We start from the raw sequence: 113,770 nt of genomic DNA, 5'->3' as shown, positions 1-113,770 counted from the left end.
GCCGTACACCTCGGGGGTGGCGGCTTCACCATGCCGCGCTACCTGACCGCGACCCGGCCCGGCACCCGCAGCGAGGTCTACGAGATCGACGGTGAGCTGGTCGAGCTGGGCCGCCGCGAGCTGGAGGTGCGGACCGGCCCGGAGCTGGTGGCCCGGGTCGGCGACGCCCGGATGCTGATCGGCGAGCGGGCCACGCACAGCGCCGACCTGGTGGTCGGGGACGCGTTCGGGCACCTGGTGGTGCCCTGGCACCTGGCCACCCGGGAGATGGCCGCCGAGGTCCGCCGGGTGGTCCGCCCCGGCGGCATCTACGCGATGAACGTGATCGACCACCCGCCACTGCGCTTCATCCGGGCCGAGGTGGCCACCGTGGCGGCCGAGTTCCCGCACGTCGCCCTGATCGCGCCGCCGGCCGCGCTCGCGGGTTCGCAGGGCGCGAACTTCGTCGTCCTCGCCTCCGACCGTCCGCTGCCGGTGCAGGAGGTACGCGAACGCCTGATCACCTCGGCCGAGGAACCCGTCACCGTGCTCTCCGGCGCCGCGCTCGACGAGTTCGTCGACGACGCGATGGTGCTGACCGACGAGTACGCCCCGGTCGACCAACTCCTGGCCACCGCCTGAGCCACCGCTCGGCCTCGGTGCCGACGGCGCTGCGCCCAAATGTCCGTCGAGGGCATGAATCCCCTCCGGCAGGTGTAGCCGGGCGTCGTACGGGCAAGAGAGATCTTCATGACCGGGTGGGGCAGGTGGGGCGAGTCGCAGCAGTACGGCACGGAGCTGGTAGGTGACCGCTACCGGCTGATCGAGGAACTCGGCGAGGGCGGCATGTCCGTGGTCTGGCGGGGCCACGACGAGGTGCTGAGTCGACCGGTGGCGGTGAAGATGCTCGCACCGAGACTCGCCACCGACCGGACCTTCCGGCACCGGCTCCGCGCCGAGGCCCGAGCGGCGGCCCGGCTCTGCCACCCGCACATCACAGGTGTCTACGACTACGGCGAGTCGGTGCGGTACGGCCGGACCGTGCCGTACGTGGTGATGGAACTGGTCGACGGCGAGACGCTGGCGACCTGGCTCGACCGCGAGGGCACCCTGCCGTGGTGGGACGCGACGGTGCTCGGCGCACAGGTTGCGGCGGCGCTGGCCACCGCGCACGCCCGTGGAGTGGTGCACCGCGACATCACCCCGGGCAACGTCATGCTAACCGCGATGGGCGCCAAGGTCGTCGACTTCGGGATCTCGGCGCTTGTCGGCGAGCGGGACGGTGACGGCGACGGCGGGCTCTACGGCACTCCCGCGTACGTGGCGCCGGAGCGGCTCAACCTCGGCGAGGTCTGTCCCGCCACCGACGTGTACGCGCTCGGCCTGCTGCTCTACCGGGCGATGACCGGCCGGATGCCGTGGCGGGCGTCGACCCGTACCCAGACGTTGCGGGCGCACCTCTACGACGAGCCGGCGCCGATGCCCCCGGTACCGGGACTGCCGCCCGAGGTGGCGGAGATCGTGGCGCGCTGCCTGGTGAAGGCGCCGCAGGAGCGGCCGGAGAGCGCCGAGCTGGCCCGTACCCTGGCCCGGGCGGCCGGGGTGGTGTTGCCGGTGACGGCCGGTTCGACCCTCGCCATGTCGCCCCGGCAGGCCGAACCGGAGGACGACGCGGCGCCGGTCGAGCGCCAGCCGGTCGCGCTCGTGCACTCCGACACCGCGATTCTGCCCCGGTCGACGACCGACCCGCTGCCACTGTCGGCCCGGTTGCGCAGGCCGGCGGCGCGGCTCGGCAACCGGGTCCGGGTCGCCGCGGTCGGCGTCGGCCTGCTCGCGGTGGGTGGGGCGGTCTGGGCGGGTGCCGCCAACGGCTCGACCTCGACCGACGGGGTGACGCCGATGGCGATGGGCGGCGGTGCCCCGTGCCGGGTCGACTATGTGTTGCGCGCGGACACCGGCCGGTCGTTCGAGGCGGAGGTCACGGTCACCAACCTCGGCGCCACGGCGGTGCGGGACTGGACGCTGCGCTTCGCCTTCCCCGCCGATCAGGTGCTCACCCGCAACCCGTCGCCGGAGTCCCAGCAGCAGGGCCGCGAGGTGCTGCTCCGCCCTGCGGCCGGCGCCGAGATGGCCCTGCCGGCCGGTGGTGCGACGCGGTTCGGGCTGGTCGGCAGCCACGCCGGCAGCAACCCGCTGCCCGTCGAGTTCAAGCTCGACGAGACCGCCTGCGCGGCCCGGGTCTCCAGCGTGCCGGGCGACACCGGTGGTGCGGCGGCCGGCGGCGCGGTCGGCGCGGTGGCACCGGCGACCTCGCCCTCGCCGAAGCGCCCCGCCGGTAAGCCCGCACCTGCCGCCGGTGCGAAGGACAGCGGCGCGAAGGGTGCCGGGCCGAAGGGCCCTGGCCCGAAGGGCAAGGGCCCGGCCAAGCCGCCGAAGGGCAAGGGTCCGAAGTAGGACCGTCGCTGGGATCGTCGCCTGGCTGCGCCGGCCACCCCCTGCCGGTTACTTGTGGGTTGCCGCCACATAGCACGTGCGGGACGTCACTTCTACCGTGGGCCGACGATGCTTCTCCCACCTTCACCTCACGTGGAGCGATGATGACGGTCCGGACAACACGGCGGGTACTTGTCACCGCCGCCACGCTGCTGGTAGGTGCGCTCGCCGCGACAGCCTGCGGCAGCCCGCAGGAGACCGCGAACGGCGGCGGCGACAGCGCCGCACCGGTCAAGGTCGGGCTGGTCTACTCCCAGTCGGGGGCGTTGGCCAGCTACGGCAAGCAGTACATCGAAGGGTTCCGGGCCGGGCTGGCGTACGCCACCGACGGTACCAACAAGATCGGTGACCGTACCGTCGAGGTGACCGAGGTCGACGACGCGGGCGACCCCGCCAAGGCGGTCTCGGCGGCGAAGGACCTGATCGGCAAGGGCTACAAGATCCTCGCCGGGTCGACCGCCTCCGGCGTCGCGCTCCAGGTCGCACCGATCGCCGCACAGAACAAGGTGCTCTTCATCTCCGGGCCGGCCGCCACCGACGGGGCGACAGGGGTCAACAAGTACACCTTCCGGTCGGGGCGGCAGTCGTACCAGGACGTGCAGACCGCGAAGTCCTTCATCGGCGACGCGACCGGCAAGAAGGTAGTGGTCTTCGCCCAGGACAGCGCGTTCGGCAAGAGCAACGAGGCGGCGGTCAAGGCGGTCATCGGCGGTGCCGGTGCCACCGTGAGCAGCGTGCTCGCCCCGGCCAGCGCCACCGACTTCACCCCGTTCGCCAGCCAGTTGACGGCGGCGAAGCCGGACCTGCTCTTCGTCGCCTGGGCCGGCACCACCGCCCCGGCGATGTGGCAGACCCTCGACCAGCAGGGCGTACTCGGCTCCACCACGGTGGTCACCGGGCTGGACATCCGGGCCTCCTGGCCGACCTTCGGGGCGGCCGGCACCAAGATCTCCTTCCTGTCGCACTTCTTCGACGGCGCCGCCGACAACCCTGCCGCGCAGGCGGCGAAGCAGGCCGTACCCGGCGGGGTGCTGGACCTGTTCCACCCGGACGGCTTCACCGCGGCGCAGATGATCGTGCGGTCGGTGCAGGAGGGCGGTGACGACGTCGACAAGATGGTCACCGCGCTGGAGGGCTGGAGCTTCGACGGGGTCAAGGGCAAGATGACGGTCCGGGCCGAGGACCACGCGCTGCTCCAGCCGATGTTCCAGGCCAAGCTCAGCGGCACCGGCGACGCGATGAAGGCGGAGTCGCAGAAGGTGCTCACCCCGGACGAGACGGCGCCGCCGGCCGTGCCGATGAAGGGCTGAGGTGTGCTCGCCACCCGCGACCTGACCTGGCGGATCGGCGAGGTCGCCATCGTCGACGGCGTCGACCTGGAGCTGGCCCCCGGGGAGTTCCTCGGGGTGATCGGCCCCAACGGCGCCGGCAAGACCTCCCTGTTCAACCTGGTCTCCGGCCTGCGCCGGCCCACCGCCGGCCAGGTGTTGCTGGACGGTACGGAGATCAGCGCGCTGCCGCCGCACAAGCGGGCCCGGCTCGGGCTGGGCCGGACGTTCCAGGCGTCCTCGGTCTTCGGCTCGCTGAGCGTGCGGGAGAACGTCCGGCTGGCCGTACAGGCACACCGGGGCGGCTCGATGAAGCTGTGGCGGCGCGCGGCGGCCGACCGGGAGGTGGTCGTCGCCGCCGACGCGGCACTGGACCGGGTCGGCCTGGCACATCGGGCCGACGCGCTGGCCGGCACCCTCGCGCACGGCGAGAAGCGGAAACTGGAGATCGCGCTGCTGCTGGCCGGCGAGCCGAGGGTGATGCTGCTCGACGAGCCGATGGCCGGGGTGAGCGCCGAGGACGTACCCGAGCTGGTGACAGTGATCCGGTCGTTGACCGGTGACAGTGGCCGGGCCGTACTCATGGTGGAACACCACATGGACGTGATCCTCGGGCTCGCCGACCGGATCGCGGTGATGCACCACGGCGCGCTGCTCGCCTGTGACGTACCGGCGACCGTGATGGCCAACCCGGTGGTGCAGGAGGCGTACCTGGGGGAGGCACTGTGAGCGCGAATCCTGTCCTCACCGTCGCCGACCTGTCGGTACGGATCGCCGGCCTGCACATCCTGCAGGGCGTCTCGTTCACCGTGGCGCCGAGCGGGGTGACCGTGCTGCTCGGCCGCAACGGGGTCGGCAAGACCACCACGTTGCGGGCGATCCTCGGGCTGACCCCGCGCGGCGGCGAGGTACGCGGCACGGTGCGCATCGGGGACCGGCCGGTGACCGGCGAGCCGACCCACCGGCTGGTCCGGGACGGCCTCGGCTACGTACCCGAGGACCGGTGTGTCTTCGCCGGCCTGACGGTGACGGAGAACCTGCGGCTCGCCGAGCGGCGTGGCGGCACCCCGGCGTACGACCGGGTCTTCGAACTCTTCCCCGAGCTGAAGCGGCGCGGCCGGCAGCGGGCCGGCTCGCTCTCCGGTGGCCAGCAGCAGATGCTGTCGATCGGCCGGGTGCTGCTCAACGACAACCGGCTGCTGCTCGTCGACGAGCCGACCAAGGGGCTGGCGCCGAAGGTGGTCACCGAGGTGGCCGAGGTGCTGGAGCGGGTCGCGGTCGCCGTGCCGGTGCTGCTTGTCGAACAGAATCTCGCGGTGGTACGCCGGCTGGCCAGCGACGCGGTGGTGCTCGCCGCCGGCCGGGTCGCCTGGTCCGGTGCCGCCGCCGAACTGCTGCGGGAGGCGGAGTTGACCAGATCCCTGCTCGGGGTCGGGGTGGCCGGCGAGCATCCGGCCGAGCCTGCCCGGGAGGTGTCGGCCGGATGAGCACCATCGTGCTGTTGACGCTCACCGGGCTGGGCCTGGCCGCACTCTATTTCCTGGTCGCCTCCGGGCTCTCCCTGGTGTTCGGCCTGGCCGACGTGCTCAACTTCGCGCACGGGCTCTTCCTCTCCGTCGGGGCGTACGCCACCTGGTGGGCGGCGGGGAACCTGCCCGGCGCCGGCCCGTCCGGCCTCGGCTTCGTGCTCGCGGTCGCCTTCGGCGTCGTCGCCGGTGCGGTGGTCGGGGTGGCGGTCGAGCTGGTGATGATCCGTCCGCTCTACTCCCGCACCATCGAACAGGTGCTGGTCACCGTCGGGCTCTCGCTGGCCGGGGTGGCACTGCTCCAGGCGACCTGGGGTGCGGACCCGCGCCCCTTCCCACGCCCGGATTGGACCCAGCAGGTCACCTCGGTGCTCGGCGCCAAGGTGCCGAACTCCGGCCTGCTGCTGATCCTCGCCGCCGCACTGGTGCTCGCCGTGCTGCTCGGTTTCCTCCGCTACACCCGGTACGGCCTGGTGATCCGGGCCGGGGTGGAGAACCGGGAGATGGTCACCGCGCTCGGCATCGACGTCCGGAAGGCGTTCACCCTGGTCTTCGCGATCGGTGGGGCGGCTGCCGCGCTGGCCGGTGCGCTCGGCGGGGTCTACTTCGGATCGGTATCGCCGAGCCAGGGTGGCTCGCTGCTGATCTTCGCCTTCATCGTTGTGGTGATCGGCGGGATGGGCTCGGTCGTCGGGTCCGCGTACGCAGCCGTCGCGGTGGGGCTGCTCCAGCAGTTCGTCAACTACTACGGCACCTCCGGGGCCGGAGACATCTGCGTGGTCGCCCTGCTGGCGGTCGTGTTGCTGCTCCGCCCGCAGGGCATCGCCGGAAGGGCGGCGACGACGTGACCGCGCCGAGCGAGGGGACGGGCATGACCGGGTTGAAGACGGCGGCGGCGGACAACCCGCCGACCGGCAGCACCGCGCCGGCACCCCGCCGGGACCGGCGGTCGGCCCTACGGGCCTGGTCACCGCTGCTGGTACTGCTGGTCTTCGCGGTACTGCCGTACTCGACGGTCTCCGTACCGGGGGTCTTCGACGGGCCACTGAACGGGCCGGGGACGCTGCAACTGCTCGCCATCTGTCTCGTCTTCGGTGGCCTGGCCGCCGGTTACGACCTGCTCTTCGGCCGGACCGGCATGCTCTCCTTCGGGCACGCGCTCTATTTCGCGGCCGGCGTCTACGGCACCGACATCCTGGTCACCCGGGCCGGGTTGCCGCTGTGGCAGGCGGCGCTGCTGACCCTGGTCGGCGGGACCGTACTGGCCGGGCTGCTCGGCGCGATCGCGCTGCGTACCGCCGGGATCGCGTTCGCCATGGTGACGTTGGCGTTCGCCCAGGTGGGCGCGATCCTGGTGGCCCGGGACTTCGGCGGGCTCACCGGTGGCGAGGAGGGACTGTCGCTTGACGTGTCGGGGCTGCCGGCGATGCTGGTCGGGGTCGGCAACACCGTCAACCTGTACTGGCTGGCGTTGGCGTACCTGGCCCTGGTCGTCTTCGTGGTGCACCGGGTGGCCGGCTCGCCCACCGGCCGGGTACTCGCCGGGCTGCGCGACGACGAGCGGCGGATCGGGGTGCTCGGGCTCGACCCGTACCGGTTCAAGCTGCTCGCCTTCACCCTGGCCGGCGGGCTCGCCACCGCAGGCGGAGCGATCTACTGCCTGCTGGTCGGCGGCGCCTCACCGCACGTGACCTCCTCCGAGCTGACCCTCTCGCTGCTGGTCATGGTGGTGCTCGGCGGGCCGGGTACCAGGTGGGGGCCGGTGATCGGCGGCATGCTCTACATGTATCTCGACCACCGGCTGACCGCCTTCGGCACCTCGTCGGCGGTGGACTCGCTGCCCGGGGTGCTGAGCGCGCCGCTGTCGCAGCCGCTCTTCGTGCTCGGCACGGTCTTCATCCTGGCGGTCTACTTCTTCCCCGGCGGCCTGGCCAGCCTCTCCACCCGGCTGGGTCCGCTGCGCTCCCTCCTACCCACCCGCACCCGCCCACCCCGCTGACCGTTCCGCCTTTTGTTGATCCCGTAGCGTCCGGCTCGCTATGAGCGGCCGGACGTTACGGGATCACGGGGCGAGTAGCCTGGCGCCGGTCGACGGGATGGGACGGCAGCGGGGGGAGAGACAGGTGCGGGAAAGACTGGCGGTGGTCAGTGGCGGCGCGACCGGAATCGGCGCGGCGATCGCCGAGGGCCTGGCCGAGGACGGGTACGACGTCATCGTGGTCGGCCGCCGAGCCGAACCGTTGGAGGAGACCGCTACACGGATCGGGGAGCGGCTCGGGCGGCCGGGCTCGGTCGAGGCGGTACCGGCGGACCTGACCGACCCGGCGCAGGTCGGCCGGGTCACCGGGGCGGTCGGCGGACGCACCGTCGACGTGGTGGTGAACAACGCGGGTGGTTACCTCGGCGGCGATTCGTCCACCCTGGACGGTGTGGCCGCGCAGTGGCGGGCCAACTTCGACAGCAACGTGCTCACCGCCGTACTGCTGACCGGGGCGCTTCGGTCGGCACTGCGTCGCCCCGGTGGCCGGGTGGTGCTGCTCAGCTCGATCGCCGCACAGCGGGGCGGCGCCGGGCCGTACTCGGCGGCGAAGGCGGCGCTGCACGGCTGGGCGTACGACCTCGCCCGGGAGTTGGGGCCGGAGCAGATCACTGTCAACGTGGTGAGTCCGGGCTACGTCGCCGGCACCGAGTTCTTCGGTGACCGGATGACGCCGGAGGGGCACCAGCGGCGGGTCGCCGAGACCCTGGTGGGGCGGGCCGGTGAGCCGGCCGACATCGCGGCGGCGGTCAGATACCTGGCCAGCCCTGCCGCCGGGTACGTGACCGGCCAGGTGCTCGGAGTGAACGGTGGATCCGTCTTCGGCCGCTGATCCAGGCGGTGAACGCGTACGGGCCGGGTGGTGTCCCCCGTGGGCACCACCCGGCCCGCAGGCCCACTACGGTCAGCCGTTGAGCAGCTCGTACGCCAGCTCGGGCGCGTTCTGCGCCTCCCCGCCCGTCGGGGCGGCGAGCTTCGGCGCGCTGCCGAAGTCCTGGTAGTTCACGACGTACTGGAACGCCTTGGCGCTGCCGGCCGCCGGCACGTCGAGGGTGAGCGAGGTCAGCCGCTGCTCACCGTCGACAGTCGCGGTGAACGGCACCTGCTTCGCCGCCTCCCCGAGCGGCGTCATCTGCTCGGCCGTCAGCACCTTCGCCGCCTCGCCGGAGGTGAGGTCAATGGTGCCCGAGTACTTGCCGCTGCCGGCGTCGGTGACGGCGGTGGCCGCCTCCAGCAGCGGGCCGGCGTTGCCCGGGTCGGCCCCCTCGTACTTCGGCACACCCTCCGCGTCGGTGAGCTTCGCAGGATCCAGCTTCAACCACTTCTTCGGAAGCTTGGGCAGCCCGGTCAGCCCTTCGGTACCGGTGAAGGAGATCTTCGTCCAGGTGTCCCCGCCGACCACCCGGAACGCGATGGTGGTGGTGAAGCCGTGCTCCGGGTCCTTGATGGCGGTGGAGAGTTCCAGTCCCTTCGCGGCCGGGTCCACCGTGCCGGAGACGTCGTCCGTACCGTCCTTGCCGCTGAACCGGAACGCTCCCTCGTCGCCGTCCGGCACCGTCTCCAGCAGCGTCTGCTTGGCCGTGACGGTCGCCACTTCCTCCTTCAGCGTGCCGCAGCCGCCCAGCAGGACTGCCACGCCGAGCAGTGCGGCAGTCGGGCCGGCGGTGAGCCGGGCCCAGCGTGCTGCGCGGATATCCATGTTCATTGCTTTCCCTTCAACGCAGAGCGTGGTTCGACCCGGGAGATGCTGCCCTCCGGTACTGCCGCCGTACTGACCGCGCACTGCATACCTGCCCCGAGCACTGCCGTTATGCTGCCGTCGGACTGCCGTGCACTGGTCCGCGAGCTCGGCCGGGGGGTGATGGGCGCATGGTGGAGGCGGTGCGCTTCGAGATCCTCGGGCCGTTGCGGGCCTGGCACGCCGACCGCGAACTCGAACTCGGGCCGGGCAAGCAACGCGCCGTGTTGACCGTGTTGCTGTTGCACGCGGGGCGGCCGGTCCCGACCGGTCGGATCGTCGATGCCGTGTGGGCCGAGGAGCCCCCGGCGAACGGTCCCAACGTGGTGCAGAAGTACGTCGCCGGGCTCCGCCGGGTGCTGGAGCCGGACCGGTCGCCGCGTACCCCGGGCCAGGTGTTGAGCCTGACCGACGCCGGTTACCTGTTGCGGGCCGGCCGGGACGACGTCGACGCCCTGCGGTTCGAGCGGGCGACCCGGCAGGCGACGGCGGCCCGGGACGCCGGCCGGCGGGCGGAGGCGGCCGCCGGGCTGCGCGCCGCACTCGACCTCTGGCGTGGCGAGCCGTTTCCCGGCCTGACCGGACCGTTCTTCGACTCCGCGCGGCACCGGCTGGTGGAGATGCGTACCGGTGCGCTGGAGGCCTGGGCCGAACTCGAACTGCGGCTCGGTCACCATCACGAGGTGGTCGGCGAGTTGACCCGGCTGGTCGCCGAGTTTCCGGTACGGGAGCGGCTTCGTGGCCTGCTGATGCTGGCGCTCTATCGGGAGGGACGGCAGGCGGAGGCACTCAACACGTTCCGTGAGGTGCGTACCCTGCTCCGCGAGGAGCACGGGCTGGAGCCCGGTGAGCAGCTCCAGGAGTTGCACCGCCGGATCCTGCGCTCCGACCCGACACTGGCCGCTCCCGGCCAGGCGGCGACGTCGCCCCGGCCATCCGACCCGACACCGGCCGCCCCCGACCAGGCCGATACATCACCCCGGCCGCCCGCCCCGACGACATCCACCTCCACCCCGGCCACCCCGGCCACCCCGGCCGCCCCGACCATTCCGGCCGGAGCCGGAGCCGGAGCCGGAGCCGGAGCCGGAGCCGGAGCCGGAGACGCCACGCCGGCCGGTTGGCTCGCACCTGTCGAGCCCGTGCCGCCGCCAGCCGTGCCCCTGCCGGCCGCGTCGGTGCCGCCACTGGTGCAGCTGCCACCGCCGCTGATGCCGATCGGGTACCCCGGAGCCGGTCAGCAGGGCGGACGGCACTGGACCAGCACCGTCGGCACCGTACTCGGCGCGCTCGGCATCTTGATCACATTCGGGTTCCTCACCCCGCTGGTCGTCTTCGTCTACGCCTGGCGGCGGCGCAGCAGGTGGCTGGTGGTGGCCGGCGTCGGGTACCTCGCGATGGTGGCCGGCTTCGTCCTCGGGATGGAGAGTGGCGATCCGGACCCGGCGGCTCCGGTGACCACCGGCGAGGTGTTCGCGATGCTCGGCCTCTTCCTGGTGAACTGGCTCGGCGGCATCCTGCACGTGATCCTGCTCAACCGCAGGGTGCAGGGCGTGCTCGGCGGCGGGCGGCGGCAATCCGCCCCGGCGGTCCCGCGCATCGCCACCGATCAACGGGTACGCCGGGAGCATGCCCGGTACCTGCTCTACCACTACCCGACGGCCCGTACCGAGCTGTGGATCGGCCGGCCGGACCTGCCGCGCCACTTCGACGACGGCGGGCTGATCGACATCAACTCCGTTGCCGAGCACGTCGTACTCGGGCTGCCCGGACCCTCCCCGGAGCAGAGCCGGCACATCCTGGTGGACCGCCTGGTACGCGGGCCGTACGCCTCGATGGAGGAGTTGGTCGCCCGCTGCCTGCTGCCGATGGAGGTGGCCGACTCCCTCCGCGAGGTGCTCGTCTTCCTGCCTCCGCTCGGCCGGCCCGCCACCGCCGAACGGGACGCCTGAGCCTCGTTCCGTCAGTCCGCTCCGTCAGGCGAGCGTCAAGGATGCTCCTATGGATGTCAAGGGGTGTTGAGGGCGGTGTAGTCGGCGAGGAGGGCGGTGTGGATCTCGCGGACGATGTAGCGCTTGAGGCAGCGGATGATCTCTTTCTTGCTGAGGCCTTGTTTGGTGCGTTTCTCTTGGTAGGCGCGGGTGCGGGGGTCGTAGCGCAGGCGGCAGAGGGCGATGGTGTGTAGGGCTTTGTTCGCGGCTCTGTCGCCGCCGCGGTTGAGGCGGTGTCGGTCGGTGCGTCCGGAGCTGGCGGGGATGGGTGCGGTGCCGCAGAGGTGTGCCAGGGCGGCTTCGCTGCGAAGTCGGTCGGGGTTGTCGCCGGCGGTGGTCAGGAGTTGACCGGCGACGTCGGGTCCAACGCCGAACAGCCCGCTGAGGGTGGGGGCGGTCTGAGTGACGGCGGGGCGTAGTCGCCGGTCGGCGAGAGTGATCTCGGCGGTGAGGGCCTGGATGCGGGTGGCGATCGCGGTGAGGGCGGCTTTGGTCGCCTCGACGGGGTCGCTGAGCCGGGTGTCGTCGCTGGTGAGGCCGGCGCAGCGGTTGACCAGGCTCATGCCGGTGTGGCCGACCAGGTCGGCGCGCAGGTCCTCGGGGGCGGCGGTGAGCAGACCGTGGAGCTGGTTGATGGCGGCGGTGCGGGCCTTGACCGCACCGTTGCGGGCCACCCGCAGGGCACGGATCGCCTCGACCGGTCCGGTGCGGGTCTTCGGCATGCCGCTGGCCTGCCCGGACAGGGCGGCGCGGGCGGCGGCGAGCGCGTCGATCGGGTCAGACTTGCCCTTCACCCGCCGGGTCCTGCGGTCCGGCCGGTCGACTTCAACAACGGTGACCTTTTGGCTGCTCAGGTAGCGGGCCAGGCCCGCGCCATAAGCGCCGGTGCCCTCGACACCAATCTTCATAATCGTGCCGAAGGATCGTAGCCAGCCCAGCAACTGCCGGTAACCGGCGGGTGTGGCGGGGAACTGCTGATCACCGAGTTCCCGTCCGGTCTGATCGATCACCGCCGCGTGATGGGTCCTGCCGTGAGTATCGACGCCACCGGTGACCTTGCGCTTCTTGGCTGTCATGCTGGAACCGTCGTCCCTCTCGCTTGCACCGAACAGGGTCGGCACGCACTCGCCGGGACGGGCGGACAGGACAGTGACGGGACCTCTTGCACAGGCTCCTATCAGGTCACGACGCCCCTGCCAGTGACGTGCAGGAACGGGGTCACCCGGACCAGGCCGACGAATCCACTACAGGACAGCAACGTCGGTCAGTCGGTGAGTCAGACCAAGCCGGGTGACCCCACCCCTACATCCTCACTGTCAGTCGGGCATGGCTGCCGCGGGTGGCTGAGGGAGATCCGGCTGTCCGGGAAGGTGCTCGCGGATCTTGGCCAGGAGTTGAAGGGCATCCTGGCGTTTCGCGTCTGGCGCGGACTCCGCGAAAAAGCGTTCGATCACAGCACGGTATCGATCGCCGACCTCGTCGTCGAGCCGGTCAAGCACGGCTGTCAGAGATCGCTGTGGGAAGTAGATGCTCTTGGCGATCCGCAGGAAGTGTCGCGCGAGATCGGGAGTGACCACCCCGGCTGATACGGCCGCCGTGATACCGAATCTCAGATTGACCAGGGGCTCCGACAGCGGACGCAGACTTTCCTGGTCGTACGTCATGGCGACCTCGTCGTCGGCGTCGATCTCTCCCGACGCGTACGCGCGATAGATCTGGCCGACACCGATCATGCCGAAGGGTGCGCATTCCGCCGCCCGCAGCGCCCCCATACTGGAGGAACCCAGGACGAGGATGCCGTGGTCGACGGCGCGGAGGACCTCCTTGGGGGATACCGCCATGCTGTGGAAGAACGCGCCGTCGATCAGGCCGATGACGGCCGGCGGGTGTTCGCGGTTGATCAACTCGTCGAGGTCGCCTCGTCGCACGGGCGGATGGACGTCGATGTCCGCCGCCGGGGGTATCGGCGTGCCGTGCAGAGTGGGGCCGACGAAGACGACGGCGGGTGCCCTGGTCATCCGGCGCCTCCAGCGGGAGCGGGCTGGCGACCCGCGGTGAGCTTCCTAACCGTTTCGTTCCACACCCGAGCGGCTCGCATACCGATCTTCGAGCGGTCGCTGCCCCACGATTCGAGACCTGGGACGAGCACCCGTACGACGTGGACCGGAATGTCTGGTGGTGACCGGTCAACCACGATCACCCGGTGCAAGCCAGCGGCACGCAATCGGTCCAGCATGAGCCGGACATCGACCATCACATCATCGCTCGGATGGGACGGGAGGTCGTGGACGTTCCGTCGGGTGGCCTTTTCGTTCCAGACCCAGCCAGCGTCGTCGACAACGGAGGACCGCCGGTGTCGTGCACGGTGTGCGGGTACCTCCGTCCCAGGCAGTTCGAGGTCTTCCCGGGTGGCCGAGATGTCGACGGCACGCGACTGAGCACACTCCGTTATCGCCCGGATGGCGGCGATCCCGATGTCCGGGTCGGTGCCGAAGCCGCCGTGCGTCTGGGAGGCGGCCGGACCGTTGTCCTCTCTGGACGCCGCCAGGACCGTGGGGATGCCCAGTTCGGAGGTGAGCAGAACCAGATTCAGCGGCACACCGGCGTCGACGAAGCGTTGGAAGAGTCGACGCGGCATCGGTGGGAGAGACTCCGGATCGATGTGCGGATGGCGCTGCCGTAACTGATCGACGATCGGCTGAACGGCAGCAGTGTCCCCGTACCGTGTGGTCGCGGTGCCGGACTGCTTGGCCGAGGAGCCGGGAGGTTGACGGAGGAGATAGCCGAGCTGCCCACTGATGATCTCGGCGAGCGTCAGCGAGTCCCGTTCGATTACCTCGGCCAGCGCGTGGCAGATCGCCTCCTCCAGGCTGTTGCCGGAGGCGAGGCCGTTGGAGGAAAGCAGCAGGTGGCAGGGGGGCCCGTTCGAGGCGCCATAGGCCACCGCCGAGTAGGGGACGAGAACTTCGTCCTGGCTGAGTAGATCCCAACCGGTCACCCAGTAGACCGGCTGATCATCTCGGTATCCGGGCGACACGGCGATGCTGTGCTCGCGGGGTGCCATCGCCGGTCGTCCGGCGGCGCGCAGGTCGTCGTACGAGGTGACGATGGTGGGTCGCATGGGCCGGGCGGCAGCGTGCCGCTCGATCGCCTCCATCACGGCGGAGGTCTTGGCATCGGCCGGCCGCAGACCCTTGCCACTGTAGATGGAGATGACGTCTGTCGAGCGGGGTACCACGGCGTTGTAGACGGGGATGCCCAGGCGGTCCAGGCCGGTGATGTCCGCTACCCGGGTCAGACCGATCCGTCGGAAGAACGGACGTACTCGATCATAGGTCTCCTCGGGCGTGCATTCGCGGTGCAGTCCTTCGCCGTACACCTTCGGCACCTGCGCGCGCAGTTGGACCTCATTGGTCACCGGCTGTCCTTTTCTTTCCGTCCTCGGGTCCCGGTCGTCTGCATGGCTCGTTCTGGCGCGGCTGATATCCGCGCTGTGCCTGTCGACGCGACGCATCGCCTTGTCCCGGCGTCCGGCCCCTCCGCCGGTCGCGGGAGGGGCCGGACGGTGGCCGTCAGTGCCGGCCAGGCAGATCCGACGCGAATCCGGTCACGATCTCCACCACGGCTCCGACACCGAGCCGTCCGGGCTCCAGCCCGAAGTCCTCCAGCGTGCGCTGAAGCTCGTCCGGGCTCAGCTCCGAGAACTCGTCGAACGTTTCATTCATGTCCATGAGTACCACCTCCTTTCCGACGTGATGCGAACCCTTCGATCAGAAGGGGGTCCTGCGGACGATCTGTCGACGCGCGGCAACATGGCCGCCGCCCGATGTCGTCCGGCCTGTGCTACCAGGTTTGATTGCGTGGCAGGGCCAGGCTCAGGTACTTACCGTCCTCGTGCACCATCAGCCGTCTGTCGACGCAGGCGTCCAGGAACTCGCTGACCTGTTCGTCGGTGACGTCGGAAGCGGCCTCCCCGAGGCTCTCCCGAAGGCGACGGGCGGTGCGGGGTTTGTCGTCGCAACCCAGATACACGGCGGTACGCCACCCGCTCAGCGAGAACTTTCGGGCTGATTCTCCGCGCGTGTCGAGGATCGTCATCCAGTTATTACCACGCTGGTACGTGAGTAATGGCGGGTCGCCGTCGGACCAGCGGTCTTTCCAGGTGGTGACAACCTTCTGTAGTCGCCCGCGGATTTCCGGAGAAGAGACCTGATCCGCTCGATAGTCGAAGTAGTATGCGATGCGGTCCAGATTGACGGTCTCGGGGTAGATGTGTCGGTAGGCCTCTGTCGGGCGTATGTCGTGGATGGGATAGTCTTTTTCGGTGAAGTACGGCGCGAAACGCTCCAGCCACAACTCGCCGCAGCTGGATGGGGGGCGAAGGTGTAGCAGCGAGGGTATGAGGTCGATCTGCTGTTCGTAGTCGCTGTCCCGCTCACCCGGGAACCCGTACAGAATGTTCCACGACACTTTGATGTCGTGATACTGGGACCACTTCAGTAGCCGCACGTTGGTGAGCATCGTGGCGCCTTTGCGCATGAGCGAAAGGACATGAGTGCTCAGGCTCTCCACGCCGGGCTGGATCCGGTTGACGCCGGCCCGTTTCAAAGCTCCCAACTGGTCGCGGGAGAGGTTGGCCTTCACCTCGTAGAAGAACTGGAGATCCCACCGTCGCTCCGCGAGTTGTTCGCACACAGTGGAGAGGTAACGCATATCCAGGATGTTGTCCACGGCGAACAACTGGGTCCGGCGGTAGCGGTCGGACAACACGGCCAGTTCGTCCAGTACCCGGTCCGCCGACTTCGACCGGAAAGCCATGCCGAGTGCGTTGAGGCCGCAGAATGTGCAGTGGTGTTTCTCCCCCCACCAGCAACCTCGGGACGTTTCGAACACGAGGACCGGATGTGTGCCGCCAAGCGTTGCCACCTCACCGAACTTGTTCAGTGTCGTGAAGTAGTCGGAGTAGTCGGGCAGCGGAAGGTCGTCCATGCTCTCCACGCGAGGGGCGGCATCGGGTGCCGCCACCGAGCCATCCGGGGCCCGGCTGATCACGCCCGGCAGGTCGGTCACCGACGCGCCGGCGCTGAGTCGAGCCGCCACCACCGGCAGGATGACGTCGGCTTCGCCGCTGATGGCGAAATCGATGACAGGAAAGCGCCGAACGAACTCCGGCCCCATCTCGCCATCGAAGTTGGCGCCGCCGAAGATGGTTACCGCCTGGGGGTGACGCTGCTTGATCAGTTGGGCGAGTGCGATGGCGGGTACGTTCTGGCTGAACGTGGAGGTGAAACCGATCAGGTCGTAGTCGCCCCACTTCACGAGGTCGACCTGCCCGGCGAGCCAGCCGGGTAGCACCTCGTTACGCAGGTGGGCGAGTTCGTCGACTGAGGTTCCGCGTTCGGCGAGTTCGGCGGCGTAGTCGCGGTAGCGTTCGAGGTACTCGCGTCCATCGTCCGGCTGTCCGTGCTTGGGAAAGGCCGCGGTGGTGAACAGCCATTCGCCCAACAAATCCTGCCGGGAGTCCGACAGGCTCAGCAACTGCTCGTACTTCTGCGGCCCGAGATCGCGGGACAGGTTGAGGTTCAGGTTGAGCACGTCCACTTGGTGGCCGAAATTCACCAGCCCGGCCTTTAGTAGGCCACATTGGATCGATGGGAAGTCCGCCCGGGCCCATGGCATGTTTACCAGGGCGATCCGGAGGGGGTGCTGTGGCTGGCTCGCTTCGTGCCAGCTTGTCGCACGGATGGGATGCAGTAGTTGCCGAGCCACGGCGAATCCCCCGTTCCGCCGACATGTCGCAGCAGGGTAGCCTAGTCCGAAATTGGACCGTCAGCGTGGAAACTGGACCGTCGGCGAGGCATCTGCGTATCAGTGCTGGTCTGGACAATGGACGATCGATAACCGGCTTCCGATTAAGATCATCATCACACAGGCGGGATGACTAGGCAACCCTGGTTCTGGTTTACCGCTTGCCGCCGGACTGCCCCGGGGCACCGGACGACGACGTCATTGAACCTCTCGGGTAAGGGCTCCGGTCACGGTTCGTGATGTTCGAGGTGCCCGAGATACGGGAAACGCCCTGACAGGCCGGAATGCGCCAGTGCGCCATTTCCAGCGGGCCGGCGGTCCTCGCCCGCCTCCATCGTCTCCGGTACGGGCCGGTGCGGCAGCCAGTCGGCCAGCGGGTAGTGCCGGAAACGCAGTCGCTCGCCACCGAACGCCTCCAGGGAGAGCTGCCGGTGCACCTCCCGCAGCTCGCCGGCAATGTCGGTGGAGGTCAGCTCGGTCAGGTCGAGGACGGCGTGCGGGGTCCGCCGGCGCTGGCCCCGGCCGGGTACCCGGCGCAGCAGGCCGATCAGATCCGGGGAGGCCGACGAGCGGACCAGCCAGCTCAGCGGCAGCCGCCGGTCTCCCCGGCGCGGCCGGCGCAGCGGCCGGGCCAGCAGGGCGAGGAACTCCGAACCGCCGGACGGCAACCGCTCCCGTCCCGAGGTCGGCTGCCCGTGGGTCGTCGCCGCTCCTCGCATGCCCACCGCCGGCCGTTGCTGGGCGTGTTCCAGAGATCACCACAGTGTCATGGGTGCGAACAAGGCCGGGCGGGCCTCACCCGGGTAACGGTGCGCCGGGTCCGTCGTCGCGCCCTGGTAGAAAGGCCGGATGGACGAGAACCGGACGCCCGACGAGCCCGAGCGGACCGGCGGGCAGCCCGACGACCGGGTACCGGCCAGCGCGGAGTCGGGGTCGGTACGCGAGCGGGCCGAGGCCGTGCTCCGCCGGTTGGCCGGGGAGCACGCCCGGCTCCGGGAGGACCAGTGGCGGGCCATCGAGGCCCTGGTGGTACGGCGGCGCCGGGTGCTCTGCGTGCAGCGGACCGGTTGGGGCAAGTCGGCCGTCTACTTCGTCGCGACCGCGTTGCTCCGGCAGTCCGCCGAGGGCACGGCGACGTCGACGGGCGCCGGAGCCGGGCCGGCCGGGCCGACGGTGATCGTCTCGCCGCTGCTGGCGCTGATGCGCAACCAGGTGGAGGCGGCGGCCCGGGCCGGGATCCGGGCCCGCACCATCAACTCGGCAAACCTCGACGAGTGGGACGAGATCGTCGCCGAGATCGGGGCCGGGACGGTCGACGTACTGCTGATCAGCCCGGAGCGGCTGAACAACCCCGACTTCCGGGACGGCGTACTGCCCCAATTGGCCGCTACCACCGGACTGCTGGTGGTGGACGAGGCGCACTGCGTCTCCGACTGGGGGCACGACTTCCGTCCCGACTACCGGCGGCTGCGTACCTTCCTGGCCGGGCTGCCCGCCGGTACGCCGGTGCTGGCCACCACGGCCACCGCCAACAGCCGGGTCACCGACGACGTGGCCGAGCAACTCGGCGACGCACTGGTACTGCGTGGGCCGCTGGACCGCGAGTCGCTGCGGCTGGGCGTACTCGATCTGCCGAGCCCGGCGCACCGGCTCGGCTGGCTGGCCGACCAGCTCGACCGGCTGCCCGGCTCGGGGATCATCTACACCCTGACCGTGGCGGCGGCCGGCGAGACCGCCGAGTTCCTGCGGAGCCGGGGTTACCCGGTGGCGTCGTACACCGGTCAGGCCGACGACGCCGACCGCCGCGCCGCCGAACAGGACCTGCTGGACAACAAGATCAAGGCTCTGGTCGCCACCTCGGCGCTCGGCATGGGGTTCGACAAGCCTGATCTGGGTTTCGTGGTGCACCTGGGGGCGCCGCCGTCGCCGATCGCCTACTACCAGCAGGTCGGCCGCGCCGGTCGGGCGGTCGGGGCGGCCGAGGTGCTGCTGCTGCCCGGCACCGAGGACCAGGCGATCTGGCGCTACTTCGCCTCGCTGGCCTTTCCGCCCGAGGAGCAGGTCCGGGCGGTCCTCGCCGCGCTGCATCCGGACCGTCCACTCTCCACACCCGCGCTGGAGCCGATCGTCGACCTGCGCCGGACCCGGCTGGAACTGATGCTCAAGGTGCTCGACGTGGATGGCGCGGTACGCCGGGTCCGGGGCGGCTGGCTGGCCACCGGCGAACCGTGGCACTACGACGCGGCCCGGCTGCGCCGGGTGGCGCAGGCCCGTACCGCCGAGCAGCAGGCGATGCGGGAGTACGCTTCGACCCCCGGCTGCCGGATGGAGTTCCTCCGCCGCTGTCTGGACGATCCGGCGGCGACCGCCTGCGGGCGCTGCGACCGCTGCACCGGCCCCCGGTTCGACGCCGAGGTGTCGGCACCGGCACTCGCCGCCGCGCAGGCGTTCCTCGGCCGCCCCGGGGTGGAGATCCCGGCGAAGAAGCAGTGGCCGACCGGGCTGGAAGCGGTCGGGGTACCGCTGCGGGGCCGGATCGGGGCGGCCGAGCAGGCGTACCCGGGGCGGGCCGTCGGGCGGCTCTCCGACCTCGGCTGGGGTGGCCGGCTGCGCGCGCTGACCGGGCCGGAGGCGCCGGACGGCGAGTTGCCGGAGGACGTGGCGACCGCCGTGGTCGAGGTGTTGAAGGCGTGGGCGCACGGCGACGACCCGTGGCCGGCCCGACCGGTCGCGGTGGTCGCCGTCGGTTCGCGGCGGCGGCCCCGGCTGGTGCACGGGCTGGCCGACCGGATCGCCCGGGTCGGCCGGCTGCCGCTGCTCGGCCAGGTGCCGCCCCGGGACGGCGCGACGGCCGGTGCGGGCACGCGCGGCAACAGCGCCCAGCGGGTACGCGCGCTGCACGACGCCTTCGAACTGCCGGAACCGCTGCTCGGGGAGTTGACCGGGTTGGCCGGTCCGGTCCTGCTCGTCGACGATCTCGTCGACTCGGGCTGGACCATGACCGTCGTCGCCCGGCTGCTGCGCCAGGCCGGTGCCCCGGGGGTGCTCCCGTTCGCCCTCGCCGTGGCCGGCTGACCGCCCGTTCGGCGCTGACCCTGGGCGGGGCTGCCGATGCAGTGCTGATCCGAGGCGGGGATCAGCCGGGGCGGCCGTACCCGACGATCGGCTGGTAGTCGACCCGGTCGATCCGGATCCGGGTGCCGGTACGCGGCGCGTGGATGATCTTCCCGTCGCCGATGTAGATCGCGACGTGGTGCAGGTCGCGGTAGTAGAAGACCAGGTCACCGGGTTGCCGGGCGGCACGGCTGACCAGGGTCACCGCCCGGTACTGCCGAGCCGCGTTGTGCGGCAGCCGTACTCCGGCAGCGGCCCAGGCGGCCGAGGTGAGCCCGGAGCAGTCGTACCCGTCCGGGCCGTCCCCGGCCCACCGGTACGGCTTGCCGAGCTGGGCGTACGCGAACCGTACCGCCTTGCCTGCTGCCCCGGTGCCCGGCTCCGGCAGCCGGGGTGCCGCCTCGGCGGCCGGTTCGTCCGGGCCGGGCAGCCGGAAGAGCCGGGCCAGTTCGGTCTCGATCGCCAGCTTCCGGGCGGCGAGCTGCCGTTCCTGGCTGCGTTGCCGCGCGGCGAGCGACTCGACCCTGCGCCGCGCCTCGGCGAGCCGGTCGTGCGCATCGGTCAGCGCGGCGATCACCCGGTGCTGTTCCCGGCTCAGCCGGTCGAGCAGGAGCAGCGGGTCCACCAGGTTCTCCCGGGTGGCGGCGCCGAGCAGGGTGCCGAGCACCCCCAGGGCGTGGGTGTCGCCGGTGCGGTACGCCCGGGCGGCGATCATGCTCGCCTCGGTCCGGTGCGTCTCGATCGCCCGCTCCAGCGGCCCCATCTCGGCGTGGATCGCCGCGCTCCTCGCCCGGGTCTCCCGCAGCGCCTCGCGCAGGTCGTTGTACTGCTCGACGACGATCTCCAGTTGCTCCTCCGCGCTGACGATCCGCTCGGCGGGATCGCTGACCGGTGCGGCCCGCCCCGGTGCGGCGACGAGCGACAACGCCACGGCCATCCCGGCGGCGAGGGCCGCGGCGCGACATGGCAATGCGATGGTCGGCACGATCTATCTAACGATCGATGCCACCCCTGGGCCACGCATCGAAGTCACTTGGTTCCGTACCGTGACGGGCGTCGCTCTCCGGCCGTGACGGGTGTCGCTCTCCGGAGCTTCTCGGTGACCGGCCCTGCCGGGCCGCTGGGCGGGACGGGTAACCTGCCGGTCGTGACGGGTGAGCAGTCGGCGGTGCCGGAAACCGATCGGCCAGGGGAGCCGTCCGGTCTGGCCGGGGCAGCGTTGGATCGGGACGTCGACCCGGTCGAGTCGGCCGTGCCGGACCGTGGCACCGTGCGGCTCGCGCTCACCGTGGGCGGGCTGGTGCTGGCCCTGCTCGCCGGGTTCGGACTCGGCCGGGTGAACAGCGGTGGCACTCCGGCGGCCGGCGGCGGCACGCCGCCCGCGACCAGCGCCGGGGCCCACACGCATCCGCCGGGGACGGGGGTGCACGAGCATCCGGCCGGGGCGGCCGCCGGACCTGGTGGCGGTGCCGAGCCCGCGGGGCTGAGCGTCAGCGTCGCCGGCTACACCCTCGCCCCGACCAGCACCACCCTGACCGCCGGCCGGGCCCAGGACTTCCGGTTCCAGGTGCGCGGCCCGGACCGCCAGCCGGTGACCGGGTACGCGGTGGTGCACGAGAAGCCGCTGCACATGATCATTGCCCGTCGTGACCTCAGCGGTTACCAGCACCTGCATCCGACGATGGCGCCCGACGGCACCTGGAGCGTGCCGCTGACCCTGCCGTCGCCCGGCATCTGGCGGGCGTACGCCGACTTCACCGCGCTCGACGCCGGTGGCGGGCAGCTGCCGCTGACCCTCGGGGTGGACCTGGTGGTGGCCGGCGACTACGCCCCCCGACCGCTGCCGTCGCCGGCCCGGGAGGCGACGGTCGACGAGTTCACCGTTACCTACGAGGGGACACCGCAGCTCGGGGCCAGCCAGCCGCTGCTGTTCCGGGTCTTCTCCGGTGGCAACCCGGTGACCACCCTGGAGCCCTACCTCGGCGCGTACGGGCACCTGGTGGCGCTGCGCGAGGGTGACCTGGGCTACGTACACGTCCACCCGGAGACCGAGCTGGCGGGCGGGGCGGTGAAGTTCTGGCTGGCCGCGCCGAGTTCCGGGCGGTACCGGATGTACCTCGACTTCCAGGTGGCCGGCGCGGTGCACACGGCCGAGTTCACCCTGACGGTGCCCTGACGCAGGCAGGCGCCTGAACCTGCGCCCGGCCCGGTCAGCCGGCCCGGCGGACCTGTCGGTGGGCGAGGTAGCGCAGCATGTCCCGGATCAGCTTCTTCTCCTCCGGCGGTACGCCGGGATCGGCGAGCCGGGTCATGATCACCCGAAGGTCGGCCTCCACCGGGGACTCGATCCGGTCCCGCCGGGGCGGGCCCTGCTGCTCGCCGTCGGGCAGGCCGAGCGCCCGGAAGGCCACCCCGACGGGTACGTCCAGCGCGGTGCAGAAGCCGCGTACCTTCGCCAGCTCGGGATAGTCCTGCCAGTCCCCGGCGAGCCAGCGGAACAGGGTGGAGCGGCCCACGCCGGTGTGCGCGGCAACGTCGCTTACTGTCCAGCCGCGCTCGCTCTTGGCGTCGTCGATGGCCCGCCGGACGAAGCGGGCGAAGGCCCCCTGCGGCGAGTCCTGTGCGGCACCGATGTTCAGCGGAAAACCCTTTCGCGCAGACCTCGGGTGGTCTTCTGAGAGTAATCCGGAAGCCGGTCCGGCAACCCGACTGATCGCACCCACCCCGCCCGTACCATCGGTCGGCCGGCATCGCCCTCGGCTACCCGATCGTCGGAGAGTTCCGCCGGTACGGCCGAAAAGCCCCCGGTCGGCGCACCAGCGCCGGGGACCCATCGACGACGCCCGACGGCCCACAGCCCGAAACCGTCCACGGCCGGAACCCGTCCACGGTCTGGAAACCATCGACGGCCCGGAAACCGTCGAGGGTCAGGGGGAGTCGAGCAGGGTCTGCAACCGTGGCGTGAGCTGCCAGTCGCCGACCAGCCCCCGGTATTCGTCGCGCTGCTGGTCGGTTGGCTCGGCGCCGGTGTGCCGGGCCCGGAGCAGCAGGTTGCGCGGGGTGTGCTGCGAGTCGACGAACTCCACCACCTCGACCCGGTAGCCGTGCAGCCGGAGCAGCGCCGCCCGCAGCGTGTCGGTGAGTACGTCGGCGAAGCGCTCCCGCAGGATGCCGTGCCGGACCAGCGCGTCGTACGGCCCCGGGGCCGGGTGTGCCCGCAGTTGCGCGGCGAGGTCGTGGTGGCAGCACGGGGCGGCGAGTATCCAGCGGGCGCCCCAGCGCACCGCCCGGGCCAGCGCCTCGTCGGTCGCGGTGTCGCAGGCATGCAGTGCGAGTACCAGGTCGGGGGCGGGTTCCACGGTCGCCTCCGCGATGGTGCCAGCGACGAAACGTACCCGGTCGGCGTAGCCGAGTCGCTCGGCGAGCGCGCTGTTGCGGCGCCGCTGGTCCTCGCGTACGTCCACGCCGACGAGTTCCACCTCGATACCCCGCCCGGCCAGGTAGCGGTACGCCGCGAAGCTCAGGTACGCGTTGCCGCAGCCGAGATCGACCACCCGGAGCGGGCCGGTCAGTTCCGCCGGCAGGGTGGCCGCGAGGGCGCGCAGGAACGCGTCGACCTGCCGCCGCTTCGCCGCGCTGCCGCCGATCGCGTCGAAGAGCGGGTCACCGGGGTCGATCAGGTGTTCCCGGACCCGGTCGTGCGAGCCGACCGCGGAGCCGGGCCGCTGCGCGGCGACCCGGTGCAGTTGCGCATCACCCCGCTTGGTCACCCGCAGTTGCAGGGTGGTGGTCTCGGTCTCGACGTGCCAGTTGCCGAAGGGTTCGGCCAGCAGCGCGTCGACCGCCGCGTCCGCCTCCGGGCCGGGGGAGACGTTCCGGGTGAACGGCCGTTCGCCGTTGTCGGTGACGATCTGGAGCCGGGCGCCGGACTTGAGGGCGACCGGGCGCAGTTCGGCGCGTACCACGGTGGGGAGCTGCCCGCGCCGCCGCCCGGCGGCGACGGCACGGGTCAACCCGGGGTCGAGTAGCAGCGCCCGCACCTGCGCGAGCGCCGCGTCGAGCTGTTGTGGCATCTACTCGCCGGCGATGGCGTCGCCACCGGCGCCGGAACCCCGGCGGCTGCGGCGGCGCCGACGGCGCGGCTTGGCGGAGTCGTCGGCGTCGACCGCGGTCGACGCGCCGCTGCCGGCTTCGGCCGGTACCGCCCCGACCTCGACCGTCTCCGCCGTGCCCTGCGGACCGGCGACGACCTCGCCCGCCCGGCGCCGGCGCCGCTCCCGGCGGCGCGGCTCGGCCTCGCCGCCGACCTCGGCCTCCGGCACGATCGGGTCGGCGGTGCCGGCGCTGCGGCTGCTGCCGCCGCGCCGGTTGCGGGTCCGGCCGGCGCTGTCGCCGCGGCCCGGCCCGCGCCGGCCACCGGCGCCCCGGGACCGGCCGCCGAGATCCTCCTCGACCTCGGCCGAGAGCCCCGCCCGGGTCCGCTCGGCGGACGGCAGGGTACCGGCGACGTCGGTCGGGATGTCCAGGTCGGTGTAGAGGTGCGGGGAGGTGTGGTACGTCTCCGGCGGCTCCGGCATCTCCAGCCCGAGGGTCTTGTCGATGATCCGCCAGCGGGGCATGTCGTCCCAGTCGACGAAGGTCACCGCGACACCCGTGGCGCCGGCCCGACCGGTACGCCCGATCCGGTGCGTGTAGGTGTCCTGGTCCTCCGGGCAGTCGTAGTTGACCACGTGGGTGACGCCGGTGACGTCGAGTCCCCGGGCGGCCACGTCGGTGGCGACCAGGATGTCGATCTTGCCGGCCCGGAACGCCCGCAGCGCCCGCTCCCGGGCACCCTGGCCCAGGTCACCGTGTACGGCCGCGACCGCGAACCCCCGGAAGTCGAGATCCTCGGCGACCCGGTCGGCCGCCCGCTTGGTACGCGTGAAGATCATCGTCAGTCCGCGTCCCCGCGCCTGCATGATCCGGGCGACGATCTCGACCTTGTTCATCGAGTGGGTGCGGTAGACAAGTTGCTCGGTCTGCGGCGACGGCCCGGTCTCGGCGGTGTGCCCGGCGTGGATGTTCACCGGGTGCCGGAGGAACCGGCGGGACAGCGCGACGATCGGATCCGGCATGGTGGCCGAGAAGAGCATGGTCTGACGGTCTTCCGGCAGCATCGCCAGGATCTTCTCGACGTCGTCCAGGAAGCCCAGGTCGAGCATCCGGTCCGCCTCGTCCAGCACCAGCGCGTGCACCCGGTCCAGCCGGAGCTGCTTCTGCTTGGCTAGGTCGAGCAGCCGGCCCGGGGTGCCGACCAGGATCTCGACGCCCTTGCGCAGCGCCTCGACCTGCGGCTCGTACGCCACGCCGCCGTAGATCGGCAGCACCCGTACGCCTCGGGTCTTGCCCGCTGCGGCGAGGTCCTTCGCCACCTGGAGTCCCAGCTCCCGGGTGGGTACGACGACAAGCGCCTGCGGCAGCCCGTCGCTGCCCTCGGCGGGCGCGAAGACCCGCTCCAGCAGCGGTACGCCGAAGCCGAGCGTCTTGCCGGTACCGGTCGGTGCCTGGCCGATCAGGTCGGTGCCGCGCAGCGCGATCGGCACGGCGTACTCCTGGATGGCGAAGGCCCGGGTGATGCCGACCGCTTCCAGTGCCTCGACGGTCTCCCGCCGGGCGCCGAGCTCGGCGAAGGTGGGTGCCTCGGGTCGGACCGGTGCGTCGGCGGTCAATGCCTCGCCGGCCATGATGTTTTCGATGTGATCGCTCATGTGGTTGTGGGGGTGCCCTCTCGTGGTGCGCCCCGTTCGTCCGTAGGGCGCGATTCTGGTATGGCGCGGGCCACACGGTCGACGGCTGAACGCCGAGTAGAAGACCGGGCCGCACGCGCGCGCCGCAGGGCAGAATTTCCGGTAACGGCGGAGCCTCTCCGGACCTCTGCCTCCTTCGGCAACTGATCCATGCTACCTGAGCCCGGCAAACGGCGTCTCCGGTCCGGGAAGACGACCGGCTACCGGGGTCCGGAGCTGTGACATCCGTTACACGTTCGCTTCGTGCAGTCACCGGCGAGTGGGCAACCGAACTGGTCGGTAACAGCGATCCCTGATGCGCCCCGACGGGGCGGTCCGGCGGTACTCTGCGGGCGTGTCCGCCCCCGCAGAGCCCGCTCCGATCCCGTCCCCCGCCCAGCCGACCGGTGTGGCCGTACCGGGCGCCGTCGTCGACCTGCTCGGCCTGGTCGCGTACGGCGAACTGATGGCTTTCGACCGGATGGCCGCCGATGCGAGGTTGGCACCTGATCTGGCCAGACGTGCCGTGTTGAGTGAAATGGCGGCAGTGGAGATCACCAACTACCGGCGGCTCGCCGATCGGCTCACCGAACTCGGCGTACCGGCCGGCGAGGCGATGGCCCCGTTCGCTCCGGCGCTCCAGTCGTACCACGACTCGACCGAGCCGAAGGACTGGCTGGAGGCGCTGACCAAGGCGTACGTCGGGGACGCCATCGCGGACGACTTCCTCCGGGAGATGGCGGCACTGCTCGCCGAGCCGGACCGGCAACTCGTGCTGGACGTGCTGCACGGCTCCCGGTACGACGAGTTCGCCGGGCAGGAGATCCGGCTCGCCATCCAGGCCGACCCGAAGGTCGCGAACCGGCTCTCGATGTGGGCGCGGCGGCTCGTCGGCGAGGGGCTGTCCCAGGCGGGACGGACCGCTGGCGAGCGGGCCGCGCTTACCGCCCTGATCGCGACAGGTTTCGACAACCAGGTGGGGGTGCAGGCGCTGTTCAAGCGGCTGATAGCAGCGCACACCGCCCGGATGGCGGCGGTCGGGCTCAACAACTGACCCGGCGCCGCCGGCCCGGACGACCGACCCGGCTCCGGTTCACCGCCCCCGAGCCAGCAGCTCGGGGGCGGACGCCTGATCCAGCCGGGCCGGTGGCCGGGTGGTCAGCGGGCGACGAAGCCGACCGCGCGGGGCGAGGCCTCGGCGATCTCGACGTAGGCCACCTTGCCGACCGGCACGATGACCCGACGGCCCTTCTCGTCCGTCAGTGACAGCGTCCCGTCGTTGGTGCTGAGGGCGTCGGTCACGATCTGCTCGATCTCAGCCGGCGTCTGCGCGCTCTCCAGGACCAGCTCGCGCGGCGCGTACTGCACGCCGATCTTGACCTCCACGTGGCCTCCTCGTTCGGGGCGAAAGATCCGCCGTCGGAAAGGCTATCCGATCCGCGCCGGTTACGTTCAGGCTGACTCACCCTGCAACGGAAAGCTCGCGATTCCCCGCCAGGACAGCCCGGTGAGCAACGCCTCGGCCTCGGCCTTCGGCACCTGCCGCCCGCTGGCGAGCCAGAACTGGGCCGCGGTCTCGGCCGCGCCGACCAGCCCGGAGGCGAGCAGTTCGGCCCTGGACCGGCTCACCCCGGTGTCCGAGATGATGGTGTCGGTGATGGCGGCGATGCAGCCCTGCTCCACCCGCTCGACCCGCTCGCGTACGGCCGGCTCGTTGCGCAGGTCCGACTCGAACACCAGCCGGAACGCGCCGCTCTCGTGGTCGACGAAGTCGAAGTACGCCCGGACGGCGCCGCTGACCCGCTCCTTGTTGTCGGTGGTCGCCGCCATCGCATCCCGGACCTTGGCCACGATCGCGTCGCAGTGCGTGTCCAGCAGCGCCAGATAGAGCTCCAGCTTGCCCGGGAAGTGCTGGTAGAGAACGGGCTTGGAGACACCCGCCCGCTCGGCGATGTCGTCCATCGCGGCCGAGTGGTACCCCTGGGCGACGAACACCTCCTGGGCCGCCGCCAGCAGCTGCTTACGCCGTGCCGAGCGCGGCAGACGCGTCGGGCGGCCGGCTGTCTGCGCGCCGTTTCCCACCTGGGTCATGGTCACCTCCGCTTCACCTCGCACGCCCCGGACCGCATTCCGACCGGAGCAGGGATCGATCACTCGACCGCCGAATTAGGCCGCCGCTGTAACTTATCGGCACTGCCACCACACGGTAGCCTCAGCGGGGGCGACCAAGGAGCGCACGGTGGACGAAACAGGGCAACCCGGAGCCCCAACACCGGGAGAGCACGGCAACGGGGCAGGTCCGCACGGTGATCCGGCCCGCCCGGCCCGTCCGGCCAACGGCTGGGCGGCCGACCCGGGCTGGTCCGGCGCCGAGACCGGCGTCGATCCGAGCGGGCGGCCGTGGCACCAGGCGGTCGAGCCGGTGGCGAGTCGCGGCTGGGCTGACCACGCGGCCTACAGCCCTCGACCGTTGCCGGCGTCACCCGCCATCCCGATCCGCGAGCTGCGGCAACCGGTCAACGGAGTGCATCTCGGCGAGGCGCCGGAGCCGGAGCGCGGCTGGAGCGGCGGCCCCGGTTACCCGTACGAGCCGGAGGGGGGCGAGGTGACCGGTCGGCAGGGTGCTGCCGGACCCGACCCGTCGAGCGGCGCCCGCCCGGACCACCTGGTACAGCCGGGGACGCTGCCGGCGGGCGAACCGGATCCGTCCGGTACCGCCCGGCACGCCTTCGGCGATCCTGGCTGGGCGGAGCCGGAACGCACCGGCATCGGGTCGGCCAACCAACCACCGCGTTGGGCGGAACCGGCGCAGCCGGCACACCCCGGTCCCATCTCGGCACCACCGGTCGCGGTCTCCGGCCCGCCCAGCGCCACGCCGGTACCGCCGGTGGTGGCGTCCGGCCCACCGGCAGCCGTCTCCGGTCCGCCTGCCGTCGCCGGATCGTCGATCGGGGCCCCTGGTCAGCTCGGCGGCCAGGCACTGCCCGAGCACCTCGTCGCGGCCGACTTCGAGCGCGGTCGCGGCTTCCGGTCGCCGTCCGAGCCCGAACAGCCGCCGGTGACCGAGATGACCGCGCTGATGCCCGCCGTACCCCGGCAGCAGGACCGTTCCCCGGCCCCGCCGCCCGGTCCGGAGCAGACTGGACCGGGCTGGCGCCCGGCCGAGGCGGACGAGCGCGGGCCGGCACCGGTGCATCCGGCCGACCTGCGAGCCCAGGAGCCGGCGAACTGGTCGTCTGGCTGGGCGCCGCCGTGGGCCCCGACGCCCGAGCCGGAGAGCGGCCGGCGCCCGGAGAGCCAGTACACCGCCGAGGCGGTCGCACCGGCCGAGTCGCCCCGGGAACCGGACCCTGCCGGACGGGAGCAGCGCTGGTCGCCGAGCTGGGCCGACCAGTCGGCGCAGCGGGTCGCCGAACCGCCAACCGGGCCGGTCGCCCGGGAGCAGGCCGCCCTGCCGCTGGCCGGGCCGGGCTTCGCGGCGGGGCCGGCGACGACCGCCCGGAACGCCGCCACGGCGCCCGAGACCGCGACCCGGCGGGCGACCGCCAGCGAACACACCGGCTACCCCGGCGAGCACATCAGCTACCCCGGCGAACACACCGGCTACCCCAGCGAGCACAGCAACCACCCCGGCGAACACACCGGCTACCCCAGCGAGCACAGCAACCACCCCGGCGAGCAGCCGGGCTATCCCGGCGAGCGCGCCGGCTATCCCGGTCCGGCGGCGCCGGGGCCGGAGGCTCCGAGCTACCTGTCCGGTCCCGGTGGACTCTCCGGTCCACCCGGGCCGGAGCCGTCGCGCCACCTTGCCGGCCCGGCCTTCTCGGGGCCCGGTGCCGAGCCGGCGGCCCCACCGCCCGGGCCGGACCCGGCCGCGGAGCAGCCCGGCCACCCGACGGCGGCCGCAGCCACCCCCGCTGCCGACGCCGCCGGCCGCCCAGCCGGTCCGTCCGGCCCCTCGTCGGCCGCCGAGCATGTCAGCTATCCGTCGGCGGCCGAGCAGGTCAGCTATCCGTCGGCGGCCGAGCAGGTCAGCTATCCGTCGGCGGCCGAACATGCCGGCTATCCGCCGGTCGGGCAGGCGACCGGCTACCCGTACCGGCGGGAGGCCCTGGCGTTGCCGACCGGGCCGAGCCACCCCGGTGCCCCGTACCGCTATCCGGAGCCGGTGCCGGCGGAGCCCGCGCCCGCCGCCCGGCCGGCGGACCCCGGTGACGTGTTGCCGCAACGCGTCCCCGCCGAGCCAGACGTGCCCACCGTGCCGGAGCCACCCACCGTGGAGCCGCCCGCCGAGACGCCCGAACTGGCCCGGATCGCCACCCATCTGCGTCGGGAGGACGGAGCGGCACAGCTGCGCGAGCGACCGGACGGCTTCGACGTCAACGCGATCCTGGATGCGGTCCGGGGAGTCGCCGGGGTACGCGACGCCTCGCTGCGTACCACCCCGGCCGGGGCGCACAGCCTGCGCCTGGATCTCGCCGACGGTGCCGATCCCGCCGAGGTGAGCCGGCACGTGGCACGACTGCTCCAGGAACGGATGGGGCTCGCCGCAGCCCCGCAGAACCTGCCCACCGGACCGGCATCCGCCCCGCCGAGCTTCGCCGGGACCGCCGCGCCGCCCCGACCCCGGCCGGCGCCGCCCCGGCACGCGCCGCCAGCCGAGCCGGAGCCGCGCCCCGAGCCGGCGAGAGAGGAGCCACGCCGCCGGCACCAGGCACCGGGTCACCAGGCGCAGGGTCACCGGGGCCGGGCCACCGTCGGCGAGCCGGCGACGGTGGCGCCCGGCGATGGCGGCCGGAGCGGGACAGCGCTCGGCGCCAACTCCAGCACCGTCGGCAGCTCCTACTCCGGCAGTCCGGTGACCACCACCGAGACCGCGCCGTCCCGGCCACTGAACCCGGGGTCGCCACCCGGTCCGCGAGTGATCATCGATCACGTGCAGGTGAGCACCTTCGGGCTGGACGCCACCGTCGAGGTGCGGCTCGCCGCCGGGAAGCAGCCGGCGGCCGGGCTGGCCACCGGTCCCGCCGTCGACGGGTACGTGCTGCGGCTCTGTGCCGTGGCGGCGGCCGCCGCCATCGACGAGCTGCTCAGCGCCTCCACCCGGGTCACCGAGCGGGGTCGCTGCTTCGTCGAGCACGCGGCTGTGGTGCAGTTCGGCAGTTGCGAGGTAGCCACCGTGGTGGTGCTGCTGGTCTGCGACGGCTGGGTCGAGCAGCTCGCCGGCTCGGCCCTGGTCTCCGGTGACCCCCGGCAGGCGGTGGTCCGGGCCACTCTGGCGGCGGTCAACCGCCGGCTGGAGGCGCTGCTCACCTGACCCGGCGCCGCTGCTCACCCGGACTGGTTCCATTGGTCACCTGATGTGGCGCCGTTGCTCACCTGAGCCGGGGCTACCGCTCAGCTGACGCGTCGCTGCTCAACTGAGCCGGCGCCGCTGCTCAGTTGACGGGCTGTTGAGGCGTTGCTCACGCGACCCGGCCGTGGGCCGGTCGCAGCGGCGGTGAAAACGGAGCAAACCGGGGCGGAGGCACCCTGTCAGTGCCTGCGTCGAGGACCCTCCCGCCGCCGTTCGGTTCGTCGATCGGCGTACCGGCGGCACACTTGACCGATGAAGCGTGCGCTGCTGATGGCGGACGAGTCGATCCCCCCGTACGGGACGCCGCCACCCTGGCCCGGCCGGGGCGTACGGATCGACGGCTCGGTCACGTACGTCCGGGAGACCCCGGCCACCCGGGAGGGCGCCGAACCGGCCCTCTACGTGCACGGGCTGGGCGGCTCGGCCCAGAACTGGACGGACCTCGCCGGGCTGCTCGCCGACCGGCTCGACGGGCACGCGATCGACCTGCCCGGCTTCGGGCGGAGCGACCCGGCCCGGAAGTACACCATCCCGGCCTTCGCCGACCGGGTGATCCGGTACATCGAGCACTCCGGCCGGGGGCCGGTGCACCTGTTCGGCAACTCGCTCGGCGGAGCCGTGTCGGTACGCGTCGCCGGGCTCCGCCCCGACCTGATCCGTACCCTCACCCTGGTCTCGCCGGCGATGCCGTTCCTTGATCCGCGCCGGTCGCTACAGGGCCGGCTGGTGCCACTGCTGGCGGTGCCCGGGGCGGAGCGGTTGGCGTCGCGCTGGCTGACCCAGTTGCCGCCGGAGGAGATGGCCCGGCAGGTGATGGAGGCGTGTGTCGCCGACACCAGCCGGATCTGCGACCAGCGCCGCCTGGAGGCGATCGAGGAGATCCGGATCCGGTACACCGCCGAGCACTACGCAACTGCCTATCTGGGTACGCTGCGCGGGCTCGTCGGCAGTTTCGTCCGGGCGTACCTGCCGGGCTCCGGCTCGCTGTGGCGGATCGCCGGTCTGGTCACCGCGCCGACGCTGGTGATCGGCGGCGGGCAGGACCGGCTGGTGGACGTCAGGGTACCGGCCCAGGTGGCCCGGGTGATCCCGGACAGTCGACTGCTGACGCTGGCCGGTGTCGGGCACGTCCCGCAGATGGAGGTGCCCCGGGTGGTCGCCCGGGCGGCACTGGCGCTGCTGGACGAGACCAGCCCGCTGCCGACCGTACCCCGGTGATCGTCTTCCATTGATCCTCGTCCGGTGACCGCCGCCCAGCAGGGCTCGGGGTGGCTGCGATCGGCCGACTCCGTCGGGTGATCCGGACCCCTGGGTGCAACCGAGCGGGTGGGTCTGGCGTACTAAGTAGGCGTGTGGAGCAGAGATCGTCGCCAACCCCCGGCACCAGGTGCCGCGCCCTCGACCTCCGGCATGCCGCGCCGACGACACGCCCGGCGGCACCGGCGTGGCCGGATGCTGGCGGTGGTGCTGCTGGGGGTGGCCGGCGCGGTCGGGGTGATCGGGATCCTGGTCCCGCCGGCCGAGCGGCTGACCGGGGACGACCGGAGCGCCGCCGCCCAGCCGGTCCCGTCGGCGACGCCGTCCGCCGAGGCAACGCCGACGCCGACACCGAACCCGACACCGAGCCGGCCACCGGCACCGGTGCTGCGGCTCACCGACCCGGTGCCGTCGACCGGGCCGGGCAGTTTCAGTTACGCGACCGGTCGGGGCGAGGTGCTGGGCCAGGCCGGTACGGTGCGGCGCTACCGGGTGGCGGTGGAGCGCAACGTCGACGAGCAGATCGCGGAGTTCGCCGCCGCTGTCGACGCCTCGCTGGCCGATCCGCGCAGTTGGATCGGCAGTGGGCGGCTGCGGTTGCAGCGGGTACCGGACAAGGCCGGCCACGACTTCACGGTCTATCTGGTGACCGCCGGTACGGCCCGGGAGATGTGCGCGGCCTCCGGGGTGGACATCCGGGTCGGCGGCAAGCCGTACACCTCCTGCCGGGGAAGTGGACGGGTGATCATCAACCTGGAGCGCTGGATGCGGTCCGTCCCGCACTACGTCGAGGCGAAGGTGCCGCTGGAGCGCTACCGGACGTACGTGATCAACCATGAGGTCGGGCACGAGTTGGGGCACGGGCACGAGCGCTGTCCCCGGTCGGGGCGGGCGGCACCGGTGATGATGCAGCAGACGCTCTTCCTCAACGGCTGCGTGGCGAACCCCTGGCCGTACCTGCGCGGGGAGCGGTACGCCGGCCCTCCGCTCTAGATCTGGACAGGGCGGGAGCGGGCCTGGACTTCGACCCGCAGGCGGTGGAGTGGGCCTGAACGGCGCCCGCGGGACCGGGTCTGGACTCGCCCGCCGGGAGGGCTGGACGCTCGCCCGTCGGCGTGGAAGGCTGTGGCCCGCCATGACGAATCCGGCAAACCCTGGCACCAACGCCCGTTTCCCCGCGCGCTCCGGCGGCCGGCTCGAACGGCACCGGATCGCCGCCGCCCAGGCCCGTCGACGACGGCGACGTACCGTCGCTCTGGCGCTGCTGGGGATCGCCGCCGGCCTGCTCACGGTCGGGTTGGTGCAGACCCGGCCGGACGCACCGGGCTCGACGGTGGCGGCGGCCGGCCGGGGTGGTGTGGTCGCCGGGGCGACGAGTGCCGGGGCCGGGCGCGGCGGGCCGGCGACCGACCCGGACGCCCGCTATCCGACCACCGGACCGGGATCCTTCGGGTACGCGGCCGCGGGCCGGGTGCTGGGCAAGGCGGGTACCCTGCGCCGCTACCACGTCGCCGTCGAGCAGGGCATGGGGCAGGAGGTGGCGACCTTCGCCGCCGCCGTTGACGCGGTGCTCGGCGATCCGCGCGGCTGGACGGCGTCCGGGAAGCTCCGCCTCCAGCGGGTGGCCAGGGCGACGAAGGCGGAGTTCACGGTCTTCCTCGCCACACCGGGGACCTCGGAGAAGATGTGCGCCACCGCCGGACTGCACACCGAGCGGTACGGCTCGTGCCGGCTGCCGGGGCAGGTGGTGCTCAACGTCGCGCGCTGGTTGACCGCGGTGCCGGACTACGGCGCGGCGCTGGAGGTCTATCAGGCGTTCGCCCTCAACCACGAGGTCGGGCACGAGTTCGGGGAGGAGCACCAGGGCTGCCCCCGGCCGGGTGCACCGGCGCCGGTGATGCTCCAGCAGACGTACGGGCTGCGCGGCTGCGCGCCGAACGGTTGGCCGTACGTGGACGGGCAGCCGTACGTCGGCCCGCCGATCCCCTGACCCGCGTCCTGTATCCCCGCGTCCTGTATCCCCGCGTCCCGTATTCCCCGCTCCCGGATTTCGGGCAGGTGTTTCAGCTCATGGTCGGTAAGCGCCCCGGCGAGGAACAATGGCCGGACTGCCACTGTCGATGCGCTCAGCCGAGGGCTGAGCGAGGATCCGAACCGGGGAGTCCACCGTGTCGCTGCCCCCGCTCGTCGAACCCGCCGCCGAGCTGACCGTTGACGAGATCCGCCGCTACTCGCGCCACCTGATCATCCCGGATGTCGGGGTCGAGGGGCAGAAGCGGCTGAAGAATGCCCGGGTGCTCTGCGTCGGCGCCGGCGGCCTCGGCTCGCCCGCCCTGTTGTACCTGGCCGCGGCCGGGGTCGGGACGCTGGGCATCATCGACTTCGACACCGTCGACGAGTCGAACCTCCAGCGCCAGGTCATCCACGGCGTGTCGGACGTCGGCCGGTCCAAGGCCGAGTCCGCCGCGTCGAGCATCCGTGAGATCAACCCACTGGTGCAGGTCGAGATCCACAACACCGCGCTGGACCGGGACAACGTGCTGGAGATCTTCGGCCAGTACGACCTGATCGTCGACGGCACCGACAACTTCGCCACCCGTTACATGGTCAACGACGCGGCGGTGCTGCTCGGCAAGCCGTACGTCTGGGGGTCGATCTACCGGTTCGACGGGCAGGCGTCGGTCTTCTGGGCCGAGCACGGCCCCTGCTACCGCTGCCTCTACCCGGAGCCGCCGCCGCCCGGCATGGTGCCGTCCTGCGCCGAGGGCGGCGTGCTCGGCGTGCTCTGCGCGTCGATCGGCTCGATCCAGGTCACCGAGGCGATCAAGCTGCTGACCGGGATCGGCGAGCCGCTGGTGGGTCGGCTGATGGTCTACGACGCGCTGGAGATGTCGTACCGGAAGATCAAGGTACGCAAGGACCCGAACTGCGCGCTCTGCGGCGAGAACCCGACCGTGACCGAGTTGCTGGAGGACTACGAGGACTTCTGCGGTGCGGTCTCGCCGGAGGCCGAGGAGGCGGTGGTCGAGTCCACCATCACGGCCCGTGAGCTGAAGGACTGGCAGGACGCGGGCAAGGACATCTTCCTGGTCGACGTCCGGGAGCCGGCGGAGTACGAGATCGTCCGGATCCCCGGCGCGACGCTGATCCCGAAGGGCGAGATCCTTTCCGGTGCGGCGCTTGCCTCGCTGCCGCAGGACAAGCAGATCGTGCTGCACTGCAAGTCCGGCGTGCGGTCGGCCGAGGCGCTGGCCGCGCTGAAGGCCGCCGGCTTCCGGGACGCGGTGCACGTCCAGGGCGGGGTGCTCTCCTGGGTCAAGCAGATCGACCCGTCGTTGCCGGCCTACTGATCCACACCGGACCCGGTCCGGTACCCCGACGCGGGGCAGCTCTTGGAGCTGCCCCGCGTCGCGTTGTTGGCAGTACTGTCACTGTCGAATGTAGTAGGTGTGCTATCTTCTCGCGTAGATGTTAGACGAGGGGGTGTAGATCTATGACCATCGCCGAGACTCCGGGCCGGACCTCCGAGCCTGCCGGGTCACCGGTCGAGCAGCCCGTGCTGGACGTCCGCGACCTGCGGATGCGCTACGGCAGCACCGACGTGCTGACCGGCGTCACGTTCACGGCCCGGCCCGGTGAGGTGTTGGCGCTGCTCGGTCCCAACGGTGCCGGCAAGACGACCACCATCGAGATCCTGGAAGGCTTCCGGATGCGCTCGGCCGGTGAGGTGACCGTGCTGGGGATGGATCCGGCGCACGGCGACGAGCGGTGGCGGGCCCGGCTGGGCGTGGTGCTCCAGTCCTGGCGCGACCACGCCAAGTGGCGGGTACGCGAACTCCTCACCCATCTCGGCTCGTACTACCGGCCCTACTCCAGCGACCAGGTCCAGCGCCCGTGGGACGTCGACGAACTGGTGGACGCGGTCGGGTTGACTCCGCACGCCCACAAGCGGACTGGTCAGCTCTCCGGCGGGCAGCGGCGCCGGCTGGACGTCGCGATCGGCATCGTCGGCCGACCCGAGCTGCTCTTCCTCGACGAGCCCACCGCCGGGTTCGACCCGGAGGCCCGGCGCGAGTTCCACGACCTGGTGCACCGGCTGGCCGACCTGGAGCAGACCACGATCCTGCTGACCACGCACGATCTGGACGAGGCGGAGAAGCTGGCCGACCGGATCCTGATCCTGGCCGGCGGCTCGATCATCGCCGACGGCTCGGCCGACCAGCTCGCCCGGCGGATGTCGCCGGAGGCCGAGGTGAGGTGGACTCGGGACGGCCAGCGGTTCGTACACGCCACGACCGACGCCACCCGATACGTCCGGGAGCTGTTCCAGCAGTACGGCGACAGCATCGCCGACCTGGAGGTCCGGCGGGCCACCCTGGAGGACACCTACATGGCGCTGGTACGCGAGTTCGAGTCCGGTCGGGGCGCCGCCGCGCTCCGTGAGTTCGAGGCGGTGACCCGGTGAACCCCGGTCTGTTGGCCCTGCGGGCCGGAGTGGTCCGTGGCGGGATCGAGCTGCGGCAGACCGTCACCAACGCCCAGGACCTGTGGAACTACATCTTCCCGACCATCATCTTCCTGATCGTCATGTACTTCACCCGCGACTCGACGGTGCCCGGTACGGACTTCTCACTTGGTGCCCGGACCCTGCCCAGCGTGTTGGGCATGAGCATCGCGTTCAACGCGATGCTGACGATGGCGATGCTGCTCACCCTGGAACGCGAGGACGGCACCCTGCTGCGGGCCAAGGCGATTCCGCACGGCATGCTCGGTTACCTGGTCGGCAAGATCGTGCAGGTGTCCGGGATGATCGTGCTCGGTGGCGTCTTCCTCGTGGTGCCGGGGATGTTCCTGGTCGACGGCCTGGTGGCCGGTGGCGGGAGTTCCTGGCTGATCCTGGCCGCGGTGGTGCTGCTGGGCCTGTTCGCCTGCCTGCCGCTCGGTGCCATTCTCGGCTCGCTCTTCGCCAATCCCCGCAACGTGGGCATGATCATCTTGCCGATCGGCGGCCTGGTCGCGACCTCCGGTATCTTCTACCCGATCACGAACTTCCCAGAGTGGTTGCAGTGGCTTGTCCAGGGGTTCCCGATCTACTGGCTCGGACTGGGGATGCGGTCGGCTCTGCTGCCGGACGAGTTGGCGGCCGTGGAACTCGGCGGGTCGTGGCGGCATCTGGAGACGTTCGGAGTGCTCGGTGCCTGGGCAGTACTGGGTCTGCTGATCGCACCGATCGTGCTGCGCCGGATGGCCCGCCGGGAGTCCGGGTCGAGCGTCGCCGCCCGTAAGGAGAAGGCCCTGCAGAGGATCACCGCCTGATGAGTGAGGCGATCTACAACCGGATCGCGGTGCTGCGCGCGGAACGCGGGATCTCCCGCCGGGATCTCGCCGACGCGCTCGGGGTGCACTACCAGACGATCGGCTACCTGGAACGCGGCGAATACAACCCGAGCCTGCACCTGGCGCTGCGGATCGCGCGGTATTTCGAGGTCTCGGTGGAGGTCATCTTCTCCACCGAGCCCTTCCCCCGGATCGGCGCCACCGAGCGGGCCACGGCCTGAGCCGGCGGCACTTGCCCGGCGGCGTCGCACCCGCCGAGCGCAGGTTCAGCCGAGGATCACCAGGTCGTCGCGGTGCACGACCTCGCGTTCGTAGCCGGGGCCGAGGGCGGCGGCGAGTTCGGAGGTGGAGCGGCCGAGCAGGCCGGGCAGCTCCACCGCGTCGTAGTTGACCAGCCCTCGGGCGACCGCCGCCCCCGCGTCGTCGACCAGGTCGACCGGGTCGCCGGCCGTGAAGGCGCCGTCCACCGCCGTGATCCCGGCCGGCAGCAGGGACTTGCGCCGGGTCACCACCGCCTGCACCGCCCCGGGGTCGAGGTGCAGCCGCCCCCGGGGCGAGGTCGCGTGGGCCAACCAGAAGAGCCGGGCCGCCGGACGTTGGCGTACCCGGTGGAAGAAGGTGCCGACCGGCTCGCCGGCCAGCGCCGCCGGGGCCAGCGGCGCGGCGGTCAGCACCACCGGAATGCCGAACCCGGTGGCGATCCGGGCCGCCTCCACCTTGGTGACCATGCCGCCGGTACCCACCCCGGCCCGGCCGGCCCGGCCGATCGCCACCTCGGCGAGATCCTGCTCGTCGCGTACCTCCTCGATCCGCACCGTGCCGGGGCGGGCCGGGTCGCCGGTGTAGAGGGCGTCCACGTCGGAGAGCAGCACCAGCAGGTCGGCGTGGACAAGCGCGGCCACCAGGGCGGCCAGCCGGTCGTTGTCGCCGAACCGGATCTCGTCGGTGGCCACCGTGTCGTTCTCGTTGACGATCGGCACCGCGCCGAGGTCGAGGAGTTTGCGCAGCGTGCGATAGGCGTTGCGGTAGTGCGCCCGCCGGGTCACGTCGTCGACGGTGAGCAGCACCTGGCCGACCGTCCGGCCGTGCCGGGCGAAACCCGCCGAGTAGCGACCGATCAGCAGCCCCTGCCCGACACTTGCCGCCGCCTGCTGGGTGGCCAGGTCACGTGGGCGGGTGGCCAGTCCGAGCGGGGCCAGGCCGGCGGCGATCGCCCCGGACGACACAAGCACCAGCTCCCGCCGGTCCGGGTCGACCCGCCTGCGGCCCGCCCCGGACGGTCGGGCACCCGGCTCCGTCGCAGGGGCGCCGGCCGGACCACCCGCCAGCCAGCCAGCGAGTACGTCGGCCAGCGCGTCGACCCGCGCCTCGTCCAGGCCACCGGCGGCGGTGGTCAGCGAGGACGAGCCGACCTTGACCACGATCCGGCGAGCTGTGGTTACTGCTTCCCGCACCTGCCCATTCTGCGGTGCCCGGATCGGCCCGCCCCGCCGGCCCGCCCCGTACTCCCATATCGTGGCAGCTCATGACCCCCGAGGAGTACGTCGAAGAGGTGCTCGCGCTGGTCGAGCGGATCCCGCCCGGCCGGGTGATGTCGTACGGCGCCATCGCCGATCACCTGGCCGAACGGTCCGGCCGGGCGTCGGCCCGGCTGGTCGGCTCGATCATGGCTCGGCATGGTGGCGGGGTGCCCTGGCACCGGGTGGTCAACTCGGCCGGCCGGCTGCCGCCGGGGCACGAGGTCGAGGCCCGGGCCCGGCTGCGCGCCGAGGGAGCCCCGCTGCGGGGCGAAGGGGTCGACATGGCGGCGGCCGACTGGCAGCCCTGAACCGGTCGGCCCGCCGTCGACCCGGGGTACGGGTCCGCCCCAGCCCGGCCAGCAGGACCGATCAGGTCCATCCCCACGCTGTCGGGACTCTCGTCGTCCGCGAGCGCCTGGAAGGTGGCGTACGCCGCCTTCTCGCGTTGCCCTCCCAGCCCTGGTCGAGCGCGGCGAGGCCCCGGCCGACGTTCTCGCCGATCCGCTCCAGCCCCGCACCCATGACCCGGCACGCTCCGGCGACCCTGCGGTACGCCTCCTGGATGGTCTTCACCCTCACCGTCATCGGTACCACTCCTCTTCGGACAGTCCGGCCCACCGGTTCGTGGGCTCTTCGGCCCTCAATCGGAGGCTAGGTCGCAGGCCGGTACCGCCGTGACGGTCATTCACCCCACACGTCCGGATGGACCCGGTGGCCGAGGGGGTGGCGCTGCTACAGCTCGTCGAGCCGGACCAGACCGTCCTGGAGGGCGCGGGCGACCAGGGCCGCCTTTGTCGAGGCGGGTCGCCCGGCGTTGGCGTACCTGATCCGGACCCGGTCGAGGTAGCTGTTGACGGTGCGTACCGAGAGGTTGAGCTTGCGGGCCACCATCTCCTTGGACTCGCAGGCGAACCAGTTGACGAGTACGTCGGTTTCGCGCGGGGTGAGCCGAGGCCGGTCCGGCCGGTTGTCCGTACTGATCGCGCGGGCCATCGACGGTGTGGTGAAGGGCAGGTTCCGGCTGGCGGCGTGGATCGCCTGGACCAGGTGCTTCGGCCCCTCGGTCTTGGCCAGGCAGGCGAAGGCACCGAGGTCCAGGCAGCGCAGGATGGTGTCCCGGTCCTCGCGCATCGTGTAGACGATCACCGGACGGCCGGCGTCGACGAGTCGCCCCAGGTCGGCATAGGCGGGCACCTCGCGGTGCAGCAGCAGGTCGAGGACGACGACGTCGGCGGAGAGGCCGGGCTCGGTCCAGGCCACCGCCGGAGTCGTACCCGAGTCGAGCACCTCGATCGGCGGGTCGGCCTCGGCGCACCAGGCACGAATTCCGGTGACTATCGCCGGGTGGTCGTCAATGACCACCGCCGTGGTCAACTCTGCGCCGGCCATCTGGCCTCCACCCACACTTTCGACCCCTCGACGAGCCGGGTGACGCTCACCCCGTCAGGGCCTGCGATCGCAACCTCCGGAGCACCGCCAACCGGCTCGGCGGTTCCGGGGTCGGTTCCGGGTTCGGCGGTTCCGCGGTCGGCGGTTCCGCGGTCGGCGGTTCCGCGGTCGGGGGTTCCGGGTTCGGCGACGATGCTCACGGTCACCCCGCCCGGGGAGCCGAGCAGCGTCACCCGGACCTCGGCGGTGGCGGTGCCGACGATCCGCAACGCCGGCTCGGTCAACGCCCGGCGGACCGCCAGGGGCGGGGTCGGCCACTGACCGCAGGTCCCGAGGTAGACCGCGACCCCGGTACGGTCGGCCAGGTCGAGACAGGCGCCCAGTTCGTGCAGGAGTGGATCGTCCACATCGTCGTGCTCGGCGAAGAGCCGGCGCAGCCGGGCCGCCGCCACGGCGTACCGGCGCCGTACCCGGTCGTCGCGCAGGTCGGCCGAACCGGTGCTCAGGTCGGTCAGCAGGGGTACGCAACCGGTGGCGAGGTCGGCGTAGCGGGCCCGGCGGTCGGCGCGCAGGTGTTCCGCGATCGCCTCGGCGGTGCGTACCCGCGCGGCGTCGGCCGCGGCGGTGGAGGCGGTCGCCACCAGCCCGCGCAGTGTCGCCGCGCCGGCCAGTACCGGCAGTTGACAGCCGAGCACGATCGCGGCGACGACTACCAGGTCGGCGATCTCGTGGGCCTGGCCGACCAGGGCGAGCTGGGCGAAACTGCCGAGGGTGTGCCCGCCGAGGAAGGTGGCCGGGGCAGCGACACCGTGGTCGACCAGCAGGAGCAGCCCGAACCAGCCGATCACGCCGAAGGACCACTCCTGCTCCGACATCAGCGCGTCGGCCGAGATCCCCGTGGTCGCCAGCGCCGATGACCCGAGTACCGCCGCCACCAGCACCCAGCGGGTCCGCCCCAGCGGCCGGTGCCGGACGATCCGCACTCCGGCCAGTACGGCGACGGCGGTCAGCAGCGCGAACGCCAGCACCTGCTGCGTCAGGCTGCGGTACGTCTGGGCGTGGGTCAGCAGCAGCGGGAGGGCGAAGCCGAGGAGCGCGGTGACGGCGATGGCGAGGGTGGCCAGGCGGAGCCCGTGCAGGAGCCTGCCCAGCGGGACGTGCCCGGCCGGCTCAGCCATCCGGCACCTCCAGCCGGATCCGGGTACCCGCGCCCGGTCGCGCGGTCACGACCGCCCGGCCGCCGACCCGGGCCATCCGCTCCTGGATGGAGTGCGACAGCCCGCGCCGATGTCGGGGTACCCGCTCCGGCGCGAAGCCCCGCCCCTGGTCGACGACCTCCACGACGGTACGGCCGGCGTGCCGGTGCACCAGCAGTTCCGCCGTCTTGACACCGGCGTGCCGGCCGACGTTCGTCAACGCCTCCCGGACGGCGGCACCGATCGCGTTGGCCCGGACCACCGGCAGCAGGAGCACCGGTGGCGACCGCAGTTGCACCGTGACGGCCGCGTCCCGCGCCACCTCGCGCAGCGTCCGCACCAGATCGGCGTCGCCGCCGGAGAGGCTCGCGCCGCCGGAGAGGCCGGCGTTTCCGGAGAGGTCCGGGCGGGCGGAGATGGTCGCGAGGTCGCGGGCGGCCTGGGCGGCGAGCCAGGGTTCGGTGCCGTCGACCATCCGGGCGCCGACCGCGAGCAGGGTACTGGCGGCGGTGTCGTGCAGCACCGCGAGGTGCTCCCGTTCGTCCGCCCACCGGGCGGCGGCCACCGCAGCCTCGGACCGGGCCCGTTCGCGTTCCCGGACGGCCAGGTCGGTCTGCCGGGCACCGGCCCGGACCAGCACGAAGAGCAGCCGGGACAGGCTGGCCTCCACGAGGGACCAGAGCCCGACCGGCGCCGCCTCGGACCAGCTCCCGGGCGAGGCGAGGGCGTTGCCGGCGAGATGCGCCAGCACGATCACCGTGGCCAGCAGTGCGCCCTCGGCGGCGGTACCGAGCCACTGGTGCGCCACGGCGGTGATCGCGGCGACCGCGAGGACCCAGTTGGTGCTGTCGGTCAACGCCTCCGGCGGTACCGTCCAGCGCTGGGTCAGGCACAGCAGCACGACCAGCAGGGTGTCCACCGGCACCAGCCAGCCACGGGAGTTGAACCGCAGGTAGAGCACGCTCCAGGCACAGAGTGCCGCGACCACGCCGCCGACCAGCGCCCGCCGATCCGGAGCCGACTGGAAGAGCGCAGCACCACCGGCACAGCACAGCGTCGCGCTGCGGATCACGACCGCGTAGCGGCGGCCGAGCCGGCGCAGCCCGCGTTCCGTGCCGCCGCCGATCCGGGCGGCGCTGTCGCTAGCCGTCCCACCGCCGAACTTGCCGCCGGTGGGCTCGCCGCCGCCGGAGGGCTTGCCGTCGCCGCCGAACTCGCCGCCGCTGGAGGGGGCGCTGCCGCAGATCTCGTCCTCGCCGGAGGAAGCACCGCCGGTTGCTGCCTCCGGTGGTGGTGGCCGTCGCCAGCGATCCCGCACGGCCCTCACGCCCACCGATGTTAGTGCGGCGGCCGGAAGGGTCACCAGGGCTGGTGCGGCTACCCGGGCACCTACCAGGATCGATGCGGCGGTCAGCTCGCCAGGGAGACCGGCTGGGCGCTGCGGCGCAGGATCCGATCCCTGTCCGGGCCGCCCGGCACGGTCACCAGCAGGCAACCCGAGCGGGGCGCGACCGAGGCCGGCGAGCCGAGCAGTTGGGCGCTGCGTACCAGCACCGCGGCGAGTTCGGTGTCGCGGATGCGTACCCCGAGAATGGTGGTCCGGACGTGCCGGCCGGCGGCCAGCAGCGCGGCGCGCCAGGCGGCGGCGGCCAACGCCTGCCGGCGCGCGTTGCGCGGCGCGGAGGCGCCGACGGCGGCCGGGTCGAGCAGCGCCGTCCGCCCCTGCCGCCAGCCCATCGACAGTACGGCGGGCTGCCCCGGCTCGGTGAGGTGCAGCCGGTGAAGTTCGTAGCGGCGGCGGACACCGGCGGTGATCCGTTCCGCCCGGGCCGGGGTGCCGAGCCGGGCGAGCAGTTCGGTCAGACGAGTGGCGGCAGCCTCCGAGCTGAACTCGGCCACCATGGTGGTCGGCTGCCGCACTCCTTCCACCTGGATGCACCTGATCAGGCATGCCGCCTCGAAAGCGTCCGCCAAGGACACCCGGTCCAGCAGGCTGGTACTGCCGGCCGGTCGTAGGGGCGGCCTCGTGGAGACGTACGCCCCGGTGCTCCAGACCATCTCTGCCGCCCCCCGTACTCGCGACGACCAACTACTTTCAACGGTGGCTGTTACCGCGCCGAGGCGGTAGACATCGGTTGAGAGCTTGAGCAAAACTTGCGCTGAGTGTCGATCATCGCCGGGGTGGTGGGGTGGGCGGGACACGGTGGCACCGACGCGCCGACCGGGGACTGCCCGGTCGGCGGCTCGGCACGCTCGCCGTGGTGCTGGTCGTGGTCACGGTCGCGTTGCCCGGCACCGCGAGCTGCACCTCGCCGCCGGCCGAGCCGACCAGGCTGCGCATCGCGACCGGCAGCGCCACGGCGGTCTACTACGCGGTCGGTCAGTCCCTGGCCGGCATCCTCAACCGCGAGCTGCCGGACGTGACCGCGAGCGTGGTGGTGACCGCCGCCTCGGCGGAGAACGTCTCGCTGGTCTCCACCGGACGGGCCGAACTCGGCTTCACCCAGGCCGACATCCTGGCCGCCGAGCCGGGCCAGGGCGCCGGGCTGAGCGCCGTCGCCCGGGTCTACGACGACCTGCTGCACCTGGTCACCCTGGCCGACAAGCCGATCCGGCAGCTGTCGGACCTGCGCGGCAAGCGGGTGGCGATCGGCGCGCCGGGCTCCGGCACCGCGGTCACCGCCGAACGCCTGCTCGACGTGGCCAAGGTCGGTGACGAGCTGGCCGAGCGGCTCCGGCTCGGCATCGACGACTCGGTCGCCGCGCTCCGGGCCGGCCGGATCGACGCCTTCTTCTTCTCCGGCGGCCTGCCGGTCAAGGCGGTGGCGGACTTCGCCGCGCAGACCCGGCCCCGCTTCGTCGACCTCGGGCAGTGGGTCGAGCCGCTGCGCCGGGCCTACCGCGAGGTGTACGTCCAGCGGGACATCCCCGCCTCGGCGTACGGGTCGGCGCCGGTGACCACGGTGGCGGTGCCGAACTATCTGGTGGTGGCGACCAGCATGCCCGAGCAACTCGTCTACGACGTGACACGGCTGCTGATGCAGCGCCGCGACGAGTTGAGCAGCGCGCATCCGGCCGCCGCCCGGCTGAACGTGCAGTCGGCGATCACCACCACCCCGCTGGCACTGCACCCCGGCGCCGCCCGGTACTACCAGACGCACAAGCCCTGACCGGGCCGGGTCGCGGTCCGCTGGGCTGGCTCACGCCTCGCCGCTGCGGAACCAGACCTCGGCGATGAGCCCGTTCGGTACGGCGGGACGCATGGTGAGACGGCCGCCGGAGGCGTCGACGAGTACCGCCACGATTGTCAGGCCGAGCCCGGCGCCGTCGATGTTCTGGGTGTCCGGAGCCCGCCAGAAGCGTTCGGTGGACGATTCGAGTTGTGCACCGGTCATCCCCGGCCCGTCGTCGGTGACCCGGACGATCACACCGTCCTCGGCAGGATGCACCGAGACCTCGACCCGGCCGCCCGGGTCGCCGAACTTGACCGCGTTGTCGATCAGCGCGTCGAGCACCTGGTCGACGGCGGTACGCACAGCCCGGGCGGGCAGCGGGCCGGTGACCGGGGCGAGGGTGAGCATGATGCCCCGGTGGTTGGCCAGCGGCTGCCAGGCGGCGACCCGGGACGCGGCCACCGCCGCCGCGTCCACCACCACCATGGTGTGCTGGGCCCGCTCGGTGCGGGCGAGGGTGAGCAGCCCGTCGAGTACCTGGGCGAGCCGGTCGGTCTCCTCCAGCGCCAGCCGGTGCTCGTCGCGGCCGTACTCGTCGGTCAGGCTCGGCCCGAGTTCCTCCACCCGCAGCCGGAGCGCGGTCAGCGGGTTGCGGAGCTGGTGGCTGGCGTGTGCGACGAAGGCCCGCTGCCGTTCCAGGGCGTCGGCGACCGCGTCGGCCATCTCGTTGAAGCTGGTGGCGAGCCGGCGCAGCTCGGGTGGGCCCTGCTGGGTCGGCACCCGGGCCTTGCCGTCGCCGGCCGCGATGTCGTGGGTCACCACGTCGAGTACGGTCACCGGGCGCAGCACCCAGCCGGCCAGCCGGAACGCCGTCATCACCCCGGCGGAGACGGCGAGCAGCCCGATGGTGGCGAGTGCCGCCCACCAGACGGTGACGGTCCGGCGGACCCGTTCGGTTCCGGAGACGGTGATGACGGCACCGATCACCTCCCCGCCGTCGTTCACCGGCACGGCCACCACCAGCGGACCGACCTGCCAGGGCCAGAGCACGTCCGGTACGGTCATCTGCCGCCCGGCCAGCGCGCCGAAGATCGCCTGCTCGGTCAGCTCGGAGTCGAGCCGTGGACTGGCCGGGGCGACCACCTTCCGTCGTTCCCGGTCGACGACCGCTGCGGTGATCCCGTACAGCTCCTGGTAGCGCTGCAACTCGTCGTCGATCGCGCTGACCGCACCGGTACGCAGCGCGGGGCCGGAGAGCGAGGCGAACCGGTTGGCGTCGGCGAGCCGGTCCGCCCGGATCCGTTCGGTCTCCCGGTTGGCGAGGGTGATCGCCAGCGGGGTCTCCAGGGCGAGCAGGACCAGGATCATGAGCAGCGAATAGCTGAAGACCAGACGGCGGCGCACCGAGCGGCTCCGGTCACTCGGCCCGGAGCCGGTAGCCGACGCCGCGTACGGTCTGCACCAGGTCGGGATCGCCGAGTTTGCCGCGCAGCGATCCGACGTGGACCTCCACGGTGTGCCGGGCGGCGCCGGTGGTCGGCCAGACGTCGAGGACGATCCGCTCGTGTGGCACCACCACGCCCGGTTGCCGGGCCAACGAGACCAGGATGTCGAACTCCTTGCGGGTCAGCGCGACCTCGGCGCTGCGTACCGTGACCAGCCGGGCGGCGACGTCGATCCAGATCGGGCCGACCTCGACGACCTCGGGCCGGGGGGCGCCGGCGCGGGCCCGGCGGAGCACCGCGACGATCCGGGCCTCCAACTCGGCCATCGAGAACGGCTTCACCACGTAGTCGTCGGCGCCCATCCGCAGCCCGATCACCCGGTCGCGTTCCTCGCCGCGCGCGGTGACCGCGATGATGCCGAGTTGCGCGCTGCGCTGCCGCAGCGCGCGGCAGACCTCCACCCCGTCGCCGTCGGGCAGGGTGAGGTCGAGCAGCACCAGGTCGCAGGGGGCGGCGGCGAGCGCGGCGGCGGCGGTGCCGGCCCGTTCCACGTCGTACCCGCGCCGGGACAGGGCACCGGCCATCGCACCGGCCACCCGGGCGTCGTCCTCGACCAACAGGATCCGCATGCCGGCCGCTCCTCGTCTGTCGTACCAGCCGCTGCGATCATCCCGCACGGACGCAATCGAGCACAGCGCGGCGGAGCGCCGGCGTGATCGGGTTAGCTCAATCCGCCGTCGGGGAACTGGACGCCATGGCTTTCTTCGGCACCGTGCGGCGGCCACCGGTGAAGCTTTTCGTCGCCATGGGAGTGGTGGTGGTATGCGGTTTCGCCTTCGCGACCTGGCAGGTCTGGACGAACGACAACGCGCTGCGAGATCGCGGTCGCCAGGCAACCGCCCGGGTCACCGGTGTCGACCTGGGCAAGAAGTCGCGGGTGGAGGTCGAATTCCGCACCAGCGACGGGCGGCAGGTGCGGTCGCTGATCGGGCAGGGCGACGAGGCGCCCGGGCCGAGAGTGCAGGTCGGCGACGAGATTCAGATCGTGTACGACCCTCGGCACCCCGACCACGACGTGCGTGACGCACGGGCACCGGAGAACCACAGAGTCGCGTACATGCTGCTGGGGACCACATTGTTCGGCCTGGTGGGGGTGCCCCTGGCTACCCTGGGCCTGCTTCGGGAGAAGCGCCGGTCCCACTCGCCCATCCACTCAGCCTAGCTCCGCGACGGTGCGCCGTCGGGTGAGCAGGCTCCTCTGCAGCGCCTCCAGCGGGCCGTGCTGGAAGCGGCGCAGCCAGAGCGAGGCGCCGACGGTGAGCCCGGTGCAGACGGCCGCCCAGAGTCCGATGACCCACCAGGGCCGGGCCTCGGCGAGCGTCGCGGCCAGGCCGAGGCCCCAGCCGTAGCAGATCACCGTGCAGACCAGGTTCTGCAGGACGTAGCAGCTCAGCGCGGTCCGGCCGACGGCGGTGAGGCCGGAGACGACGGGCCCGGGACGGCGGAGCCGGTCCAGCAGCATCCCGACCAGACCGAGGTAGCCGACCGTGACCAGCGCCGGCAGGACGTACCGGTCGACCAGGAAGAGATCGGGCCCGCCGAGGGTGGTCGCCACGTTCAGCGGCAGGCCGACGCCGAGCCCGTACCAGACCAGCCGGCGCCGGATCCGGCGTCCGGTCGGATCGGCGCCGAACGCACCGGCCCGGAACAGTCGTACGCCGAGGAGGAAGAGGAAGAGCAGCAGGCTGAAGGTGAGGATCGGCTCGCTCCGCAGGGCCAGCGCGTTGTCCAGCCGGAAGCGCACCTGGTCGAGGTAACCGCCGGAGGTGAACAGCCCGGACAGGGCCGGGTCGGGGTTCGCTGCCGGATCGGGGCTGGCGAGCAGGGCGGCGGTGCCGAGCAGCATCAGGGCGAGGTGCAGGCTGCCCGTGGTCCAGAACACCGCCTTCTGCACCCGGCCCGACCGGTTCAACAGCCACGCCACCACGAGCGCGGCTACGGCGTACCCCATCAGCACGTCGAAGGCGAAGATCAGCAGGAAGTGCAGGCTGCCCTCGACGAAGAGCAACCCGGCCCGCCAGCGGTACCGGCCGGGCCAGCGCTCGCCGCGTCGTTGCGCCGAGTGGTACTGGATCGCCAGTCCGGCACCGAACAGGATGGTGAGCAGTGCCAGGAACTTGCCGTTGGCGAGGAACCGGAACGCCGTCTCGACCGGGTTGCCGCTGAGCGTCGCGATGGCGCTGGTGTCGAACAGTACGCCGTACTCCCCGCCCGGGTGGGTGAAGATCCAGACGTTGGTGGCGAGCGTGCCGAGGATCGCCACCCCGCGCAGTACGTCCAGCAGCACCAGGCGATCCGCGCCGGATCTCTCGCGACCGACGACTGTCGTCAGGGCCACACCCATTCCGCTTCCTCCCCGTGGTAGGCGTCGCGTCCAGCGTCATCGACCCACCGCGCCGGCGCGTCGGCCCGCATACCGAACCGGGGATACCACTTTCGGCGGACACCGCCGCTGCCCCGTACGGGCGTGCGCGCAGCTGCCAAGGCTGATCCATCTCCCAACACGCACTCGAATCTCCTGGTCAGGGACGTGGCAGACTGGTCGGACCAGCTGGGGGAGGGTGTCGGGGAGTGGCTCGGGATGATCGAGATCCGTAGCTTCGCGGAGACTGACCGCGCCGCGCTGCGTGAGCTGTTCGGCCGGGCGGGCGAGGGCTCTCCGTCCTCCCTGATGTGGGGGCACGAGGAGTCGGAGGCGGCCATGTACCTGGAGCCGTACATGAGCCGGGAACCGGACTCGTTGTTCGTCGCCGTGACGGGTGGCCATGTCGTCGGTTATCTGGCGGGCTGCCTGGACAGTTCCACGTTCCCCAGCGAGAGGGAGCGCATGGAGAGGGCGATCGCGAGGTATCGGCTGGTATTCCGCCCCAGGCCCGCAGCCTTCCTCGCTCGTGGCATGGTCGACATGGCGACGGCCACGGTCCGGCGAAAGCCCACCGCAAGGGGCCTCGACGACGCCCGTTGGCCGGCCCACCTGCACATCAACGTGACGCCCCTGGCCCGGGGGACCGGCGCCGCCGACGGCCTGATGAGGCGATGGTTCGACCAGCTCATCCGGACCGGCTCGCCCGGGTGCCATCTGCAGACCCTGGCCGAGAACACCCGTGCGGTGCGGTTCTTCGAACGTGTCGGCTTCGCCAGGCATGGTCCGACTCCACTGGTCCCCGGTGCCAGGCAGGGCGGCAGGCAACTCCACCAGCAGACGATGGTGTGGCAGCCGTGACCGGCGGGGCAGCACCGACCTGACTGTGCGGCGGGTGGTGGCTGGTCGGCGCTACACCGATCGGCCACCGTCGCCGTACGAAAGCGGGAGCCCTGCCACCGAAAGCGGGAGCCCGCAGACAAGATCGATGCCGATAGCATCCCGGCGCATGGACGCCGTGCCCGGCACCCGCGCCGACCTTCCCGAGTCCCCGTCCTCGCCCCCGTCGCCGTCCCCGACCGCCCTGCCGCGCCGGGTGCATGCCGGGTACGCCCTCGGATCGCTGGCCACCGGCGCCTTCGGTACGGTGCCCGGCCTGGTACTGCTGCCGTACCTGACCGACACCCTGGGGGTGGCCGCCGGGGTGGCCGCCCTGCTGGTGCTGCTGCCGAAGGCCTGGGACGTGCTGGTGAACCCGGTCGCCGGGCGGGTCTCCGACCGGACCCGGTCCCGCTGGGGTGCCCGCCGGCCGTACCTGCTCGGTGGCGGGCTCGGCCTGGCCGTCCTCTTCGCCGCCATCTTCGCGGCACCGTTCCCGCCCGGTCCGGCCGCCGCCGGGTACGTCGCGCTGGCGTTCCTGCTCACCGCGACCGCGTTCGCCTTCTTCCAGGTCCCGTACGTCGCCATGCCGGCGGAGCTGACCGACGACTACGCCGAGCGGACCCGGCTGATGACCTGGCGGGTCGCGGTGTTGGCGCTGGCCATCCTGGTCTCCGGCGCGCTCGCCCCGGTGGTGGTGGGCGCGGGCGGCGACGGCATTCCCGGGCACCGCTGGCTGGGGCTCTTCGTGGCGGTGCTGATCGCGGTCGGCGCGGTCGGCGCCTTCCTCGGCACCCGGTCCGCCCCGACCGGGACGGTGGTGGCGAGCGAACCGAGCCTGCGGGCCCAGCTCGCGGTCGCCGCCGCCAACCGGCCGTTCCGGCTGCTGCTGATCTGTTTCGTGGTCCAGGCGGCCGGCATCGCGACAGTGCTGGCCGGGGTCAACTACTTCGCCGAGCACGTGCTGCGGGACCCGGGGACCGGGGCGACGCTGCTCTTCGCCTGCTTCGTCGGCCCGGCGCTGCTGGTGATGCCGCTGTGGAGCCGGGCCGGCGCCCGGCTGGGCAAACCCCGGGCGTTCGCGGTGGCGTCGCTGCTCTTCGCGGTCGGCGCGCTGGCCCTGGCCGCCGCGCCGGTGCTGCCGGCACCGGCGGTCTATCTGATCGTCGCGGCGATCGGCTGCGGGTACGCCGGCCAGCAGGTCTTCGGGATGGCGATGCTGCCCGACTGCATCGCGTACGACACCGCGCGCACCGGCCGTCGTCAGGCCGGGGTCTTCACCGGGCTGTGGACGGCCGGCGAGACCTTCGGGTTGGCCCTCGGGCCGGGCATCTACGGCCTGGTGCTGCACCTGTCCGGTTACGTCTCCTCGTCGACCGGTCAGGCGGCGGCCCAGTCCGACACGGCTCGGGCCGGGGTGCTGGTCGGCTTCACCGTGTTGCCGGCGCTGTTGGTCGGGCTCGCCCTGCTGACCATGCGCGGCTACGACCTCACCCCGGAACGGCTGGCGGCGGCCCCGGCCGCCGGGTCGGAGCGGTAGTTCCCCAGCCACTGGTGAGTCGTTCGTACGCCACCCGGGCGGCCCAGCACATGCCGGTGTGATCCGGTGGCCTGCCGCACGATCGGCAGTTGCCGCCGTTGCTGACGTGGCGCAGGAGCACACTGCGCATCTCGGCCCGTTCGACGGACTCCGGCACGGGCACCGGTCCAGGGTCGGTGAGTGGTACGGGCTGCTGCGGCAGGTCGTCGCTGAACACCAGCGTCCTCCTTCGTCGCCGGACGGCAGGTCCGGCCACGGAGCCCTACGTCACGTAGCCGGACCGCCTTCCGCCCCACCTGGTTTGCCGACCGGAGGGGCCTTAACAGGAAGGGTGCCATGGCTGCCATGGGTAGGCAAGGTTCCACGGGGAGTGGTCTACTGGATTTGCCGACCGGAGGGGATTTCAGTAGTGGCTCCCTATTCGTCTATCTATGAGCGCATCGCCGATGAAATGGCGGAGCGGATCGCGTCCGGGGAGTTCCCGCCCGGAGCCAAGCTCCCGACCCGTGCTGAGCTGTGCGCGCAGTATGAGGTCTCGGACTTCGTGGCGGATCGCGTCTTCCTGACGCTCAAGCTGCGCGGCCTGACGGAGACCGTTCCCGGGCGCGGTGTGTACGTGAGGAAGGACTAGGTGACCCTTCCCTCTGGTGGTTCCCTGTAGGTGCCGACCGGAGGGATCACCGTGCCGCCGCGTTACCGCTATGAAGAGATAGCCGACGACCTGGAGAAACGGATCGAGGCGGGAGAGTTCCCGCCCGGCTCCCGGCTGCCCAGCCGACGAGAGTTGATCGAGCACTACGGCGTCACGGAGCCGGTCATCGACCGGGCAATGCAGAACCTCCGCGCCAAGGGCATCACCGAGACGCTGCCCGGCGTCGGCGTCTACGTCCGGGAGCGCTGACCGGCACCGGACCACGGCAGGAATCTGTGCCGTGGTCCGGGCGTTCGACGCGCTCACCAGGAGCGTTACAACTGTTACGGTGGCCGCCATGATCGACGCGATGCCGCCGGTGGGCGTACCCGCGGACAAGGTGCTGGCCGAACTCCGTGACCTGCGCGCCGTGGACCTGCCGACGCACGGCGGCCGGCTCTTCGCCTACGTCTACGACCCGGCGGTACCCGGGCTGGACGAGTTGGCGAACTCGGCGTACGCGCTGGCGGCGCACGTCAACGGGCTGGACCCGACCGCCTTTCCGTCCCTGCTGGCGTTGGAGAACGCCCTCGTCAGCGCGGCCGCCCAACTGCTCGGCGGCGGGCCGGGTACGGCGGCACCGGAGGTCGTCGGCAGTGTCACCGGCGGCGGCACCGAGTCGCTGATCCTGGCCGTCAAGGCGGCCCGGGACGCCCGTCCTGAGGTGACCCGACCCCGGCTGGTGGTGCCGACCAGCGGGCATGCCGCGTTCGCCAAGGCGGCGCACTACCTCGGGGTGGCCCTCGACCAGGTGCCGATCTCACCGGAGACGCTCCGCCCCGCGCCGGGCGACATCGCCGCCGCGATCGGCCCGGAGACGGTACTCGTCGCCTGCTCGGCGCCGTCGTACCCGTACGGGGTGGTGGATCCGGTCGCCGAGATCGCCGAGATCGCCGCCGCCGCCGGGGTGCGCTGCCACGTGGACGCCTGCTTCGGCGGCTGGACGCTGCCGTACCTGCGCCGGCTGGGCGTACCGGTGCCGGCGTTCGACCTCGGCCTGCCCGGGGTCACCTCGATCTCGGTGGACCTGCACAAGTACGCGTACGCCCCGAAGGGCGTCTCCGTACTGCTGCACCGCGATCCGGGGCTGCGCCGCTCGCAGTACTTCGCCTTCGCCGGCTGGCCCGGCTACACGATGGTCAACCCGGTGATCTCGTCCACCCGCTCCGGTGGGCCGATCGCCGCCGCGTACGCCACCCTGCGGCACCTCGGCGACGCCGGCTACCTGGCCCTGGCCGAGCAGACCCTGACGGCGGTACGCGGACTGGCCGAGGCGGTATCCGAAGTGGACGGACTGCGGCTGGTCGCCGATCCGGAGTCGACAGTGGTCTGCTTCACCAGTACCGACCCGGGGCTGGACCTCTTCGTCCTCGCCGACGAGCTGACCCGGCGTGGCTGGCACACCCAGCCCCAGTTGTCGTACGCCGGACTGCCGGCCAACATCCACCTGTCGGTGACCGCCTCGGTGGCGCCCCGGGTGGCGGAGTTCGGCGCGGACCTGCGGGCGGCGGTGGCGGACGCCAGGCGGTCCGGTCCGGTCGAGCTTCCCGCCGAGTTGCTCGGAACGCTCGGCTCGCTGACTCCGGCGCAGCTCACCCCGGAACTGGTCGCCGGGGTGGCCGCCGGGCTGGGCCTGGACGCGGCTGCCGCCGGTCGGCCGCCGGAGCGGATGGCGCCGGTCAACGCCCTGCTCGACGCCGCTCCGATCCCGGTCCGGGAGGCGTTGCTGGCAGAGTTCCTCGGCCTGCTACAGCGACCCGGCTGGTGATCGAGCGGCACCTCCGGCGCGTCGGTGTGCCACTCAGCCGCCGGCCCGGGCGAGGCGCGAGCCGGGGGTGGACCCGGCGAGGGCTGGGCGGGGGCTGCGGCCATCGACGAATGTTGCGATCGGGTATTTACTGTTAACAATCTTTCTTTTATGTTGAGGAGACCTTCCCGATGAAGTAAGGAGCCCACGATGCGAAGAACCGTGGTCCTGGCGGTGACGACGGCGGCAACCGTCGTAACCGCCCTCCTCGTGGCCCCGCAGGCCGCCCAGGCGCACGGGTACATCTCGTCGCCGCCGAGCCGTCAGGCCCTCTGCGCCCAGCGGGCCGTACCGGACTGCGGCCAGATCCAGTACGAGCCGCAGAGCGTCGAGGGCCCCAAGGGGCTGCGCAACTGCCACGCCAACATCGGGCACTTCTCGGTGCTCAGCGACGACAGCCGCAACTGGCCGGCGACCTCGGTCGGGCAGCAGGTCACCTTCAACTGGGTACTTACCGCGCGGCACGCCACCAGCACCTGGGAGTACTACATCGGCAACTCCCGGATCGCCGTCTTCGACGACGGCGGACGCCAGCCCGGCGCCACCGTCTCGCACAGCGTCAACATGGGCGGCCGGACCGGTCGGCAGAAGCTGCTGGCGATCTGGAACATCGCGGACACCGCGAACGCCTTCTACGCCTGCGTCGACCTCCAGATCGGTGGCGGAGGCAGCCCCAACCCGAATCCCACCCCCACGCCCACGCGTACCACCAACCCGCCGACCCCGCCGCCGACCACCGCACCCCCGGCCGGTGGGACCTGGCAGGCCGGCACGGCGTACCAGGTCGGCAGCCAGGTGACCTACGGCGGCGCCACGTACCGCTGCCGGCAGGCGCACACCGCGATCGCCGGCTGGGAACCGCCGAACGTACCGGCGCTCTGGCAGCGCGTCTGACGCCGATCCGGCGGGACGCACCCGTCGCGGATACGGACCCGTACCCCCTGCGGGTCCGTATCCGCCACGGGACCGCTCGCCGCACCTTCCGTACCCGACCGGCCGTAGCTGGAGACGAGGGGATGAACTGCTTCCGCCGTACCCTGACCGTCGCGGCGCTGGTGCTGCTCGGTGGCTGCGCGCCCGGACCGACCGGTGTCCCGGTCGCCGGGCCGGCACCCGCGCCGAGCGGCTCGGCGACGGTCGCGCCCAGCGGTGCCTTCAACGACACCGACGTGATGTTCCTGCAGATGATGGTGACCTCGCACGGGCAGGGGCTGGCGCTGGTCCGGCTGGCACCCGAGCGGGCGGAGCGGGAGGAGTTGAAGATCCTGGCCGCCGCGATCGAGGTCACCCAGGAGGCCGAGCAGCAAACCATGCGGGACTGGCTCGCCGGCTGGGGCCGGAGCACCTCGGCGGACCCGGACGCGAACGTGCACGCCGAGCACGGCGGACTGCCGGCACTCGGGCCGGCGCAGCTCGCGGCGCTCTCCGGGGCGAGCGGGGCGAGGTTCGAGACGGACTTCCTCAACCTGCTGATCGGGCACCAGCACGACGCGGTCGAGCTGGCCCGGATGGAGACGAGGTCCGGCCTGCACCCCGAGGTGCGCGAGCTGGCCCGGCGGATCGACCTGTCCCGGACCGCCCAGATCGACCAGATGCTGAGGATGCTGCCGAAGGCCGGATAGCCGGTCCGGGCGGTTGGACAGTCCGGCGATGCGCCCGTCCTGTGGTTCACTGTCGGGTGGGCGACGGGAGAGGAGGGCCGGCCGTGCAGCTACCCGCGGTGCTCGGTGAGCCGATCCGGTTCGTGCTCAACTGGGGGCGGCGCTACTCGCTCTGGGTCTTCAACTTCGGGCTGGCCTGCTGCGCCATCGAGTTCATCGCGACAAGCATGGGCCGGCACGACTTCATCCGGCTCGGCGTGATCCCGTTCGCGCACGGCCCCCGCCAGGCCGACCTGATGGTGGTCTCCGGGACGGTCACCGACAAGATGGCCCCGGCGATCAAGCGGCTCTACGACCAGATGCCCGAGCCGAAGTACGTCATCTCGTTCGGTGCCTGCTCCAACTGCGGCGGCCCGTACTGGGACTCCTACTCGGTGACCAAGGGTGTGGACCAGATCATCCCGGTCGACGTCTACGTGCCGGGCTGCCCGCCGCGCCCGGAGGCGCTGCTACACGGGATCCTGCGGTTGCAGGACAAGATCGCTGCCGAGCGGTCCGGCATCGGCGGGGTGGCCCGCCCCGACGAACTCGCCTCACCTGTCGACCGGGCCGGCCCGCCGGCCGGGCGCAGTGCCGAGTCGCTCACCGCGCCGTCGGTGCCGCCACCCGGCGCGAAACCATGACCAGCGGCGACCAGTGCCTGGCCTGCCGCGAAGTTCAGATCATCCGGCGCAGCGCGGTCTCCACGGCGTCGACCAGCTGGTCACCTTCGGTGCGTGGATGCCGGGCGAGCCCGAGTTCGACGTCCGGCAGGGTGGGCAGGGCGTCCGCGTCGTGGCAGGCCATCGCCGGTTCGAGGTTCGCGGGCATGAGCGCCGCGACGCCGAGCCCGGCCCGTACCGCGGCGAGCACGCCGACCAGGCTGTTGCTCTCGAACGCCACCCGCCAGCGCCGATCGGCACGTTTCAGCGTTTCCAGCACCGACGTACGCCAGAAGCACGGGTTCGAGAACAACACCACCGGCAGCGGATCGGCAGCCACCTCCACACCCTGGCCGATCGCCCAGACCAGCGGGCGGCGTACCGTCCAGCGCGGCGGCCCGGGAACGTCCGCCACCGCGTCGAGCACGAGTTGGACGCGGCCCGCGTCGTAGGCCTGGCGCATCTCGGCGTTGGAAACGCTGAGCACCTCAAGTGTCGCGCCGGGGTGCAGCCGGGCGAGATCGGCGAGGGCTTGCGGAAGATGGGACGCGGCGAGGTCTTCGAGCATCCCGACGCCGCAGTGGCCGGTGAGCGCGCGTCCGGTGGTGGTGAGTGCCTGGGCGGAGAGCGAGAGGATGCGTTCGGCGTATGGCAGCAGCTCCTCACCCGTCCGGGTCGGTGAGACGCCGGACGGCGACCGGTGCAGCAGCGGACGGCCCACGACGCTTTCGAGCCTGCGCAACTGCTGGCTGAGCGCGGGCTGGGTATGTCCGAGTGCGGTCGCGGCCCGGCTGATGCTGCCCTCCCGTACGGCGGTGACGAACGATCGCAGCAATGCCGTCTCAAGATCCCTGGCCATAAGACTCCATTATGCCAGGTCCAACGAATCAACCACTTCTTATGACCTGTCGGAGGATCTAGCGTCACGCTGGTGACCAGCTACCGACAGGTGCTCGCCGTGCCAGGGATGGCACCGCTCCTTGTCGTCTCGCTGCTCGCCCGGGTCGCGATCACCGCCGACGTGATGGCGCTGACGTTGTATGTCGTGCTGGGCCTCGACAGAAGTTTCGCGGCAGCGGGCGGTGTCGCGGCGGCACTGACCGCCGGGGTGGCGCTGGGTGGGCCACTGCTCGGCCGCATGATCGACCGGCGGGGCCTGCGTACCGTACTGCTGGCAACTGTCGTACTGCAGGTCGTGTTCTGGCTGAGCGTGCCGCTCCTGCCGTACCCGATCCTGCTGGTCGCCTCCGCCGTGGCGGGTCTGCTGATGGTGCCGGCCCAGTCGGTGACCAGACAGGCGATCACCGCGATGACGACGGCGGAACAGCGCCGGGCTGCCTTCGCGCTGGAATCGGTGCAGGGCGAACTGTCGTACCTCGTGGGCCCGGCGGTGGTGATCCTGTGTGCGGCGAAGATCTCCCCCAGCATGATGGCGTGGGGGGTCGGCGCCGCCATCGTGGCCGGCGGAGCCGGCATCGCCCTGCTCAACCCGCCGCTGCGTGCACAGGACGAGGCGACCGCCGGCCCGGCCCGACGGCCCCCGCGTCGGGAGTGGCTGGGCGCCGGGATGGTCGCCGCACTGACGATGGCGTTCGGCACCACGATGCTGCTCGGTGGCGTCGACCTCGCCATCGTCGCCACGCTCGAAGAAGCAGGTCAGGTCTCCTGGGCCGCCGTCGTGGTAGCCGCGTTCGGCCTGACCTCCGTCGCCGGCGGGCTGATCTACGGCGCGCTGCCCCGGTCGCTGCCGACGTGGCTGCTGCTCGGACTGCTCGGGCTCGTGACGCTTCCCGCCGGGCTCGCCCACGACTGGCAGTGGTTGTGCGTGGCCGTCGTCGGCGCCGGGCTGCTCACCGCGCCGACCCTCTCCACCGTGGCCGACGCGGTGAGCCGGCTCGCGCCAGCCAGCGTGCGGGGTGAGGCGACAGGTCTGCAGTCCTCCGCACAGAACGTGGGGTTGGCGCTCGGATCCTCGATCGTCGGGGTGGCGATCGACGTCTCGGTGCCAGCGGGCGGCTTCGTCGCGGCCGGGCTGGCCGGCCTCGCCGCCGCGCTGGTCGGATGCCTGCTGTCCCGCCGATCGTCCGCCCGCACGCGCCCTCCGCTCAGCGATCTCGGCCCCGCCGGGACCCCGGACCGGGCACCGTGCGCGGCCGGCGCCCGGCCCGACGGATGAGGCACGGTCCGGAGCAACGGCCTGGCGAGGCCGGCGCCCGGCCGACGCACAAGGTAGGGGGCAGTGGCGTGGCGCGGCCGGACTAGCCTGCGATCATGGTTAGCAACGAGAGCCGGCGGGCAGAGTGGCTGGTCGACGTCCTGATCGCCGAGTTCGGCGAGTCCATGGCCGTCGACCCGGCCGCGTTCCGGCGCAAGTTCCGGAAGATGGCCGCCTCACCGTTCGCGTTCTACCGGGGCAGCGCCTCGGTCTTCTACGCCGACCTCGTCGGGGACTTCGCCGACGAGCGGTTCCTCGACGATCGCACCAGCCGGGTCTGGATCCACGGCGACCTGCACGCCGAGAACTTCGGCACCTACATGAACGGCTCAGGGCAGCTCGTCTTCAACGTCAACGACTTCGACGAGGCGTACGTCGGGCCGTTCTCCTGGGACCTGAAACGCTTCTCGGCCAGCGTGGCGCTGCTCGGCTACGCCAAGGCGCTCTCCGACTCGGCGATCGGCGAACTGGTCACCCGGTTCGCCACCGCCTACCTGACCGAACTGCGGGCGATCGCCAGTGGCGGCGACGACGCGATCGGCTCGATCCGGCTGGACAACGCCGACGGGGTACTCCGCCGGGTGCTCCAGCAGGCCCGGCTGCGTACCCGGGTCGACCTGTTGGCCCAGCAGACCACCGTCGACCAGTACGAGCGGCGGTTCTCCCTCGGCGAGGGCGTCTACGAGGTCGACCGGGAGATCCGGGCCGCCGTGGTGGCGGCCTTCGAGCAGTACCTGGGTACGCTGCCGCCGGCCACCGCCGAGCACCGCCCGGTCGCCGCGCAGATCAAGGACGTGGTGCTCCGCAAGGGTGTCGGAATCGGGTCGGCCGGACTGCCGTCGTACAACCTGCTGCTGGAGGGGCACACCCAGGCGCTGGAGAACGACGTCGTGATCTACATGAAGCGGGCCCAGGTGCCGGCGGTGGCCCGGTACGTCACCGACGACGGGGTCCGGAGCTACTTCCGGCACCAGGGACACCGGACGGCCGAGTCGCAGCGGGCGTTGCAGGCGCACGCCGATCCGTGGCTCGGCTTCACCGAGCTGGACGGGCACGGCCAGCTCGTCGCCGAGGTCTCTCCATACGCCGCCGACCTGGACTGGTCCGACGTCAACGAGCCGGAGGAACTGGCCGGGGTCCTCGGCGACCTGGGCCGGGCGGTGGCCCGGATGCACTCGGTCGCCGACGACGAGTCCAGCCACGACCTGGTCGACTTCTCCACCGAGGAGGCGATCGTGGCCGCGGTCGCCGCCGACGAGGCCGGGTTCGTCGCGCACCTTGTCGACTTCGCCCACGGGTACGGGGCGCGGGCGCGGCAGGACCACCAGATCTTCGTGGACCTGTTCCGCAACGGTGAACTGCCGGGGTTGTAGCCGGGCCGTTGCACCCGGACGGATTCGATTCCGTCGGTCGGGGTCGCTAGGCTCCGCCCCGCGTCCCGGCGACTGTCGTCGGGCGGCGACCGGCACGGGGGCGGCGTGTTCGCGGGACTGGACGAGATCGACTGGGCCGGCATGTCCCACGCGTACGGGCCGGCGACCGAGGTGCCGGAACTGCTCCGGGGACTGGTCTCCGCCGACCCGGCGACCCGGGAGATCGCCCTCGACGGGATGTACGGCGCCGTGCACCACCAGGGCGACGTCTACGCCTGCACGATCGCCTGCGTGCCGTACCTCTTCGAGGTGGTGACCAGTCCCGGCGGCCCGGACCGGGGCCCGGTGGTCTCCCTGCTGGCCAGCATCGGCGGTGCCGATGTCGACGACATGGACGAACTCGTCCAGTCCTTCGACACCGACACCGACACCGATGACGAGGACGGGGACGAGGGCGACGAGGACGAGGACGACGAGGAGGACGGCGGGGAGAACTACCGGCAGGCTAACGCGGCGGTCGCCGCCCGCTTCCCGGTCTTCCTCGACCTGCTGGCCGACCCCGATCCGGCGGTACGCCGGGCGGTGCCGGAGGCGCTGTTGGTGTGCCGGGCCGAGGCACCCCGGGTACTCGACACACTGCGACACCGGCTGCCCGCCGAGCCGGATCCCGAGGCCCGTACCGCACTGGTGGAGACCGTCGGCACGCTGCTCCGCCGAGCCGCCGCCGGTCACCTGCCCGGGGTGGCCGAGTCGACACTGCGGTCCGCCGCCAACTGGCTGTTGGACCTGGTGGTCGACGATTCGGTCGCGCCGGCCCTGCGCCTGACCGCGCTCACCTCGGTCATCGCGGCGGAGCCGAGCCTGCTTCCGGCCGACCTGGTGCCCCGGGCACTGACCCTGCTGGACGGGGCGTACCGGACATCCGCTCCGCCGCCCGCTCCGGCCGGGTTCTCCACCGACACCCTGCTCGGCGCCGTACGCGAACTGCGCGAACAGGCCGACGCCGGCCGGCAGGCCGCCTCGCTCGAACAGGTCCTCGGCGGCCTGAGCGCCGCACTCGGTGATCGGGTCGAGGACCGGATCCGGCTGATCGGCGCGCTGCTGCACGGGTCCGACCCGGAACGCAGGCTCGACGCGCTGCCTGCCACCGGTCAGCTCATCGACCGCTGGCGGGGCGACTACCGGGAACTCGTCGGGCTGCTCGGAGCGCAGTTGGCGGACCCGCACCCGAAGCTGCCCAGGGCCGCCGCCCGCCGCCTGCGACACCTCGGTGAGCTGAACCGGCCGGCGGCCGACGCGCTGGCCGAGGCCGTGGCCGGCGCGGCACGGGAGGAACCGCACAACACCGCCGCCGGCCCACCGGCCTGGGTGGTGGTGTGGCCGAGCCACGGGCCGACGGTCGGCGACACCCTGGCGGCGCTCGCCCGGCTCGGCGATGCCCGCGCGCTGCCGCCGCTGCGCTGGGCGCTGGAGCGGGACGACCCGCCGAAGGACGTCGGTGCGGTGCTGAGCAACCTCGGACCGGCCGTCGTCGACCTGCTGCCGCTGGTCCGTCGACAGTTGCGGCGGCTCGACCAGGAGAGCCGCGACTTTTCGGAGCGGCTCGGCGGGCTGTCCCGGGCGGTCGGCGTGCTCGGCCCGCTGGGTGCGCCAGCCCTGCCCGAGCTGCTGCCGTTGGCCACCGACGGGTGGGTGATCCGGCAACTCGGTCGACTCGGCCAAGCCGCCGAGGAGGCCGTACCCGTACTCCGGCCGCTGCTCGACGTCCCGGAGCGCGGACCGGCGCTCGCCGCCGTGGCCGCGCTGTACCAGATCACCGGGGATCCGGGGCCGTTGCTCCCGGTGCTCGGCCGGTTCCTCGACGGCGGTGGTTACGACGCCGCCGACGCGGCCTGGGAGATCGCCGAGATCGGTCCGGCCGCCGTCGAATGGCTGCCCGGGCTCCGCAAGCTGCTCCGCCGGCCGGACCCGCCTGCCTGGCTGCACCTGCGGGCGGCCGGGGCGGTGTGGCGGGTGGCCGGCGATGCCGAGACCGTGCTGCCGGTGCTGTCCCGGGTCTGGGAGCGCAACGCATACACCCGGCCGGCGGTGGCGAGGCTCTGGGCGGAGATCGGCCCGCCGGCCGCCGCCGTGCTGCCGCTGCTCCGGGCCGAGCAGGCCCGACCGCGCCGACACACTGCCGTCGACCACGGCTGGAGCAGCAGCCAGGTCACCGACGACGAGGAACTGCTCCGGCTGATCACCGACGCGGTGCGCGTGCTCGACTCTCCGCCGCGCTGAACGCCCGGCACGGTCAGTCCGAGAACTCCAGGACCACCTTGATGTCGTCGGACTGCGCGTCGTACGCCTCGGCGTACCGGTCGACCGGCACCCGTCGGGTGATCATCCTGGCCAGCCAGTCCCGGTCGGCGGCGGCGAGCGCCTCGGCGCCGAGTTCCCAGTGCCGCCGGTTCGCGTTGACCGTGCCGAAGACGACGTTGTTCTCCAGCACCAGTTCCCGGTTCAGCGCGCCCGCGTCGAAGTCGATTGTGCGGCCGCCGGAGGAGACGCCGGTCAGGCAGACGATGCCGTTCGGTGCCGCCTGGCACATCGAGTCCAGCACCACGGTCGGGGCGCCGGTGCACTCCAGCACGACGTCGAACTCGATGCCCAGCTCTGGGATGGTGCCGGTGTGGAACTCGCCGCCGAGCGCCTCCACCAGTCCCGGTTTGTCGCCGCTGGCCGAGCGGTTCAACACGTGCAGCTCGTAGCCGCGCTGCGCGGCGAGCAGGGCGGCCAGCAGGCCGATCGGTCCCGCCCCGGCGACCAGTACCCGCTTCGGTTCCCAGGCGGCCCGGGCGCCGATCCGCTCGATGTGCTCCCACGCCTTCGCCACCACACTCGTCGGTTCGAGCAGCATGCCCAGCTCGGACAGTTCCGGGTCGAGGCGTACGGCGAACTTCGGCGAGGTGCGCCAGCGGTCCCGGGCGAAGCCCTGGAGGCACTTGATGCCGCGCTCGGTGTAGAGACCGTTGCGGCACATGTCCCACTCGCCGACGGCACAGTTGGTGCACGGCACCGGATCGGGGTGCCGGACGATCCCGGCGACCAGGTCACCCGGGGCGAGCGAGCCGCTCGGATCCTCAAGTACCCGCCCCAGCGACTCGTGTCCCAGCACCAGCTCGGCCGTGCCGGGCGGCGGTTCGCCGTACTCGCCGTCGATGATCTCGCGGTCGGTGCCGCATACGCCGACCGCGAGCGACTCCACGAGTACCGCACCCTCCTCGGGGTTCGGCTCCGGAAAGTCCTCGACCAGCCGCAGCGAGTCGGCCTGACCCGGGGTCACCGTGATCGCACGCACCTGGTCATTCTTCCCCGCCGGCCGGCCCGGTACCCCGGAGTCGTCGAATATCCGGTCCGCGACCCGACGGACCGGCCGGAGATGGCCCTAGGATCGCGGACATGACCCCGGAACAGGTCGGTGACCGGTTGGGCACGCTGCTCGCGGACCCGGCGGTGACCGTCGGGCAGTCCGGCGGCCAGGCGTACGCCCGGGCGACCGTGGACGTGCCCTCCGGCCGCTGGCGGGACGCCGTCCGGACGGCCCGGGACGATGCCGAGCTGGCCTGCGACTTCTTCGACTGGCTCTCCGCAGTCGACGAGCTGGCCGAGGGGTTCGACGTGGTGGCGCACCTCTGGTCGACCCGGCACCGGCACGGGGTGCTGCTGCGCACCCGGGTACCCAGGGACGCCCCGACCGTCGGGTCCGTGGTGGAACTCTTCCCCGGGGCGGCCTGGCACGAGCGGGAGACGCACGAGATGTTCGGCATCGACTTCGCCGGCCATCCCGATCTGGCGCCCCTGCTGCTGCCGCCGGAGTTCGAGGGGCATCCGCTGCGCAAGGAGTTCGTGCTCGCCTCCCGGGTGGCCAAGGCGTGGCCGGGCGCGAAGGAGCCGGGCGAGTCCGAGGCGGGTACGGGTCGCCGGCAGCCGATGCGGCCACCGGGCGTACCGGCACCGGGCGAGTGGGGCGTGGCCGCCGCCGTACCCGTCTCCGCCGCCCCGGCCAGCGGCCCGCCGGGGCGTACCCGACCCACCTCGGGTCCGCCGGCTGCGCCTGCCTCGGGTCCACCGGCCGCGCCTGCCTCGGGTCCGCCTGCTGCGCCCCCCGTCTCGGGTCCGCCTGCCTCGGGGCCGCCGGCTGACGGGTCCGCGGCGGCCGAGGGCAGCGGGGGAGGTGCCTGATGCCGCTCTGGCTGGAGTTGCTGATCCGGGTCGTCGGGGTGGTCGCGGCGTTCCTGATCCTGCCGCTCGTCGTCGGGCAGGCCGAGCACAAGGTGATGGCGCACATGCAGGGCCGGCTCGGCCCGATGTACGCGGGCGGGTTCCACGGCTGGGCACAGTTGATCGCCGACGGCGTCAAGTTCGTGCAGAAGGAGGACGTCACCCCGCGCGAGGCGGACCGGGCGGTGTTCCGGCTCGCCCCGGTGGTGGCGCTGGTGCCGTACCTGCTGGCCCTGCTGGTCATCCCGCTCGGCCCGAACGACCTGGTCGGGCAGCCGCTGGACATCGGGCTCTTCTTCGTACTCGCGGTGGTCGGCGTCGGCGTGGTCGCGGTACTCATGTCGGCCTGGGCCTCGGCCAACAAGTACAGCCTGCTCGGCGGGATCCGGGGTGCCGCCCAGTTGCTCGGCTACGAGCTGCCGCTGGTGCTCGCGGCGGCGAGCGTGGCGATGGCGGCCGGCACGCTGAGCCTGCCCGGCATCGTCGAGGCGTGGCAGCCGTGGTGGCTGCTCTGGCAGGCCCCGGCGATGGTGGTCTTCTTCGTCGCCGGGCTCGCCGAGATCCGTCGCCCGCCGTTCGACATGCCGATCGCGGACTCGGAGCTGGTCTTCGGGTACATGACCGAGTACACCGGCCTGCGGTTCGCCTTCTTCCTGCTCGCCGAGTACGTCGGCATCGTGGTGATCGCCGCGCTGACCACGGTGCTCTTCCTCGGTGGCTGGCAGGGGCCGTTCGGCGACGAGTACCTCGGCTGGCTCTGGACCCTGATCAAGGTCTTCGTCGTCTCGTTCGTGATCATCTGGTTCCGGGTGACGTACCCGAGGTTGCGCGAGGACCAGTTGCAGCGGCTCTGCTGGCTGGTGCTGGTCCCGGTGGCGCTCGGCCAACTGGTGCTGACCGCCGGGGTGAAACTGGCGATCGCCTGACGCCTGGTGCTGGCGATGGCCTGGCGCCCGGCCGGGGGCTTGGAGTCCGGGCCGTGGAGTCGAGGCCGAGTCGGGAGTCACGGAGTCCGGGGTCGTGGAGTCGGGCCGCCGTTGCCGCGACGGTCCGACTCCACGACCCCGGAGTCGACCACCCACCCGCCCGGATCAGGTCCGCCCGGGGGTGGACCGATCGAGAAGCGTCATCGGGTTTTGCCGGCACCATTCCACCGCTATCGCGGCTTTGAAGCACCGGCCCTCCGGACCGGCCCGCTCGCCACACGCCTGACACAATCCGCCGATCATCCGATGCAGCCGGATCGTTTCGACCAGGCGTGTCCAGACAACTTCGTGGGGTAGCGGCGGACCGCTGGCCGCGACATCCAGGTGACCGCTGAGGATCAGTGCCTCTCGCGCGTCGAGTTCCACAGCCGTCCCCCTGTTCGCTCCGCAACTCTCTTTCGAGCAGTGTGCGGTCGCGCGCGGCACCCACCCCACCCTCGATGTCCGTCGTCGGCGGGTGGGAATGCGGGGCGGTCAGAGGTGGCGGGGGGTCAGCCGGCTGATCGGCAGGTTGACCGGCCAGGGCTCACCGGTGTCGACGAACTTCGTCCACCGGCCCGTCTCGACGTAGACCTCCTCGACCGGGTCGAGCCGGTTGGTGTGTACGACCAGGCCGCCGTCGGTCTCGATTCGCCAGTAGTAGGGGATTCCGGCCTTGGCGTAGAGGGCCGGCTTGAGGATCCGGTCCATCGACTGCGAAGTCCCGGAGACGATTTCCACGGCGAGCACCACCTCGTGTGGCTCGTACCTCGCGGTCCGGCGGGCCGCCGCGGCTGCGGTGGTGACCAGCACGTCGGGGATGAAGGAGCGCCGCTGGCTGAACCGCACCTCGACGCCCTGGGTGACGTCGTACTCGTCCGGGCAGTCCTCTTCGAGTGCAACGCCAAGCCGCATGGCGATGGTCTGGTGTGCCGCGGTGGTGGAGGGCGGCATGATCAGCGCTCCGTCGAGAAGCTCGCGGCGGTGGCCGTCGTCGGGCATGGCGTCGAGGTCGTCAGTGGTCCACCCGCCGGCCGGCGGGTGCGGATCGTTCAGGGCCGCGGTCATGACTTCCCTTTTCGGCGGGGCGGACTTACGTCACCCGGTGCCACCGTACCGCTTCAACTGGCCGGGGGTGGTCGCGCCGGAACCGCCGACACGGCAGGATAAGCCCCATGAGCGAGCGCGGCGGAGTGCTGGCATGAGCGTCCCGGGCGAGGGGTTGGCGAAAGGGCTGGCCGTCACCCTCAAGACGATGACCCGGCGTTCGCACACCCAGCAGTACCCGGACGTCGCCCCCGAGCTGCCGCCGCGCTCCCGGGGCGTGATCGCGCTGCTGGAGGAGAACTGCACGGTCTGCATGCTCTGCGCCCGGGAGTGCCCGGACTGGTGCATCTACATCGACTCGCACAAGGAGGAGGTGGCGGTCCCGGGGGCGGCCCGGCCGCGCCAGCGCAACGTACTCGACCGTTTCGACATCGACTTCTCGCTCTGCATGTACTGCGGCATCTGCATCGAGGTCTGCCCGTTCGACGCGCTCTACTGGTCGCCCGAGTTCGAGTACGCCGAGTACGACATCCGGGATCTGCTGCACGACAAGGAGCACCTCGGGGAGTGGATGGCCACCGTGCCGCCGCCGCCCGCGCACGACCCGAACGGCGAGCCGGCCAAGGAGGAGGCCGCCGCGCGCAAGGCCGCCGCTCCGGGCGCGGCCGGGGACCGTCCGGCCGGTCCGGGGGTACGCGCCCGTCGCCCGGCCCGCCCCGGCTCCGAGCCACCGGCCGGCGAGCGTCCCGCACCTGGCGAGCGCGCCCGACCCGGTTCCCCGGCCGGCGAGCGTCCCGGACCCGGTTCCCCGGCTGACGGACGCCCCGGCTCCGGGTCTCCGGTCGACGAGGAGCCGCCGTGACCGCCGCCGACGTGCTGATGCTGGCCCTCGGGGCGGTGGCGGTCGGGTCCGGCGTACTCGTGGTCTCCACCCGGCACCTGGTCCGGGCCGGGCTCTACCTGGTGGCCTGCCTCGGCGCGGTCGCCGGGCTCTACCTGGTGCTCACCGCCGAGATGGTGGCCTGGGTGCAGTTGCTCATCTACGTCGGCGCGGTCGTGGTGCTGCTGCTCTTCGCGGTGATGCTGACCCGGGCGCCGATCGGTGCCGCAGACGATCTTGACCGGCCCGGCTGGCCGGCGGTGCTGATCGGCGGCGGGACCGGGCTGGGCCTGGCCGCGCTGCTGGTCGACGCGTACCGGTGGTCCACCGTGGAGTTGCCGGAGCCCGGTACGGCGGAACGGATCGGCACCGAGATCTTCCGTTCCTGGGTACTGCCGTTCGAGGTGCTCTCCGTGCTGCTCCTCTCCGCCCTGGTCGGAGCGATCGCGATAAGCGTACGGATTCCGGGGCGGCGCCAGTGAGGCCCGCCATCCCGTACGTCGTCGCCGCCCTCCTCTTCGGCCTGGGCGTCTACGGCGTGCTCCGCCGTCGCAACGCCGTACTGGTGCTGATGGCCGTCGAGTTGATGCTCAACGCCGTCAACCTGCTGCTGGTCACCGCCGACGCCGCCCCGCTGCACCGGGCACTGGGTCACCCGGCCCCGGGTGTCGAGGGTGCCGCGCCGCTGCCGCTCACCGGGCAGGCGTTCACGCTCTTCGTCATCGTGATCGCCGCCGCCGAGGTGGGGGTGGGGCTGGCGATCGTGCTCCAGCTCTATCGGCTGCGCGGCACGGCCACCATCGACGACGTACGCCTCGACACGCACACCCCGGACACCGGGCCGCAGGCGATCGTGGCCACTCCGGCGCTGACCGGGTCCGGGCCGGCGACGACCCAGCCGGCGGGACGGGCACCGGGGGCGGATCGATGACCGGCGCACAGACGTTCGCGGCGCTGCTTCCGGCCGTACCCTTCGGAGTGGCCCTGGTCGGGTTGCTGCTGCCGCAGCGGTCCCGGGTCGGTGCGGCGGTGCTCGGCATCGGCGGTGCGGCGGTGGCGCTGGCGGCGGCGATCGGGCTGCTCGTGGCGCTCGACGGCGGGCGCACCGAGGCGAGCGCCGAGTGGGTCGACTTCGGTGGGCTGCCGGTCACCCTCACCCTCCGGCTGGACCCGGCCGCCGCCCTGGTCGCGGTCGCCGTCGCGACGGTCGCGCTGGCGGTGCAGGTCTACTCGGTCGGCTACCTGCACGACGACGACAGGTACGCCCCCTACGCCGCCCAGGTCAGCCTCTTCACCGCCGCGATGCTGCTGGTGGTGGTGGCCGGTGACCTGATCATGCTGCTGGTCGGCTGGGAGGTGATGGGCATCTGCTCCTACCTGCTCATCGCCCACGACCGGCGGCTGCCGGAGGCGCCCGCCGCCGCCGTGAAGGCATTCCTGGTCACCCGGGTCGGTGACGTCGGCTTCCTGCTCGGCATCGTCATCCTCGGCGTGCAGGCCGGCAGTTTCCGGATCTCCGACGTGCTGGCCCACGACTTCGGCACCGCCACGCTGACCGCCGGCTGCCTGCTGCTGCTCGCCGGAGTGGCCGGCAAGAGCGCCCAGTTCCCACTGCACACCTGGCTGCCGGACGCGATGGCCGGCCCGACCCCGATCTCCGCGCTGATCCACGCCGCGACGATGGTGGCGGCCGGGATCTACGCGGTGACCCGGCTCTTCCCGCTCTTCGAACGGGCTCCGGCCGCGCTCGCCGTGCTCGGCGTGATGGCCGCGGTCACCCTGCTGCTCGGCGCGCTCGCCGCCACCGCGCAGGACGACATCAAACGGGTACTGGCCTGGTCGACGGTCTCGCAGCTCGGCTACATGGCCGGGGCGCTGGCGGTCGGCTCGCCACCGGCCGCACTCTTTCACCTGCTCAGCCACGCCGCCTTCAAGGCGCTGCTCTTCCTGGCCGCCGGTGCGGTGATCCACGCCGTCGGCAGCAACCTGATGTCGGCGATGGGCGGGCTGCGCCGGCCGATGCCGGTGACCTTCTGGTGCACCGCGATCGGGCTGGCCGCGCTGGCCGGGGTGCCGCCGCTGGCCGGGTTCTGGAGCAAGGACGGCATCCTGGTCGTCGCCGAGCAGGCGGCCCGGCACGACGCCGGCCCGGCCGCCGCCTGGGTCGGCTGGCTGGTCTGGCTCGCCGGACTCGCCGGGGTGGCGATCACCGCCTGGTACGCCACCCGCCTGCTGCTGCGCACCTTCCTCGGCGCCTCCCGGGCACAGACCCATCCGGTCGACACCCCGGCCGCGCACGCCAGCCCGGCGTCGGCGATCGACGCGCCGGCCGGCTCCCCGGCACACACCCCGGCCGGCCCGCCGCACGACCCGCCCGGGCTGCTGCGCTGGCCGGTGATCCTGCTCGCGGTGCCGAGCGTGGCGCTCGGGCTGGCGGTCTTCGTCACCCCGTTCCGGGAGGCGCTGGCGTTGGACGAGACACACCTGGACAGCTTCGTGATCATTCCGGTGGTGCTGCTGCTGGCCGGTGCCGGGCTCGCCTGGTGGCGCTGGCGCGCCGATCCGGCCGCCGATCCGGCGACCGGACTGGGTCCGCTGCGTCCGGCCTTCGCCCGGGCCTTCTGGCTCGACGAGGTCCAGCACGCCCTGGTCGTACGCCCGGTGCGGGCGCTCGGCCGGCTCGCCCGGCGCGGCGACGAGGGGCTGGTGGACGGGGCGGTCGAGGGGACCGGCCGGGGGACAGGTGCACTCGGCGGGCGGATGGAGCTGCTGCACCGGGCCGGGATGCCCCGGGCGGTGGTGGCGGTACTCGGCGGTGCCCTGCTGCTCGGCCTCGCCGCCGTACTGGCCCTCGGGGGGACGACGTGACCCTCGGCGGGATCGGCCTGATCGCCACGCTGGCGGTACCGGCGCTCGGCGCGGCGCTGCTCGCCGTACTGCCGGCGCGGTTCGACCGGGCCGCCCGGATCACCGGTACGGCCTTCGCGGCGGTGACCCTGGTGCTGGCCGCGCTGCTGACTGTCGGCGCCACCGACAGCTGGGCGGTCTACCAACCGGGAACCGCCCCAGCACCAGGGATCCGCCCGTGGCACGAGCTGGACCTGACCTGGGTGCCCGGACTCGACCTGCGGTTCCAGCTCGGGGTGGACGGGGTCTCCTATCCGCTCGTGGTGCTGACCGCGCTGCTGACGTTGCTCTGCTGCGCGTACACCTGGTGGCGGGTGCCGGCGCCCGGCCGGGGCCGCAGCCTCGTCGCGCTGCTGCTGGTGGTCGAGGTCGGCATCCTCGGCACCTTCCTCGCCCTCGACCTGGTGCTCTTCTTCCTCTTCTTCGAGGTCGTCCTCCTCCCGATGTACGCGATCATCGCGATCTGGGGCGGCGAGGACCGGCAGCACGCGGCCCGGAAGTTCGCCCTCTACACCCTCTTCGGCTCGGTGTTGCTGCTGGTCGGCGTCTTCACCGTGGTCAGCGCCGCCGGCACCGCCGACCTGACCGAGCTGACCGGTGGTGCCGGCCTGTCCCGGGGTACCCAGCTCGCCGCGTTCATCCTGCTGGCCATCGCGTTCGCGGTGAAGAGCCCACTCTGGCCGCTGCACTCCTGGCTGCCGGACGCGCACACCGCCGCGCCGACGGTCGGCAGCGTGATCCTGGCCGGCGTACTGCTCAAGATGGGCACGTACGGGCTGATCCGGGTCGCGGTCGGGGTGGCGCCGGAGGGGGCACGGGCGGCGGCCGGAGTGCTCGGGGTACTGGCCGTGGCGGCGATCATCGTCGGTTCGCTGGTCTGCCTGGCACAGAGCGAGCTGAAGCGGCTGATCGCCTATTCGAGCGTCGGGCACATGGGGTTCGTGCTGCTCGGCATCGCCACGCTGACCGCCACCGGCATCCAGGCGGCGCTGATCGGCAACATCGCGCACGGCGTGATCACCGGCCTGCTCTTCTTCCTCGCCGGGGCGATCAAGGACCGGGCGCACACCGGGGCGCTGACCGAGCTGGGCGGGCTGCGCGAGAGTACGCCCCGGCTCGCCGGGCTGCTCGGCTTCGCCGCCATCGCCTCGCTCGGGCTGCCCGGCCTGGCCGGGTTCTGGGGCGAGGCATTCGCGGTGGTGGCCGCCTGGCAGGTGGGCGGTCCACTCTGGACCACGCTGGCGGTGCTGGCCGCGTTCGGCGGCGCGCTGACGGCGGCGTACCTGCTGCGGCTGCTGCGCCGGGTCACCCACGGGCCGGCCAGCCCCAAGGTGCTGACCCTGACGCCGGGACTGCACGGTGCCGAGCTGGCGGCCTGGGGGCCGCTGGTGCTGCTGGCACTGGCCATCGGGCTCGCCCCGACGCTGGTGCTCGACTATGCCGAGGTGCCGGTCGGGGCACTCCTGGAGGCGATCCGATGATCAGCTCGGTCGACAGGTGACCGCCGTGATCCAGAGCGTGGACAACGTCGCGCTGCTGCCGGCGTACCTGGCGGCCGGCACCGCCGTACTCGTGCTGCTGGCGGACCTGCTGGTCGGCCGGCGCGGCGCGACGGTGGCCGTCTTCGCGGCCGGGGCCGCCGCCACCGCGCTCGGTGCGGTGCTGGTCGGTGCCGCCGGTTCCCGGAGTACGTTCTGCGCCGGAGACGACTGTTCCTATCTGGCAAACGGCCGGGCGGCGCTGGTCGGCTGCCTCTTCGCGCTGCTCACCCTCGGGGTGCTGGCGCTCTCCGTCCCGCTGCTGCGCTCCGGACAGGTGCCGCCGGGGGAGTACTGCTTCCTGCTCGCCTGCTCGATGACCGGCGGCGTGGTACTTGGTGCGGCCGGCGACCTGATCACCCTGGTCGTCGCCCTGGAGACGCTGACCCTGCCGCTCTACGTGCTCGTCGGGCTCCGGCACCGCAGCGTCGCCGGTGCCGAGGCGGCGCTCACCTTCTTCGTGGTCAGCGTGGTGGCCACCGCGGTCACCCTGCTCGGCGCCGCACTGCTCTACGCGGTCACCGGGGCGGTGCACCTGAGCCGGCTCGCCGCGGTCTTCACGGCGGAGGCGAAGCGGCCGGTACCGGTCGGCGGCGACTTCCCGACCGGTCCGGCCCTGCTGGACCTGCCGCTGGCCGTGGTCGCGGTGGCCCTGATCGTGCTCGGGCTGGCCTTCAAGGTGGCGGCGGTACCGTTCCACGCCTGGGCCCCGGCCACCTACGACGGCGCCCCGGTGCCGGTCGCGGCGTACCTGTCGACCGCCTCCAAGCTCGGCGGGGTGGTGGCACTGCTCGCGGTCACCGCCGCCGCGCTGCCGGCCCGGGTGACGGGTCCGCTGCTGGCGGCGGTGGCCGTGCTGACGATGACCGTCGGCAACCTGGTGGCGCTCCGGCAGCGCCGGATGGTCCGGCTGCTTGCCTGGTCGTCGGTGGCCCAGGCGGGTTACATCCTCGCCCCGCTGGGCGCGCTGGCGCTGTCGTCGGGGCGGAACGCGGAGGCGATCGACACGGCGGTCGCGGCTGCGGTGGCGTACACAGTCTTCTTCGTGGTGCTGGAGCTGGCCGCGTTCGGTGCGGTGGTGGCGCTGCGGCCGGCGGTAGCCGACGGCGGCGAGATCGCCGACTACCGGGGCGCGGCCCGGCGTCGACCGTGGGTCGGGGCGGCGTTCGTGCTGGCCCTGGTCGGGCTCGCCGGTCTGCCACCCGGGCTGGCCGGGCTCTTCGCCAAGGTCACCGTCGTGCGCTCGCTGCTGGCCGGGGACGCCGGCTGGCTCGCCCTGGTGGTGGCGCTGAACGCGGTGATCGGGCTCGCCTACTACGTACGGGTCGCCGCCACTCTTTACGCTCCGGAGCCGGCCGCCGAGCGGGCCGGTGCGGCTGCCGCCGCGCCCGTGGTGCCCGCCGCCGACCCGGGTGCACCGGCCCAGCCCGGCGACCGCAGCCCGGTGCCGGCGGCCGAGCCGGCCCGTCCGGCCTGGGCGGTTGTCGCCGTACTGGCCCTGGCGACCCTGGTCGCGATCGTCGTCGGGTTCGCCCCGCAACTGATCCTGGACGTCGCCGCACTGTGAGATTCGCCGCCCTGGGCGGCTGTTGGGGCGCTTTCTCAGGTAACTCACAGTCATATCCGGATTGTTGAGGGGGTAATCCGGTGTTGGACCGGTCAGCGGGTCCATTGCCCGCCGCACCGAAGGAGTTATCGTGCACAGCCATCACAACCGGCTCAAGACAGCCGCGCTACTTGGCCTGCTCACCGCTCTCATCCTCGGCGTCGGTTACTGGTTTGGCGGCAGCAGTGGTCTGGTGATCGCCGTATTCGTCTCACTGGCCATGAACGCCGTCAGCTACTTCTGGTCGGACAAGCTCGCGCTGCGCGCGATGCGGGCACAACCGGTCACCGAGGCCGAGTTCCCGGCGCTCTACCAGATGGTCCGGGAGTTGGCGACCGAGGCGAAGCAGCCGATGCCCCGGTTGTACGTCAGCCCGACCATGCAGCCGAACGCGTTCGCGACGGGACGTAACCCCAAGAACGCGGCGGTCGCCGTGACCCAGGGCATCACGCAGATCCTGGACTACCGGGAGCTGCGGGGCGTCATCGGGCACGAGCTGTCCCACGTCTACAACCGGGACATCCTGATCTCCAGCGTGGCCGCCGGCCTGGCCGGCATCATCACCATGCTGGCCAACCTCGCCTGGTTCATCCCGCTGGGCGGCGGGGACGACGAGGACTCGCCGAACCCGGCCGTACTGCTGCTGACGCTGATCCTCGGCCCGATCGCGGCCACCCTGATCCAGCTCGCCATCAGCCGTAACCGGGAGTTCCAGGCGGACGCCTCGGGTGCCGCGCTGACCCGGGACCCGCTGGCGCTGGCCAGCGCGCTCCGCAAGATCCACGCTGGTACCAAGGCGCTGCCGCTGCCGGCCGACAACCGGCTGACCAGCGCCGCCCACCTGATGATCGACAACCCGTTCCGGGGTGGCGGCGTGGCGAACCTCTTCTCCACCCACCCCAAGATGGAGGAGCGGGTACGCCGCCTGGAGCAGATGGCCCGGACCAACGTCGGCCCGGTCCAGTACCGGTAAGGAAGGGCCCCCCATTAGCGCTTTCTGTATAGGAAGGGCCCCCTCCTAACACCTCCGGCGCGACAGTAGACGGCCCCGGCTCCCCTGAGTGGGAGCCGGGGCCGTCCGCGTCGTACCGGTGCTGTGGGCGTGGTGAGCCACAATCGTGATGTCCGGCTAATCGGGTTCAGCGCGGGGGCCCGGTCACGTTAGGGTCGGAAGGTCATCCACTCGTTACAGCCGACGGCCGGCGACTTTCCGGCCGCGACGAGGTGGCGTGACGACCCGAGGAGGTTCGGATCCGTGACCGCGCTGCGGCAGTACCTGGGAGTGTGGCGGATTCCCGGCGCGCCGATGCTGTTGATCGCCGGCATCGTCGGCCGGCTCGGCATCGGCATGACTCCGCTGGCGCTGCTGCTCGTCGTCGAGCAGGTCACCGACCGGTACTCCCTGGCCGCCGTGGCCGGCGCGCTGTACGCGCTCGCCGGTGCCGCGCTCAGCCCGGTCGCCGGCCGGATTGCCGACCGGGTCGGGCCGAGCCCCGTACTGCTGATCACCGCCGTGGCCCACCCGGTGGCCCTGGTCGGGCTGCTGCTCGCCAGCCGCGCCGGCTCGGACGCCCTCGCACTGATCTTCACCGCCTCGGCGGTGGCCGGTGCGACGTACCCGCCGCTGACCGCAGCGATCCGGGGCGCCTGGAACGACCTCACCGACCCCGCCTCCGGCCGGTACGCCCTGCGCAACACCGCGATCGCCGCCGAGACCACCCTCTTCGAGGTCGTCTTCGTGATCGGCCCGCTGCTGGTCGCCGCCTTCGTGCTGCTGGCCGACGCGGCGGCAGCACTGCTCGGGGCCGCCGTGGTGACCCTGGTCGGCACCACGATCGTGGCGCTCGGCCGGGTGATGCGCGGCTGGCGGCCACACCCCCGGGACAGTCACGCCAAGGGACTCGGCCCGCTGCGGGTCGGTGGCTTCCCGGCGCTGCTCTTCTGCGTCGCCGGGCTCGGCATCGCGTTCGGCGCCGCCGGAGTGGCCGTACCGGCGTACGCATCCGCGAAGGATCCGGCCAACGCGGAGAGCGTCGCCGGGGTACTCCTGGCGATGTGGGGGACCGGCAGCGCGCTCGGCGGCCTCTGGTTCGGCACCCGCAAGCCGGCCCGGAACGCCGCCCGCCAGTTCGGGCAGCTCCTCGGCCTGCTGGCGGCCACCTTCGCGGTCTTCGCCGTGATGCCCACCCCGATCGCGCTCGGTGTGGCACTTGTGTTCGGCGGGGCCACCATCGCTCCCGCGCTGACCGTGGAGAACACCATGGTCGGCCGGATCTCCCCGGTGAGCATGCTGAACGAGTCGTACACCTGGGTGGTCACCGTGGCGGTCGGGGCCAGCGCCGCCGGTGGTGCGGTCGCGGGGGTACTCGCCGACCAGGTCGGCGTACCGTGGGCCTTCATCTTCGCCGGTGCGGCGGTGGCGGCCGCCGCGGTGGTCGCGGCGCTACCCACCGGCTCGATCGCCCGGGCCGAAGCCCAGGCCGAGGTACGCCTGGAGCAGGCGCTCGCCACGAAGGGGTAGTGGCGAACGTACCGTCACCGCGACCCTGGCTCGACGTCGATCGGCGGGTGGGACGGGTCGGCTGTGTCCGGCGGCTGCGGTGCCGGCACTGCGTACGCCTGTCGGGGCGGGAGCCGGCGCACCGCGTACCGACTGGTGAAGATGATGCCGGCGAGCCCGACGCCCACCGCGATGCCCAGCGCCGACGTTGTCGCGGTGGCCTGGCTCGGCCGGCTCGTCACCAGCCGGACGACGTACGGCAGCCACACCGCCCCGGCGGCGAGCAGGGCAGCGAGATGGATGCCGCCGGCCGCCGCTCTGGTCCTCCGGTCGAGCATCACGGTCATCAGGAGGATGGCCACCGGTGTCAGTGTCAGGCCTACCGTCACGATCGCCAACAGGTTCAGGCCCTCGCGGTCGCCGGGACTCGCCACCACCCGGAAGAACAAGGCCACACCGGCCAGAATGGGCAGGCCGAGGATCGCCGTTGGGGCGACCATGAGCGGCCCGTGTCGCCTGACCAGCAGCACCGTAAAGCCGATCCCGGCCACCAGGCACCCGACGGCGACCGACAACGGGATCGCGACGGGCAGGCTGGCTTCGCGGGTCGCGGTGAAGTGGCTGGGGATCGGCGTGGCCGGATGGTCGCTCTGGTAGCCCGCGCCGATCATGGTGCCGAAGCCGATCCGTTCCCAGTTGCCGGTGCTGTCCCGGCGGGCAAAGCCGTCCCGGCCATTGGCGACCAGCACCACCACGCCACCATCGGGCTGGTCCCGCACGACCAGGGCGCGGGACGACAGGTACTCCTGCACGTCGGTCACGCCCGGGATGGCGGTCGCGAGCCGTTCCCGGGCTGCCTCGTCGATCTGCCACGCTGACTGCCAGGTCGTACCGCCGTCCCGGCTCTCCTCGACCGCCAGTTGGCGCGGCACGACCCGGAAGCAGTGCCCGGGATTCCGCACCGAGCAGTCCTGCCCGCCGGCCAGCGGCGAAGGCAGGGTCGTCAGGAGACGCCCGACCTCTTCCTGGGGCAGCGGCGAGAAGGTGCGCCCGTCGTCCTTGCTGACATCCCACGACCTGGCCGTTCGGGGACCTCCGCCGTAGGCGTTGTCGATCCCGACGATGACGTCGCCCTGCCACTCGCCGATCGCGACCGCGTCGCTGTGATCCGGGGCGGAGGTGGCCGCGACGGCCAGCCCGGCGATCGGCAGCACGACCAGCACCGCCACCATACGCAGCCAGCGGGTGAGGGACGGCCGGGCCGCCGCCGACCGCCAGGTCCACCAGGCCACGCCGAGCGCCGGCAACGCCAGCAGATCGGTGACGTCCGCCAGGATGACCGACGGCCCGTTCACGATGCTCCAGGCGGCCGAGGCCGCTGCGGCCCCGGCCGGACTGGCCTTCACCGCGGTGAAGCCGGCGCCTACCAGGAGGATCGAGGCCAGCGCCAGCAGGTCGGCGGAGTTGCGGCCCGGTCCAGGCAGGAAACTCCAGCGGGTACGCCGCAGCGCCTCCAGCCGGCGGCTGAGGCCGGTTCCGGGTCCGGGGCCGGGTCCGGGGCCGGACGGTCGGCCGACGAGCGCGAGCAGCAATGCCAGTGGCATTGCCAGCAGTGGTGGCGCCATCACCAGCCCAGCGACGTCGCTGAGCTTCCCGGTCAACCAACCGGGATAGGCACTCTTCAGCACGTGGTCGTTGAGGATCAGTAGCGCGGTGGCTGCCAGGGCCACCGGATGGATCAGCCAGGTCAGAACGGTCTCGACCGGCCTCTTACCCGGGCTGTCGATGCTCTCGGCGTGCCTGCGTCCCCCCATGCGCCCACAATCGAGGCTCCGCGTAACGCAGCCGTCTCGCCGACACCTCGAACCGGCATCGGCGGTACGCCCCGAATGGGCCGTCGCCGGAGGTGCGGTCGTTCAGACGTTGCTGACCGCCAGCACGCCGACGACCGGCCGGGCGGTGAGGACGAACTCCTGTCGTGCCTCCCCGTCGGCGTACCTAGTGCGGCGAGACGACGCCGGCTGTGCCGGACCTGTGCCCGCGATCTTGGCGGATGGGTTCGCCGCCGGTCGCGGGCACAGCCGACCAGAGATCAGCGATAGTTGGTGAACTGGAGGGCGACCCCGAAGTCCTCGCTCTTGAGCAGGGAGATCACTGTCTGGAGGTCGTCCTTCTTCTTGCCGGTCACCCGGAGCTGGTCGCCCTGGATCTGCGCCTGTACGCCCTTCGGCCCCTCGTCGCGGATCTTCTTGCTGATCGCCTTGGCCTTGTCCGAGTCGATGCCCTGGATGATCTTGCAGTCGATCTTGTGCACCTTGCCCGACGGGCGCGCCTCGCCGGCGTCCAGGGACTTCAACGAGATGTTCCGCTTGATCAGCTTCTCCTTGAAGACCTCCAGGGCCGCCTTGACCCGCTCCTCCGTCTCGGCCTGGAGGCTGACCCCCTCCTCGCCCGACCACGAGATGTCGGCCCCGGTACCCCGGAAGTCGAAGCGGGTGGAGAGCTCCTTCTCGGTCTGCCGGAGGGCGTTGTCGATCTCCTGCCGGTCGACCTTGCTGACGATGTCGAACGACGGGTTGGCTGCCATGATTCCGCTCCTGCTGTGGACGACATGAAGGTGCGCCGGGCCGGCCCGGCGGCGGTACGACATGCCGACGGTACCCGCTTGCGCGACGACCCGATGCAACCGCTATCCTTGCTTCCGCTGCCGCGTTCCGCGTGGCGGCACGCCCTGGCGGGTTGCCCGAGCGGCCAATGGGAGCGGACTGTAAATCCGTCGCGAAAGCTACAGAGGTTCGAATCCTCTACCCGCCACCAGGTGCGAAAACAGCCCTTGACCAGGCAAAACGTCGGTCAAGGGCTGTTTCCGTCTGTCCAGCCGTCAACGGCGCTGTCTGGCCGTCAACGGGTACCCACGGAGAATGCGCGGAGAAGTTTCCGGGCGTCCAGGCGGCGGTCTTGCCCTGGTCGTCGTCAGGGTTCGAGCGGCGGGGCACCGGGCACAGTCCGCGTGGCGATCTTTGCCTGGGTTTCAGGCCACGGTTCTTGGCTGTATCGACTCGGCCCCCTCAGTCGCGACCGACGGCCAGCCCCGACCGGGGGCAGCGGCTCGTCTCCAGCCTGATCCGATCCAGGGTCGCTGCTGACGTAGTCCAGGGCGGAGGCCCCGCCGAGGGTGGGGCCAGGGCCGGTAAGTCGGGGGGTGGGGACCAGGGCCGATGACTGGCGCCACCTGGCGGGGGCCTGTCTCGGCATCTCGTCCCGTGATCAGTCGTATTAGGCAACCATCCCCGGTTACGGCCAGCCATCCCATCTCTTGTCATCGACAAGGGCGCAGCTTGTCGATGACAAGAAGCTGGGCAGAATCACGCACGCAAACACCGGCTTCACTAGCAAGTCGCACAATCTGTCCGGCCCATCAGGTGGAGGGTTAGTCAAGAATGACGGCGGCGCCCGAGGGGGAATCTCGGGCGCCGTCATGCTGCCCTACCCATCGACAAGTAAGGAGCCGGTATGAAGCCTAGCGACTTCGAGCGCCGTCGGGAAGGCTCGCGCCTCGTCAAAGGCGATAGACTGCGTCGATCAATCACAATCCGAACCTTTGTCGTTGTGGTCGCATGTGTCGCAGCCTCCATATTGGTCTACGACCGGACTAGTGGAGACCTGTTTCTCGTCGCGGTCACTGGTCCCATGCTGCATGGATTCCTCGGTTACTGGCTTGTTGATTAGTTAGCAAGCTGCAAGATCCGGAGAGGGTAAAAGCTGATGAACTGGCTTATCCAACTTGAATTCCGTAAAGAGCCGAGAATTCTTGCAGTATCAAGGCAGGAGCCCGATCGCCCGGGACTCCGCTGGGTCATGCAAAGAAGAGCGACCGGCCTCACCGTTTTGGCAATGCAGAAGTTGCCCGACTCCACTGCATCGAAGGCCATTCGTGAATCTGGGGTCCTTATGAGGGTGATCCAACGTGTTGCAGGCGTAGATTGTGAACCAATTGCGCTGACTATTCGACCCGAAGGCACCCCTGAAGTGGTTCCTCGGCTAGTAACACTCGCTGAGATAGGCGTGCTACTCGGAGTTTCAAGACAGCGAGCACAGCAGTTATCTCGTCAGTCTGGTTTCCCGCGACCCGTCGCCCGGACAAAGAGTGGGCCCATATACTCCTTATCCGACGCGGAGGAACTGCAACGCACCAGGCAACGCAAGGGGTGCACGGAGTACGTTCGAGGAGATGTTAACTCTTTTCAGGAAGCGCCAAAACTCTAGGCAGAGTGGGGCAGTGCCGGGTGGTCCCGCGCCTTACAGGTTTTCCGAACGCGAGTCTGCGGTGTGAATTGCGGTAACGGGCGGTTTTGGGTTTGGCGCGTTGTGAACCGAACGGAAGCCACAGAGGTTCGAATCCCCTACCCCGCCAGCAGGGTACGGGAACAGCCCTCGACCAGACGAAACGTCGGTTAAGGACTGTTCCCGTGTGCCCACCCAACGGCGCTGTCCGGCCATCGCGGATGCGCGGGGAGGTTTCTGGGCGCTCAGGCGGCGGTGCCGCCCTGGTCGTCGTCCGGTTTCAGCGCCTCCTCGATCCGGCGCCGGGCAAGCTCGTCCTGCCCCACGATGCACTTGGCGTAGGTCCGTAGCAGTACCTCCACGCTGTGTCCCGCCCACTCGGCTACCTGGGTGGCCGGTACCCCGCCGTTGAGCCACGTCGACACCGCTGCGTGCCGTAGGTCGTAGGGCACACTGGCCAGCGGTGAGGCTGCCTCAGCCGGAGTCAGAGCCGCTGCTCGTGCCTTGTGCCAGACGGTGAGGTAGGTCGACTCGCCGATGGTGCCGCCGCGTGGCCCGACGAACAGCCGACCGTCGGGTGCCGTGCCGAACTCCTCCAGGTGCTCCCGCAGGAACGTCACCAGTTCCGGATGCGCCGGCACCGGCCGCGTGTCCCGTGACGCCCGGTGCTTCAGGCCACGCCGTTCCCGCGACCGGCCGCTGTCCGTCCACGCCGTGCCGGTGCGCGGGGCCGAGCTTGTCAGCAGCAATTCGCCCCAGCCTTCTTCGGGGAGCCTGGCAAGGTTCTCCCGCCGGATCTCCAGCGCCTCCCCGGGGCGGGCGGCGCCGTAGTACATGCAGGCGAAGAACGCTGCCAGGCGGCGCCCGATGGACGACTGCTCGCGAACTGCGGCAAGTAGCGCCCGTGCCTGCCCGGGGTTGATCGCGGCGCGGCGCCGGTCGACCGTCTCCACGGTCTTTGGCGTTTTCCAGGTGATGCGGTCGATCGGATTGCCGCTCAGGATGCCAAGCTCTACCGCGTACGCCAGCGCGTTGTAGAAGACTGCTCGTTTCCGGGCAACCGTCTTCGGGGCGGCCGGTCGCCCGTCGAGCCGTAGAGCGAGTGCGTCAAGCGCACGGCGGGTCAGTGCGGGGCCGGTGGTCGGGTCCTCGAAATCGGCCAGAGCAACCGTGTTGCGCTCCAGCCATCGAATAGCGGCAGTGAACTCCGGCGGAGGGTCGCCAGCCTGCCGACGAGGCGCGACAAACGCCCAGGCGTAGAGCGCCTGCCGGAGCGTGTCACGGTCCGGCCGTCCGCGCTCCGTGCTGAGCAGGGCCGGCGTGACGGTCGCCAACGTTTCCGCGACACCGGTCCGCGACTTGGGCGCCGCACCGGGCCATTTCATGTCGACGTACCGGCAGGCGTGGTCATACCACGGCTTGCTCTGTTGCTCCCGCAGCATCGTTTCCGGTAGTCCGGACGTGACATCAAACAGTGTTCCTCGTTGCGTCGCGGACAGCAGTTGCGCGCGGAACCCGTCTGCCAGCGCCCGGGTACGGAAGGTCTTGTGATGCTCCCTCTCGGCGACGGTCCAACGTACGGCGTAGGTCTTACCGCGCTTCCCCTCCTGGAGGCGTAGTGCCCAGATACGTACGTCGTGGGAGAGGCGCCGGGCGCCCCCGTCATCGGGGCGCCCGGCATCGGTACGACGACGACTCACGCGGCCTCCTCAAGTCCGTCAAGCCACGTGGTCAGGTCGTCTCGACGGACCCTGATCTCTCCATTGGGGAGTTTGATGCAACGGGGCGCTTTGCCGGTCTGTCGCCAGTAGTAGAAGGTCGACCGGCTCACCTTCAGTTCGCCAATCACTTCAGGGATGGTCAGGGACTCCGCATTCCGTCGCGGCGCCATCGGCTGCTGTCCTCCGTCGTGCGCAGGGTGGTTCCGGGGCGCCTGAGTCATACGGTGAGCGCCGTCCGGGCTGACAGGGGGTAAGTGCTAGCTGAGCGAGGGAACTCGACACCGGCCGTTTGCGTGGGGGTCTGAGAGACCCGTAGCGGCGAGATCTTCGGTCGACCGGTGTCCATGGATAGGCCGAACGCTCTCCGGGCTTCTGAGCGGGCCGGTTCGGCAGCCGGTCGGGCGGTCATTGCCAGCGTCCGGCGACGCGGGAGCGGGGGGTATCCGTCCCATCCGTACCAAGCTTGTTTTGGCTGGTCAGGGCTGGTACGGATTGGTGTGCTGGTACGGATTGATGCGTACCAGCGGCGCGGAGGGGGCGGGTTCGTGGGACGGATTGATCCGTACCAGGTAGGGAATCCGTACCAGTGGTGACCTGGGGAAACGAGGTTGGTACGGATGGGACGGATACCCCTGCCGGGGGTGTCGGGCAGTACCGGTTCCACGCGTCGGTGAACGCGTCGCGGGTGTAGCCCTTGGCCTGCCCTACGGGGAATCGGAGGGTGGCTGACGTGATGCCGAACTCCCGGAGTAGGTCACCGAGTCGCTTGCCGGTCAGGCCGGATGGTCCGCTGTCGGCCCATTGCGCTTCCTGGTCGCCGTTGAGGACGGTGAGCAGTTCGCTTGTAGGGGCGGCCGATGGTTCGCCGAGGACGGTGAACGCGGTGCGGATGTCGGCCAGGAGTCGGATGCGGGTGGAGACGTTGCCGGCGTCGTCGGCTTCTGCGGTGAGGGTGGTGACGGCGCATCGGGCGCGGGTCGGCCAGGTGCCGCCTGCCAGGTCGGCGACGGCTACGAGTGGTTCCCAGGTGTCGGCGGCGCGGTCTTCGACCGGCATGGCCGGTTCGGCGGCTTCCAGGTCGGGCAGGTGAGCGCCGAGCCATTCGGTCAGCCGTTCGGCGAGTCGGCGTAGTGCCGGGCTGTCGCGTCGGTGCCGGTACGGCGACACGGTTTCGCCGGGGGCGCGGCGGCGCATGCGGACGACGACGGCGCGGTCTTCGATGGTGTCGGGCATGGCGCCGATTCCGGCGAGTGCGGCCATTGCGAAGGTGGGGATCTTCTCCAGCCGTTGCGTGCCGGCGTCCCATCGGATCGCGGGCCGGTTCCGCTGGTGCCCTGCGTTCAACAGTCCGCGTAGGTCCTCGTTCGCTTCGGCTTTGCCGTTGCCGAAGATGGTGTCTGCTTCGTCGACGAGGAGGGTCGGCGGCTGGTCGGTGCCGATGGCGCGGTAGACGGCGGCCGGGCTGGCGTTGACGGTGATGAGCGGGTTGTGGCAGGTGCCTTCCACGATGTCGAGCAGTCGACTCTTGCCGCACCGCTTCTCCGGCGCCCGGATCACGAGCCGGGGCGCGTGCGCCCAAGCTGTCTGTGCGTGCGTTGCGGCGACCCACAGCACCACGGCGTTGACGGCTTCCGGGGACGGGAGGATGACGTACCGGGTGAGGCATGCGTGTAGGTCGTCCAGGATCGCCGCGCCGTCGACACGGCGGCCGGGCAGGGTGTGTTGGTTCATGCTGCGACTCCTTCAGCCTGGAATCCGCCACGGATGGCGGCGCGAATGTCCCGTTCGGTCTGCTCGGCACGGCGGCCGGCATCGGTCAGTGCGGTGATGGCGTCGGCCTGGTCGATGGCGTTGACGGCGACCATCCGAGCCACGCCACGGGCCGCGCCGTACAACGTGGTCCGGCGGCTGCCCTCGGGGGCGCTGGTGACCGCGTCAAGGTGTGCGGCTAGGAGCCGGTCGGGATGGGAGATGCCTCCCGCCGTGCGGGTGCTGATTGGCCGGTCCGGCCGGGTCGGTGCGGGTGCCGGCGGCGCCGTTTCACACGCCTCGACCAGCGCGGGAGGCATCTCCTCCACCTGCCGACCCGGTACCCACTGGTACGGGCGGCCGGTGCGCGGGTGCACCGACGGCGGAAGCACCACGTACCCGCCATCGGCCTTGACGTCGATACCCGGTCCGAGCCCTGCTCCGGACTTGCCCTGGCTGCACCGCACCGGCCGGCCGGGGTGCCGGTAGTACAGATGCCGCCCACCCGACCCGGTAACTACATGCGCGGTAGGCGGTAGCAGCCCTGCGCGGATCAGCGCGGTCATCGTGTCGTCGCCACCGTGGCGTGGGTCGACATCGACCACCACCAGGCCGGACGTGGCGCCGGTCCGCACCGCGAGTTGCCCGGCGGGGACAGCGGCGACGATGCCGGCCACGCGTAGCGGGTCGGTGGTCGCGGCGTAGAAGCCGTGACAGGTCAGGCAGTCACATGCGGCCGGGTCGTGACTATCGTCCGCGTCAGCGCACGGCCGGCAGTTGGCTACCGGGCGCTTGGACCGGGCGAGCATGAACACCGGCCAGCCCTGCGCGGCGTACCGCAGCGCCGGGTCAAGCAGCTCGGACACGGCTTCGTCCTCTCGGGGGTCGGGTTGGCATGTCGGGTGCCGGTCGGTGCCGGCGGCCGGGTCGACCGGCCAGCCGCAACCGGCCCGGCACATCGGCCAGCCACGGGCCGCACGGACAGCGGCGGCCGGGGTGGCGGGTCGGTGGGTGGCGGTCATCGGGCGGTCCGGCGAGGGGTGGGCCGGCCGGCGAGTGCGGCACGGGTGACCAGATCGCGGGCGCTGGTGAGGATCGCGGCCAGTTGTCGGCGGGCGGCCGGTTCGGTCGGGGCGAGCGCAACCCGCATGCGCAGCTCGGCGTACTCGGTGCCGCCGTCGGTGCGGACGCGGTTCAGCACGGCCCGTCCGTGCCCCGGCAGGTTGACGATGATCTCTTCGGATCGGTGCTCGGTGAGGTTGCAGCGGTGGTCTCGGGCGCACCATCCGGTGTGTGCGGTGTGGTGGTTCATCGGGTGCCCTTGTCGTGGAGGTTGCGGAGGTAGTTGAGGACCAGGCGGCCGGGGCGAAGCCGGTAGCCGTCCCCGTCGCATCGGGAGCAGAGCCGGAAGGCGCGGCCGAATGGTGCGCGGCGGCGGCCGGTTCCGTGGCAGCGTCGGCAGGCGACGAACGGGAAGAGCCAGCACGTAGCGAGGTAGCCGAGCGTGACGGCAAGCAGGGCGAGTAGGAGGAGAGCGGCGGCGGCTGCGTCGTGGGGGATCGTGGAGGTAGCGGTAGCGGCGAGGGGTGCCACGGAAAGCCTCCTGAGGCCGGTTTTTGGGTGCACGGGGCTGCTGGCGCTACCTGCTACCGGTGTGGGTAGCGGCTGGCCAGGGTGGTAGCGGGGGAAGTAGCGGCGGCGCTACCTGGTAGCAGCGCCGCCGATACCGATCAGGCGCTCTTGCGTCGGTTGATCGCGTCGTCCAGGTCCTTGAGCCGGGCGCCCCGGTTGACCGTTCCGCGCACCTTGACGCTCACGCTCGGTACATGCTCGCGGAGGAGAGCAGAGGCAGCGTCGGCGGTCAGATCGGCGTAGTGCTCGGGCATCCGTTCGGCCAGCCGGGCGGCGATCGTGGTCCAGTGCAGGCCGGGTTCTCCGGGGTGGAACACGGCACGAACGTCGGCGAGCACGTCCCGAACCTCTCGGGCGACGGTTTCCCCGGCAGCGTCGCCGGTCAGCGTTCCGGCCCGTTCCCGGTGCTTGCGGGCAGCGGTGAGGATCTTTTCCGCGTCGGTGTGGTCGGCAAGGTAGGTCCGGACGGTGGCGGTGTCGTCGGAGGCGCCGTAGAGGATGCCCACACCCCGGTAGTCCCTGCCGTTGGGCAGGGTGGAGGCGTCGAACCCTTCGGCGTACGCGTCCCCGCCGAGGATCGCCTCCGAGACGACCCGGTTGCCGCACTTGAGCGCGAACCGTACGGCGTGGTTGTCGCGGTAGCGGTTGAACAGCCGTGCCACGTCCCCGGCACCGACCCCGGACGGCTTCTGCGACGACGACAGGATGATGACCCCGGCGGACGGACCGACAGCCATGATGAAGCTGAGCAGGCCGGCAATCTCCTTGTTGACGTCCTGGTCGTCGGTCTCGAAGTAGGTCTGGAACTCCTCCAGGACCAGCAGCCACACCCGAAGCTGCGGGTACTTCCGGGACAGCTCCCGGGTGATCTTCCCTTCCGGGCACTCCGAGGTCGGCAGCTTGGCAAGGAAGTCGTTGACCTGCTCGATGTGCCGCTTGATCTCGCGGAGCATGTCGAGCAGGTGCGGAATCGGGTCGTTGTCGCGGCTGTTGGGCACCACGCCGCAGACGTACCTGTGGGCGACCATGCGGAACTTGTCCCAGTCGGCCGACATCTTGCCGTCGGCTACCAGCAGCGTCACGTACGGGTCGAGAGCGGCGAACAGCGCCAGTAGGCGAGTGGCGAACGTCTTGCCCTTGCGCGGCTGCGCACCGATCAGGACCGAGATCCACATCAGGGCAAGGGTGACCTTGCGTCCCCGCTCGTCCAGCCCAAACGGCGCTTCCGCCCAGATGTCCCGGACCTTGCAGTCCAGCAGCGGCGTCTTGCCAGCCGGAACGGCGAGCGGGTCGCGGTCGGCGACGAACAGCAGGTGTCGCCGGTGTGAGGACGGGTCACGGGTCACGAACACTTGATTCACCGACACGTCCATACCGGCCGCAATCGCGGGCTTGGCCTTCAGGACGTCTTCCCAGGTCTTGCCGTTGAACGGCAGATCGATCAACACCTGAGAGCCGGTACCGGACGCGTCGCGCGCCATGGTCGACCCGAAGGTGATCTGCTGGTTCGGCCGGTCAGGATGTCCCAGGCCAGCGGCGTAGTAGGCACGCAGGATGATGTCCGGGTTCACCCGGCGGAACCGGCCGGCAACGGTGGCAGGGCTGATGATCCGCCGGTCGGCGGGGCGGCCGATGTGGGCGAGGTAGGACACGCCGAGTACGGCGGCGGTTGCCTTCACCCACCACGGCGTGAGCGGCCACAGAACCGGCGCACCGATGGCGACCGCGCCCAGCTCGGCGGCGAGCACGGTGCCGCGCCATGCCCGGGTTGCCTTCACCTCCCGGTGCAGCTTCAGCCACAGTTGCGCGTCTTTCGCGTCGGCAGCCGCCTGGCGCAGCCCGTACTGCTCGGAGAGCCACCACCAACGGAGCTGTCGGCCGAGCAGCCGGAACAGGCCAACGCTGGCCCAGAACCCGGCCTGTGCGGCATACCACGGGGAACGCAGGGCGTGGTAGCCGGTGCGGTAGGCGGTCAACCCGACGGCGTAGCGGACCGTGGCGCGGAGGTTCGCCCAGCCGCGCAGGCTGGTCGGCACGATCGGCCGGCGACCGTTCGGCCCGGCCGGCGGAACGTCGACCAGGGCGCCGCCGGGCTGTGGCGCCTCGTCGAGCGGTACGTCGAAGTGCGTGCCGGCAGCGGCGCCGGTGGGCCGGTCGCGGCGCGGCGCCCGGCGGGCGCGTGCGTCGTCCAGGTCGACCACGTCCGCGTCGGCCTGCCGGGTCAGGTCGGCTTCGTAAGCCTCCCAGTCGAAGCGGTCATCAGGGTTGCTTGCCATGATGAGGGTTCCTCCATCAGGGATTTTGTGGATCTCGGATCGGAAGGGGCCGGCGGCGCGGCACAGGTTTGCGAGGCCAGGAGCCGCGCCGCCGGGCAAAGTCAGGGCTGGTCGTTCGTGTGGAGCAGGTGAGCCAGTGCCGCCCCCATGCCGAGCACGGCGACGGGCAGGCAAGCGACGATCGTCGTAATCCACGCCGGGGCGGAGGTCATCCCGGCGGCGGTCATCTGGTGATAGGCGATCTGCCCGAGCGCGCCGAGCATCAGGGAGCCAATGCCGGAGACTCGGGCGAACTTGCGCGCCCGGACCGGTACCGCGTCGCCGGAGAGCCACGCCCGCAGGGCGTAGGCGGCGTACGCCTCGACACCGATGGGCAGGGTGATCGCTGTGTTGATGCTCAGCGAGTCCCAGATGCCCGGCAGCGGGTGGACCACGCCGAACCCGGTGAGTCCGCCGAGTCCGACCCACCCGGACCAGATGGCCACGAACGCGGGAGCGGCCAACAGCAGTAGGACCCACGACCGCACCGCCGGGCGCGGCTTGCGGCCCTGCTCCGGGGTGACGGTGGCGCCCGGGTCTACGGGCGGGATGGGCAGCGGCGACGCCTCCGGCGGCGTGTCGTCGGTGGCGGGCTTCTCGGCCGGCGGGGCGGCGGCCGGCGTGGTCGCCGGACCCGGGTCCGCTTCGGTGTTTGGCTGGGTCTGCGAGGGCTCGCCGCTCGGCTCGCTTGTCGCTGGAAGGGCGTTGGGGAAGGGCTGCTGGAGGGCGGACAGGATGGCGCGTGCCTTGGGTCCGCCTACCTTGAACTCCTTCATGAGCCGGTTCCGGGAGGGAAGCTCGCCGGTCCGCTCGGCCAGGTCCCGCGCGGCCGGCAGCAGGTCGTCCACGGACCGGGGGTAGGCGCTGTTCAGGGTCGGAGTGGTCATCACACGTCCTCTCGGGTAAAACCGGCGGGGCCGGTCTCGGGGGTGTAGATCAGCCGGTACAGAGCCATTTGCAGACCGAGTAGGTCGGGGCCCTGGCCGTCGTACTCGTCGCCGGTCATCCCGGGGTAGCCGTGCGCGGCCAGCACTTCGGCAACATCCATCACCAGGCCGAACGTGAACCGGGTGTCTTCGGCCGGAGCCGGGACCGAAACCGGGTAGCGACGCGTCATCGGAGCCACCACCTACGCCGCGAGCCGGGTCGGCGTGACCGGGCTGCCAAGCGTCGCGGCCGTCCGCATCACCCGCTGTTCCGCACGCCGGATGCGGCGCCGGTCCAACGGCGACGGTCCGCCGTCGCTGTACAGAGCCCTGATCTCCGCGTCGAGCAGGGACAGTTCGGCGTCGATGAGCGGCCATTCCGCCTCGATCGCGTCCAGGTCTGCCGGGGTGGGCTCGTCCGTGTGCCTGTCCATCGTTCACCTCTCATGTAGCCATGACCTATCTAAGTTAGAACATGTCTACCTCTGGTCTGTCAAGTGCTGCCCCGGCCGATCCCGGGGTTGTTCGGTGTGGCCTTGCTTGGCTGTGGCACAAGCAAACCGCGCTTGAGCAGCAGACGGCAGGGTGATTTCGGGGGTGCGTGGGTGCGTTCGGGGGTGCTTTCCGGGGTGCGCGCCGCCGGGGAGGTGCGAACGACCTTGACTATGGAGTGTGTGAGGACTTGACTACTCAGGACAATTGGATCAAGGAGGGGACGTGCCCGAACTTCAGCCGAACCTGTCCTTGGCTGAGGTGATGACCCGAGTCAGCTGCTCCAACAAGGGTCTTGCCGCACGGGTCCGCGCCGTCGCCGCGCGGCACGGAACAGAACTGAAGTGCGACCATGTCACCGTCAAACGATGGCTGGACGGGTCGCAGCCGCGCACACAGACGGCTGGATTTATCGCGGAAGCCCTGTCGGAGAAGGGCGGCTTCCGGGTCAGCGTCGAAGACATCGGCATGGGGGAGGCATCTCCCATGGCGACGTTCGAAAGCGCGCTTCAGTACCCGGAAGATGTCGCGGGAGCACGGGTCCGGCTGCTGGAACTCGCACGGCATGACCTGTCGAACCTGCCTGATGTCCTCACGTCACCAGCCGTCCCGGCCGCGTGGTCAGCGCCCCTGCTTCCATGGCTCCTGTCTCGCCCCGAACCGGTTCCGGAGACCGGTGCTGCGGCACGTCGAGTAGGAATGGCCGACGTTGAGGCCATCTGCGTAACGAACAAGATGTTCATGCGCCTCGATTTCCAGTACGGCGGGGGACACGCGCGTAGCGCTCTGGCGCAGTACTTCACGGCCGAGGTGCTTCCGCTGCTGGACGGGAAGTTCACCGAGAACGTCGGGAAGCGACTCTTCTCCGCTGCTTCAGAAGTCGCGCAACTACTCGGCTGGACCGCGTACGACGCCGGACGGCACGGCCTGGCGCAGCGGTACCTGATCCAGGGGCTACGTCTGGCCCAGGCCGGGCAAGACCGCGTGATGGGCAGCCGCATCCTCTCCAACCTGAGCCACCAGGCCAACTACCTTGGCCGCTTCACCGAAGCAGCCCAGTTGGCGAGGGCTGCGCAAGAGGGCGGGAAGGACGTTGCCAGCGCAACGGTAATGACGATGCTGCTGTCGATGGAGGCACGGGCGTTAGCGGGATCAGGCGATGAGAAGGGATGCGCCGCCGTGCTTGCTGCGGCAGAGACCATATTTGGCCGCCGCAACACAGCCGATGACCCGCCATGGATCGACTACTTTGACGAAGCTGAGTTAGCCGGAGAGATGGCCCACTGCTTCCGAGATCTCCGCAAACCAAAGCTGACACAGGAGTTCGTCGCTAAGGCTGTAGCTCTATCCGACCCGAGCTATGTACGGACACTCGCCTTCATGCGCCTCGTCCTCTGCGCCAGTTGCATCCATGAGTCCGATCTAGAGCGTGCCGCTGGTGCAGGAATCGAGGCCGTAACCCTTGCCGGAAGCCTCAAGTCCGAGCGCTATCTCCGTTACATCAGAGACCTGTGTGGCGAGTTTGCGCCACATCAGACGAGCCTGGCAGCGGTGCCGTTCCTACGACTTGCCGACGAGGTGCTTTCGCCATCAGAAGGGAGCCCAGGGGCGTCGGGAATTAGGGTCGCGTAGGGTCTCCAGGCGATTTCGGAACTCCTCTGCAACCGCTGGCCCTTCATGGATGTTCTGCATCAACCACGTCGTCATCTTAAGCTGATTCAGCGCCCGGAGTACGGGAAATCCCTCCCAGGCCCGCACGTCGTAACCGTAAACCCGGCAGAACTCGGCGTAATCGTGGTCGGTATGCCAGCCAATCTCGTACTCGGTCGCGGTGACGGAGAGGTCCGTTTCCCGGTGGCCGAACGCGAAGCGCTCGAAATCGATCAGCACGGCGGTACCGGACGGATCAACGATGAGGTTCTGTACGTGCGCGTCTCCATGCACGGCGCACGCTGGGGACGAGTAAACGAGTTCGGTGTATTGGGCTCTGATGTCGACCAGTTGCTTGCGGAGGAAGTCAACATCGGCTGGAGCCAGGCCCGATGTCTGATCGATCCGTTCTTTCACTCGGCCGAACATGTTCAGCTCTGGAAGCTTGAGATTCGGTGATGGTGTCAGAGCGTGTAGCTGGTGCAGGACGGCTGCTAGCTCCGGGGCACGAGCCTTACGGCCAGTGTCCATGATCGGATGCCAGAAGGTGACAGGATGGTTCAGCGTGACTATCGGCTGATGGTAATCGGCAGTCCGAGCCGCAGACAGCCCTTCATTCCGCAACCACTCCGATACGCGGACCTCTTTCCGGGCATCGTCTAGCACATCGATACCACGAGCGATCCGGACGATCAAATTTGCAACGGGGAGGCGGAAAATCGCGTTCTCGCCGAGCCGGATCAGCGTTGCGTCGTCCGTAGAAACCCCGATCGTTCGACAAGCCTCGCCTAGAACCTTGACCGCCTCATCCGAGGTGAAAGGCGAACCGGACGTGCCCATCTCAGGAGGCTTTCGCTTCATCGTCCGGGTGCGACACGGGTTGCTCGACCACGAAGCGTCCCTTCCCTCTGACAGTCTCCACCAGCCCGGCGCGCTCCAATACAGTCAAGGCGCGGCGCACAGTACCCCGTGCCACTCCGTGCCTTTCTGCTAGTTCCATCTCACCAGGCAGGCTCACGCCTGCGGCCAGCTCCTCACGCTCGATAGCGGAACGAATTTCGGCGGCGATTCGCTCGGCATCCGTTAAGACTGGACCAGACTCCGAATCCTGCGGAACGTACCTCCCCTTGCCTCGTAACGAGACGAGGACTCCGCGAGTCTCTAGAGCACGTAGCGCCTGCCGGACCGTCCCTATTGATGACTGAAACTGTTCGCTCAACTCGGCTTCGCTTGGAACGCGACTGCCGGGCGGAAACGCGCCGCTTTCGATCGACTGTCGGACAGCGGCGGCAACCGCCTCGAACTTCGCCCCGGTGCGCTCGTCTGAGGTGTCTTCCGCGCCACGCACGAACCGCCCCCGCCCGTGGACGGTCTCGATCAGGTTCTCTGCTTCGAGCGCGGCCAACGCGCGTCGCGCGGTGACGCGGGCAACGCCCCACCGCTTGACGACATCCGTCTCAGACGGCAGGGGCGAGCCGGGAGGCAGAGTCTTGGACTGGATCGCCTCCCGTAGCTCCTGTGCGATCTCACGGAAGCCGATGCCGCTGCCACCTTGCCCGCCCACGTGCCTCCCTAGCCTGGTCCGGACGACGGTCCTAGTCTCCCCGCCGTCCGGACCCGCGTTCAACTACCCGCACCGCTCAGGCTGCGCCAGCCGCTACCTCCGCTCCACGGCTGGCCGGTCTTACAGGGCCTCGCATCTGCCGGAATGCCCGGCCTCGCGGGAGCAGTCGAGGTTGCCAGGAAGCACGAGGTCACAGAACGCGTCATGGAAACTCTCGGCCTCAGCGTCCAAGACCAGCTCGTCCCTGGCGCGCATCTCGGGCATGTACCGCAGGGATCGGCCGAGGAGTACGGCGAGGTTGACCGCCTCTTCGATGTTGCCCGCCTCGATCGGGATCAGGAGCACGAATCGCGGTGCTGCTCGGAAGCGGCCGGCGAAGGCGTCGAGCGCCTTGCGGGGAAGGGGCTGGAAGACGTTGGAGACCTCGACCTGTGTCGGAGGGATGGTCCGGCTCGGTGCTTCGTGGACGCCTCGCCGGTTGGGCGGTCCGGATGGCTGGCTGTGCTCGTCGTAGCCGTAGGTCGACCTGGACACCTGGTTAGTCGTGCGTGGCTCGCTTCTGGTCAGCCGGTCGGGTAGGTACGTGTCTTGATCCACTGTCGTTCTCCGTCGGTTGATCCGGGTCCTCGGGCACACGGAAGGGTGCTCCGGCGCGAAGTTGCGTCGCAGCATGAGCACTTTCCGTAACGTCGACCATAGCCCTATGGCCATATGGCCACAAGGACACATGGCTGTACCTGTCAGCAAGGCTGCCGTCCATGTCGATCGATCGGCGCTCGCACACGCCCGTGTACCGCCAGCTCGCGAACCTCATCCGCGAGCGCATCTACTCCGGGCAGTACGAAGCAGGAGCGCCGCTGCCAAGCGAGGTCACCCTCTCGCAGGAGTACGGCGTAGGCAGAGACGCCGTCCGCCAGGCGCTCGCCCTGCTCCGCAGTGAAGGACTCGTGAGCACCGAACGTGGCGAACGCTCCCGGGTACGCTTGCCACGTGAGCGGGTGTCGGTTGAGCTACCGCCGGGCGGTAGGGCGATTGCGCGCATGCCCGCCGATCCCGAGCGCACTGAACGCGACATGGAGGAAGGTGTGCCCGTTATAGAGGTGCATCACTCCGACGACACGATCGAGATTTACCCAGCCGACAAGACGGAATTGGTTCGTCCGGCTGACGGACTTGCGTGACCAGGGAGAACTCAAGGGTAGTCCACGGTATGTGAACTAGACACCGATTTGAGTATTAGTCCGGCTGGGGTCGTCATTGGTAATGTCGACGATTAGAGAACCCGTTCCATATGGCTGTGGTAAAGATTGCTCAAGCTTTCGAAGCTGACGGCTTGTTGTCGCTGCGTGCGTCGATGACAACGATGCTCTCATCGTTGTCTACTTTGAGTTTTTTGAGAATTCGATCAACCTTTGCCTGTTGTTCCGCATTATAGACAATAATAACCTTGATCGACTTATCTGTCTGGTTAGCGCGCTCGTATATGCGAACCTGATTCCTGAGGTTTTGCTCCAGATGACTGTTGCTTGCGAGCTTCAGCTCAACGAGCGCCTTGTCGCCGCGACCGTACGAGAGCTTGAAGTCTACTGGTCCTCGGCCATTATTCGGTTCGCGATTGACGTCTAGAACTGTCCCGTACCAGATCAGTCCAAAGAATAGCTGAACCTCTGTCTCGTCGCTGAATGGTTTGCCTTTGCGGTTTATTACTCTATACCCATCTTGATCTTCTACGTAATGCTTGAAGGCATTAACGCGCTTCAGTGCTTCGTTGTAGCTCGTTGGAGTATGTTGGTAGAAGGAAGTGTTCGATTCAAGGTCGGCTATTATTTTTCGAATCTGTGATATGAAAATGGCGCGAACGTATTCTACAGAATCCTTGCTCTGATCCTCGGCGAGTCTCCCTTCACGCTCCTTGAGCGCTATGTACAGCTCGTAGAGTTGGGGGAACTGAATCAGCGTTGCCTCAATTGCTTCTTGTCTGGGTTCGGTTGACCGTGCCTTCATGAGTCTCTTCGTGAAGTACTGGTTCATCCTGTCGCGTAGATTCTCGTCGTCGCATGAGGCAACGATGCGATCGAAATTTCGGAGTAAGTCCTCGCGATTGATCCAGGTCTCGTCGCGAGCAAGTATGTCTACTGGAGTCAGCAGTACATGCTGTTGCCGGACGTTAAAATAGGGGAGTTCGTATACTCCTGTCCGCCACACCTTCATTTCGTAGTCGAATTCAACTCGCCTGACCGCGCAGCTCTTGCGCTGTTCGGGTGAAACATGTTGGCGAGCGAACTCCTGTGTGTACTCTAGCAAATACTTTTTGATTAGATTAGTGGATAGATCGCTTACGCTGTCTCGACCTACGCCTTTGTCAAGTAGGCGCACATGTTCGAGATGTACTGTATCTCGGTCGTCTATTAACATTGTGCTGAGATGGCCGCTAAGAGACTTAGCGAACCTTTCTCCGAGCCCTCGTCCGTCATTGCCTAAGAAGGTAAAACCAAGCCAGTTTTCCTTGACTTCTTTGAAGTAAAACCACTCTTTGAGAAGTCCATTGTTATCTTGCGCGGTGGCCGAATGGTCCTTTAAGAAGATCAGGTACTTGATGATTGAATCGTGGAGACTTTGATACTCGATCTTTTCGCTCTGAAACAGGAGAAACGGATCAATAAATAATGGAAGATCCGAAACAAGGCAGATATTCAATGCACCGTAGGATTCAAGATGGGATTCGTCGACTCCGAAGTAGTCGGAGAAATAAATGCGACTAGGCATGACTCAATGTATCGCACTCGGCACTCCTTGTCACGATTGCCTCAGGTGACCTGTCTCGACTTGCGAGGCTCGCATAATATGCTCAAATGGCCTAACACAAAAGAGATGGGCCATTATGGCGCAAATGCGGCAAGAGCTATCTAGTCGGGCGGATCGACTGACTTGGCGAGCATGGCGCGCAGGCGGCTGTACTTCCTGTGTGCGGCTTGAGTCGATACACCTAGATCTTCACCAATTTCTCTCCAACTACGTGGTTTTGATAAATTTCGGTCAAGCAGTTCTTCGGCACTGCCCCAGCCTTGTCTGATGTTCATCTCAATCCTTGACTCCACGGCAGATCTTATGTCGGCCAGCGCGCGCAGCGTCGTTCCGCCACTGTCTCGGACAACGCGCTGAGCCAACCGTTCGATAGCAATGCTCAGCGTCGTGCCTTCGATGGGGCGATCGGGGTCGGGGCTACGGGAGGGCATCAACATATGTTGACGGCGGTAATCTGCGTTTGGCAAGAAGGCCCAGGTCAGAGGCCGAGGACATAACTCCGTGTGTTCACTACGGTCGTCCGAGTGACCTCACGTAGAACTCGATCGAAGTCCAATCCGCCGACGTCGCAACCGCTGCTCAGTCTCCGATCTTCTCTGATCCTCTTGCTCGCGACATGCGCGGGTACAGGTGCAGGTGTCCTTACGGCCATGGCTGGTCAACCAACACCTGAGGCAGTGCTCGTCGGTCTGATCGCGGCTGGCAGCAGCAGCGTCGGCTTCCACACCCTCATCGGGCACTCGTGAACCCCTCGGTGGGGCGTCCGGAGGATTGACGGAGGAGGTCGGTGACGACCGGGATGAACGGCCTGGTCAGGGACGGTTTGGTGCTTCCACTGTAAATCCGTCGCGAAAGCTACAGAGGTTCGAATCCTCTACCCGCCACCAGGTGCAAAAACGGCCCCTGACCAGCGCGAACGCCGGTCAGGGGCCTCTTTCGTGAGTCTCGCTCGGTCCCGCTCGATCTCGCTGGCCGTGTCACAGGCGTGTCGCCGTCCCTTCGTGGAACGGCTTACGGACCGGCGATCGACAGGCCCGTTAGGGGAACGAGCGGAGGAGCGCGGCGATGGCCGCGCGCTAGGCCGGGGTGCCGGTCGCGGTGGCGAGCACTGCTGGTGCGGCGAGCGCCTACCTGGCAGCCCACCGGCTGCCGGGCACGTCGCGCCTGTCATTGGGCGGGCGTACGCCGAACCGGACCGAATGAAGCCGAACCCGGAACCCATCCTGCGCGCCGTACAGGCCCTCAATGCCGCGCCGCCGAGCTACGTGTTGGTGGGCGACTCCCTCTCAGAGGACGTCTGATTCACGTAGTTCGTCGGTTATGTGGGTTTAGCCGTATCGCCAGGTTGGGGTGGTTTCGGTGGTGAGGCGTTTGGCGAGGTTGTCGATCATGGCGAGGGTGATCATGCTGACGGAGTTGTTGGGTCGGGCTTCGTGGTCGCGCACGAGCCTGCGGTGGTGCATGAGCCAGCGAGGGTGCGTTCGACAACCCATCGGCGCTTGACCACGTTGAAGCCCTTGGCTTTCGGGTCCTTGGTGACGATCTCGACGTCGACGCCGAGGGCGGCGCCGTGTTCGACGACGCGGTTCTTGAACCCGGCGTCGACCCAGGTCTTGGTCAGGGTGGGGTGCGCGGTGGTGGCCTGGTCGAGTAGGTCCACGCCGATGGTGTTGTCGCTGGCGCTGGCGGCGGTGACGGTGACGGCGAGCAGCAGGCCGAGGGTGTCGGTGATGATGCCGCGTTTGCGGCCGACGATCTTCTTTCCGGCGTCGGTGCCCTGTGTGGACAGTGGGACGTTGGTGGAGGTTTCACGCTCTGGGTGTCCATGATGGATGCGGTGGGGTGGATGGTGCGGCCGTGGTGGTCGCGGACGAGGCCGGTGAGGTTGTAGTTCGGTTCGGTGAAGATGCCTTCCTTGCTCCAGGCGGCGAAGTAGCCGTAGACCGTGGCGTGGGGTGGGAAGTCGTGGGGCAGGTAGCGCCAGGCGATGCCGGTGCGGTTGACGTACAGGATGGCGTTGAGGATCTCGCGTAGGTCGTGGGTGGGCGTGCGGCCGCCGACGCCGGCGTCGGTGCGGGCCTGGCGCCAGGCGGTGAGGCGGGGTGCGATGAGGGCCCAGCGGGCGTCGGACAGGTCGGATGGGTAGGCTCGGCGCTCGGTCATGGTGAGTAGGCGTACGGCACTCGGGCGCCGTCTCGACGGACGTCATGTCTGTCTATTTGCGGGTGAATGTGAACCAGACACGATTGCGGGGCGAAATGCGCTGCTTCCGGTCAGGGCTGAGTCCGTCAGGATGCGTTCACTTCGGGTCAGGCCGGTCATCTCGCCCTACCGAGGCCGAGATACGAATCGACCGCTACTGACACGAAGGTGAGCCAAACGTCCAGTCAGACATCGAAGCCGCCAGAGCGGCCGGGGTCCCAGTCATTGGGTACGCGAATCGACCGTGGAAGGAAGAAGCCTTCCGAGCAGCCGGAGCCGATGCGCTGGTTACCAGCGTGCAGGGCGTAGCCGATGCGCTGATCGAAGGCTTGGCTTAGGACGGGGTGGGACCGGTCCGGTGAGGCGGTCTATTCGCTGGCCTGCCGGTTTTTGATCCACTTCTCAACGTCCCGCTTCAACCACACATGCCCCATCTTCAACTTCTGCACGGGGGCGGGGAAGTCGCGGTGGCTGGTGATCACGTGTACCCGCTGTCGGGACAAGTTGCCGCCCAACATGTCGCGGATCTCGGCGACCCCAACCAACTCTTCCACATGATCGACGCTAAGCAACGACGGTTGCTGTTGACGTCGACAACTACGACGTCAACACTTAGGGGATGACTCTCCCGAACCAGTCCCCGAACTTTGAGCGCCCGACCCCGTACCGACTCAGGCCACACCAACCGCGCCGGCCCCTCTGGGAGTGCCAGGGCTGCCCCGGGCAGCCCTGGCCGTGCGGCAACGCACGGTTGCTCCTGAAGGCGGAGTTCGAAGGCGCGCCGGTCGGCCTGGCCATCTACATGGCGGCGCAGTTGATGTCGGCGCTGCAAGATCTCTACAAGCTGAACCCGCAACCCGAACCAGACCCCAAGGTGCTGTTCCAAAGGTTCGTGGCTTGGACCGCGCGACAACCACTCGCCTAGATTCGTGCGGCTCTAGACAGTGCCCCGGATACGGCGAGCCTGTCTGGCTAGGAGCTGCCTGCTTGTGCCAGGGGAACAAGCAGGTCGTACCCCGTCGCTTCCTCCGTGGCCATACCGGGTTGCCTGGCGCGGCACCTAGGCAGGCCCGCCGTCAGCAGGAGGAGATTCGGCAGCAAAGTAAGCGCCAGCACGAGGAGTTTCGGCGGGTGCGGCGATTAAAGTGTGATCTCGCTGGCGTCGAAGCCGTATTTGAACACGGTTTGGCACTCCTGCTTCGGGTCTATGCGAACTGCATCGACGGAAGAGACGACACCATGAGCGACAAGATCGCCGTTGCGCTTGGGTAAGCCGGCCGAAAGGATTGGAGGTATGGGGCCGAGGAATGCAGAGGGGCGGCGCGTGAGCCTGGAAACGCTGGAGCGTGGCCAGGTAGTCACGGGCGTGGTGGTCGAGATCAGGAACTCCGGCGTGTTCGTCGAAATTGGCGGTGTGACCGGCATGGTGAACTGCGCGGAGCTTTCCTGGAGGCGATTCGATCACTCATCGAAGGTTGTCAGCGTGGGAGATCGGCTCACTGTGATCGTGCTGGGTGTCGACCTCGACCGCGAACAGGTGTCGCTGTCGTTCAAGGGGTTGCTACCCGACCCGATTGTGGAGTTCGCGCGGACACGTCTCGGCGCTGTCGTACGAGGCAAGGTGACCTACGTCGTGCCGTCGTTGGGTGTCTTCGTAGCCGTTGGGAACGGCATCGAGGGGTTGGTCCCTAACGCAGCCCTCGACCGCACCCCTGAACTCGGCGACGTGCTGTCTGTGGAGATCGTAGACATCAACCTTTTCGATCGTCGGCTTCGGCTCGCGCCGACCGATCGTGAGCCCTCGTGAGCCGTCGGGCACCTACGGCGTCGCGGTCCGAATCCGGATTCGGGCTGTTGCCCAGGAGGCGTGCTGCGTTGGCCATGTGGGTCCAGAAGACCTGAGGGTTCGCTGGCGTGCGCCTGCTCCACAGGGCTTCCATCGAGAGGAACGCTTGCGGTAGTTTCCCTGTGGTCAGCGACCTGTAGACGTTGTGAGCCAAGCCGCTCGGGAGCGGGCCAGCGGCCTTGAGCGCTTCCTGAAGCGTCTCCGCGACTTCAGCGCTGGCCCGGTCCAGTTCGACCCGGTGATCGAAGTACCCTGCGATCTCCAGGACCTCCCCGATGATGTTTTCTTCGCCGGGTGTCATCTCGTCGAAAAGTTCGGTGTACTTCGGCAGGCGCTCGTTGGCCTCACCGACGCTGGTGCCGCAGGCCACGCAGACCGCCACCGCCGTCAAGCGCAGGTCGTTCCCGCCTGCGGCAAGGCGACCAAAGACGGTGCCGGGAGCTTCTCCCGCCCGGATTCGGCCAAGGGCGGCTGAGATGAGGGCCAGCAGTTCGGGCGTGTTCTCCATGGGCAGAGCCTGTCTCCTTGGCACGCATGAGGGCCAGCAGGGGGCGGGAGCCGCACGGGTTACCGGATGGGCGGAGTGACTCCGTCTGCGGTGTATCGCTCGCCATCGTCACCTTGGAGGTTGGCTCGCAAGTCCTCGGCAAGCGCTCCGAACTCCCAGTGGGGGTCGCCGTCGAAGTGACCCTTGATGTTGATGCCACCTTCGAACCAGGTCAGCGAAACCACGCTTCCGTCAAGGCAGGTGTACTCGAAGATGGGCTGACAGTCCTCATCCCAGTTGAGCCATCCCCCTACCCTGAGCGCGGGGTTGCTCTCTGCGTAGGACAGCCATTCCTCCAGACCAATAGGGTGCTCCTCGCTGTCGAAGTACTCCTCGGCTCGACTGATATGAATCTCGTATCCCACGCTTCCTCCACGTAGTATGCGGTCCTGCGTGGGAGAAGCACAGGATACCGGCACATCAGTTGCCGGCCCGGAGGTCGTCAGCAGGCCGAGGTCGGGCGGGCCAGCGAATGTTTCAATCTGCACTGTGGAAGAGCAGGAGACCTGGTTGCAGCAGCTACCCGTCGAGGCCAGAGACCACACACGACAGTTGCTCGCCATGCTGGAACAACTCGGCTGCGTCGACCCTCAGGGATGGGCTCGTTCCGAGATCGAGGAGAACCTTCCGCAGCTTGCCCGCTACCGATTCCTGCGCTCGATCTGGCCGCAGATGATCGACAGCTGGCGCCAGGGCATCGCGAACATCCCCGCTGCCAGGCGAGCCCTCGAAGCGGGAGCAAGCCAATCCGACATCACGCAGTTGGCCCGAGCTGTGGCCTACGAAACGGTGTTTGCGATGCTCCACCACCTCGGCGACGACGAGCAGGCGACCGCCGAGGTCCCGTCGTGGGTGCTGACCGAGACTGACCCCACCGGCCACGCCACCGGACGACACCTCAACGGCCTCCACGAAGATCTTCTCGCCCTCGACCCCTCTGGCCGGGGAGGCCAGGACCTCTGGAGTCAGTAGCGACCCCGCAAGGTCGACCAGAACTTCTGGATCATGTGTCAAGCACCAGGCGGGAACAGGCAAACGTGGTCTACCGCTGGCAGGCGGCAAATCCTGCCAGCAGGTAGACCCCGTTCTTCACGACGCCGCTCGCGCGCCTACGAGCAGCAACCGCCGGAGCTTGCTCCGACGGTTGCCGGCTCCTTCTCTGTGGCGTCGCCGGCCTCCCCGCACTTGCAGCCGTCGTCGGCGCCGGGCTGTGCGTCGGCGCTCTTGCCGTACTGGTTGGAGTCGCCCTTGACCACGTACACCTCCCACGGCTCGTTGCCGGGGCCGCGTACCCACACCTTGTCCTGCACGGCGTAGCAGCAGGAGGTGTCGTTCTCGGTGAGGGTGATCAGTCCGCTCTGGGTGAGCCGATCGGTCGCGGCTGTCACCTCCGCGCCGTCGAAGACCTCGACGCCCAGGTGGTCCATGACGGTGGGCTGATCGGGGGCACCTTCGAGCAGGACGAGCTTCAGCGGCGGCTCCTCGATGGCGAAGTTGGCGTACCCGGGGCGGCGCTTGGCCGGCTCGACTCCGAAGAGCTTCGAGTAGAAGGCCACCGATCCCTCAAGATCGGAAACGCGTAGCGCCAGTTGGACGCGGGACATCCCGCACCTCCCTGTCTAGAAGATTATCTAAACAGCACCTTGTCACGCTGACTAGATGACTGTCAAACTAGACTTGTGTCGAATCAAGAGTCATCCGTCGCGGCAAGCTGCTGCACGCCGCTGGTCGCGCAAGCCCTGACCGAAGGGGCGGCGGTCGACCTGGCCCGGGGCTTCAAGGCGCTCGGTGATCCGGTACGGCTGCGGCTGCTGTCCCTGATCGCTGCCCGAGCTGGCGACGAGGTGTGCGTGTGTGAGTTGACCGGCGCCTTCGACCTGACCGGCCCGACGATCTCGCACCACCTCAAAGTGTTGCGGGAAGCGGGCCTGGTGGACTGCCAACGCCGAGGCACCTGGGTCTACTACTGGGTCATGCCTGGCCGGCTCGGCGCATTGTCCCGGCTTCTCGACACCTCGGCGATGACCTCCGGGCTGTCGGTGTGAGCCTGGCCCGGCGCGCCTCGGCAGAGCTCGTCGGCACGGCCCTGCTGGTCGCCGCGGTGGTCGGCTCAGGCATCGCGGCTGCCCGGCTGTCGCCCGGGGACGTGGGGCTGCAACTGCTGGAGAACACGCTCGCCACCGCTCTGGCGCTCGGTGCGCTGATCCTGATCTTCGGGCCGGTCTCCGGCGCGCACTTCAACCCGGTGGTCTCGGCGGCGGACTGGTGGCTCGGCCGACGTAGCGGCGCGGGGCTGAGTCGCGGCCATCTCGCGGCGTACGTGGCCGCGCAGGTCGCGGGAGCGATCGTCGGAGCTGTCCTGGCGAACCTGATGTTCGACCTGCCTGCGGTGACCTGGTCCGGCACGGTCCGGACCGGTGGGCACCTGTGGCTGGCCGAGGTCGTCGCCACCGCCGGCCTGGTGCTGCTCGTCGTCGCCCTGGTCCGCTCGGGCCGGGCGAACGTGGCACCCGCCGCGGTCGGGGCGTACATCGGCGCCGCGTACTGGTTCACCAGCAGTACGAGCTTCGCCAATCCGGCGGTGACCGTCGGTCGCATCTTCTCCGATACCTTCGCGGGCATCGCTCCCGCCTCGGCGCCGGGTTTCGTCGCTGGTCAACTCGTCGGCGGTCTAGCCGCCCTGGCCGCGCTGGCATGGTGGTACCCCGTGGCGAGGCGGCGCCCGGACGACCTGGCCATCCCGCAAGCCGTGCAGAAGGAGGTACGTCTGTGACTCCCGCAGTTGCAAACACTGGTCACGTCACCGTTGCCGAGATGAGGGACGAGCACGCCGAGGAGGTGCTCGAGATCTACCGGCTGGGGATCGCGACCGGGAACGCCACGTTCGAGACCGATCCGCCGACCTGGGAGAAGTACACGACAAGCCGGCTCCAGCAGCACCGGTTCGTCGCCCTCGACTCCGGCGGCCAGGTCACCGGTTGGGTGGCATGTAGCCCTGTCTCGGATCGCTGTGTCTACTCAGGAGTGGTCGAGCACTCCGTCTATGTGCATCCGGAAGCGCGTGGACGCGGGGTCGGCCGTGATCTTCTCCACGCTCTGATCGCCTCGACGGAACGGGCCGGCATCTGGACGATCCAGTCCGGCGTCTTCCGGGAGAACGTGGCCAGTCTGGCCCTGCACGCAGCCTGCGGCTTCCGGGTAGTGGGGGTCCGCGAGCGCGTCGGGCGTCATCACGGCGTCTGGCGCGACGTGACCCTGATCGAGCGGCGCAGCCCGGTGATCACCTGATGGGTCAAGGAGAACCGGTGGTCGACAAACCCTCCGTCCTGTTCGTCTGTGTACACAACGCCGGCCGTTCCCAGATGGCGGCCGGCTGGCTGCGCCACCTCGCCGGCGACAGCATCGAGGTGCGGTCCGCCGGTTCGGAGCCATCGGAGCGGACCAACCCGGTGGCCGTCGAGGCGATGCGGGAGGTCGGCATCGACATTTCGACCGAACGACCCAGGGTCCTCGACTGGGAGACCGCCGAGGCCAGCGACGTGATCGTCACGATGGGATGTGGCGACACCTGTCCCGTCTTCCCGGGCAAGCGCTACGAAGACTGGTCGCTGACCGACCCCGCGGGCCAACCTCTGCCCGTTGTCCGCGAGGTCCGCGATGAGATTCGCGCCCGCGTCGTGCGCCTTCTCGCGGAACTCGACCCGGGTACGGCCGGAGCGGGTTGATTCGACCGACTCCGAAAGAACCGGAGCGCTCTGCAAACAATCCTTTGTGCAAATGATCGTTTGTGTTAGGGTCGAGGCATGCCATCCACGCTCGTCGTGCCCGAGCCGGACCTCGACTCGGCCTTCGCCGCTCTCGGTGACCCCGTCCGGCGCGCCCTGGTGACCCGACTCGCCAGTGGTGACGCCACGGTTGGCGAACTCGCGGAACCCTTCGACCTGACCCCACAGGCGATCTCGCACCACGTCGGTGTCCTGCGGCGGTGTGGCCTGGTCGAGCAGCGACGCGAGGGCACCAGGCGCCCGTGCCGGCTCAGGGTCGACCGGCTCGCACTGCTCGGCACGTGGATCGACGAGCAGCGCCGCGCCTGGAGCGACCGGCTCGACGTCCTTGAGCAGCATCTTGCCGACGACGGAGCGGTCCGTTGACCGCCAGATCGGAGCTTCGTGGCGACGAGTTGATCGCCAAGCGCCACTTTCCGGCGACTCCCGAACGTGTCTGGGGCGCCTTCACCTCACCGGCGAGCATCGCGGCGTTCTGGGGCGGTTCCCACGCCAGCGTTCCCGTCGACTCGGTGGTCGTCGACCTGCGTCCCGGTGGGGAGTTCGCGCTCGACACCCGGGCGCCGGACGGCGCGACCCGCCGGCTCCGGTTCGTCTACGTGATCGTCGCCCCACCGCACGAACTCGTCTTCGACGAGCCCGTCACCGGGCTCCGCACCACGATCGACGTCCGCCCCGCCGACGACGGCGGCACGGACCTCACGGTCCACCAACGTCGGCTTCCGCCCGAGCTTCGGACGGCCCAGGCCAGCGAAGGGCTCGCCTCGATCCTCGACGCCCTCGCCGCACACCTACAGGCCCCGCCGCACACCTACAGGCCCCGCCGCACACACCTACAGGCCTCACCGCACAGCAACAAGCAACGTGACACCACACCAACGTGACACCACACCAAACGGGACACCACACCAGGGCGGAGAACATCATGATCCAGAAGACCCAGCGTGACCTCGTCGCGGAGTACTTCGAAGGATTCCGGGCGAGTGACCACGCCCGGATCCTGGCGACCCTCACCGATGACGTCGAGTGGGTCATCCACGGCCATCGGGTCACCCGTGGCAAGGCGGAGTTCGACGGCGAGATCGAGAATCCGGCGTTCACCGGCAGCCCCGAACTCGACGTACAGCGGGTTCACGAGGATGGTCCGGTCGTCGTCACCACCGGCGAGGGCCGTGGCGCCACAGTCGAGCACGGGCCGTTCCGGTTCGCCTTCAACGACCTTTTCACGTTCCGGGACGGACTTATCGCCCGGGTCGACTCCTACGTCGTCCCCCTGCCCGAGGCAGCGGACGACTCGGCGGCGGTGGGCGACCCGGCCCAAGCTCGCTGAGCACACCAGCCTCCGGCCGCCCCGCCCTCGCACCGTCTGTGCGGGGGCGGCGCCACCTCTCGGGCACCCCACCGACCAGGGCGGGCTTCGCGCGCAAAATAATCTCGACCAGCATGTCGAGAACCGGTGACCGGCTCCGTCCCCGGCTGTGAACGCGACCAGAATGGGTCGCACACCGGTACCAAGGAGAAACACGATGGCGAAGTACCTGCTGCTCAAGCACTACCGTGGCGCCCCGGCTCCGGCCAACGACGTACCCATGGACCAGTGGACGCCGGAGGAGATCACGGCGCACGTGCAGTACATGGCCGACTTCGCGGCCCGGTTCGAGAAGACGGGTGAGTTCGTCGACGGCCAGGCGCTCGCCCCCGAGGGGACGTTCGTCCGGTACGACGGCGAGGGACGGCCGCCGGTCACCGACGGCCCGTTCGCCGAGACCAAGGACCTGATCGCCGGCTGGATGGTGATCGACGTCGACAGCTACGAGCGTGCCGTCGAGCTGGCCGGGGAGTTGTCGGCCGCCCCCGGTGCGGGTGGGAGGCCGATCCACGAGTGGATCGAGCTGCGCCCCTTCCTCGCCGAGCCGCCGACCATCACGGAGTGACCTGCCGGATGGACGAGGCACTGCTCAGGAGTCTCACGCCGAGCGTGCTCGGGATCCTCGTCCGCCGCGGAGCCGACTTCGTGGCGGCCGAGGATGCCGTACAGGACGCGCTGGTCGAGGCGGTCCGGACCTGGCCGGCCGACCCGCCACGGGACCCGAAGGGCTGGCTCGTCACCGTGGCCTGGCGTCGGTTCCTCGACGCGACCCGGGCGGACGCCGCCCGCCGCCGTCGTGAGGACCTCCTCGACGAGGAGCCGGCGCCCGGGCCCGTACCCGCGGTGGACGACACTCTCCAGCTCTATTTTCGCTGTGCCCATCCGTCGTTGAGCCCGTCGTCGGCGGTCGCGCTCACGTTGCGCGCCGTCGGCGGGCTCACCACCCGGCAGATCGCCCAGGCCTATCTGGTACCCGAGGCGACCATGGCGCAGCGGATCAGCCGGGCCAAGCGCACGGTCTCCGGCGTACGGTTCGACCAGCCCGGCGACGTCGCCACCGTGCTGCGGGTGCTCTATCTGGTCTTCAACGAGGGCTACTCCGGTGACGTCGACCTGGCGGCCGAGGCGATCCGGCTCACCCGGCAGCTCGCGACCGCGATCGACCACCCCGAGGTCGCGGGACTGCTCGCCCTGATGCTGCTGCACCACGCCCGGCGTGCCAGCCGGACGGCACCCGACGGCAGCCTGGTGCCGCTCGCCGAGCAGGACCGTGGCCGGTGGGACACCTCACTCATCGCCGAGGGCGTCGAGATCCTCCAGGCGGCGCTCGCCCGCGACCGGTTGGGCGAGTTCCAGGCCCAGGCGGCGATCGCGGCGCTGCACGCCGACGCGCCCATCGCCGAGGAGACCGACTGGGTGCAGATCGTCGAGTGGTACGACGAACTCGCGCGCCTGACCGACAGCCCCGTCGTCCGGCTCAACCGGGCGGTGGCGGTCGGCGAGGCGGACGGACCGCGCGCCGGGTTGGCGGCGCTCGCTGCGCTCGACGACTCGCTGCCCCGTTACACGGCGGTGGCGGCGTACCTGCACGAGCGTGACGGGGACCTGGCGACGGCGGCACGGCTCTACGTCGAGGCGGCCCGCAAGGCGGCCAACCTCGCCGAGCGCGACCACCTGACGCGTCAGGCCGCCCGGCTCAACACCCGCCGTTCGGTGATCGCCGGGACCGAGAGAGTTCGTGATCGCCGGGACTGAGAGAGGCAGCCGTCGCGACACCACTGTGGAATGATCGCTGACCGTGCGCCCCACGCGCGTCCTGTTGACGCTCTTCACCGTCGCCGGCACGCTCTCGGTCCTGGCGACGCTGGTCTCCGCCGACCGCGCCGCCGCGCAGTCCGCCCTGGTCGCGTCGGCCGCACTTGTCGGGTACGTCCTGGTGGCCGGTCCGGCCCTGCCACGGGTACGACCGGCGCTGATCGCCGGCCTCGTCCTGCTCGCGATCCCCGCTGCGGTGGAACTGTGGCGGGAATCCACACAAGCGGCCCCCCGCCGGTTGCTGATCCCGTTCTACGCACCGATGGACGGTGGAGCCGCCTCGACGGGGCGTCCCGCCCTGCCACAGTCGATCCTGGACCAGTGGCGGCAGGGGCTCGACCAGCAACGGCTCGCCAGCGTGGCACTGCTGCTCGGAGTCCTCTGCCTGGCCGTGGCGGTACTCGCCCTGCCGGTCCGGCAGCGACCGAAGGCCGCCGTACCGGCCGCAGCCGTCGCCGTACTCCTGCTCGTGAGCCTCGGTGTGAACCTCTGGCCCCGGGTGGACGATGCCCCGCTGCTCGGCCTGCTCGGAGCCGGCTGGCCGGCGCTGCTGGCCACGCTCGCGGCGGCGGCTGTGCTTGCCCTGTCGGCGTCACGAGCCGACCGGGCCGTCTTCGTTCCGCTCGGGGCGCTGCTGGTCATGGTCTCGGCGGCGATCGCCTTCCGCGATCTCGTCCGCAGATGGTCGTCCTGGTGGATGTTCACCAATCCGGATGACGGCGCCCTGATGTCGGTCGGCATCGCCGCGTCGCTGGCCGGACCGGTCGACGTCTCGGCGGCGCTGTTGGCTGCGGTGACGCTCGCCGGGCCGCTGCTGCTCGCGGTCGGCGCCCTGCATGCCTCCCGGGCAGCCGCCGCCTCCCCGGCCGCCGACGACCCGGCCTGACCGTTTTCCGGGGACTCGGGCTTTCCGTAGAGTCCGTGCTCGTGGGGGATCTGGTCGGGACGCTACTCGCGGCGGTCGGGCTCTTCGCGGGTACGAACGTCGACGACATCATCGTGCTGACCGTGCTCTTCCTCTCCGCCCGCGCGGCGGGCCGGCCGCGACCGTGGCAGATCTGGGTCGGGCAGTACGCCGGGATCGCCGTTCTGGTCCTCGTCTCCGCGGTCGCCGCGCTCGGCCTGACGATCGTGCCCGACCGGTGGGTGGGGTTGCTCGGCCTGCTTCCGTTCGCCCTCGGGGTGCGGGGACTCGTCTCGGCGGTGCGTGCCCGGGGCGAGGACGCGCCGCCGTCGCCGGTCGTGGCCACCGGCCTCTTCTCGGTGCTCGCGGTGACGGTGGCGAACGGCGCCGACAACATCTCCGTGTATACGCCGACGTTTCGCACCATCGGGCTCGCCGACAGCCTGCTCACCGTGGCGGTCTTCGCGATCGGGGTGGCGGCCTGGTGTCTGGCCGGGTCCTGGCTCGGCGCACACCGGCGGGTCGTCGACCTGGTACGACGTTTCGGGCACTGGATCGTGCCGGTCGTCTTCATGGTGATCGGCGCGGTGATCGTGATCGAGTCCGGCGTGCTCGGCCGGCTCGGGGGTTGACCGCCCGCTGGCGCGGTGCGGCCCGGCGGGCGGCGCCCGAGAAGCTTCCGCGCAGTCGTTGGGGCGGCGACAATGCCTCTCGTGGGCCGGCGACAGCCGTCAGGCTGGTCTAACGTCTCGGCATGATCTCCACCGGCCAGGTTCCCGAACTGCTGTTCGCGCTCACCGTCAACCTCGCGCTGGCCGTGGTGGCGCTCGTCGCGCTGTACTGGGTGATCCGGCTGGCGGTACGGCACGCGATCGCCGACGCCGACCGCCGCCGGGCGAACCAGCAGCGGTGACCCGGCCGTCGGGCCCGGTGGTCCGGACCCGGGCGGCCACGACCCGGTGGGGGACCGGCCCGAGCCTCCGCTACGGCGTCACCTCCGCTACGGCGTCAGCCGGGCGAGGCTGCCGATCTCCAACGCGACCCAGACGATTCCGTCCGGGTCGACAGTGATCCCGTGCGGCTCCGAACCCGGCGTCGGCAGGTCGTACTCCCGGATGCTGCCGTCCGGGTCGAGCCGCCCGACCCGGTTGGCGCCCCATTCTGTGAACCAGTAGCTCCCGTCCGGCGCGGCGGTGATCGCGTGCGGCCGGGCGGCGCGGTCCGGCAGCGGAATTTCGGTGATCTTCCCTTCCGGGGTGATCCGGCCGAGTTGGCCGGCGCCGATCTCGACGAACCAGACCGCGCCGTCGGTGCCGACAGCGATGCCGACCGGTCCGGCATCGGCCGTCGGCAGCGGGTGCAGCGTGATGTCGCCGCCCACCTCGATCCGGCCGATTGCGTTCGCCTGGTTGAGGGTGAACCAGAGTGCCCCGTCGGCACCGACGGTGATCCCGGAGGGGAAGCCGCCCGTCTCGGGGAGCGGGTACTCCTCGACGACGCCGTCGGTGCTGATCCGGCCGATCCGGTCGGCGTTCATCTCGGTGAACCAGAGTGCGCCGTCCGGCCCGGCGACGATGCCGTACGGGCCGCCGGCCGGCGACGGGATCGGATACGAACTGAGCTGCCCGTCGGTGCCGATCCGCCCGATCAGGTGGTCCTGGGAGCGGGTGAACCAGAGCGCGCCGTCCGGTCCAGGGGTGATCACGCAGGGGCGGCTCGCCGATTCGTCGAGTTGGTGACGCCGAACATCGCCGTCACGTGTCATTCGGACAATTTCCCCGGCATGCACCAGGGTGACCCATATCGCGCCGTCCGGCCCGACGGTCACGCCGTACGGGCCGGCGGTGGAATCGGCTATCGGAAACTCCCGTACCGACGGATGTCGCGAGGATGTCATTTCGGTTCTTCCTCCTTCGGAATTCGGCCGGCGGGCACCATCCCGAATCGCAGACCGGTGCCGCCGCGCTTTCGTGGTCAGGCCGCGACCGGAGCCGCTTCCGGGTCGAGTGCACCGCGGCTCATCACCCGGTGCTCGCCGCGCCATCGCTCGCGCAGCCGCCGGTCGTGACTGACCACCAGCACCGCGCCCGGATACTCCATGAGTGCCGCCTCCAACTCCTCCACCAGGCCCGGTGACAGGTGGTTGGTCGGCTCGTCGAGCAGCAGCAGGTCGGCCGGCTCGCTGACCAGCCGGGCCAGCGCGAGCCGTCGCCGCTGGCCGGTGGAGAGTTCCCCGACGGGTACGTCGAGCCGCTCCCGGTCGAAGAGTCCCAGTGAGAGCAGTTCGTCGGCGTACTCGTCCGGCTGCCCGGGCCGGCCTCGGCCGAAGGCGTGCAGCAGGGGTTCCCGGGGCCGTCCCACCTCGACCTCCTGGGCCAGGTAGCCGATCCGACCCCGCCGGACCACCCGGCCGGCGTCCGGCGCCAGCTCGCCGGCGAGTACCCGCAGCAGGGTGCTCTTTCCCGCCCCGTTCGCCCCGCTGACCAGGAGTCGTTCCCCGCTACCCAGCGTCAACCGGGTCTCGCCCAGCCGCCCCCGTACCGCCACACCGTCGGCGTGCAGCAGCACTCCGGTGCTGCCGTCGGCCGCCAGCGTCGGGGTGAACCGGAGCGGTTGCGGTGGCGGCGGCACGGGCTGCTCGGTCAGCCGGCGCAGCCGCTGTTCGGCGTTGCGTACCCGGCTGGCGACGGACTGCTGTACCCGGCCGGCGTGCCGGTCGTACGCCAGTTTGTTCCGGTCCTTCATCTCCCGGCCCGGTGCGACCTGCCGGGCCGTGGTCGCCACCGCCTCGCGCAGCCGGCCGATCTCGGTCTGCCAGTCGAGGTACGCCTGGGCCCAGCGTTGCCGGGCCGCCGCCTTGGTGGCGAGGAATCCGGCATAGCCCTCGCCGTAGCGGACCAGGGTGTGCCGGTCACCGTCCACTTCGATCAGTGTTCCGGCGACCCGGTCGAGGAAGACCCGGTCGTGCGAGACCAGCACCGTGCTGCCCCGCCGGGCGCGCAGGTGCTCCTCCAACCAGTTCAGCGAGTCGTCGTCGAGGTGGTTGGTCGGCTCGTCGAGCAGTAGCACCTCGGAGCCGGCCGACAGCACGGCGGCGAGGTGCAGCCGGGCCTGCTCGCCGCCGGAGAGCTCGCCGAGCCGCCGGCTCCGGTCGATCCCGGCCAGGCCGAGCGCGTGCAGCGTCCGTTCGACCCGGGCGTCGGCGTCGTACCCGCCGCGCAGCTCGAAGACGGTGGCCAGCTCGCCGTACTCGGTCAGATGCCGCTCGTCGCCGTCGCCGAGCAGCGATTCCAGTTCCCGCAGCCGGGCCTCGATCCGGCGCAGCTCGGCCAGGGCGTCGTCGATCGCCTGCCGCACGGTCAGGTGTCCCGGCAGCGGCGCGTCCTGCCCGAGGTAGCCGAGCCCGCCGGTGGTGACGACTGTGACCCGTCCCTCGTCGGGTTGTTCCCGTCCGGCGAGCAGCCGGAGCAGGGTGGATTTGCCGGAGCCGTTCTCGCCGATGATCGCGGTGCGTTCGTCGGTGGCGATGGCGCAGCTGACCGCGTCGAGCACGGTCCGGTCGGCGTAGCGCTTGGTGACGTTGTGCAGGCTGAGCTGGGTGGGCATGGGAGCGACTCCTGTCGTCGACGGATCTGCCACCGGTTGCCTGGTGCGGCGCGGCGGCGCGGGACGCGGGGTGACGCTCACCTGATCATCGGACTGCTACCCACCTTAAGGCGACGAATGTTGCAGTAAGATCCTGCCATGCCACTGCCCCGACCGCCAACCGATTCCGCCCCCGGGCCCGTTCGCAGGCCCGGAGGACGCAGCGCCGAGGTCCGCCGCCGGGTCCTCGACGCGGTACGGGACCACCTCGTCGAGTACGGCTACGACGCGCTGAGCATCGACGCCGTGGCGGAACGGTCGGGGGTGCACCGCACCACTGTCTACCGGCGCTGGCGCGACGTCGGAGGGCTGCTCGCCGACGTACTCGTCTCGGCAGGCGACGACGACTGGCGGCCACCCGACACCGGCTCGCTGGAGGGCGACCTGCTCGCCGTCAACGCGGAGGTGTACGCGGCGCTCACCGCCGAGCCGCCGGTCACGACCGCGCTGATCGCCGCGTCGTTCCGTTCGGCGCCGGCCGCGGCCGCCCTCCGCTCCTTCTGGGCCGACCGGTACGACCGGTGCGCCGTCATCGTGCGGCGGGCCGTCCAGCGTGGCGAGGTACCGGCCGACTGCGATGCGCGCAGGCTGCTCGTCGCCGCAACCGCGCCGGTCTACCACGAGCTGGTGTTGCTGCGAACCTCGCCCGACCAGCGGAGTGCCGCGGCGGCCGCCCGGGACGCGGCACTCGCCGCCCGGGCGGGTGCCTTCACGGACGGTGGCCGTGCCGACGACGCTCTCCGCGTTCCGCGTCCCTGACCAGTCCGCGTTCCTGACCCGCTGCGCGTTCCTGACCTGTTCCGCGTTCCGGACCTGTTCCGCGTTCCTGCCGGTTCGGCGTCTCGGGGGAGCGCGGCACCCCGAGCTGTCTGGTGTGGAGGGCGGGCCGATCCCGCCGTGGCCCCGTTGACGTGGGCCGGCCGGTCGGCGGCAGCATGACGAAGGGTGGTCCGTCCGTAATGGGCAAACTCGGGCGCTTGCGTTGGTTTAGCCGATATCAGTCGACAACGGTATTTGACAGGGCTGATCGCGTACGGGTAGTGAGTCTTATTGAGCGCTGAGTGAATCATGTCGGCCATTTGCTGGCGATTGGGTTGCAGCCGGCCGGGGGACTTGTCCCTACCGAACGGTTAGACTTTGCCGATCCCCGGGTGGTCGCCCTTCCGATGGCTTTGCCGGTTCACGGGACTGTGGCACCATCATGGAACATCCAGCTTTCACCACACCATCTCGACGGGAGCGAACAATGCCTGCATGGAGGTTGGGCCGGTACGTGGGCTCTCTTCTTGTGCTCGCCGGGCTTACCGTCGGTGGCTTCGCCGCCCAGGTAGGCCCGTTCGACGCGGTCCAGCGTCCGGCCCACGGGGTGGTCGCGGATGCCGAGACGCCGACGCCCGAGGTCCCTCCGGCCGATGCGGTCGAGTTCACCGCCTTCGGTTGGGCTTGGGACTAGGCAGCCTGGCCCCGGGAGGGCCCCACCGTCGGGAGAAACATGGCTGACCGCCCTGCATCGGCGCGCCGGTCTGCCGAGCACGCCTGGTTGATTACCGGGCCGCTCGCGATCCTCGCGGTCGTCTTGGCGGTCGCCCTGGGACTGCTCGAGCCCGAGCCGCTGAAGAACTGGCAGCTCGCCATCGGACTGCTCGGTCTCGTCCTGCTAGCCGAGACCCCGGTGCTGCACGTCGTCGTACGTCGCCAGACCACCACCATCTCGCTCACCGAGATCTCCCTGCTCTTCGCGCTGTACCTGGTCCCGCCGCTCACCGTCGTGGTGATCTTCACACTCAGCGCGGTCATCACCGGCCTGCGGCTCCGCTCGGCTCCGCCGAAACTCTGGTTCAACGTCGCCCGGGCCGCCGCTGCCGGTGCCATGGCCGGGCTGGTCCTGCTTGCCCTGCCCGAGATGCGGGGGTTCGGCCCCGGCACCTGGGGCATCCTCGCCACCGCCGTCGCCAGCCACTCGCTTGTCACCCTCGCGGCCGTGGCCGCGGTCTTCGCGGCGATGCACGGCTCGGCGGCCGGCTGGGAGGTGGTCCGCACCTCCGGGCCCGGCCTGGTGACCGTCGCGATCAACGTCGCGGTCGGACTGGTCATCGTCATCTGCCTGCGCGCCACCCCGTGGTCGGCGCTGCCGCTGCTCGCGCTGACCGGCGCGGCGATCCTGGTCTACCGCTCCTACGGCCAGTTCTTCCGCCAGCACCGCACCCTCGCGGACGTCTACGAACTGACCAAGGCGATGAGCGAGAGCGGCCAGGACGGCACGCTTGCCGACGTACTGCTGGGTCGGGTGCGGGCGCTGATGCGTGCCGAGTACGCGACTCTCTGGCTGCCCGCGAAGGGTCGGCACCCGGAGGTGCTGCTCACCGCCCGGGTCGACGATCCCGGCCTGCTCGATCTCTCCCGCACTCCGGCGATCGCCCGGCAGCAGGCGTGTGAGCAGGGCCGGACCGTCGCCGTCGGCAGCCGGCTCGGCGGGGACCGGGAGGTCCGCGAGGCGGCACGGGAGGCCCGGGTCAACGACGTCATCGTCGCTCCGCTCCGCTCCGGCCAGGCCGTGATCGGCTCGCTGGAGGTTGTCAACCGACTCGGCGGCTCGGTCGGGCACTTCACCCCGGCCGACGTACGGATATTCGAGACGGTCGCCGCGCACGCCGCCGTCGCCCTGGAGAACTCGCGGCTGGTCGACCGGCTGCGGCACGACGCGTACCACGACGGGCTGACCAACCTGCCCAACCGGCGGCGGGTGACCGGGGCGCTGGAGGAGGCGGTCCGGGTACGCGCACCGAACGAGGTCGTCGCGCTGCTCCTCTTCGACGTGGCCGGGCTCCGCCAGGTCAACGAGTCCGTCGGGCACGCGGCAGGCGACCGGGTACTCGTCGAGGTGGCGACCCGGTTGCGCGCCTCGGCCCCCGCCGCCGCGCTGGTCGGCCGGGTCGGCAGCGACGAGTTCGTGGTGACGCTGCGGATGGAGAGCATCGACGCGGCGCTCGATCTCGCCGCCGAGCTGCGTGAGCAGATCCGCGACCGGATGGTCTTCGACGTGCTCGTCCTCGACATCGACACAGTGGTCGGGGTCGCGGTGCACCCGGATCACGGCGACGACCCCGCGACCCTGCTCCAGCGGGCCGATC

110 protein-coding genes, 1 tRNA gene and 5 pseudogenes (2 of these 116 only partly in view) are annotated in these 113,770 nt (G+C 70.5%); 66 read left to right on the top strand and 50 right to left on the bottom strand.

Going from position 1 to position 113,770, the window contains the following annotated elements; all coding sequences use genetic code 11:
• The 8 genes from CLT71_RS18765 to CLT71_RS18730 all read left to right on the top strand — a co-directional run.
• A protein-coding gene (locus tag CLT71_RS18765; protein WP_199187636.1) for a fused MFS/spermidine synthase crosses the window boundary here: on the top strand, positions 1–621 show its final stretch. The gene continues 945 nt to the left of window position 1, outside the view; only the last 621 of its 1,566 coding nucleotides appear in the window; the start codon falls outside the window, past its left edge; the stop codon is at positions 619–621.
• A gap of 108 nt (positions 622–729) precedes the next feature.
• Entirely contained in the window at positions 730–2,433 is a 1,704-nt protein-coding gene (locus CLT71_RS18760) for a serine/threonine-protein kinase (protein WP_101368254.1), read from the top strand.
• Positions 2,434–2,576: 143 nt separating this feature from the next.
• Positions 2,577–3,782 (top strand): substrate-binding domain-containing protein, encoded by a 1,206-nt coding sequence (locus tag CLT71_RS18755; RefSeq protein WP_101371574.1) that lies wholly within the window; start codon positions 2,577–2,579, stop codon positions 3,780–3,782.
• A gap of 3 nt (positions 3,783–3,785) precedes the next feature.
• Positions 3,786–4,529, top strand: a complete 744-nt coding sequence (locus tag CLT71_RS18750) for an ABC transporter ATP-binding protein (protein WP_101368253.1) — start codon at positions 3,786–3,788, stop codon at positions 4,527–4,529.
• Entirely contained in the window at positions 4,526–5,287 is a 762-nt protein-coding gene (locus CLT71_RS18745; protein WP_101368252.1) for a branched-chain amino acid ABC transporter ATP-binding protein, read from the top strand. Before CLT71_RS18750 ends, CLT71_RS18745 begins: the two co-directional genes overlap by 4 nt.
• Positions 5,284–6,174, top strand: a complete 891-nt coding sequence (locus CLT71_RS18740; protein ID WP_101368251.1) for a branched-chain amino acid ABC transporter permease — start codon at positions 5,284–5,286, stop codon at positions 6,172–6,174. Before CLT71_RS18745 ends, CLT71_RS18740 begins: the two co-directional genes overlap by 4 nt.
• A gap of 23 nt (positions 6,175–6,197) precedes the next feature.
• Positions 6,198–7,325, top strand: a complete 1,128-nt coding sequence (locus CLT71_RS18735; protein ID WP_101368250.1) for a branched-chain amino acid ABC transporter permease — start codon at positions 6,198–6,200, stop codon at positions 7,323–7,325.
• A 124-nt stretch (positions 7,326–7,449) separates the two neighbouring features.
• Positions 7,450–8,196 (top strand): SDR family NAD(P)-dependent oxidoreductase, encoded by a 747-nt coding sequence (locus tag CLT71_RS18730; protein ID WP_486483336.1) that lies wholly within the window; start codon positions 7,450–7,452, stop codon positions 8,194–8,196.
• Positions 8,197–8,268: 72 nt separating this feature from the next.
• On the opposite strand, the gene CLT71_RS18725 is transcribed toward CLT71_RS18730, so the two are convergent.
• Positions 8,269–9,063 carry a hypothetical protein gene (locus tag CLT71_RS18725; protein ID WP_486483335.1) on the bottom strand — a complete coding sequence of 265 codons (795 nt, stop codon included), beginning with the start codon at positions 9,061–9,063 and terminating at the stop codon, positions 8,269–8,271.
• Between the two features lie 170 nt (positions 9,064–9,233).
• Here CLT71_RS18725 and CLT71_RS18720 point away from each other — a divergent pair, with 170 nt between their 5' ends.
• Entirely contained in the window at positions 9,234–11,051 is a 1,818-nt protein-coding gene (locus tag CLT71_RS18720) for an AfsR/SARP family transcriptional regulator (RefSeq protein WP_101368247.1), read from the top strand.
• A gap of 56 nt (positions 11,052–11,107) precedes the next feature.
• Here the strand turns inward: CLT71_RS18720 and CLT71_RS18715 are convergent, their stop codons facing one another.
• From CLT71_RS18715 to CLT71_RS18695, 6 genes are all read right to left on the bottom strand, one after another.
• A complete protein-coding gene (locus CLT71_RS18715) occupies positions 11,108–12,166 on the bottom strand; it encodes an IS110 family RNA-guided transposase (protein WP_101371573.1) in 1,059 nt (352 codons plus the stop codon).
• 240 nt (positions 12,167–12,406) lie between these two features.
• Positions 12,407–13,108 (bottom strand): TfuA-like protein, encoded by a 702-nt coding sequence (locus CLT71_RS18710; protein ID WP_101368246.1) that lies wholly within the window; start codon positions 13,106–13,108, stop codon positions 12,407–12,409.
• Positions 13,105–14,508 (bottom strand): YcaO-like family protein, encoded by a 1,404-nt coding sequence (locus CLT71_RS18705; RefSeq protein WP_199187635.1) that lies wholly within the window; start codon positions 14,506–14,508, stop codon positions 13,105–13,107. The genes CLT71_RS18710 and CLT71_RS18705 overlap by 4 nt, the downstream gene beginning before the upstream one ends.
• Positions 14,509–14,662: 154 nt before the next feature.
• Complete coding sequence (locus tag CLT71_RS37050; RefSeq protein WP_158242258.1) at positions 14,663–14,821, bottom strand: hypothetical protein; 159 nt, start codon at positions 14,819–14,821, stop codon at positions 14,663–14,665.
• 112 nt (positions 14,822–14,933) lie between these two features.
• Positions 14,934–16,859, bottom strand: coding sequence for a RiPP maturation radical SAM C-methyltransferase (locus tag CLT71_RS18700; RefSeq protein ID WP_101368244.1), 1,926 nt, complete (start codon positions 16,857–16,859; stop codon positions 14,934–14,936).
• A gap of 266 nt (positions 16,860–17,125) precedes the next feature.
• Positions 17,126–17,617, bottom strand: coding sequence for a hypothetical protein (locus tag CLT71_RS18695; protein WP_101368243.1), 492 nt, complete (start codon positions 17,615–17,617; stop codon positions 17,126–17,128).
• 130 nt (positions 17,618–17,747) lie between these two features.
• Here CLT71_RS18695 and CLT71_RS18690 point away from each other — a divergent pair, with 130 nt between their 5' ends.
• Positions 17,748–19,973: a DEAD/DEAH box helicase gene (locus CLT71_RS18690; protein ID WP_101368242.1), complete on the top strand. Its 2,226-nt coding sequence runs from the start codon at positions 17,748–17,750 to the stop codon at positions 19,971–19,973.
• Between the two features lie 61 nt (positions 19,974–20,034).
• On the opposite strand, the gene CLT71_RS18685 is transcribed toward CLT71_RS18690, so the two are convergent.
• Positions 20,035–20,997 carry a C40 family peptidase gene (locus CLT71_RS18685; protein ID WP_143743509.1) on the bottom strand — a complete coding sequence of 321 codons (963 nt, stop codon included), beginning with the start codon at positions 20,995–20,997 and terminating at the stop codon, positions 20,035–20,037.
• Positions 20,998–21,159: 162 nt separating this feature from the next.
• Between CLT71_RS18685 and CLT71_RS18680 the strand changes: the two genes are divergently transcribed.
• A complete protein-coding gene (locus CLT71_RS18680; RefSeq protein WP_486483334.1) occupies positions 21,160–22,188 on the top strand; it encodes a hypothetical protein in 1,029 nt (342 codons plus the stop codon).
• Between the two features lie 34 nt (positions 22,189–22,222).
• On the opposite strand, the gene CLT71_RS18675 is transcribed toward CLT71_RS18680, so the two are convergent.
• From CLT71_RS18675 to CLT71_RS18665, 3 genes are all read right to left on the bottom strand, one after another.
• The gene (locus CLT71_RS18675) at positions 22,223–22,645 is read right to left on the bottom strand and encodes a helix-turn-helix domain-containing protein (RefSeq protein WP_101371571.1); all 423 of its coding nucleotides are present in this window, start codon (positions 22,643–22,645) and stop codon (positions 22,223–22,225) included.
• A gap of 294 nt (positions 22,646–22,939) precedes the next feature.
• The gene (locus CLT71_RS18670; protein WP_101368240.1) at positions 22,940–24,085 is read right to left on the bottom strand and encodes a class I SAM-dependent methyltransferase; all 1,146 of its coding nucleotides are present in this window, start codon (positions 24,083–24,085) and stop codon (positions 22,940–22,942) included.
• Positions 24,086–25,762, bottom strand: a complete 1,677-nt coding sequence (locus tag CLT71_RS18665; protein WP_101368239.1) for a DEAD/DEAH box helicase — start codon at positions 25,760–25,762, stop codon at positions 24,086–24,088.
• A gap of 373 nt (positions 25,763–26,135) precedes the next feature.
• Here CLT71_RS18665 and CLT71_RS18660 point away from each other — a divergent pair, with 373 nt between their 5' ends.
• Complete coding sequence (locus CLT71_RS18660; protein WP_486483333.1) at positions 26,136–26,834, top strand: ferritin-like fold-containing protein; 699 nt, start codon at positions 26,136–26,138, stop codon at positions 26,832–26,834.
• 104 nt (positions 26,835–26,938) lie between these two features.
• Here the strand turns inward: CLT71_RS18660 and CLT71_RS18655 are convergent, their stop codons facing one another.
• Together CLT71_RS18655 and CLT71_RS18650 are read right to left on the bottom strand one after the other, a co-directional pair.
• Positions 26,939–27,166, bottom strand: coding sequence for a DUF3107 domain-containing protein (locus CLT71_RS18655; RefSeq protein WP_101368237.1), 228 nt, complete (start codon positions 27,164–27,166; stop codon positions 26,939–26,941).
• Positions 27,167–27,232: 66 nt separating this feature from the next.
• Positions 27,233–27,871, bottom strand: a complete 639-nt coding sequence (locus CLT71_RS18650; RefSeq protein WP_101371570.1) for a TetR/AcrR family transcriptional regulator — start codon at positions 27,869–27,871, stop codon at positions 27,233–27,235.
• 1,732 nt (positions 27,872–29,603) lie between these two features.
• Between CLT71_RS18650 and CLT71_RS38090 the strand changes: the two are divergent.
• From CLT71_RS38090 to CLT71_RS18610, 8 genes and pseudogenes are all read left to right on the top strand, one after another.
• A pseudogene (locus tag CLT71_RS38090) lies at positions 29,604–31,097 on the top strand (hypothetical protein); the annotation flags it as partial.
• Positions 31,098–31,388: 291 nt separating this feature from the next.
• On the top strand, positions 31,389–32,354 hold the full coding sequence (locus CLT71_RS18640; protein ID WP_101368235.1) for an alpha/beta fold hydrolase: 966 nt from the start codon (positions 31,389–31,391) through the stop codon (positions 32,352–32,354).
• Positions 32,355–32,546: 192 nt separating this feature from the next.
• Positions 32,547–33,386, top strand: coding sequence for a DUF3152 domain-containing protein (locus tag CLT71_RS18635; protein WP_486483332.1), 840 nt, complete (start codon positions 32,547–32,549; stop codon positions 33,384–33,386).
• Between the two features lie 142 nt (positions 33,387–33,528).
• Positions 33,529–34,383 carry a DUF3152 domain-containing protein gene (locus tag CLT71_RS18630; RefSeq protein ID WP_101368233.1) on the top strand — a complete coding sequence of 285 codons (855 nt, stop codon included), beginning with the start codon at positions 33,529–33,531 and terminating at the stop codon, positions 34,381–34,383.
• A 157-nt stretch (positions 34,384–34,540) separates the two neighbouring features.
• Positions 34,541–35,743: an adenylyltransferase/sulfurtransferase MoeZ gene (gene moeZ, locus CLT71_RS18625; protein WP_486483695.1), complete on the top strand. Its 1,203-nt coding sequence runs from the start codon at positions 34,541–34,543 to the stop codon at positions 35,741–35,743.
• Between the two features lie 143 nt (positions 35,744–35,886).
• Positions 35,887–36,858, top strand: coding sequence for an ABC transporter ATP-binding protein (locus CLT71_RS18620; protein ID WP_101368231.1), 972 nt, complete (start codon positions 35,887–35,889; stop codon positions 36,856–36,858).
• A complete protein-coding gene (locus tag CLT71_RS18615; protein ID WP_101368230.1) occupies positions 36,855–37,709 on the top strand; it encodes an ABC transporter permease in 855 nt (284 codons plus the stop codon). Before CLT71_RS18620 ends, CLT71_RS18615 begins: the two co-directional genes overlap by 4 nt.
• Positions 37,709–37,951: a helix-turn-helix transcriptional regulator gene (locus tag CLT71_RS18610; RefSeq protein ID WP_101368229.1), complete on the top strand. Its 243-nt coding sequence runs from the start codon at positions 37,709–37,711 to the stop codon at positions 37,949–37,951. Before CLT71_RS18615 ends, CLT71_RS18610 begins: the two co-directional genes overlap by 1 nt.
• 45 nt (positions 37,952–37,996) lie before the next feature.
• On the opposite strand, the gene proB is transcribed toward CLT71_RS18610, so the two are convergent.
• Entirely contained in the window at positions 37,997–39,184 is a 1,188-nt protein-coding gene (gene proB / locus CLT71_RS18605) for a glutamate 5-kinase (protein WP_101368228.1), read from the bottom strand.
• Positions 39,185–39,255: 71 nt separating this feature from the next.
• Here proB and CLT71_RS18600 point away from each other — a divergent pair, with 71 nt between their 5' ends.
• Positions 39,256–39,558, top strand: coding sequence for an MGMT family protein (locus tag CLT71_RS18600; protein ID WP_101368227.1), 303 nt, complete (start codon positions 39,256–39,258; stop codon positions 39,556–39,558).
• 61 nt (positions 39,559–39,619) lie between these two features.
• Here the strand turns inward: CLT71_RS18600 and CLT71_RS18595 are convergent, their stop codons facing one another.
• The 5 genes from CLT71_RS18595 to CLT71_RS18575 form a co-directional block, all read right to left on the bottom strand.
• Positions 39,620–39,835 carry a hypothetical protein gene (locus CLT71_RS18595; RefSeq protein ID WP_101368226.1) on the bottom strand — a complete coding sequence of 72 codons (216 nt, stop codon included), beginning with the start codon at positions 39,833–39,835 and terminating at the stop codon, positions 39,620–39,622.
• A gap of 147 nt (positions 39,836–39,982) precedes the next feature.
• Positions 39,983–40,639, bottom strand: coding sequence for a response regulator transcription factor (locus tag CLT71_RS18590; RefSeq protein ID WP_101368225.1), 657 nt, complete (start codon positions 40,637–40,639; stop codon positions 39,983–39,985).
• Positions 40,621–41,817: a hypothetical protein gene (locus tag CLT71_RS37045; protein ID WP_158242257.1), complete on the bottom strand. Its 1,197-nt coding sequence runs from the start codon at positions 41,815–41,817 to the stop codon at positions 40,621–40,623. The genes CLT71_RS18590 and CLT71_RS37045 overlap by 19 nt, the downstream gene beginning before the upstream one ends.
• On the bottom strand, positions 41,810–43,162 hold the full coding sequence (locus tag CLT71_RS18580; protein ID WP_143743508.1) for a sensor histidine kinase: 1,353 nt from the start codon (positions 43,160–43,162) through the stop codon (positions 41,810–41,812). The genes CLT71_RS37045 and CLT71_RS18580 overlap by 8 nt, the downstream gene beginning before the upstream one ends.
• Before the next feature lie 83 nt (positions 43,163–43,245).
• The gene (locus CLT71_RS18575; protein ID WP_486483331.1) at positions 43,246–43,893 is read right to left on the bottom strand and encodes a hypothetical protein; all 648 of its coding nucleotides are present in this window, start codon (positions 43,891–43,893) and stop codon (positions 43,246–43,248) included.
• A gap of 131 nt (positions 43,894–44,024) precedes the next feature.
• Between CLT71_RS18575 and CLT71_RS18570 the strand changes: the two genes are divergently transcribed.
• On the top strand, positions 44,025–45,005 hold the full coding sequence (locus CLT71_RS18570; protein ID WP_486483330.1) for a TAXI family TRAP transporter solute-binding subunit: 981 nt from the start codon (positions 44,025–44,027) through the stop codon (positions 45,003–45,005).
• Between the two features lie 30 nt (positions 45,006–45,035).
• Here the strand turns inward: CLT71_RS18570 and CLT71_RS18565 are convergent, their stop codons facing one another.
• Together CLT71_RS18565 and CLT71_RS18560 are read right to left on the bottom strand one after the other, a co-directional pair.
• On the bottom strand, positions 45,036–46,412 hold the full coding sequence (locus tag CLT71_RS18565) for a sensor histidine kinase (protein WP_101368223.1): 1,377 nt from the start codon (positions 46,410–46,412) through the stop codon (positions 45,036–45,038).
• A 13-nt stretch (positions 46,413–46,425) separates the two neighbouring features.
• Positions 46,426–47,082, bottom strand: coding sequence for a response regulator transcription factor (locus tag CLT71_RS18560; protein WP_101368222.1), 657 nt, complete (start codon positions 47,080–47,082; stop codon positions 46,426–46,428).
• Positions 47,083–47,165: 83 nt separating this feature from the next.
• Here CLT71_RS18560 and CLT71_RS18555 point away from each other — a divergent pair, with 83 nt between their 5' ends.
• A complete protein-coding gene (locus tag CLT71_RS18555; protein ID WP_143743507.1) occupies positions 47,166–47,675 on the top strand; it encodes a DUF3592 domain-containing protein in 510 nt (169 codons plus the stop codon).
• Here the strand turns inward: CLT71_RS18555 and CLT71_RS18550 are convergent.
• Positions 47,667–48,857, bottom strand: coding sequence for a DUF418 domain-containing protein (locus CLT71_RS18550; RefSeq protein WP_101368220.1), 1,191 nt, complete (start codon positions 48,855–48,857; stop codon positions 47,667–47,669). The two genes, CLT71_RS18555 and CLT71_RS18550, sit on opposite strands and share 9 nt — an antisense overlap.
• A gap of 237 nt (positions 48,858–49,094) precedes the next feature.
• Here CLT71_RS18550 and CLT71_RS18545 point away from each other — a divergent pair, with 237 nt between their 5' ends.
• The 8 genes from CLT71_RS18545 (at position 49,095) to CLT71_RS18505 (ending at position 56,076) form a co-directional block, all read left to right on the top strand.
• Positions 49,095–49,736 (top strand): GNAT family N-acetyltransferase, encoded by a 642-nt coding sequence (locus CLT71_RS18545; protein ID WP_199187634.1) that lies wholly within the window; start codon positions 49,095–49,097, stop codon positions 49,734–49,736.
• Between the two features lie 148 nt (positions 49,737–49,884).
• A complete protein-coding gene (locus tag CLT71_RS18540) occupies positions 49,885–51,294 on the top strand; it encodes an MFS transporter (protein ID WP_101368219.1) in 1,410 nt (469 codons plus the stop codon).
• Between the two features lie 409 nt (positions 51,295–51,703).
• Positions 51,704–51,925 carry a winged helix-turn-helix domain-containing protein gene (locus CLT71_RS18530; RefSeq protein ID WP_486483329.1) on the top strand — a complete coding sequence of 74 codons (222 nt, stop codon included), beginning with the start codon at positions 51,704–51,706 and terminating at the stop codon, positions 51,923–51,925.
• Positions 51,926–51,955: 30 nt separating this feature from the next.
• The gene (locus CLT71_RS18525; RefSeq protein ID WP_107263025.1) at positions 51,956–52,195 is read left to right on the top strand and encodes a winged helix-turn-helix domain-containing protein; all 240 of its coding nucleotides are present in this window, start codon (positions 51,956–51,958) and stop codon (positions 52,193–52,195) included.
• Between the two features lie 88 nt (positions 52,196–52,283).
• A complete protein-coding gene (locus CLT71_RS18520; RefSeq protein ID WP_101371565.1) occupies positions 52,284–53,753 on the top strand; it encodes a pyridoxal phosphate-dependent decarboxylase family protein in 1,470 nt (489 codons plus the stop codon).
• 189 nt (positions 53,754–53,942) lie between these two features.
• The gene (locus CLT71_RS18515) at positions 53,943–54,686 is read left to right on the top strand and encodes a lytic polysaccharide monooxygenase (protein ID WP_101368216.1); all 744 of its coding nucleotides are present in this window, start codon (positions 53,943–53,945) and stop codon (positions 54,684–54,686) included.
• Between the two features lie 122 nt (positions 54,687–54,808).
• On the top strand, positions 54,809–55,414 hold the full coding sequence (locus CLT71_RS18510) for a DUF305 domain-containing protein (protein WP_101368215.1): 606 nt from the start codon (positions 54,809–54,811) through the stop codon (positions 55,412–55,414).
• Positions 55,415–55,497: 83 nt separating this feature from the next.
• On the top strand, positions 55,498–56,076 hold the full coding sequence (locus CLT71_RS18505; protein ID WP_101368214.1) for a NuoB/complex I 20 kDa subunit family protein: 579 nt from the start codon (positions 55,498–55,500) through the stop codon (positions 56,074–56,076).
• 34 nt (positions 56,077–56,110) lie between these two features.
• Here the strand turns inward: CLT71_RS18505 and CLT71_RS18500 are convergent, their stop codons facing one another.
• Positions 56,111–56,953, bottom strand: a complete 843-nt coding sequence (locus tag CLT71_RS18500) for a LysR family transcriptional regulator (protein WP_101368213.1) — start codon at positions 56,951–56,953, stop codon at positions 56,111–56,113.
• 72 nt (positions 56,954–57,025) lie between these two features.
• Here CLT71_RS18500 and CLT71_RS18495 point away from each other — a divergent pair, with 72 nt between their 5' ends.
• From CLT71_RS18495 to CLT71_RS18485, 3 genes are all read left to right on the top strand, one after another.
• The gene (locus tag CLT71_RS18495) at positions 57,026–58,270 is read left to right on the top strand and encodes an MFS transporter (protein WP_199187633.1); all 1,245 of its coding nucleotides are present in this window, start codon (positions 57,026–57,028) and stop codon (positions 58,268–58,270) included.
• 95 nt (positions 58,271–58,365) lie between these two features.
• On the top strand, positions 58,366–59,682 hold the full coding sequence (locus CLT71_RS18490; protein ID WP_101368212.1) for a DUF2252 domain-containing protein: 1,317 nt from the start codon (positions 58,366–58,368) through the stop codon (positions 59,680–59,682).
• A 105-nt stretch (positions 59,683–59,787) separates the two neighbouring features.
• The gene (locus tag CLT71_RS18485) at positions 59,788–61,962 is read left to right on the top strand and encodes a PBS lyase (RefSeq protein WP_101368211.1); all 2,175 of its coding nucleotides are present in this window, start codon (positions 59,788–59,790) and stop codon (positions 61,960–61,962) included.
• Between the two features lie 13 nt (positions 61,963–61,975).
• Here CLT71_RS18485 and CLT71_RS18480 read toward each other — a convergent pair whose 3' ends face one another.
• Positions 61,976–63,022, bottom strand: coding sequence for a glucose 1-dehydrogenase (locus tag CLT71_RS18480; RefSeq protein WP_101368210.1), 1,047 nt, complete (start codon positions 63,020–63,022; stop codon positions 61,976–61,978).
• A gap of 101 nt (positions 63,023–63,123) precedes the next feature.
• Here CLT71_RS18480 and CLT71_RS18475 point away from each other — a divergent pair.
• Both CLT71_RS18475 and nuoH read left to right on the top strand, forming a co-directional pair.
• Positions 63,124–63,729, top strand: a pseudogene (locus CLT71_RS18475) (NADH-quinone oxidoreductase subunit C); the annotation flags it as partial.
• Between the two features lie 176 nt (positions 63,730–63,905).
• A complete protein-coding gene (gene nuoH / locus CLT71_RS18470; RefSeq protein ID WP_101368208.1) occupies positions 63,906–64,871 on the top strand; it encodes an NADH-quinone oxidoreductase subunit NuoH in 966 nt (321 codons plus the stop codon).
• A gap of 165 nt (positions 64,872–65,036) precedes the next feature.
• Here nuoH and CLT71_RS36540 read toward each other — a convergent pair whose 3' ends face one another.
• Positions 65,037–65,297 (bottom strand): hypothetical protein, encoded by a 261-nt coding sequence (locus CLT71_RS36540; protein WP_143743506.1) that lies wholly within the window; start codon positions 65,295–65,297, stop codon positions 65,037–65,039.
• A 108-nt stretch (positions 65,298–65,405) separates the two neighbouring features.
• The gene (locus CLT71_RS18465; RefSeq protein ID WP_101368207.1) at positions 65,406–65,978 is read right to left on the bottom strand and encodes a Uma2 family endonuclease; all 573 of its coding nucleotides are present in this window, start codon (positions 65,976–65,978) and stop codon (positions 65,406–65,408) included.
• Positions 65,979–66,111: 133 nt separating this feature from the next.
• On the opposite strand from CLT71_RS18465, the gene CLT71_RS18460 reads away from it, so the two are divergent.
• From CLT71_RS18460 to CLT71_RS18425, 8 genes are all read left to right on the top strand, one after another.
• Complete coding sequence (locus CLT71_RS18460; RefSeq protein WP_101368206.1) at positions 66,112–66,819, top strand: 4Fe-4S binding protein; 708 nt, start codon at positions 66,112–66,114, stop codon at positions 66,817–66,819.
• Positions 66,816–67,319, top strand: a complete 504-nt coding sequence (locus CLT71_RS18455; RefSeq protein WP_101368205.1) for an NADH-quinone oxidoreductase subunit J — start codon at positions 66,816–66,818, stop codon at positions 67,317–67,319. Before CLT71_RS18460 ends, CLT71_RS18455 begins: the two co-directional genes overlap by 4 nt.
• Entirely contained in the window at positions 67,316–67,768 is a 453-nt protein-coding gene (nuoK, locus tag CLT71_RS18450; RefSeq protein WP_101368204.1) for an NADH-quinone oxidoreductase subunit NuoK, read from the top strand. Before CLT71_RS18455 ends, nuoK begins: the two co-directional genes overlap by 4 nt.
• The gene (locus CLT71_RS18445) at positions 67,765–69,705 is read left to right on the top strand and encodes an NADH-quinone oxidoreductase subunit L (RefSeq protein WP_101368203.1); all 1,941 of its coding nucleotides are present in this window, start codon (positions 67,765–67,767) and stop codon (positions 69,703–69,705) included. The genes nuoK and CLT71_RS18445 overlap by 4 nt, the downstream gene beginning before the upstream one ends.
• On the top strand, positions 69,702–71,225 hold the full coding sequence (locus tag CLT71_RS18440; RefSeq protein ID WP_101368202.1) for an NADH-quinone oxidoreductase subunit M: 1,524 nt from the start codon (positions 69,702–69,704) through the stop codon (positions 71,223–71,225). The genes CLT71_RS18445 and CLT71_RS18440 overlap by 4 nt, the downstream gene beginning before the upstream one ends.
• A 16-nt stretch (positions 71,226–71,241) precedes the next feature.
• Positions 71,242–72,849, top strand: coding sequence for an NADH-quinone oxidoreductase subunit N (locus CLT71_RS18435; RefSeq protein ID WP_486483328.1), 1,608 nt, complete (start codon positions 71,242–71,244; stop codon positions 72,847–72,849).
• 130 nt (positions 72,850–72,979) lie between these two features.
• Entirely contained in the window at positions 72,980–73,861 is an 882-nt protein-coding gene (gene htpX / locus CLT71_RS18430) for a zinc metalloprotease HtpX (protein WP_101368200.1), read from the top strand.
• Positions 73,862–74,143: 282 nt separating this feature from the next.
• Positions 74,144–75,409 (top strand): MFS transporter, encoded by a 1,266-nt coding sequence (locus CLT71_RS18425; RefSeq protein ID WP_101368199.1) that lies wholly within the window; start codon positions 74,144–74,146, stop codon positions 75,407–75,409.
• Positions 75,410–75,423: 14 nt separating this feature from the next.
• On the opposite strand, the gene CLT71_RS18420 is transcribed toward CLT71_RS18425, so the two are convergent.
• Positions 75,424–77,202, bottom strand: a complete 1,779-nt coding sequence (locus CLT71_RS18420; RefSeq protein ID WP_101368198.1) for a hypothetical protein — start codon at positions 77,200–77,202, stop codon at positions 75,424–75,426.
• 278 nt (positions 77,203–77,480) lie between these two features.
• A complete protein-coding gene (locus CLT71_RS18415; protein WP_101368197.1) occupies positions 77,481–77,975 on the bottom strand; it encodes a YajQ family cyclic di-GMP-binding protein in 495 nt (164 codons plus the stop codon).
• Between the two features lie 146 nt (positions 77,976–78,121).
• Here CLT71_RS18415 and CLT71_RS18410 point away from each other — a divergent pair.
• A tRNA-Tyr gene (locus CLT71_RS18410) sits at positions 78,122–78,205 on the top strand.
• A gap of 1,712 nt (positions 78,206–79,917) precedes the next feature.
• On the opposite strand, the gene CLT71_RS18405 is transcribed toward CLT71_RS18410, so the two are convergent.
• The 10 genes from CLT71_RS18405 to CLT71_RS18360 form a co-directional block, all read right to left on the bottom strand.
• Positions 79,918–81,372: a site-specific integrase gene (locus CLT71_RS18405; RefSeq protein ID WP_101368196.1), complete on the bottom strand. Its 1,455-nt coding sequence runs from the start codon at positions 81,370–81,372 to the stop codon at positions 79,918–79,920.
• On the bottom strand, positions 81,369–81,563 hold the full coding sequence (locus CLT71_RS18400) for a helix-turn-helix domain-containing protein (protein WP_101368195.1): 195 nt from the start codon (positions 81,561–81,563) through the stop codon (positions 81,369–81,371). Before CLT71_RS18400 ends, CLT71_RS18405 begins: the two co-directional genes overlap by 4 nt.
• A 235-nt stretch (positions 81,564–81,798) precedes the next feature.
• Positions 81,799–83,124 (bottom strand): DUF3631 domain-containing protein, encoded by a 1,326-nt coding sequence (locus tag CLT71_RS18395; RefSeq protein ID WP_101368194.1) that lies wholly within the window; start codon positions 83,122–83,124, stop codon positions 81,799–81,801.
• Positions 83,121–84,008: a bifunctional DNA primase/polymerase gene (locus CLT71_RS18390; protein WP_486483327.1), complete on the bottom strand. Its 888-nt coding sequence runs from the start codon at positions 84,006–84,008 to the stop codon at positions 83,121–83,123. Before CLT71_RS18390 ends, CLT71_RS18395 begins: the two co-directional genes overlap by 4 nt.
• A gap of 152 nt (positions 84,009–84,160) precedes the next feature.
• Positions 84,161–84,454: a hypothetical protein gene (locus CLT71_RS18385; protein ID WP_101368193.1), complete on the bottom strand. Its 294-nt coding sequence runs from the start codon at positions 84,452–84,454 to the stop codon at positions 84,161–84,163.
• The gene (locus CLT71_RS18380) at positions 84,451–84,735 is read right to left on the bottom strand and encodes a hypothetical protein (protein ID WP_486483326.1); all 285 of its coding nucleotides are present in this window, start codon (positions 84,733–84,735) and stop codon (positions 84,451–84,453) included. The genes CLT71_RS18385 and CLT71_RS18380 overlap by 4 nt, the downstream gene beginning before the upstream one ends.
• A gap of 137 nt (positions 84,736–84,872) precedes the next feature.
• Positions 84,873–87,050, bottom strand: coding sequence for a cell division protein FtsK (locus tag CLT71_RS18375; protein WP_101368192.1), 2,178 nt, complete (start codon positions 87,048–87,050; stop codon positions 84,873–84,875).
• A gap of 101 nt (positions 87,051–87,151) precedes the next feature.
• Positions 87,152–87,976 (bottom strand): ABC transporter permease, encoded by an 825-nt coding sequence (locus CLT71_RS18370; protein ID WP_101368191.1) that lies wholly within the window; start codon positions 87,974–87,976, stop codon positions 87,152–87,154.
• Positions 87,976–88,206 carry a hypothetical protein gene (locus tag CLT71_RS18365; RefSeq protein ID WP_101371561.1) on the bottom strand — a complete coding sequence of 77 codons (231 nt, stop codon included), beginning with the start codon at positions 88,204–88,206 and terminating at the stop codon, positions 87,976–87,978. The genes CLT71_RS18370 and CLT71_RS18365 overlap by 1 nt, the downstream gene beginning before the upstream one ends.
• Before the next feature lie 12 nt (positions 88,207–88,218).
• Positions 88,219–88,449, bottom strand: a complete 231-nt coding sequence (locus tag CLT71_RS18360; RefSeq protein WP_101368190.1) for a DUF6284 family protein — start codon at positions 88,447–88,449, stop codon at positions 88,219–88,221.
• 283 nt (positions 88,450–88,732) lie between these two features.
• Between CLT71_RS18360 and CLT71_RS18355 the strand changes: the two genes are divergently transcribed.
• Positions 88,733–90,139, top strand: coding sequence for an NsdA family TPR-like regulatory protein (locus tag CLT71_RS18355; protein WP_143743505.1), 1,407 nt, complete (start codon positions 88,733–88,735; stop codon positions 90,137–90,139).
• On the opposite strand, the gene CLT71_RS18350 is transcribed toward CLT71_RS18355, so the two are convergent.
• From CLT71_RS18350 to CLT71_RS18340, 3 genes are all read right to left on the bottom strand, one after another.
• The gene (locus CLT71_RS18350) at positions 90,098–90,997 is read right to left on the bottom strand and encodes an aminoglycoside phosphotransferase family protein (RefSeq protein WP_158242256.1); all 900 of its coding nucleotides are present in this window, start codon (positions 90,995–90,997) and stop codon (positions 90,098–90,100) included. The genes CLT71_RS18355 and CLT71_RS18350 overlap by 42 nt on opposite strands.
• Position 90,998: 1 nt before the next feature.
• Positions 90,999–91,721 (bottom strand): GntR family transcriptional regulator, encoded by a 723-nt coding sequence (locus CLT71_RS18345; RefSeq protein WP_158242255.1) that lies wholly within the window; start codon positions 91,719–91,721, stop codon positions 90,999–91,001.
• Between the two features lie 120 nt (positions 91,722–91,841).
• Positions 91,842–92,255 carry a hypothetical protein gene (locus tag CLT71_RS18340; protein ID WP_101368186.1) on the bottom strand — a complete coding sequence of 138 codons (414 nt, stop codon included), beginning with the start codon at positions 92,253–92,255 and terminating at the stop codon, positions 91,842–91,844.
• Between the two features lie 224 nt (positions 92,256–92,479).
• Between CLT71_RS18340 and CLT71_RS18335 the strand changes: the two genes are divergently transcribed.
• A complete protein-coding gene (locus CLT71_RS18335; protein ID WP_101368185.1) occupies positions 92,480–92,902 on the top strand; it encodes a winged helix-turn-helix domain-containing protein in 423 nt (140 codons plus the stop codon).
• Positions 92,903–93,032: 130 nt separating this feature from the next.
• Here CLT71_RS18335 and CLT71_RS18330 read toward each other — a convergent pair whose 3' ends face one another.
• Both CLT71_RS18330 and CLT71_RS18325 read right to left on the bottom strand, forming a co-directional pair.
• Complete coding sequence (locus tag CLT71_RS18330) at positions 93,033–94,487, bottom strand: hypothetical protein (RefSeq protein ID WP_101368184.1); 1,455 nt, start codon at positions 94,485–94,487, stop codon at positions 93,033–93,035.
• A 140-nt stretch (positions 94,488–94,627) separates the two neighbouring features.
• Positions 94,628–94,957, bottom strand: a complete 330-nt coding sequence (locus tag CLT71_RS18325) for a hypothetical protein (RefSeq protein WP_199187632.1) — start codon at positions 94,955–94,957, stop codon at positions 94,628–94,630.
• A gap of 649 nt (positions 94,958–95,606) precedes the next feature.
• On the opposite strand from CLT71_RS18325, the pseudogene CLT71_RS38085 reads away from it, so the two are divergent.
• Positions 95,607–95,818: pseudogene (locus CLT71_RS38085) on the top strand (HAD family hydrolase); the annotation flags it as partial.
• 36 nt (positions 95,819–95,854) lie between these two features.
• Here CLT71_RS38085 and CLT71_RS18320 read toward each other — a convergent pair.
• Positions 95,855–96,689 (bottom strand): annotated as a pseudogene (locus CLT71_RS18320) (IS5 family transposase).
• A 407-nt stretch (positions 96,690–97,096) separates the two neighbouring features.
• Positions 97,097–97,282, bottom strand: coding sequence for a hypothetical protein (locus tag CLT71_RS18310; RefSeq protein WP_101368183.1), 186 nt, complete (start codon positions 97,280–97,282; stop codon positions 97,097–97,099).
• Between the two features lie 197 nt (positions 97,283–97,479).
• Between CLT71_RS18310 and CLT71_RS38080 the strand changes: the two genes are divergently transcribed.
• A complete protein-coding gene (locus CLT71_RS38080) occupies positions 97,480–97,653 on the top strand; it encodes a hypothetical protein (protein ID WP_486483325.1) in 174 nt (57 codons plus the stop codon).
• Between the two features lie 399 nt (positions 97,654–98,052).
• Positions 98,053–98,535 carry a S1 RNA-binding domain-containing protein gene (locus CLT71_RS18295; RefSeq protein WP_158242254.1) on the top strand — a complete coding sequence of 161 codons (483 nt, stop codon included), beginning with the start codon at positions 98,053–98,055 and terminating at the stop codon, positions 98,533–98,535.
• Here the strand turns inward: CLT71_RS18295 and CLT71_RS36535 are convergent.
• Together CLT71_RS36535 and CLT71_RS18285 are read right to left on the bottom strand one after the other, a co-directional pair.
• Complete coding sequence (locus CLT71_RS36535; protein WP_143743504.1) at positions 98,480–99,082, bottom strand: hypothetical protein; 603 nt, start codon at positions 99,080–99,082, stop codon at positions 98,480–98,482. The two genes, CLT71_RS18295 and CLT71_RS36535, sit on opposite strands and share 56 nt — an antisense overlap.
• Positions 99,083–99,141: 59 nt before the next feature.
• Positions 99,142–99,486 carry a hypothetical protein gene (locus CLT71_RS18285; protein ID WP_101368178.1) on the bottom strand — a complete coding sequence of 115 codons (345 nt, stop codon included), beginning with the start codon at positions 99,484–99,486 and terminating at the stop codon, positions 99,142–99,144.
• Between the two features lie 124 nt (positions 99,487–99,610).
• On the opposite strand from CLT71_RS18285, the gene CLT71_RS18280 reads away from it, so the two are divergent.
• Entirely contained in the window at positions 99,611–100,093 is a 483-nt protein-coding gene (locus tag CLT71_RS18280) for a hypothetical protein (protein ID WP_199187631.1), read from the top strand.
• Positions 100,094–100,230: 137 nt separating this feature from the next.
• Here CLT71_RS18280 and CLT71_RS18275 read toward each other — a convergent pair whose 3' ends face one another.
• Positions 100,231–100,725 carry an ArsI/CadI family heavy metal resistance metalloenzyme gene (locus CLT71_RS18275; RefSeq protein ID WP_101368177.1) on the bottom strand — a complete coding sequence of 165 codons (495 nt, stop codon included), beginning with the start codon at positions 100,723–100,725 and terminating at the stop codon, positions 100,231–100,233.
• 75 nt (positions 100,726–100,800) lie between these two features.
• Between CLT71_RS18275 and CLT71_RS18270 the strand changes: the two genes are divergently transcribed.
• The 12 genes and pseudogenes from CLT71_RS18270 (at position 100,801) to CLT71_RS37040 (ending at position 107,907) form a co-directional block, all read left to right on the top strand.
• On the top strand, positions 100,801–101,166 hold the full coding sequence (locus CLT71_RS18270; protein ID WP_101368176.1) for a metalloregulator ArsR/SmtB family transcription factor: 366 nt from the start codon (positions 100,801–100,803) through the stop codon (positions 101,164–101,166).
• Positions 101,163–101,864 (top strand): annotated as a pseudogene (locus CLT71_RS18265) (aquaporin); the annotation flags it as partial. The gene CLT71_RS18270 and the pseudogene CLT71_RS18265, both read left to right, overlap by 4 nt.
• A 71-nt stretch (positions 101,865–101,935) precedes the next feature.
• On the top strand, positions 101,936–102,409 hold the full coding sequence (locus CLT71_RS18260) for a GNAT family N-acetyltransferase (RefSeq protein WP_101368174.1): 474 nt from the start codon (positions 101,936–101,938) through the stop codon (positions 102,407–102,409).
• 17 nt (positions 102,410–102,426) lie between these two features.
• The gene (locus CLT71_RS18255; protein WP_199187630.1) at positions 102,427–102,846 is read left to right on the top strand and encodes an arsenate reductase ArsC; all 420 of its coding nucleotides are present in this window, start codon (positions 102,427–102,429) and stop codon (positions 102,844–102,846) included.
• A gap of 78 nt (positions 102,847–102,924) precedes the next feature.
• Positions 102,925–103,272 carry a metalloregulator ArsR/SmtB family transcription factor gene (locus tag CLT71_RS18250; protein WP_101368172.1) on the top strand — a complete coding sequence of 116 codons (348 nt, stop codon included), beginning with the start codon at positions 102,925–102,927 and terminating at the stop codon, positions 103,270–103,272.
• Positions 103,269–103,790, top strand: coding sequence for an SRPBCC family protein (locus CLT71_RS18245; RefSeq protein WP_101368171.1), 522 nt, complete (start codon positions 103,269–103,271; stop codon positions 103,788–103,790). Before CLT71_RS18250 ends, CLT71_RS18245 begins: the two co-directional genes overlap by 4 nt.
• A 41-nt stretch (positions 103,791–103,831) precedes the next feature.
• A complete protein-coding gene (locus CLT71_RS18240; RefSeq protein ID WP_101368170.1) occupies positions 103,832–104,236 on the top strand; it encodes a nuclear transport factor 2 family protein in 405 nt (134 codons plus the stop codon).
• A gap of 196 nt (positions 104,237–104,432) precedes the next feature.
• The gene (locus CLT71_RS18235; protein ID WP_101368169.1) at positions 104,433–104,840 is read left to right on the top strand and encodes a YciI family protein; all 408 of its coding nucleotides are present in this window, start codon (positions 104,433–104,435) and stop codon (positions 104,838–104,840) included.
• A gap of 8 nt (positions 104,841–104,848) precedes the next feature.
• Positions 104,849–106,030 (top strand): DUF6596 domain-containing protein, encoded by a 1,182-nt coding sequence (locus tag CLT71_RS18230; protein WP_101371558.1) that lies wholly within the window; start codon positions 104,849–104,851, stop codon positions 106,028–106,030.
• A 43-nt stretch (positions 106,031–106,073) separates the two neighbouring features.
• The gene (locus tag CLT71_RS18225) at positions 106,074–106,976 is read left to right on the top strand and encodes a hypothetical protein (RefSeq protein WP_143743503.1); all 903 of its coding nucleotides are present in this window, start codon (positions 106,074–106,076) and stop codon (positions 106,974–106,976) included.
• A gap of 41 nt (positions 106,977–107,017) precedes the next feature.
• The gene (locus CLT71_RS18220) at positions 107,018–107,626 is read left to right on the top strand and encodes a cadmium resistance transporter (RefSeq protein WP_199187629.1); all 609 of its coding nucleotides are present in this window, start codon (positions 107,018–107,020) and stop codon (positions 107,624–107,626) included.
• Positions 107,627–107,748: 122 nt separating this feature from the next.
• Entirely contained in the window at positions 107,749–107,907 is a 159-nt protein-coding gene (locus CLT71_RS37040) for a hypothetical protein (RefSeq protein ID WP_158242253.1), read from the top strand.
• A gap of 87 nt (positions 107,908–107,994) precedes the next feature.
• Here CLT71_RS37040 and CLT71_RS18215 read toward each other — a convergent pair whose 3' ends face one another.
• Both CLT71_RS18215 and abc-f read right to left on the bottom strand, forming a co-directional pair.
• The gene (locus CLT71_RS18215; protein WP_101368167.1) at positions 107,995–108,891 is read right to left on the bottom strand and encodes a virginiamycin B lyase family protein; all 897 of its coding nucleotides are present in this window, start codon (positions 108,889–108,891) and stop codon (positions 107,995–107,997) included.
• A gap of 77 nt (positions 108,892–108,968) precedes the next feature.
• Positions 108,969–110,600 (bottom strand): ribosomal protection-like ABC-F family protein, encoded by a 1,632-nt coding sequence (gene abc-f / locus CLT71_RS18210; RefSeq protein WP_101368166.1) that lies wholly within the window; start codon positions 110,598–110,600, stop codon positions 108,969–108,971.
• 138 nt (positions 110,601–110,738) lie between these two features.
• Here abc-f and CLT71_RS18205 point away from each other — a divergent pair, with 138 nt between their 5' ends.
• From CLT71_RS18205 to CLT71_RS18200, 3 genes are all read left to right on the top strand, one after another.
• Positions 110,739–111,398 carry a TetR/AcrR family transcriptional regulator gene (locus CLT71_RS18205; protein WP_101368165.1) on the top strand — a complete coding sequence of 220 codons (660 nt, stop codon included), beginning with the start codon at positions 110,739–110,741 and terminating at the stop codon, positions 111,396–111,398.
• A 514-nt stretch (positions 111,399–111,912) separates the two neighbouring features.
• Positions 111,913–112,092, top strand: coding sequence for a hypothetical protein (locus CLT71_RS36530; protein WP_143743502.1), 180 nt, complete (start codon positions 111,913–111,915; stop codon positions 112,090–112,092).
• A gap of 39 nt (positions 112,093–112,131) precedes the next feature.
• Positions 112,132–113,770 carry the 5' portion of a sensor domain-containing phosphodiesterase gene (locus CLT71_RS18200; RefSeq protein ID WP_101368164.1) on the top strand. The gene runs 896 nt beyond the window's last position, so only the first 1,639 of its 2,535 coding nucleotides appear in the window; the start codon lies at positions 112,132–112,134; its stop codon lies beyond the right edge, outside the window.

The organism is Plantactinospora sp. CNZ320, assembly GCF_002846275.1.
The sequence above is the reverse complement of the archived record's forward strand: the minus strand, read 5'-3'. Positions and strand labels throughout refer to the sequence as shown.

Bases quoted from the DNA above. Each gene is read 5' to 3' on its own strand.
- CLT71_RS18540 (WP_101368219.1), top strand. From the start codon at position 49,885: ATGGACGCCGTGCCCGGCACCCGCGCCGACCTTCCCGAGTCCCCGTCC.
- CLT71_RS18360 (WP_101368190.1), bottom strand. From the start codon at position 88,449: ATGGACAGGCACACGGACGAGCCCACCCCGGCAGACCTGGACGCGATC.
- CLT71_RS18365 (WP_101371561.1), bottom strand. From the start codon at position 88,206: ATGACGCGTCGCTACCCGGTTTCGGTCCCGGCTCCGGCCGAAGACACC.
- CLT71_RS18665 (WP_101368239.1), bottom strand. From the start codon at position 25,762: ATGAGCGATCACATCGAAAACATCATGGCCGGCGAGGCATTGACCGCC.
- CLT71_RS18415 (WP_101368197.1), bottom strand. From the start codon at position 77,975: ATGGCAGCCAACCCGTCGTTCGACATCGTCAGCAAGGTCGACCGGCAG.
- CLT71_RS18325 (WP_199187632.1), bottom strand. From the start codon at position 94,957: ATGCCCTCCCGTAGCCCCGACCCCGATCGCCCCATCGAAGGCACGACG.
- CLT71_RS18595 (WP_101368226.1), bottom strand. From the start codon at position 39,835: ATGACGGTGAGGGTGAAGACCATCCAGGAGGCGTACCGCAGGGTCGCC.
- CLT71_RS18515 (WP_101368216.1), top strand. From the start codon at position 53,943: ATGCGAAGAACCGTGGTCCTGGCGGTGACGACGGCGGCAACCGTCGTA.
- CLT71_RS18385 (WP_101368193.1), bottom strand. From the start codon at position 84,454: ATGAACCACCACACCGCACACACCGGATGGTGCGCCCGAGACCACCGC.
- CLT71_RS18550 (WP_101368220.1), bottom strand. From the start codon at position 48,857: ATGGGTGTGGCCCTGACGACAGTCGTCGGTCGCGAGAGATCCGGCGCG.
- CLT71_RS18650 (WP_101371570.1), bottom strand. From the start codon at position 27,871: ATGACCCAGGTGGGAAACGGCGCGCAGACAGCCGGCCGCCCGACGCGT.
- CLT71_RS18370 (WP_101368191.1), bottom strand. From the start codon at position 87,976: ATGACCACTCCGACCCTGAACAGCGCCTACCCCCGGTCCGTGGACGAC.
- CLT71_RS37050 (WP_158242258.1), bottom strand. From the start codon at position 14,821: ATGGACATGAATGAAACGTTCGACGAGTTCTCGGAGCTGAGCCCGGAC.
- CLT71_RS18400 (WP_101368195.1), bottom strand. From the start codon at position 81,563: ATGGCGCCGCGACGGAATGCGGAGTCCCTGACCATCCCTGAAGTGATT.
- CLT71_RS18420 (WP_101368198.1), bottom strand. From the start codon at position 77,202: ATGGGGGGACGCAGGCACGCCGAGAGCATCGACAGCCCGGGTAAGAGG.
- CLT71_RS37040 (WP_158242253.1), top strand. From the start codon at position 107,749: ATGATCTCCACCGGCCAGGTTCCCGAACTGCTGTTCGCGCTCACCGTC.
- CLT71_RS18600 (WP_101368227.1), top strand. From the start codon at position 39,256: ATGACCCCCGAGGAGTACGTCGAAGAGGTGCTCGCGCTGGTCGAGCGG.
- CLT71_RS18760 (WP_101368254.1), top strand. From the start codon at position 730: ATGACCGGGTGGGGCAGGTGGGGCGAGTCGCAGCAGTACGGCACGGAG.
- CLT71_RS18725 (WP_486483335.1), bottom strand. From the start codon at position 9,063: ATGGATATCCGCGCAGCACGCTGGGCCCGGCTCACCGCCGGCCCGACT.
- CLT71_RS18205 (WP_101368165.1), top strand. From the start codon at position 110,739: ATGCCACTGCCCCGACCGCCAACCGATTCCGCCCCCGGGCCCGTTCGC.
- CLT71_RS18715 (WP_101371573.1), bottom strand. From the start codon at position 12,166: ATGACAGCCAAGAAGCGCAAGGTCACCGGTGGCGTCGATACTCACGGC.
- CLT71_RS18635 (WP_486483332.1), top strand. From the start codon at position 32,547: ATGCCGCGCCGACGACACGCCCGGCGGCACCGGCGTGGCCGGATGCTG.
- CLT71_RS18250 (WP_101368172.1), top strand. From the start codon at position 102,925: ATGCCATCCACGCTCGTCGTGCCCGAGCCGGACCTCGACTCGGCCTTC.
- CLT71_RS36535 (WP_143743504.1), bottom strand. From the start codon at position 99,082: ATGGAGAACACGCCCGAACTGCTGGCCCTCATCTCAGCCGCCCTTGGC.
- CLT71_RS18575 (WP_486483331.1), bottom strand. From the start codon at position 43,893: ATGGTCTGGAGCACCGGGGCGTACGTCTCCACGAGGCCGCCCCTACGA.
- CLT71_RS18510 (WP_101368215.1), top strand. From the start codon at position 54,809: ATGAACTGCTTCCGCCGTACCCTGACCGTCGCGGCGCTGGTGCTGCTC.
- CLT71_RS18490 (WP_101368212.1), top strand. From the start codon at position 58,366: ATGGTTAGCAACGAGAGCCGGCGGGCAGAGTGGCTGGTCGACGTCCTG.
- CLT71_RS18235 (WP_101368169.1), top strand. From the start codon at position 104,433: ATGGCGAAGTACCTGCTGCTCAAGCACTACCGTGGCGCCCCGGCTCCG.
- CLT71_RS18720 (WP_101368247.1), top strand. From the start codon at position 9,234: ATGGTGGAGGCGGTGCGCTTCGAGATCCTCGGGCCGTTGCGGGCCTGG.
- CLT71_RS18640 (WP_101368235.1), top strand. From the start codon at position 31,389: ATGAAGCGTGCGCTGCTGATGGCGGACGAGTCGATCCCCCCGTACGGG.
- CLT71_RS18465 (WP_101368207.1), bottom strand. From the start codon at position 65,978: ATGACCGCGGCCCTGAACGATCCGCACCCGCCGGCCGGCGGGTGGACC.
- CLT71_RS18445 (WP_101368203.1), top strand. From the start codon at position 67,765: ATGACCGGCGCACAGACGTTCGCGGCGCTGCTTCCGGCCGTACCCTTC.
- CLT71_RS18395 (WP_101368194.1), bottom strand. From the start codon at position 83,124: ATGAACCAACACACCCTGCCCGGCCGCCGTGTCGACGGCGCGGCGATC.
- CLT71_RS18590 (WP_101368225.1), bottom strand. From the start codon at position 40,639: ATGGCCGGCGCAGAGTTGACCACGGCGGTGGTCATTGACGACCACCCG.
- CLT71_RS18690 (WP_101368242.1), top strand. From the start codon at position 17,748: ATGGACGAGAACCGGACGCCCGACGAGCCCGAGCGGACCGGCGGGCAG.
- CLT71_RS18350 (WP_158242256.1), bottom strand. From the start codon at position 90,997: ATGGGCACGTCCGGTTCGCCTTTCACCTCGGATGAGGCGGTCAAGGTT.
- CLT71_RS18215 (WP_101368167.1), bottom strand. From the start codon at position 108,891: ATGACATCCTCGCGACATCCGTCGGTACGGGAGTTTCCGATAGCCGAT.
- nuoH (WP_101368208.1), top strand. From the start codon at position 63,906: ATGCCGCTCTGGCTGGAGTTGCTGATCCGGGTCGTCGGGGTGGTCGCG.
- abc-f (WP_101368166.1), bottom strand. From the start codon at position 110,600: ATGCCCACCCAGCTCAGCCTGCACAACGTCACCAAGCGCTACGCCGAC.
- CLT71_RS18500 (WP_101368213.1), bottom strand. From the start codon at position 56,953: ATGGCCAGGGATCTTGAGACGGCATTGCTGCGATCGTTCGTCACCGCC.
- CLT71_RS18520 (WP_101371565.1), top strand. From the start codon at position 52,284: ATGATCGACGCGATGCCGCCGGTGGGCGTACCCGCGGACAAGGTGCTG.
- CLT71_RS18630 (WP_101368233.1), top strand. From the start codon at position 33,529: ATGACGAATCCGGCAAACCCTGGCACCAACGCCCGTTTCCCCGCGCGC.
- CLT71_RS18375 (WP_101368192.1), bottom strand. From the start codon at position 87,050: ATGGCAAGCAACCCTGATGACCGCTTCGACTGGGAGGCTTACGAAGCC.
- CLT71_RS18735 (WP_101368250.1), top strand. From the start codon at position 6,198: ATGACCGGGTTGAAGACGGCGGCGGCGGACAACCCGCCGACCGGCAGC.
- CLT71_RS18460 (WP_101368206.1), top strand. From the start codon at position 66,112: ATGAGCGTCCCGGGCGAGGGGTTGGCGAAAGGGCTGGCCGTCACCCTC.
- CLT71_RS37045 (WP_158242257.1), bottom strand. From the start codon at position 41,817: ATGGCTGAGCCGGCCGGGCACGTCCCGCTGGGCAGGCTCCTGCACGGG.
- CLT71_RS18755 (WP_101371574.1), top strand. From the start codon at position 2,577: ATGACGGTCCGGACAACACGGCGGGTACTTGTCACCGCCGCCACGCTG.
- CLT71_RS18545 (WP_199187634.1), top strand. From the start codon at position 49,095: ATGATCGAGATCCGTAGCTTCGCGGAGACTGACCGCGCCGCGCTGCGT.
- CLT71_RS18260 (WP_101368174.1), top strand. From the start codon at position 101,936: ATGAGGGACGAGCACGCCGAGGAGGTGCTCGAGATCTACCGGCTGGGG.
- CLT71_RS18230 (WP_101371558.1), top strand. From the start codon at position 104,849: ATGGACGAGGCACTGCTCAGGAGTCTCACGCCGAGCGTGCTCGGGATC.
- CLT71_RS18610 (WP_101368229.1), top strand. From the start codon at position 37,709: ATGAGTGAGGCGATCTACAACCGGATCGCGGTGCTGCGCGCGGAACGC.
- CLT71_RS18330 (WP_101368184.1), bottom strand. From the start codon at position 94,487: ATGCCTAGTCGCATTTATTTCTCCGACTACTTCGGAGTCGACGAATCC.
- CLT71_RS18620 (WP_101368231.1), top strand. From the start codon at position 35,887: ATGACCATCGCCGAGACTCCGGGCCGGACCTCCGAGCCTGCCGGGTCA.
- CLT71_RS18670 (WP_101368240.1), bottom strand. From the start codon at position 24,085: ATGCCACAACAGCTCGACGCGGCGCTCGCGCAGGTGCGGGCGCTGCTA.
- CLT71_RS18710 (WP_101368246.1), bottom strand. From the start codon at position 13,108: ATGACCAGGGCACCCGCCGTCGTCTTCGTCGGCCCCACTCTGCACGGC.
- CLT71_RS18240 (WP_101368170.1), top strand. From the start codon at position 103,832: ATGATCCAGAAGACCCAGCGTGACCTCGTCGCGGAGTACTTCGAAGGA.
- CLT71_RS18560 (WP_101368222.1), bottom strand. From the start codon at position 47,082: ATGCGGATCCTGTTGGTCGAGGACGACGCCCGGGTGGCCGGTGCGATG.
- CLT71_RS18275 (WP_101368177.1), bottom strand. From the start codon at position 100,725: ATGTCCCGCGTCCAACTGGCGCTACGCGTTTCCGATCTTGAGGGATCG.
- CLT71_RS18695 (WP_101368243.1), bottom strand. From the start codon at position 17,617: ATGCGAGGAGCGGCGACGACCCACGGGCAGCCGACCTCGGGACGGGAG.
- CLT71_RS18740 (WP_101368251.1), top strand. From the start codon at position 5,284: ATGAGCACCATCGTGCTGTTGACGCTCACCGGGCTGGGCCTGGCCGCA.
- CLT71_RS18335 (WP_101368185.1), top strand. From the start codon at position 92,480: ATGTCGATCGATCGGCGCTCGCACACGCCCGTGTACCGCCAGCTCGCG.